Here is a 114,623-nt window from a genome sequence, read left to right on the forward strand (position 1 = left end):
TGCTAAGCGCAAACTCAATAAACTGGCGCTGATACGGTTTCATGGATTCGCTCCTCATCTCACTTTATTACAGACAAAAAAAAGGCGACTCATCAGTCGCCTTTAAAATCAATTTTCTAACGCCGCCTTCTGCGTCGCTACAATGGATTCGATTCCCCCTCGGGCCAATGCCAGTAGGGTGAGTAGCTCTTCGTGGCTGAACGGCTCACCTTCTGCCGTACCTTGCACCTCAATAATGCGACCGTCCTCGGTCATCACCACGTTCATGTCGGTTTCTGCGGCAGAATCTTCAACGTATTCCAGGTCGCAGAGCGCTTCGCCATTTACAATACCTACGGAGACCGCCGCAACCATCCCTTTCATTGGGTTGGTTTTCAGCTTACCGCTTGCTACCAGTTTGTTCAGCGCGTCAGCCAAAGCGACACAGGCACCGGTAATGGATGCGGTACGCGTACCACCATCAGCCTGGATAACATCGCAGTCCAGCGTAATGGTGAACTCGCCAAGGGTTTTCAGGTCAACTGCGGCACGCAGCGCACGCGCAATAAGACGCTGAATCTCCATGGTACGACCACCCTGCTTACCTTTTGCCGCTTCACGTGCGTTACGGGTATGCGTGGCACGAGGCAACATGCCATATTCTGCGGTGATCCATCCCTGGCCCTGGCCTTTCAGGAAACGCGGAACACCTTCATCAATAGACGCGGTGCACAACACTTTGGTATCACCAAATTCGACCAGCACGGAGCCTTCAGCGTGTTTTGTATAATTACGGGTCAGGGTGACGGGACGCACCTGATTGGCACTACGACCTGCTGGACGCATGATAAAATCTCCGGCTTGAAACGAATGTGGCTGCGCATTATACGGACTTCCGACGGTTATTCCTATCCTGACAAGACGTGGATGGCTATAATCCTCCCATCTCATCTTCAAAAACAGGAACGTCTATGATCCGCAGCATGACCGCCTACGCCCGGCGTGAAATCAAGGGTGAATGGGGTAGCGCTACCTGGGAAATGCGCTCGGTAAACCAGCGTTATCTGGAAACCTATTTTCGTCTGCCGGAGCAGTTCCGTAGTCTTGAACCTGTTGTGCGTGAGCGCATCCGCACACGTCTGACACGTGGTAAAATCGAATGCACACTGCGTTTTGAACCTGATGCCAGCGCACAAGGCGAGCTCATTCTGAATGAAAAACTCGCTAAACAGCTCGTTAGCGCTGCTAACTGGGTCAAGATGCAGAGCGATGAAGGCGAAATTAATCCGGTCGATATCCTGCGCTGGCCGGGTGTAATGGCTGCTCAGGAGCAAGACCTGGATGCTATTGCCGCTGAAATCCTCGCCACGCTTGACGGTACACTGGATGATTTCATTGTCGCGCGTGAAACTGAAGGCCAGGCCCTGAAAACACTGATCGAGCAACGCCTGGAAGGCGTTAGCGCTGAAGTGGCGAAGGTACGTGCACATATGCCAGAAATTCTGCAGTGGCAGCGCGAGCGTCTGGTCGCCAAACTGGAAGACGCGCAGGTCCAACTCGAAAATAACCGTCTTGAGCAAGAATTGGTGCTGATGGCACAGCGCATCGATGTGGCGGAAGAGCTGGATCGTCTGGAAGCCCACGTCAAAGAAACCTACAACATCCTGAAGAAAAAAGAGGCGGTAGGTCGCCGTCTGGACTTCATGATGCAGGAATTCAACCGTGAGTCGAACACCCTGGCATCGAAGTCTATCAATGCAGAGGTCACTAACTCCGCGATTGAACTGAAGGTATTGATCGAACAAATGCGCGAGCAGATCCAGAACATCGAGTAAGTCACCATCTCACGTAGCCCGTCGATAAACGGCGGCGCTACGTGTTTTTTCCAATGAGCGTGTTTATAACCCCTCACTACGCATTATATTTTCTCATCATTTATCACCATCAATAATATAATGAAGCGCATGCCATATGGCATTTTCATCAAGCCAGCATTAGCTGTAGTTATTAAAATCACTTCGCCTTAGAAAATCTCAATCGTGACAGTACGCACAAATCGTTAACCTTAGCCCCCAGCAAATCAGGGGGAAGACATGCTGTTACACGTTTTATATTTAATTGGTATCACTGCTGAAGCCATGACGGGTGCGCTTGCGGCAGGTCGTCGTCGTATGGATACATTTGGCGTCATTATTATTGCCACCGCGACAGCCATTGGCGGTGGATCAGTGCGCGACATTCTTCTCGGCCACTATCCGCTCGGCTGGGTGAAACACCCTGAATATGTCATTATCGTAGCCACTGCCGCGGTACTGACAACGATTATTGCTCCCGTGATGCCCTACCTGCGTAAAATCTTCCTCGTACTGGATGCGCTGGGCCTGGTGGTCTTTTCTATTATCGGTGCACAGGTAGCGCTGGATATGGGACACGGGCCAATTATTGCCGTGGTTGCAGCGGTTACCACCGGTGTCTTTGGCGGTGTATTACGCGATATGTTCTGCAAACGTATTCCACTCGTCTTCCAGAAAGAACTTTATGCCGGCGTGTCATTTGCCGCTGCCGTGCTTTACATCGTGCTACAACATTATGTCTCCAGCCATGATGTTGTAGTTATATCTACCCTACTTTTCGGCTTTACAGCACGTTTACTGGCACTTCGCCTGAAGTTGGGACTACCGGTATTTTATTATCGCCATGAAGGCCATTAAGGCATAAAACCCGCGATACGCTGAGCAGCTAACCAGTTGCTCAGTGCTATTACCTCCCTGTTTTTCAGCCACTGCATCACCAGCCGGGCCCGCCGCTCACCCATAGACGGAAGCTGCCGCCAATCTTTTTCATCGCGTTGTTGTAGTTGCTGCCAGGCGCTATCACCGCTGGCATTCACTGTGGCCTGGGTTAACGGTATGCCCATCGCACCAACCCAGCGGTTGAAGGGAAGACGACGAGACTGATTAAACTGATGCCACAGCCTCTCCCCTTTGCTTATCCCAAATGTGGATCGTAACTGTTCCTGGGTTAATCCGAGCCAGGAAAAAATGTGCTCAAAGCGATATACCTGATGCAGCTCCCGCCATCCCGCCTCACCTATCCCCTGCAGATCCAGCACCTCTTTTGCCCCAACCCAGATCAGCCTGGCCACAAACTGCTCGTAACACTCGGGCGCGGCATAAAAACAGGTCAGTGAATTAAAGTGCCCATCAGGTGGTATTGGTTTAGTGCGCTGGGTACTACGCCAGACAACCTCATCAATGCGGGGAATACCTTGTCCGGCCAGACTCACCAGAATGTGATCGCCAGGTGCAATGTCCCATTCATTCCAGCGTCGTACAGATCCAACATTGACGCGCTGTACCCGTTTATCATCCAGCATGACGGGTGCCAACACAGCAACAACAGCAATTTTTCCACTCTTACCAACAGAGAACTGAATACCTGTTACTTCAGATACCCGGGAAACTGGGGGGTATTTCCATGCCGCCAGCCAGTCTCCCTGCCCAGGAAACCAATGCCGTGCTTGCGGCTCTTTTTCTGCGCGAACCACCACCCCATCCGTCACGAAAGGCAATGCCGAAGTCCACCATCTGGCGCGGGCATGCTCAACCTGATCCGCATTTGCCACCGACTGCGTATAGCGTTGAGTGAGGCTGAACCCCGCATCAGTGAGTTGCCGTAGTCTTTCCGTCATCTCCGCAGGACCATCGGGCCAGGTCCAAATAAATATGTTCAGAGAGCGTAATAACTCCGGCGTGTTCTGCCGCATCATCATACCGGCAACCTTAGAACGGGCATTCACACCGCCTTTCTTTTGCTGGATATGCCCATCCTGCTGCAAAAAAATCTCCCCCTGCAACGTGCTGTTCGCAAGCAGTCCTCGGACAGTCCGCGGTACCGAAGGCATCTGGAGAACCTTGTGCGTCCAGTCTTCACCTTTGTGGCCGTTACCACGGCTAATCGCCTTAATCAGATTGCCATCCCGATAAACCAGCGTTACCGCAACACCGTCTACCTTTGGTTGCACCCAGAGATCGCTACGCGTCTGCATCCATTGCTGCACCGCTTGCTTATCGGCCAGCTTACGAACCCCCGTATGAGGAACAGGGTGCAATATTGAGCCGCTTATCGGTGGCGCAGACAGGTCTGTCGGTGAATCACCTCCGAAACAGCGTTGCCATTGGCGTAGTTGCGCATTCAACTGATCATAAATACCGTCATCTACGGCACTCACACCCTGCTTCCAATAACTATCATTCCATTGCGTTATCTGCTGTTGTAGTCGCGACATTTCCTCGTTTGCCCGATCCGCAGACCAGGTGGGACACGCGGCCCCGGCCCGCAAATGGCAGAACAGCAACACCAGCACAATGCTTTTCCATAACCCCATACCACCTCCGCCTGAAAATGCGTTTCCCGGCAGGTATAGCGCAAAGCCCCATCAAAACAGAGCGGCAAAAATGCATCATGCGAGCAGCTTTCCTGGCATTTTCACTTTTTGTAGCAAACCTCCAGTAAAACAGGAAACTGGTACGCAAAACGCAATAAACATGCGCAAAAAGTGTGACAAAGGCTACGTAGCAAAGCGGCTACGTGTATAATAAGCCCGTATGTAGGCTCTCTTTCGACAATCACATACATTAAGATACTCATGGCTCAAGGCACGCTTTATATTGTTTCTGCCCCCAGTGGCGCGGGTAAATCCAGCCTGATTCAGGCTTTATTAAAGACCCAACCGTTGTATGACACCCAGGTTTCTGTTTCACATACCACGCGCGCACCGCGCCCGGGGGAAGTGCATGGTGAACACTATTTCTTTGTGAACCATGATGAATTCAGAACCATGATTGGCAGAGATGCGTTCCTGGAACACGCTGAGGTATTCGGCAATTATTACGGCACCTCGCGTGAGACCATTGAGCAAGTATTAGCATCCGGCGTAGATGTCTTTTTAGATATCGACTGGCAAGGTGCGCAGCAAATTCGTGAAAAAATGCCGCATGCGCGCAGCATTTTTATTTTGCCACCTTCTAAGATTGAGCTGGACCGCCGTCTCCGAGGCCGCGGTCAGGATAGCGAAGAAGTCATCGCAAAACGTATGGCGCAAGCAGTTGCAGAAATGAGCCATTACGCCGAATATGATTATCTTATTGTGAATGATGATTTCGATACTGCCCTGGGCGATTTGAAAACCATCATTCGCGCCGAACGTCTGCGCATGAGCCGCCAAAAGCAGCGTCATGACGCTTTAATCAGCAAACTGTTGGCAGACTGAACCCACATTCAGTATCATGCCCAGTCATTTCTTCACCTGTGGAGCATTTTAAGTATGGCACGCGTAACTGTTCAGGACGCTGTAGAGAAAATTGGTAACCGTTTTGACCTGGTACTGGTCGCCGCGCGTCGCGCTCGTCAGATGCAGGTAGGCGGAAAGGATCCGCTCGTACCGGAAGAAAACGATAAAACTACCGTAATCGCGCTGCGCGAAATCGAAGAAGGTCTGATCAACAACCAGATCCTCGACGTACGTGAGCGCCAGGAACAGCAAGAGCAGGAAGCCGCTGAATTACAAGCCGTTACCGCTATTGCTGAAGGTCGTCGTTAATCACAAAGCGGGTCGCCCTTGTATCTGTTTGAAAGCCTGAATCAACTGATTCAAAATTACCTGCCGGAAGACCAGATTAAGCGTCTTCGGCAGGCGTATCTCGTTGCACGTGACGCTCACGAGGGCCAAACACGTTCAAGCGGTGAACCCTATATCACGCACCCGGTAGCGGTAGCCTGCATTCTGGCCGAGATGAAACTCGACTATGAAACGTTAATGGCTGCGCTGCTGCATGACGTGATTGAAGATACCCCTGCCACCTACCAGGATATGGAACAGCTTTTTGGTAAAAGTGTTGCTGAACTGGTAGAAGGGGTATCAAAGCTTGATAAGCTTAAGTTTCGCGATAAGAAAGAGGCGCAGGCCGAAAACTTTCGCAAGATGATTATGGCGATGGTGCAGGATATCCGCGTCATTCTCATCAAGCTTGCCGACCGTACCCACAACATGCGCACGCTGGGCTCATTACGCCCGGATAAGCGTCGCCGCATCGCCCGTGAAACTCTCGAAATCTACAGTCCGCTGGCACACCGTTTAGGTATTCATCATATAAAAACCGAGCTGGAAGAGCTGGGGTTTGAAGCGCTGTACCCGAACCGCTATCGCGTGATTAAAGAAGTGGTTAAAGCCGCTCGCGGCAACCGCAAAGAGATGATCCAAAAAATCCTCTCAGAAATCGAAGGGCGTTTGCAGGAGGCTGGCATTCCGTGTCGTGTAAGTGGACGCGAAAAGCACCTGTACTCTATCTATTGCAAAATGGTACTCAAAGAGCAGCGTTTTCACTCGATCATGGATATCTACGCTTTCCGCGTTATTGTTCATGACTCCGACACCTGCTATCGCGTACTCGGCCAGATGCATAGCCTGTACAAACCACGTCCTGGTCGCGTTAAAGACTATATTGCCATTCCGAAAGCGAACGGATATCAATCTTTGCACACCTCAATGATCGGCCCACACGGCGTCCCGGTTGAAGTACAAATTCGTACTGAAGACATGGACCAGATGGCGGAGATGGGGGTTGCAGCACACTGGGCGTATAAAGAGCACGGCGAAACCAGTACTACGGCACAAATCCGCGCCCAACGCTGGATGCAAAGCTTGCTGGAGCTGCAGCAAAGCGCCGGTAGCTCATTTGAATTTATTGAAAGCGTCAAATCTGATCTCTTCCCGGATGAGATTTATGTTTTCACACCGGAAGGGCGAATTGTCGAATTGCCTGCCGGTGCAACACCTGTCGACTTCGCCTATGCTGTGCATACCGATATCGGTCACGCCTGCGTTGGTGCCCGCGTTGACAGGCAGCCTTACCCACTTTCGCAGCCGCTCTCCAGTGGCCAAACCGTTGAAATCATTACCGCGCCAGGCGCTCGCCCCAATGCGGCATGGCTCAACTTTGTGGTCAGTTCAAAAGCTCGCGCCAAAATTCGCCAACTGCTGAAAAACCTTAAGCGCGATGATTCTGTCAGTCTGGGTCGTCGTCTGCTCAACCATGCCTTAGGTGGTAGCCGTAAACTGGCAGAGATCCCGCAAGAGAGCATCCAGCGTGAGCTTGAGCGCATGAAGCTCGCCACGCTTGACGATCTGTTAGCTGAAATCGGCCTGGGTAACGCCATGAGCGTGGTCGTTGCGAAAAACCTTCAGCAGGGTGAGGTGCCGGCAAATGCGCCAGCACAATCTGGTCATGGTCATCTGCCTATTAAAGGCGCAGACGGCGTGCTGATCACCTTCGCGAAATGTTGTCGTCCAATTCCTGGCGATCCAATCATTGCCCACGTCAGTCCGGGTAAAGGTCTGGTGATCCACCATGAGTCCTGCCGTAACATCCGTGGCTACCAGAAAGAGCCTGAGAAGTTTATGGCGGTTGAATGGGATAAGGAGACCGAGCAGGAGTTCATCACTGAGATTAAGGTGGATATGTTTAACCACCAGGGTGCTCTGGCAAACCTGACGGCGGCAATCAACACGACCACCTCCAATATTCAAAGTCTGAATACTGAAGAGAAAGACGGCCGCGTCTACAGCGCCTTTATTCGCCTCACTGCCCGCGATCGCGTACATCTGGCGAACATTATGCGCAAAATCCGCGTCATGCCGGACGTGATTAAAGTCACCCGTAACAGAAACTAGTCTTTTATGAATGAACAGCGTTATGCACGTATCCGCGAGATGCTCGCGCGGCGTCAGCCTGATCTGACTGTCTGCATGGAGCAAGTCCACAAACCTCATAACGTTTCTGCGATCATTCGTACCGCGGATGCCGTCGGCGTGCATGAAGTCCACGCCGTCTGGCCGGGTAGTCGTATGCGTACCATGGCCTCCTCTGCCGCGGGCAGCAACAGTTGGGTGCAGGTGAAAACTCACCGCACTATCGGCGATGCCGTCACGCAGTTAAAAAGCCAGGGCATGCAAATTCTGGCAACTCACCTCTCTGACAAAGCTGTCGATTTCCGCGAGATTGATTACACGCGGCCAACCTGCATCCTGATGGGCCAGGAAAAAACCGGTATCACCCAGGAAGCATTAGATTTGGCAGATCAGGACATCATCATTCCGATGATTGGTATGGTGCAGTCGCTGAATGTCTCGGTCGCCTCGGCGCTGATTCTGTACGAAGCACAACGCCAGCGGCAAAACGCCGGGATGTACCAACGAGAAAACAGCATGCTGCCGGAAGACGAGCAGCAACGTTTGCTGTTTGAAGGGGGATATCCCGTGCTGGCCAATGTGGCGAAGCGCAAAGGACTCCCCTATCCCCACGTGAATACGCAGGGCGAAATTGAAGCCGATGCAACGTGGTGGGCCACTATGCAGTCTGCGAGATAAACACGATGAAAGGCCGTTTACTGGATGCCATCCCACTCAACTCTCTGACGGGCGTTGGCGCAGCACAAAGCAGTAAACTGGCTAAAATTGGCCTGCACACCGTGCAGGACCTCCTGTTGCACCTTCCTCTGCGCTACGAAGATCGTACTCATCTTTACCCAATTGGCGAACTCTTACCCGGCGTCTACGCCACCGTTGAAGGCGAAGTGTTGAACTGCAATATTACCTTCGGTGGCCGCCGGATGATGACCTGCCAGATAAGCGATGGCTCGGGTATTCTGACGATGCGCTTCTTCAATTTCAGCGCCGCGATGAAAAATAGCCTCGCTACCGGAAGACGGGTACTGGCCTATGGCGAAGCTAAACGTGGGAAATATGGCGCAGAGATGATCCACCCGGAATATCGCGTACAGGGCGATCTCAGCACGCCGGAACTCCAGGAAACGCTCACTCCGGTTTACCCCACAACCGAAGGCGTGAAGCAGGCAACACTGCGTAAACTGACCGATCAGGCGCTGGATTTGCTTGATACCTGCGCCATTGCCGAACTGCTACCACCGGAATTACTACAAGGGATGATGAGCCTGCCAGAAGCCCTGCGCACGCTGCACCGTCCACCGCCGTCACTCCAGCTAAGCGATCTGGAAACCGGACAACATCCGGCACAGCGACGTTTGATTCTGGAAGAACTGCTGGCACACAACCTCAGCATGCTGGCGTTACGCGCCGGAGCCCAACGTTTTCACGCCCAGCCGCTGAGTGCGAACGATACGCTGAAAAATAAGCTGCTGGCAGCCCTCCCCTTTAAGCCAACCGGCGCACAGGCGCGGGTAACCGCCGAGATTGAACGCGACATGGCGCTGGATGTCCCGATGATGCGACTGGTACAGGGTGATGTTGGTTCCGGGAAAACGCTGGTTGCAGCACTTGCTGCTCTACGGGCAATTGCACATGGCAAGCAAGTTGCGCTGATGGCCCCCACCGAACTACTGGCTGAGCAGCACGCAAATAACTTCCGCAACTGGTTTGCACCGCTGGGTGTTGAAGTGGGCTGGCTGGCCGGCAAGCAAAAAGGTAAAGCGCGTCAGACACAGCAGGAGGCTATTGCCAGCGGCCAGGTCCAGATGATTGTCGGCACTCATGCTATTTTCCAGGAACAGGTTCAGTTCAATGGACTGGCCCTGGTTATCATCGACGAACAACATCGCTTCGGCGTGCATCAGCGTTTGGCACTATGGGAAAAAGGTCAGCAGCAGGGTTTCCACCCGCATCAGTTGATCATGACCGCCACGCCAATCCCACGCACGCTGGCGATGACCGCCTATGCCGATCTCGACACATCAGTGATTGATGAACTGCCTCCAGGGCGTACACCGGTCACCACCGTCGCGATTCCGGATACCCGGCGCAGCGACATCATTGACCGTGTGCGTAACGCCTGCACGCACGAAGGACGTCAGGCGTATTGGGTCTGCACGTTGATTGAAGAGTCTGATTTACTGGAGGCCCAGGCAGCAGAGGCCACGTGGGAAGAACTTAAACTCGCTCTGCCGGAGCTTAATATTGGCCTGGTGCATGGGCGCATGAAACCTGCCGAGAAGCTGTCTGTCATGGCTGCGTTTAAACAGGGTGCAATGCATTTACTGGTCGCCACTACAGTGATTGAAGTCGGTGTAGACGTACCAAACGCCAGCCTGATGATTATTGAAAACCCGGAGCGTCTGGGCTTAGCGCAGTTACACCAGCTGCGCGGCCGCGTCGGTCGCGGTGCAGTCGCTTCTCACTGCGTCCTGCTGTACAAATCACCGCTGTCAAAAACAGCGCAAAAACGTCTGCAGGTGCTGCGAGACAGCAACGACGGATTCATTATTGCGCAAAAAGATTTGGAGATCCGCGGCCCCGGTGAGCTGTTGGGTACACGCCAGACCGGAACGGCGGAATTTAAGGTAGCGGATTTACTGCGCGATCAGGCCATTATTCCGGAAGTTCAGCGCATTGCCCGCCATATTCACGAACGTTATCCACAGCAGGCAGTGGCGCTGATAGAGCGCTGGATGCCAGAAACTGAACGCTACTCCAACGCATAACCCTCTTCATCGCGGCGGTTATCACACCGCCGCACGGCCTTTATTGCGCAAAAATCGGCAACAGCAGATACAGCTTAATCACCAGTGCGTTGACGATATCGATAAAGAACGCCCCCACCATCGGCACCACCAGAAACGCCATATGTGATGGGCCAAAACGTTCGGTAATCGCCTGCATGTTGGCAATCGCTGTCGGCGTTGCGCCGAGGCCAAAGCCACAGTGCCCGGCTGCCAGAACCGCCGCATCGTAGTTCTTACCCATCAGGCGCCAGGTGACGAAAATCGCATACAGCGCCATGAAAACGGTCTGTACGACAAGGATTGCCAACATTGGCAGCGCCAGCGAAGCCAGTTCCCATAGCTTGAGGCTCATTAACGCCATTGCCAGGAACAGCGACAGGCTGACGTTACCAAGCACCGAAACCGCACGCTCAAACACCCGATAAAAGCCCAGTAGCGCCAGACCATTACTCAGAATCACACCAACAAACAGTACGCAGACGAAGGTCGGCAGTTCCAGCACCGTTCCCACCAACATTTGCGCAACGATTTTGCCCACCGTCAGGCAGATAGCAATCAGCGCGATAGTTTCAATCAGCACCAGCGAGGTGATCATGCGCCCAACATCCGGCTTTTCAAACGCAGTCGGTACTGCCTGATCGTCCGGCATACCGTCCGGAGTCGTGGAGTGTTTAACCAGATAGCGCGCGACAGGACCACCAATCAAGCCGCCCAGCACCAGGCCGAACGTTGCGCATGCCATTGCCACTTCAGTTGCATTAGCGAAACCATAGCGTTCAATAAACAGCTTGCTCCACGCCGCTCCGGTTCCGTGCCCACCAGAGAGCGTTATCGAACCGGCAATCAGGCCCATCAACGGGTCGAGACCCAGCAGGCTTGCCATACCGATACCGATGGCGTTCTGCATTAATAGCAGCCCAACAACCACAATCAGAAAGATGCCCACCACGCGGCCACCAGCGCGCAGGCTGGCAATATTGGCATTAAGGCCGATAGTTGCGAAGAACGCCAGCATCAGCGGATCGCGCAACGTCATATCAAAATTGACCTCCCAGCCCATGCTTTTTTTCAGCACCAGCAACGCGATCGCCACCAGCAATCCACCTGCTACAGGTTCGGGAATCGTATATTTTTTCAGGAAAGAGACAGACTGGACGAGCTTACGCCCCAGCAGCAACACCAGGGTTGCAGCAACCAGTGTTGATAATGTATCGAGGTAAAACATATACAGCTCCATTAGTGCGCTTTGCAGTTCTGCTACGCACGATTCATTCCAGGTCGATTTTTAGCTCTTAATGAGTTATCGGGGTGGATTTTAAGCAGAAAATCATGAAAAGTTATATAAAAATGTTTGTTTATCCGTTTTAAATATTAAGAATAGTTACTCGCAAACGTTTGCTTTTCTGCCCTGGTCAGATAAAATCACCGCTTTTCCACCATGGGATTGCCTCTGATGTCCGTTAACGCCGTAGAGTCGACCGATGCGCAACCGGTTGCGCAGACTCACAACAGTGAACTGATTTACCGTCTTGAAGATCGCCCCCCGCTAGCCCAAACCCTGTTTGCCGCCTGTCAGCACCTGCTGGCCATGTTCGTCGCGGTAATCACGCCTGCTCTGTTAATCTGCCAGGCGCTCGGTTTACCAGCTCAGGATACTCAACACATTATCAGTATGTCGCTGTTCGCTTCTGGCGTGGCTTCTATCATTCAGATTAAAGCCTGGGGACCGGTGGGTTCAGGGCTGTTATCCATTCAGGGCACCAGTTTTAACTTTGTTGCGCCGCTGATTATGGGCGGTACGGCGCTAAAAACCGGTGGTGCCGATATCCCAACCATGATGGCGGCGTTGTTTGGCACACTGATGCTGGCAAGCTGCACCGAGATGGTTATCTCGCGTGTACTGCATCTGGCACGTCGTATTATTACTCCGCTGGTCTCAGGGGTGGTAGTAATGATCATTGGTCTGTCACTGATTCAGGTGGGTCTGACATCGATTGGCGGCGGTTACGCCGCAATGAGCGACAACACCTTTGGCGCACCGAAGAATTTGATGCTGGCGGGTGTCGTGCTGGCGCTGATTATCATTCTTAATCGCCAGCGCAACCCGTACCTGCGCGTTGCGTCACTGGTGATTGCCATGGCTGCGGGCTACCTGCTGGCATGGTTTATGGGCATGTTGCCGCAAAATACCGCGCCGGTAAGTCAGGATCTGATCATGGTGCCAACGCCGCTGTATTACGGTCTGGGTATCGACTGGAGTTTACTGCTACCACTGATGCTGGTCTTTATGATCACCTCGCTGGAGACCATCGGTGATATTACGGCCACCTCCGATGTCTCCGAACAACCGGTCTCGGGTCCGCTGTACATGAAACGTCTGAAAGGCGGTGTACTGGCGAACGGCCTGAACTCGTTTGTTTCTGCCGTGTTCAACACCTTCCCGAACTCCTGCTTCGGTCAGAATAACGGGGTCATCCAGTTAACCGGCGTTGCCAGCCGCTATGTTGGTTTTGTGGTGGCGCTGATGCTGATCGCACTGGGTCTGTTCCCGGCAGTCAGTGGCTTTGTACAACATATCCCTGAACCTGTTCTGGGCGGGGCAACGCTGGTGATGTTCGGGACTATCGCCGCCTCCGGGGTTCGCATCGTGTCACGTGAACCGCTGAACCGCCGTGCCATTTTGATTATTGCACTGTCGCTGGCTGTTGGTCTCGGCGTCTCCCAGCAACCGCTGATCCTGCAGTTTGCGCCTGACTGGGTGAAAAACCTGCTCTCTTCCGGCATTGCTGCTGGCGGTATTACCGCTATTGTTCTGAACCTGATTTTCCCGCCAGAGAAAGCATAAGCGAAATGCGGCGTTGATTCTGAATCAACGCCGCTGTAACGCTCTTTCACCATTCCCGCCTTGAGGATTGCGCGTAAATCGTGCATAACTTGACTATGTGCACTTCGCGGGATGGAAGACCATGAAATTTATTGGAAAGCTGCTTATTTACGTGCTGATCGCCTGTGCAGTGGCGATCCTCGGCCTTTATTTTCTACTGCAAACCCGTTGGGGTGCAGAGCATGTCAGCGCCTGGGTGTCAGAGAACAGCAGCTACCACCTGGCTTTTGATGCCATCGATCACCGGTTTTCCTCCCCATCCCATATTCTGTTGAAAAATGTCACTTTTGGTCGTGATGGGCAGCCTGCCACGCTGGTCGCAAAAACGGTTGATATTGGCCTGAGCAGTCGTCAGATCACCGACCCGTTGCACGTTGACACCATCTTGTTGCAAAACGGTACGCTCAATCTTTCTCAACAAACTGCGCCGCTTCCGTTCCAGGCCGATCGCCTGCAGCTACAGGATATGGCATTAAATAGCCCCGGCAGTGAATGGAACCTGAGCGCGCAACGCGTGAACGGTGGCGTTATTCCCTGGACCCCTGAGGCGGGTAAAATTCTCGGCAACAAAGCGCAAATTCAGCTCAGCGCCAGTTCATTAACGCTTAACGACGTTCCCACCACCAATGTGCTAATTGAAGGCAGCATTGACCATGACCGAGTGACGTTAAGTAACATTGGCGCAGATGTCGCACGCGGCGCGTTAACCGGCGTTGCGCAGCGGAATGCAGATGGTAGCTGGGTCGTGGAGAATCTGCGGTTAAATGATATCCGACTACAAAGTGATAAATCACTGGTCGATTTTTTCGCACCACTAACCACGATTCCGTCCTTGCAAATTGGTCGTCTTGAGGTGACTGATGCACGTCTGCAAGGCCCTGACTGGGCGGTAACAGATCTCGATCTGAGTTTGCGCAATATGACCTTCAGCAAGGACGACTGGCAAACTCAGGAAGGGAAGCTGTCGATGAACGCCAGTGAGTTTATCTACGGTTCACTGCACTTCTTCGATCCCATTCTGAATGCCGAATTCTCACCACAGGGCATTGCGCTACGCCAGTTCACCACTCGCTGGGAAGGCGGTATGGTTAGAACATCCGGTCACTGGTTGCGCAGCAACAAGGCGCTGTTCCTCGACGATGTTGCCATTGCCGGGCTGGAGTACACGCTGCCGGAAAACTGGAAGCAACGGTGGATGAAACCCCTGCCTTCCTGGCTAAACAGCCTGACGCTGAAAAAATTCAGCGCCAGCCGTAACCTGATTATCGATATCGATCCTGTGTTCCCATGGCAGCTCACCGCACTGGACGGTTATGGCGCCAACCTCGGGCTGGTACAAAATAATCAGTGGGGTATCTGGAGTGGTAGCGCCACGCTCAATGCCGCTGCTGCGACGTTTAACCGTACCGACGTGCGCCGACCTTCTCTGGCCCTCGCCGCGAACAGCAGCACGATCAATATCAGCGAGTTAAGTGCCTATACGGAAAAAGGGCTGCTGGAGGCGACCGCCAGCATTTCGCAGTTGCCGCAACGCCAGGCGCAGGTCAGCCTGAACGGGCGTGGCGTGCCAATGACTATCCTGCAGCAGTGGGGATGGCCAGCACTGCCGCTTTCCGGTGACGGTAACATTCAGCTCACGGCCAGCGGTAATATTCAGGCTGATGCGCCACTCAAGCCAACGGTCAGCGGCCAGCTACATGCTGTAAATGCTGATAAACAGCAGGTGACGCAAACCATGCAGGCGGGTGTGGTATCCGGCAGTGAAGTCACAGCACCACCACTTGCGCAGTGATTATTGCCCGGTGGCGCTTCGCTTATCAGGCCTACTCCCGCTCATAGACGAATATATTCACTGCACAACAACCATTTCACCGGCTCGTCCTCTTCTATCGCCGGAAAGCGCCCCCCTGGCTCAAGAAAGTGGTTATCGTGCTGGTCGTCATTCACCATTGAGATTTCCCAGCCCAATACAAACGCTTTCTCGGCCCGGAAACGATGATACAAACGGGGTGGTGAGCCACAGGCCGAACGACCAGGTACTGGTACCCCCAGCGCGACCGGGTACGGTCGGCCTGCAGCCCCATGCAAGGATCTGAGATAGCATCCAGCGCGCGCGCCAGTAAAAACATCGTGCCGACAAAACCAGCAGAAATGCCAAAAAAATCGGTACAGAAGAACATCATGTATAACATGACGTTATCGAAGATGATGTGGCTCGCCGCATCCCCCATCCCTAGACAATCTTCTCTTTCACAGACAGAGTTTCATTTTTCATCGCGCATCCTTTTGCTCTTTCATTCGCGCTGATACCGGTTACAGTCCTTGTGAACCTTCAACATGAGCGCGGGTATTCCGATATTTGGTTATCAAATTACGATTCTTGTTTTCTGTGATCGAGGTAGCGTCGAAAAATGTGATGAAATGTAACCACAGGATTTATTGAGGATTTATATGAAACTGGTCATGGTAAAGAGAAAGGGAAGTTAAAAAAGTGCGTGAGGGGGTGTGGAAACCCCAGGAAGTAGCTATAATGCGCCCCGCCTCCATGTAGCAATCGAGGCGCGGAAGATCGTCATCTCCGGTGAGGTGGCTGGACTTCAAATCCAGTTGGGGCCGCCAGCGGTCCCGGGCAGGTTCGACTCCTGTGATCTTCCGCCAATTAGCCTCTACTGAACTCCACTGTCTCAAGTAAATCCCCTATAATACCCGCAATTAAAGCTGATTATGTTCTCCCGAGGTCTACTGTCTCTACCAGAATCAAGTGCATTCTGGGGGCATAATGGGGGGCATGATTTATAGCCCCATTTTGAGATGCCCCCAATGAAGCTAACAGTCAGACAAATCGACACAGCCAAGCCTAAAGAGAAGCCGTATAAGCTATCTGATGGTGGAGGCCTCTACCTTGAAGTAACTACCAACGGCTCACGTTACTGGCGTTTAAAGTATCGCTACGCAGGTAAAGAAAAGCGTCTTGCTTTCGGCGTTTATCCCGAGGTTTCTCTCGCTCAAGCACGCGAAAAGCGTGATGCTGCGAAAAAGCTGCTGTCTGCTGGAAGCGATCCCGGTGAAGTAAAGAAAGCAGAGAAAATTGCCCAAAAGCTTAACTATGAAAATACCTTCGAAGCTATTGCCCGTGAATGGCATCAGTTGAGAGCGGATCGTTGGTCATTACGCTATCGAGATGAAATTATTGATACCTTTGAAAAGGATATTTTCCCCTACATCGGTAAGCGCCCTATAGCTGAAATTAAGCCCATGGAATTGCTGGAAACCCTTCGTCGTATGGAAAAGCGTGGTGCATTAGAAAAGATGCGCAAAGTCAGACAGCGCTGCGGTGAAGTATTCCGTCATGCGATTGTGACCGGACGCGCTGAATACAATCCAGCACCCGATCTCGCCACAGCCCTCGCAACACCAAAGAAAACACATTTTCCATTCCTGACAGCCGAAGAACTCCCTCACTTTCTTAGGGATCTTGCCGGTTACACCGGTAGCGTTATTACCAAGACTGCGACTCAAATCATCATGCTTACAGGGGTACGAACTCAGGAATTACGTTTTGCCCGCTGGGAGGATATCAATTTTGAAAAGCGGCTTTGGGAGATCCCTGCTGAAGTGATGAAGATGAAACGACCACACATCGTTCCGATGTCGGGTCAGGTTGTCGAGCTCTTTGAGTCACTTAAACCTATTACCGGGCTATACCCACTGGTATTCGTCGGACGCAACGATCGAACGAAGCCGATCTCAAAGGAAAGCGTTAATCAGGTTATTGAGTTATTGGGATATAAAGGAAGGCTGACAGGACATGGTTTCCGCCACACGATGAGTACCATCCTCCATGAAGAAGGTTTTAACTCAGCGTGGATAGAAACGCAGCTAGCACATGTGGATAAGAACGCGATACGTGGGACTTACAACCATGCACAGTATTTGGAGGGGCGGAGAGAAATGATGCAGAAGTATGCAGATTATGTAGAAAGATTAGCCTCTCGAGGTGTGTGAAAATTCAGCAGTATAAAGATTCTCAACCCCTATTAGCATTCTTATAATAGAGATTGAGAATCTTTTTTTCCACCTATCTTAAAAGCTAAATACTTTATATTTAACTTACCCGAGCCCTGGAACGCTCCTGCTCACGAATTCGTGCCTCAATTTCGGCATAAAGATTAGCTTCAGCGTTTTCTCTGTCCGTTGCAGTAACAACTAATGCATAAGGTTCATGTTGGCTATTAAGTGGGGTGCCCCACTCACGATCATTTCTAGTTACAACCACAAACCACTTTTCATCTGGAGACCTTTGCTTAAAAGTCCAACTAGAGGATTGTACTGTACCATGATCACGTTGTTGTGCAGTAATAGAACGATTGCTTACCGCATCGTCATTCCTAGAATCAGTACCATCTTGTATATCATGATTAAAGTATTGCTGAACATCTTGCAACGAAGAACCTTTAACAAGCCTGTAAGATATTTGTGTTGCTGTATAATCTAATCGCGTTGTCCTGACTGCTGGTGAATACGCTAAAGTAATGTGCAGTTCTCTTACTGCTCGCTGAGTTCTTAAAAAAGATGTAGGTAATGGAAGCTCAAAGAATTGATGAGTGTCATCAGAGATTTGCTCTTCACACATCATAACAACTACTTCCTCGGACGAGCGATATAAACCATCTTCCTCAACAATTCCATATCCAACGACATCTCGAATAACACTACGATTTCGGGTTGAAGGTTCAGATTTATAATGTTCTGTAACCTCTTCTGAGAACGTATTCTCCATCTGCGGTGTCAGCGCTGCGTGATTGACAAGCATAGCTCGCAACATATTAGCAGACATATCTGGATATTCATTGAGTAAACGTGCAGCGAGGTGCGTGATATAAGGAGCAGAAAAACTAGTTCCACTTTGTTCAGAGAAAAGTGTACTTCCTTGGAATTGATGGTGGCAGCTTAGCACACCAAGTCCTCTGGCATGTTGTCGCCATTGACCTCCAGCATTACGCATAGGTGCCGCAAAGTTTCCACCGTGCGCAACTATTTCTGGTTTAAATGCACCTTTCACAGAAGGTCCATGCCGCGTGAATGGCGAAGGTTGATATTCACCTGCAGGGCTTAAATGGCTAATTTCATCAGCACGACGTTGAGCGTCAAATGTTGCATTATGCCTTGCATAGCTTCCTGCCGTTAGAGCATTGAGTGCGGGCGCTGGATCAATAATAACTGAGCTATCGTGGATTAAATAGCTGGGATACTCTGCCCGCCAACTTTCTACTGGAACATCAGGGTCAATGCTACCATTAAAATTACCTGCGGAAACTACGAAAAGAATATTGTGACGCCTCGCCAGCACATCAAGCACATAAGCAATACCTCGGATGTGCTTTCCATCGTAAGGCGCATTTGCATTGCCAAGTGATAAGTTAAAAATACGACATCCTAGACCAACGAAATATTCTACTGCTTCGGTCAAAGTTGTTTCAATCGTAGCAGTATCAAATTCCCCTTGGGCATTAAGAATTTTGCCATTATATAACCACATTGACGGTTGCCAGAAATTACTAGCATCGCAAGCCTCAACATCACCATATAGGGCAATACCTGCAACAGCAGTACCATGTCCAAAATGGTCAGATTCATCTTCATTATCCACGAAGCAGGCACTCTCAGCTATTGCACTACGCAATAATGGATGTGCGGTATTAATTCCACTATCAAGGATGCAAACTTTTACGGCATTAGGTAATGGAGATGGGATATATTCGGGGATAAAATTGATATCTTTGTTCAGTTTCTCATACGAGATTCCACTGACAGGAAGACGGTCCACCATTCGAACATCACGGTGCTCAAGCAGTTTTTCAGCTTGCTCTAAATTTACTCTTACCCGGTACATCAGCAAACTATCAAGATTAATTCTATCCAAGCGATGAATCATATTTTCACGGAGCCAGTTTTCAAATTCTCCGCAGATCCGAGCTCGAGAAGGATGTTGTGTCGTTTCTACCGGCCACAGCTCAACATCTAGACCAAAGGAATCTGAATCAGGAAACCCATACTGTTTCACTGACCAGCTTTTGCGATCCTCATTAGTCCAAACATCAACGCTATCCAATGCGGTTAAAATTTGCTGGTAGGTTATATGAGCGTGACCAAGCTGTGAAAGGTGTTCCTCAAAAAGAGCGATTCCTCGTTCATCAGCAAAGGCAATACATATTGTTTTATCTTCTTGACTGACGAACTCTATTCCATGCCTATCCATATGAGCAATATCTAACATCCCGGTATACTGTAACTTCAGCATATACCGACCATCATTATCCTTTCCTGGAATTTGTGGATTAGCTAATTGTGTAATGCTTCGTAATTGCTCAGACAAAATGCGTCCATGTAAGCGCAAGTCAGCACGCTGTGTTCTCGGAATTTTGAACTGGCGTGTGCGTCTAGGGTTCTGAAGAGATTCTTTAGCAATACTAAGATGTTGATATTGTTCCGTCATTTATTATCCCTGACGAGTTTTGTTTATATTTTCCCGTAAAAGTGCATTCTTAAGATCTTTGAGAGTCAAAAACTCTTGGCTACGTAAAATCATTCTCTTGATTGCACGTCTTACAATCCGTTCTAAATCAGCACCACTTTTTCCAATGAATAGTGAGAGAACCTCATCGTCTTCAAGCTCAAACTGGCGGCGAATACCACGAAGTTTGAGTTTCATCAATTCTGACAACTGATGTTTATCGGGTAGTGGAAACTCGATAGCATCGTCAAAACGCCTCCAAATAGCACTATCCAGGATATGTTCATGGTTTGTTGCTGCAAGAATTAAGCTTTTTCCTTGGTATGCATCCATCATTTGTAAAACAGCATTCACAACTCGTCTTAACTCACCATGATCCCCACTATCCCCACGTTCTTTACCTATAGCATCAAACTCATCGAAGAGTACAACCATTGGGTATTGAGAGATAAAATCAAATATTTGGCGTAGGTTAGCAGCAGTTTCACCAAGATATGAAGAAACCAAAGTATCAAGCCTGACGATAGCCAACGGCATATCCAATTCACAAGCCACTACTTCTGCAGCAAGAGTTTTACCGCACCCAGGAGGACCAAAAAAAATAACTTTGCTGATAGCTTTCATTCCGTAAGTGCGTAACACATCAGCCCTACGATTTTCTTCAAGTATCTCTTCGACAGCATCTGAACTTGATTCAGGTAGTACGATTTCATCTAAAGAACGACTTGGCTGTCTAATATCTAGCAAGGGCAAGCCTCGTTCTTTGTCCACTGGCACTGGAGGTGCAGCGGGCACTCGAGAGGTTTGTATCGCGTGATCACCATAAAGAATATGTTCAAGGTCATTGGCAAGAAGATGATGTTGTTTTTGTCGTTCTTCTTCAATGATCACTTCCGAAACACGACGGAAGGCCGCGACATCACCTGTCGCTCCAGCTTTTATAAGCTGTCTGAGAACCTTACCGTTAGCCATCTATTTTCCCCTGAACATACACATACAAATCAAACCTTGAGTTCAGTTTAGCATCGGCGTTACGCCATAAGAAGTTCGTTCTATCAACATTTCGTGAATCCCTAAAGATTTTATTTGCATATCAGAACGGAGGTTAAACCCTTTAGGAAGTTGTATAAAAAATATTAATATCAATAAGTTAATCAAATCACTTATATCAGTTAAAAAATTTTCACGACAATGATTATATATGTTTTTTCGAATGTATTATTGCGATTTTAGACCTACAGAGTATCCTGTTATTAAACCTATCGGAGGACAGATGCTAGTCACTTCCCTACAACTCTTCAAAAATCTCTCTGATGAAACTCGTCTGGGCATCGTGCTGCTGCTTAGAGAGATGGGAGAGCTGTGCGTGTGCGACCTTTGCACTGCACTAGAACAGTCACAGCCCAAGATCTCCCGCCACCTGGCAATGCTCCGGGAAAGTGGTCTATTGCTGGATCGCAAACAGGGCAAGTGGGTTCACTACCGCTTATCCCCGCATATTCCTTCCTGGGCCGCTCAGGTGATTGAGCAGGCCTGGTTAAGCCAACAGGACGACGTACAGGTCATCGCCCGTAAGCTGGCATCGGCAAACTGCTCTGGTAGCGGTAAGGCTGTTTGTATCTAAAAAATTTGCCTGAACATATATGATTTTTCGAATGTGAGGTATTCAGAATGAAAACGTTAACGGTGTTTGACCCGGCAATGTGCTGCACTACCGGCGTATGTGGCTCAGATGTCGATCAGGTTCTGGTTGATTTTTCTGCTGATGTGCAGTGGCTGAAAGGACGTGGCGTACAGGTTGAACGTTACAACCTGGCGCAGCAGCCCATGAGCTTTGTTCAGAATGAGAAAGCGAAAGCATTCCTCGAAGCATCTGGGGCAGAAGGGCTTCCGTTACTGCTGTTAGACGGTGAAACGGTGATGGCAGGGCGATACCCAAAACGTGCTGAGCTGGCTCGCTGGTTCGGTATTCCGCTGGAGAAGGTAGGGCTAGCTCCCACCAGCTGCTGTGGTGGTAATACTTCCTGTTGCTGAATATGTCAGGAGGACATATGAAATTCTTACAGAATATCCCGCCTTACCTGTTTTTTACCGGTAAGGGAGGTGTAGGAAAAACTTCCATTTCCTGCGCGACGGCTATCCGTCTTGCCGAACAGGGTAAGCGGGTTTTGCTGGTCAGTACCGATCCTGCCTCGAATGTCGGACAGGTATTCGATCAGGCTATCGGTAATACCATTCGCCCTGTGACGGCAGTTCCTGGGCTTTCTGCTCTGGAGATTGACCCGCAGGAAGCCGCCCAGCAATACCGCGCCAGAATCGTTGATCCTATCAAAGGTCTTCTGCCTGATGACGTTGTTAACAGTATCAGCGAACAGCTTTCAGGAGCCTGTACGACTGAGATTGCGGCGTTCGATGAGTTTACTGGCTTACTGACCGACGCTTCTCTGCTGACCCGCTTTGATCACATCATTTTTGATACAGCGCCGACGGGCCACACGATTCGCCTTCTCCAGCTTCCCGGTGCCTGGAGTAGCTTCATTGAAAGCAATCCAGATGGTGCTTCCTGTCTTGGCCCAATGGCCGGGCTGGAAAAGCAGCGTGAGCAGTATGCTCACGCAGTAGAGGCGTTATCCGATCCTGATCGTACCCGACTGGTTCTGGTTGCACGACTGCAAAAATCTACACTGCAGGAAGTCGCCCGCACCCATGAAGAACTGGCTGCGATTGGGCTGAAAAACCAGTACCTAGTGATTAATGGTGTGCTGCCTACAACTGAAGCTGAACATGACGCCCTGGCCGCTGCGATATGGCAACGGGAACAAGAAGCGCTGGCAAATCTTCCTTCCGGGTTATCTGAGTTGCCGACAGACAGCTTATACCTTCAGCCGCTGAACATGGTTGGTGTCTCCGCGCTGGAAGGCCTGCTAAACGAATATGCTGAATCAGCATCGCTTCCTGTACAGAGCGAGAGCATGCAGATCAAGCCAGAGAATGTGTCGCTGTCTGCCATGGTTGATGATATCGCCCGTAGTGAACACGGTTTGATTATGCTGATGGGCAAAGGTGGCGTAGGTAAAACCACGATGGCTGCTGCCATCGCCGTCAGGCTGGCGGATATGGGATTTGATGTCCATCTCACCACCTCAGATCCCGCTGCACATCTCAGTGCAACGCTCAATGGAAGTCTCAAAAATCTGCAGGTCAGCCGAATCAACCCTCACGATGAAACTGAACGCTATCGGCAGCATGTTCTTGAGACGAAAGGCAGGAATCTGGATGAGATAGGGAAACGGCTGCTCGAAGAGGATTTACGTTCTCCTTGCACGGAAGAGATTGCGGTGTTCCAGGCGTTCTCACGCGTAATCCGTGAAGCAGGCAAACGGTTTGTGGTCATGGATACGGCACCTACCGGGCATACGCTATTACTGCTTGATGCTACCGGGGCTTATCACCGTGAGATTGCCAGGAAGATGGGGGATAAAGGTCATTTTTCCACTCCGATGATGCAGCTTCAGGACCCGGAACGCACCAAAGTCCTGCTGGTCACTCTGCCTGAAACCACACCGGTACTGGAAGCGGCAAACCTGCAGTCCGATCTTGAGCGTGCTGGGATTCATCCGTGGGGCTGGATTATCAATAACAGCCTTTCCATTGCGGATACGCGTTCTCCGTTGCTTTGCCAGCGCGCCCGGCAGGAACTACCTCAGATTGAGGCTGTTAAGAATCAGCACGCTGACCGTATAGCGCTCGTTCCGGTACTGGCTTCTGAGCCAGCCGGTATTGAAAAACTCAGAGAGTTGGCGAGTTAATTTTTGTTTATACAGGGCGGTAGAACCGCCCTGTCAGGAGGATGTATGTTACTGGCAGGCGCTATTTTTGTCCTGACCATTGTTTTGGTTATCTGGCAACCGAAGGGATTAGGGATCGGCTGGAGTGCAATGCTAGGCGCAGGACTGGCTTTGATTTCTGGCGTTGTGCATGTAAGCGATATTCCGGTAGTGTGGAATATTGTCTGGAACGCGACAGCGACCTTTATTGCGGTGATTATCATCAGCCTGCTGCTTGATGAATCCGGCTTTTTCGAATGGGCTGCATTGCATGTTTCACGCTGGGGTAACGGTCGTGGCCGTTTGCTCTTTACCTATATCGTCCTGCTCGGCGCAGCTGTGGCGGCACTGTTTGCCAACGATGGTGCGGCACTTATTTTGACGCCGATAGTCATCGCCATGCTACTGGCATTAGGGTTCAGCAAAGGCGCGACACTGGCATTTGTCATGGCCGCCGGGTTTATTGCCGATACGGCCAGCTTGCCGCTTATCGTGTCGAACCTGGTGAATATCGTATCGGCTGATTTCTTCGGTCTGGGGTTCACGGAATATGCATCTGTTATGGTGCCAGTGGATATCGCCGCCATTATCGCCACGCTGGTGATGCTGCATCTGTTCTTCCGCAAAGATATTCCGCCGACTTACGACCTGGCTCTTCTGAAAGCACCGGCAAAAGCGATTAAAGATCTGGCAACCTTCAGAACCGGTTGGATCGTGTTGATCCTTCTTTTGGTTGGCTTTTTCGTCCTTGAGCCGTTGGGTATCCCGGTCAGCGCGATTGCGGCTGTAGGGGCTTCCATTCTGTTTGCGGTGGCGAAACGAGGCCATGCCATTAACACTGGCAAAGTGCTTCACGGTGCGCCATGGCAGATCGTCATCTTCTCTCTGGGGATGTATCTGGTGGTCTATGGCCTGCGTAACGCCGGTCTAACAGAATATCTCTCTGGCGTACTGAACGTGCTGGCAGATAAAGGACTTTGGGCTGCGACGTTTGGTACCGGCTTCCTGACGGCTTTCCTGTCTTCCATCATGAACAACATGCCTACCGTGCTGGTTGGCGCTCTCTCTATTGATGGCAGCACCGCAACAGGCGTTATCAAAGAGGCGATGATCTATGCCAACGTGATTGGCTGCGATCTGGGGCCGAAAATCACACCGATTGGTAGCCTGGCAACGCTGCTCTGGCTGCATGTCCTTTCACAGAAGAATATGACCATCACCTGGGGATACTATTTCCGCACCGGGATCGTCATGACTCTGCCTGTGCTGTTTGTAACGCTGGCAGCGCTGGCGTTACGTCTCTCTTTCACTTTGTAATGAGATACTGATATGAGCAACATCACCATTTATCACAACCCAGCCTGCGGCACGTCGCGTAATACGCTGGAGATGATCCGCAATAGTGGTACTGAACCGACCGTTATTCTTTACCTTGAGACTCCACCTTCACGCGATGAGCTGGTCAAACTAATTGCAGATATGGGCATTTCCGTCCGGGCTTTGCTGCGTAAGAACGTCGAACCGTATGAGGAACTGGGTCTTGCAGATGATAAATTTACTGACGACCAGCTAATCGACTTTATGTTGCAACATCCGATCCTGATTAACCGTCCGATTGTAGTGACGCCACTGGGAACTAAACTTTGCCGTCCTTCTGAAGTCGTTCTGGATATCCTGCCAGAATCTCAGAAAGGGGCTTTCGCCAAAGAAGATGGTGAAAAAGTCGTTAATGAAGCAGGTAAAAGACTTAAATAAAGATGAAGGGGGCAGTTGCCCCCTTCATTGTTACTTCGCCATTTCTTCCAGAAGGTTAATACCAACCGGCTCTTGGCTCTGTAGCGCTGTTAATGCAATACGCTTTGCATACTGCTCACCCACATCAGAGATGAGAGGCAGCTCGCGGCTAGCCCTGGTCTTCAGGAAAGGTGAAGATGGTTCAGCTGCCGCCAGGCTGTTATTCACAACCCATGCCCATGGCTCGATGCCAGCGCGACGTAAATCCTGCTGTAGGTTCGCCGCTTCCAGTACTGGTGTCGTTTCGGCAAGCGTCACGATAATCACCTTTGTCTTCTCCGGGTCCTGCAATTGCATCATTGGAGTCATCACATGGTCATGTGTTTGCCCCATCTGACGCACCATTTCCCGGTGATAGGCTCCTGTTGCATCAAGTAGCAGAAGCGTGTGGCCCGTTGGCGCTGTGTCCATAATGACAAAATGGTCGTCAGCCTCTTTGATGATCCGCGAGAATGCCTGGAAGACGGCGATCTCTTCAGTACATGGCGAGCGGAGATCTTCCTCCAGCACCGCCAGCCCTTCCGCATCTAACCCTTTCCCCTGATTTTCCAGTACAAAACGGCGATAACGTTCTGTCTCAACTTTCGGGTCGATACGGCTGACCTGAAGATTTGGCAGCGAGCCATCCAGCGTATAAGACAGATGTGCTGCCGGATCGGACGTGGTCAGATGGACTTTATGGCCGCGTTTTGCCAGAGATACCGCCACCGATGCCGCAACAGTCGTTTTGCCCACACCGCCTTTACCCATCGTCATGACCAGCCCTTTGCCTGTCTGGCTGAGTTCATCTACCAGAGAGGCAAGTTTCGGTAAATCCAAAGTATTCAGCGTGGTAGCAGGGAGCGGCAGCGAGGCTTTGTTCTCCGTAAATAACAGACGCAGGGCTTCCAGACCGACCAGATTAAATGGCTTCAGATACAGCTGCGAGCGGGGAAGGTTCGCCAGGTTCTCTGGCATTGCCTGTAATGCTTTTTCTTCTCGAGCCAGAATACTTTGCGCCAGTGGATCATTTTCACCCGCAAACGGCGGCAGCACGCCATTAATGGCAAGGTGTTGATGCTGCAAACCGATAGCAGAAAGCTCATCGTGCGTATGAGAGACTTCTTTCAGTGTTGAAGCTTGGGCTCGGGCAACCAGAACCAAGCGCGTGAGAGCTGCACCAGACAGCGCCTTAACCGCGTCTGAGTACTGGTGCTGTTGTTTCTCCAGCCCCACCAGCGGCCCGAGGTTAGCGGCGGCATCAGGGTTCGCTTCGAGATAACCGCTCCAGGCCCCCGGCAACTCAAGCATACGGATGGTATGACCGGTTGGCGCAGTATCAAATACGATATGGTCATACTTTTCCCGCAACTCATGGTTGGTAAGAAGACCAGTAAACTCATCAAATGCCGCGATTTCCGTAGTGCATGAACCGGAGAGCTGTTCTTCAATGCTGCTGACCACATCAGCTGGCATCAGCCCGCGAACCGGGTCGAGTACTCGGTCACGATATGCCTGTGCTGCAGCCATCGGATCAACTTCCATCGCGGCAAGATTTTCTACGGTACTGATATCTGTGATTCGGTGACCGATAGTCTGGCTAAAGACTTGGCCGACATTGGAAGCCGGATCGGTACTCACCAGAAGCGTTCTCTTACCCTGATCGGCCAGCCATACCGCAGTAGCACAGGCCAGGGATGTTTTACCCACGCCACCTTTGCCAGTGAAAAAGATGAACGGGGGAATGTCTTTTAAAAATGGCATATTCATCAGTGATTGCTCCTCTGGAATTAAGGCATACGTGGAATGCTGCAGCAGCGTGGTTGCGTGCTGTCTTCACTCCAGTCCTGACTAAGCGGAATACCTGCCCAACGGGCGATATCTTCACGAGTCGGGAGTTTGCCTGCCATCACGAGTTTGCCGTCGAGCAAGGTGACAGGGAGAGACTCCATCCCTGATGTGTTCAGAAACTCTTTAATGACCGGCGAATTCAGGAACTGCTGCGGGTTATTCGCAAGGCTGTAGCGCTGTATATCAACGCCATTCTTTTTCGCCCATTCGGCGCTGGCGTTCCATTTGACGGCTTCGTCACTGACTACAACGCTGCTGGTTGCACAGCAGCCTGCTGCTTCAAAGATCTCAATTTTTGACATGGACTGTTTACCTCAGTGTTTAGTCATTTGGCTTTACACTGAGGTAAACGAAGGTGGTGGGGAAAAGATGCGCGATTAATTCATTTTTTTGTGGCAGCAGACGGAAGACGTGTCATCCGCCTCAATCTGACAAAGTTCTGTCATCGTCTCTTTCAGGTGTTTTCTGGCCCGAAGTAGTCGGGATTTAAACGCCGTAAGCGTGATTCCCAGTTCATCGGCCAGGGACTGCTGGGGACGCCGGTTAAGGTCGGATTCTTCAATCAACCACCGCTCATCTTCAGGTAATACCTGCAATGTTTCAGGCAGGCAAATATCCAGCGTTGAGATTGCATCAGGGGATGCATCAGTTAATGGGGCATCATCTTCCAGCTCAACGAATTCCCTGGTGGTGCGGTACTCATCAATCAGCAGATTCCTCGCCGCCCGATACAGCCAGGCTCGCGGATTCTCCATTTCGCAGAAACTGTCTGAATGAGCGCGGGCACGCAGGAATAGCTCTTGCAGAAGGTCTGCTGCTTTTTCGCTATCACCTGTCTTCGATGTCAGAAAGCGAGATAGTTCGGCTTCATGTAGCCGCCAGAACACGCTCATGCAGTTGTTGAATGCTGTTACATCACTCATACCAGCCCTCAAATTTTGCTCTGATTAACCCGCCGGGAAAGTTCTTCTGCAGACTCTTTTCGTTCGCTGTAGCGATCAACGAGATAGGCTGAGTTACCTCGGGTCAGCAGAGTAAATTTCACCAGTTCTTCCATTACATCCACGATGCGGTCGTAATAAGACGACGGTTTCATACGTCCATCTTCATCAAACTCCTGCCAGGCTTTTGCCACAGAGGACTGATTCGGGATGGTGATCATCCGCATCCATCGGCCAAGAATGCGCATCTGGTTTACGGCATTGAAAGACTGAGAGCCACCGCAGACCTGCATAACGGCCAATGTCTTACCCTGTGAAGGGCGAACTGCACCCTCTGATAACGGTATCCAATCAATCTGGGCCTTCATGATGCCGCTCATCGCACCATGGCGTTCAGGGGAACACCACACCATCCCTTCGGACCAACGAACCAGCTCGCGCAATTCCATGACTTTAGGATGCGAGTCAGGCGCATCATCAGGAAGAGGCAAGCCAGAAGGATTGAAGATCCGCACTTCTGCGCCCATGGCGGTCAGTAACCTTGCCGCTTCTTCCGTTGCCAGTCGGCTGTAGGAACGTTCGCGCACAGAGCCGTACAACATGAGGATACGTGGTGGATGGGGAACGGCAGGAATACCGAATCTTGCCTCTGTGATTGAGGTGTCGAACAAACCCGAATCAACATTCTTAAGATCACCTGTCATTTTACTTCTCCGTCTTCTGGGGCATGGTGAGGCAATCGTCAGTTCCTGAGCAGCATTCTTCTGTCAGGAAGGCAATCAGAGCCTCAAGGTTCTCATATCGAGCATGGCAATAGAGCGTTCTACCCTGGCGCTCCTGGCGTACCAGAGATACTGATATCAGCGATGAGAGATGATGGCTCAACGTAGACGCAGGGATTTCGAGCCGCTTCTGCAGTTCGCCAACCGGTAACCCCTCATGCCCGGCTTTAACCAGCTCTCTGTAAACGCTAAGGCGCGTGGGATGACCCAGCTCTTTCAGGGTATCTGCTGCTTTTGAAAGCTCCATTTGCATCTCATTTCTATATTTCCGGAATTGTAGAAATATATCTAATTTCCTTTCCTGGTAAAAGAGGGACAATGGTCGATGTCGGCACGCTCAGATTTAATCTACGAACTCTACCGACCGAAACTGTCTCTTAAACGTCTAACACATAAATCAAGTCGCTACATTTCGGACAAACCTTGTCCCCATGCCAGTGAGTATCGCACCAGCAGCATCGCCATTGCCGTATCGTCGTGTTAGTAGGTCGAAGGCGCATTTCTGAAGGCGGGATAGTTTTTGGCGAGGTTTGTTCTGGTACTGTTTGGAGCTTGTTAAATCGACATGTTTTAAGCCGAGCAATATTGTTGATATGCCTTGGTATGTACACAAACGTTCTTGTAGATGTCAGAGGATCAAACTGAACACCGATCTGCAGTTTGCAGTAAATACAAAGCAATGAATCAAAATCAACCTGTTGAACAGATTCTGGTGTAACCCATTCACCATCTACGGTGACGGCGTGAGTGGCTAAGACGAAGTAATTCATCATGAACTCCGTAACAAATGAAAAAAGCCAGCATGGTTAGCTGGCTTTGTAGATAGAGGGGGGAAGGAAGCATTACCGACTGTTACAACAGCTTAGGTTTACCGGCCTATTTATGCTCTCTTCCTTTTTTTCAATGAACGTACTTCTCCGCGACCAAAGGTTCTGGCATTACCCGGAAGAACCAGACGTGCGCAGGCATCGATTTTGGTGATGTAACTTAGCGCCTTAAGTAACCCCTTGTCCTTACTACTGTCACCGCGTTTCAGTTTGCCGAGGCAGCAGTCCTCATAACGCTCTTTGTAAGCGTTGCAGTTGTAGAACATGCCTTTACCTTTAGTAATAGTTTCATTCCAGTATCTCCCGAAAGCATGAGCAATCACGCCATCCTGTTGTGCCTTATTACCATTTAAGATAAATAGCATGTGGTAATGAAATTTACGTTGTGGGCCATATTCCAGTTTCCATACCGTCCCGAGGACATGGCGAAACATTGGATTCTTTTGCATATTGCGAAACAGCTGCTGACGGTGCTTACGGGCATCATCAGCAGTGATATCAGCTTTGTGCTCATTTGCCCATGATAAATCAACCCGCAAGACCAGCAGCCGCGAATGACGCTCCTGCAGATGTCTGATGTAATTCATCACTCCCTTCAGATTTTTAACCGAAGCCCTCTGGTACTTTCTGCATGCTTTTTTAAATCCTGCCTGGCTCACAGTAAACCGGTAATCCAGTATCAGCTTATTCAGCATTTCTGCTGTGGTAACAGTGTCTGCCCCTGCTATTTTCCCGTTATGGACACGCGAATATAAATCGGCGCTAGTAAATAAACGCTGGAAGGTAGCTATACGTGGATTAGCTATTCGTACTTTCATTGCATCTTGTGGCAACATATTGAGATAACGGATGGCATCAAGAATGGTGGCTGACTCAGCACTCTCTTTGTATCCTGAACGGTTATACAGAATAGTGAAAGGTAACTTACGTCCTCTACTGATAGTTTTAAGACAACTGTCCAGTTGTTCTAATCTGAATCTGAATACATTGTCATCAGATATGATTAGGTGTGGAGTGTTATTTTCAATGTGATATTCAGTATGAGATAAAAGGAATGATTCAGGTAAGTCCATGATGTGTTTCTCTGAAGCCAGTCAGGAATGACTGACTGGCAATGTATTTGTGTGGTTATTGGATGAGTGTCTTTGTCTGATATTCAGTATGAATAGTGACATCAGAGGTAGAGTATGTGTGATAACAGAGTGTAAGTGTATGACGCTATAATGAGTGTGATAAAACGTGTTTATATGAAGTGATATTGACTTGTGATTGAGTGCATTAAAGAATAATTGATAATGCATTGAATACAATAATAAATAAACCGACTTTATAAATCACATTAAACTCACACGGCATAAGGCGTGAGAGTATATAAACATGGTGTAAAGTTAGTAACCCTCACCATCACCATCTTTAGCAGTCTTTTATGTTCTCGGCTCATTAACACGAGCTTCCAACCACTCTTTTACTTCACGCTCTATCCAGCGGGAACTGCGGCCAAATTTTACAGGTTTTGGAAACTTTCCTTGCTGTGCCATTTTATAAAACCACTTATCAGACAGACTGGTCAGCTCGGTAATGAAAACCATATCAACGAATCGGTCTTTATAAAGATCAATCTCTTTCATGACTTCTCCAAAAGAATTTATCATGAGGACGCCGGGCGGCATCCTTTCAAATGGATAGGTCATGTATGTATGGTTTTACATTTCTAAGGAGAGTCTCCATCGTGGTTGAAGAGTCATTACTGAAGGCATGCTGGGACAGGTTATGGCCTTTCACTATGGCGATAAGGAAACTCTCCTTACATACCTGTCTAAAAAAAGCTACTTTCTGTGTAATTTGTCAGTAATACTGGACTTTCTATCAAAAAAAACACTACAAAAAAACTATGAAAAATCCACTTGTTGACTACGTAATACACTACATCTATTATCAGTATAAAAATAATGGATATGCTGTAAATTGAGTCCGCCATTCGAAGAGGTAAAAGATGAGTTTAAGCAAAGGTAAGAATGAGGATTACCGGCTAAAAATAAAAACAAAAAGAGAACTATCCGTTTTTTATTGGTTTGTAATGGAAAATAAACCTATGGTCGATCATTACCGTTCCTCACCTCTAAAAAACATGAAAAGAATAAATTCAATTTATCGAATGAATATACGGGATGCCCCTTTACTATTATCTGAAATTGTCAGCGATTATTATTCAGGTGTCCTTGATGCCATACTTTATTATGAAAGAAAAATAGAGTTGTTTCTTGACTCACTTCTTCCGGAGTCAGAGTTTGAATGGTTCAGGAAAAATGAGCATGCCTGCTATTTTGTGTGGTTAAGCATTAAAAAATATTATCCTCTACTATCTTCTGAAATGATAAATATCCAAAAGGAGGTTGCACCACAAAAATTTAGTCATGTTCGCTCTCTGGCTGATCTATCAGTTTATGGTAATTTCAACCCAAATACTCAGCATGTAATTGCGTTAGAACCTTTTCTTTCAGAAATAAAATCGCTGCATACACATCCCACATCCCATAAAGAACGTTATAACTCCATTCTGTATTTTATGGATTTAGTTCCAGCATACTTCATTGATAAATTCTCATTTATAAAAAACATAAGATCCCAATGGGATAGCAAGTTTAAAGCAAAACGTAAGTTAAACATTCCCATGGACAATACAGAGTTATGCCAGTGGGCCTGGGAATATATGAAAAATAAACCGTCTAGGCGAATGCGTATTTACGACAAAAGCACAGACACTCCGGAGAAGAGTGCTGCATTATCTGGTGAAACTGATACCAGCCCAACATATTCTGCTGACAACAAAGATGACAACTGTAATAAGCATATGTCAGAAAGTATTTTGCAGGAAGACTACAATAAATCACCCCGCAATGACACAGCTAATGGCAAAAATTCAGAGCATAAAAGTGGCACAAAAAAGGTAAGTTACAGAACCATAGATCTTTCTCCGGAAGGCGGTAGTACACTTTCCAAAGTTAACAGGATTGGTTGGCATGATGCATTTGAAATTATTCAGCCATCAACATCAAAAGAAATATATTTAGCTATCCATGCAGTCTGGACTTTCTATGTTGGAGGAACATTATCAGAACCAGAACTGTATCACCAGTTTAAGCGTGCCAGGGATACATACCTTACCCGTAAAAGGAAAAAAACAAAAAGAATCATAAACAAATAACAGGGACTGAATTATCCTGTGTGGGCTGATGAGCTTATTGTTCAGGATACCCCCCCATCAAAGCACCTTGAAAATATTCCAGATATTTTGATTCCTATATTACCCACATGAAGCCACGCCGGTATGTATTACTGGTGTGGCTTCTGTTCATTGATCTGTCGTACCGATCGATATGCACTGCATGATAGTCAATAACTATCAAAATATCATTATTGATCGTTTTTATTATAGGTAATAACGATCAATTTACTCAAACCGATCTGTATTAACGATTATCCGCTAGCTCATTTAATCAATACGATCAGCCTGCTTCCTTTAAAACGGAAGCGGGCTTTTTTGTAATTAAGTCATCAGGAAAGGAAACCATATGTTCAGAAACCATTATGCAGTTCTGGCTGGATTAGTGCTGCTTAGTCACAGTGCCAGCGCCGTACAGGCTGACCAGAAATGGGGGGACTGGTACGGGAACATCAGTGCCATGGAGTTTGAACTCAATACTCAAAATGCTTCAGGCGAAGTGTTCACGCTGACCTGCACAAGTGGAAAGCTAGCTGCTGCTTACAGCGTACCTGCGGAGGATTACCGCGTCTCGTCACAAACAGGGCTTTCTGAACCAGGAGTCAATATCAATGGTACGAATCATCCTCTGGACGAAACCGCCTTTACTGCGCTAAAAGCGACAAGTGAAAAAGACGTAATAAAAATGACCTCTATGAATGCCGCTATCTCTAAAAAATTCAGCGCCAAAGGGCTGAATGAGGCACTGGCTGATGCCACCTGGCAGGACTGTATTAATCATTAATAAACTGAAAGGAAACCTTATGCGTAATCTTGTTGTTTTGTCTCTCAGCTCTGCAGCACTGTTTATTCCATTGGTCTCGTCTGCAATGACAATTCACGGCGACATACATCCCGAACGCTATACCTTCTTTCTGACTCAGGAAGGCAGTAACCAATTGAAACAAGCAAATGACCGGATAGCGAAGAACCCGCAGGCTTATACGCTTGATGTGAATCATACCGGCATTCAACCCTTTGGCGCTGTTCGCTGGGACGGGAAGCCTGTAAAAGCTGTCACCTGCGTCCTGGTAGACGGCGTGATGATGGGACAAAAAGCCACGTGGTCACAATGTAAAGACGAGAGAGGTGCTGAGTATTTCGGCAATAAAGGCTGGCTCGTACGTGATTATGTGGCAAAAGCCTGTGAAGTCGGAAAATCAGATTGTCCTGTTTATCTTGTGCTTCAGACAGATCCGCCAACCATGCGCAGCGATATGGCGAATTTCGTACCTGCTCCTAAAAACTTTAATGCTTCTGCAAACCTGACGGATGAAATTAAAAACGACGGATGTCAGATGGCTAACAATTCCTTTGAATATGCGAAAAGCAGTATTCGTTGTTCTGCAATCAATACCGTACGTTTTATTCGCAAACAAAATACCGAAGCCAAATATGAGGCTGATCTCACCACAACTTCAGGCGAAAACCTGACAATGACTGTCGGGTACACCTATGGGAATGCATCCAGCAAAGAACCAGGCTGGCGTACCATTTCTGTCAAAGAGGGGGGCATTATTACTGATATCCGCAAACAGGGCCAATGGCTCCCTAATGGCTACAAGTAGAGGTGTTTTCCGTGCATAGTCAAAGTGAAGTGGTTACGAACATGCCGGTTAATGAGCCCCTATGGCCCGATTGTACGTGGCAACTTGTCCTGTGCGTAGCGGGGATTACGTTGATGCGAAGCCATTCGGTCACGGTCAAGGCTCTGGGTGCAGGTTTGACAACCTTTAGCCTGATAAAAGCGATAAAAAAACTCGCCGTACTTGCCTGATGGCAAGATGCGGAGGTCACAGGATAAAAATACCATGTCTGAAAATAGCACAGGAAAACTTCGTAGCCTTACAGAAAAGCTGAATTTCCCACGCGGAAAAGCACCTGCAGAAAATCATGACACACCTTCTGAACGCTTACCGGAAAACACGGTAAAACCTTCGATAATTGGTTCTGACAAATACAGGCTGTTACTGGAAAATATTGTCATCAATGGTCTGTTGAATATTGCCGAGGATAAACTTAGTGACGATGCTTTTGTTGAAGTTATTTTCAACAAAGCATATGAGCTTTTGCCTGTCCCGGTCAGGATGGTCCTTAAGCGGGAATGGTGCCTGAGTTACCTTCAGTCGCAAAAAGCGCCGATTCTGGTGAAACTGCAACTTTACCGCGCAGGAAAGCTTAGTTCTGCCGAACTATCTGCATTGCCGTTACCAGATTCAGAAAAGGCAACATCACAGATACAACCTTCGATTTTGCCTTAATAATCCTGCCTTTCAATCCAGGCCATCCTTCGGGGTGGCCTTTTTTATGTCCATTTTCTACAGGAGTTTCTATGACCCGTTTAGCCAGCCGCTTCGGCTCAGTCAATCTTGTTCGCCGCGACCGCCCGCTAACCCGTGACGAACTGGCGCACTATGTGCCGAGTGTCTTCAGCGAAGACAAACATGAATCCCGAAGTGACAGGTACACCTATATCCCAACTATTTCCCTGCTCGATAACCTACAACGTGAAGGCTTCCAGCCATTCTTTGCCTGCCAGACCCGAGTTCGAGACCAGAGCAAACGAGAGCATACGAAGCACATGCTGCGCCTGCGTCGTGAAGGTCAGATTACTGGCAAACAGGTTCCAGAAATTATTCTACTAAACAGCCACGACGGCTCTAGCTCATATCAGATGTTACCGGGGTTATTCAGATCGGTTTGCCAGAATGGGCTGATTTGCGGTGAGAGTTTTGGTGAAGTTCGTGTGCCACATAAAGGCAACGTAGTAGAGAAAGTAATCGAAGGAGCATACGAAGTACTGGGGATATTTGACCGCGTAGAAGAGAAGCGCGATGCCATGCAGTCGCTTTTGTTGCCGCCTCCCGCTCAGCAGGCAATGGCTAAAGCGGCATTAACCTATCGCTTTGGTGAAGAGCATCAGCCGGTGACAGAATCGCAGATACTTTCCCCACGCCGCTGGCAGGACGAAAGCAATGATCTCTGGACCACTTACCAGCGTATTCAGGAAAACCTGATTAAAGGCGGTCTGTCGGGGCGAACGACCAAAGGTCAACGCTCCCATACACGTGCCGTTAAAGGCATCGACGGGGATGTGAAGCTGAACCGCGCACTTTGGGTGATGGCCGAGAATATGCTGCAGCTTGCTTCATGAACCTTTTTACCATCCATCTCTTCATGCCCTGCCACTAAGCAAGCGGGGCATTTTGTTTTAAGGAGCAATTATGTCGGCACTCAATTTATCCCCAATATTCCTGCCAAATGAGCAGCGCGTTATTCGTCGGGCGTTACGACTGCTGGAAAAATATCAGCGTCAACCGAGTGAGTCTTTTACCTCCACCAGCTTCACCAAGACCTGGCTTCAGCTACAGATGGCTCATCAGGAGCGGGAAGTATTTATCGTGATGTATCTCGATAACCAGCACTGCCTTTTGGGGCGAGAAACGCTGTTTACCGGCACGCTCAGCCATACCGAAGTACATCCACGCGAAGTTGTGAAGTCGGCCCTGAAGCACAACGCCGCTGCAGTAATTCTGGCGCATAACCATCCGTCCGGTACGACAGAAATCAGTCAGCAGGATAAACACATCACCCAGCGAATAATGAAAGCGTTAGCACTGGTAGAAGTGCGAGTGCTGGATCATTTGGTTGTTGGGAACGAAGTGGTGTCTTTTGCTGAATGTGGTTGGTTGTGAGGTGCAGAATGAAAATCATCAGTAAGCGCCAGGCGATGCATATTTATCGTCAGCATCCCGAATCCCGGTTATCTGCCTTCTGTACAGGTCATTACCAGTGGCATGGCAGTGTCTGCCATTACTACGGACGTGAAGTTCAGGACATCGGCGGTGTACTCGCTGTTTTTGTTGAGCGTCGTCAGGACCGGGCAGGCCCATATGCCATCCTTCGCAGCGTGACGATGAATTAATCACTTCTCTCAGTCATTAAGGAATATGTTAATGCAATCGACCACCTTATCCGGCTCATCAACGGAGAACGCATCCTGCCTTCAGTGGGGATTAAAACGTAATATCAAGCCGTGCTTCGGCGCTCGCCTGGTACAGGAAGGCAACCGTCTCTACTTTCTGACTGATCGGGCTGGGTTTGATGGCTCATTCAGTGACGATGAAGCTTTGCGTCTGGACCAGGCATTTCCACTGATGATGAAACAGCTTGAGCGGATGCTCACGACTGGCGAGCTTGATCCTCGCAGCCAGCACTGCGTCACAAGGCATCACAACGGACTTACTTGTGAAGCTGACACTCTCGGCTCTCATGGCTACGTTTACATTGCCATATATCCCCAGTCAGCTCTAACCAGATAACACCTTCCTCTTCTTTTATCAGGGACTCAACACATGCATATTTCAACTGTACCGGCAACGGTGACGGTTTCGTCACGCCTGTCTCCTGTCCAAGTTTGGCAAAAACTATTAACGTATATTTTAGAGCATCATTACGGCCTCACGATCAACGATACACCGTTCAGTAACGATACGACGATTCAGGAACATATAGAGGCGGGAGTGAATCTTACTGATGCTGTTAATTTCCTTGTGGAACGATTCGATCTTGTGCGCATTGACCAGAAGGGTTTCTCCTGGCAGGATCAAGAACACTGGATAACATCTTTGGATGTTCATCGGGCACAGTTCAACCTTGGCTTGAAACGCTCATAAATCAGCCAGCTGATCATTAAGGAAAAACATGTGGGGGCATAATCGGGGGCATGTCAGTAAAGCGCATATGAAAATAATCAATAAATTCAACATAATTAACCACCAAATGCGACTCCTGTGATCTCCGCCAAAATGCCTCACGTGAGTTCTACTTAGTTCAAATCCCTTCTTAGCTTTCTATATCCCGCGTTGATCTCTGGCTGAGTACATTGATGGCAGCATGATGAGTCAGGTAACAACGAAGCCGACATGATAGATAACATCCCCAGCCGGACCCTGGCATTACGCATACATATCAAAGCGATTTACGAAGAGGGCGAACTTGAACAAAACGCAATCTGTAAGTCTTACTTACAAGTTTACTGGTACCGAATGTCGCTAACGCTTATCCAGCCAACAGCTTCCGCGCCAAAAAATAAAGCCGCCGATCGGTTAATCAGCGGCTTTTTCTTTATCAGCAATGACGTCAGAAGTTATATTTCACACCCAGCATACCGCGGGTATCGCTGTAGCCTTTGTCGCCAACCTGTTGGGCCACGTTGCTCCACACGTTGAGACGCGGGGTGATTTGCCCTTCTACGCCGACTTTCAGCTCACCGATATTCTTCGTGCCGCGCATGTCGTTGCTCACATCGTCCATCTTCACGCTGGCGGTCTGGGTGTTGTGGATCCAGTTGGCTTCCACAAACGGCTGGAACTCACGGGATTTACCGTCATCGATGGCGTTGTGACCGTTGATATAGGCCTTCACACCCAAACGGGTCATCAGGTTGCCATCAGTGTTGTCTTTCACGCGGGTACCGTTCGCTTCGCGGTGGTTGTCGGCCTGCACGTCCATCCACACCACCTGCGCTTTTGGTTGCAGCCAGTAACTGTTGCGCTCGCTTTCACCCAGTTTGAAGCTATAACCGGCTTCGATCGAAGCGGTTATCCCGCTGGATTTATATTTCTCCGTCGCCTGCTCCTGGCCCATCACTTTGTTATCAAACCAGTTGTACAACGCCCAGGTATCCACGTAGGTTCCGGTTTTGTCTGCGTCATTGGCATACCAGGTGCCGTACAGACCTACGCTGTAGCCAGTAACCTGACCACGCGAATAGTAGCCGGTCAGGCTGGACTGCGTGCGGCTCTGGCTGTTGGCATAACCGGCCATCGCGCCAATGTGCCAGCGATCAAGACCATCACGACTCCACTGTGCCAGGTCGCCCCCCAACTGCATCACATAGCTGTTGCTTTGGGTTTTTAACTGCCCGCTACCATCTTTGAAACGGGTATGGGCACCAACGTTACGTAGCCACATGCTGGTGACTTTTTTCTCGCCCGTCAGCATGTCGATGTACTGCGTCTCTCCCAGACGATCGTGCAGTCGGGTCATGAACAACGTGTTAGCGGCATAGTTGTTCGCCAGATAACTGCCTGCTTCCGGGCGGTACTGCTGCTCAGTGACAGGAGGTGCAACAGGCTCTTCCGGTTCAGGAATAATCGGGTCTGGGTCAACAGGATCAGGGTCATGCGGATCGACGGGGTCCGGGTCTTCCGGCTCCGGCGGAGCAGGAATAAAGCTGGTCAGATACCAGTTGCTGCCCTTCTGCACCACGTTATAGTCGTAGGCACCGGCAACAATACGGCCCGCTTTCTCAAAGGTAGCATCAGAATTGCCCGCAACGTCGATTATCTCAATACCTTCAACAGTTTGTGCCCCGGTCCCACCAATGTTGTTCACTGCCACAAAAGCATTACCTGTGGTGTTGCCAAGCACCTTCAGCTTGTCGGTTTCAGAGGCATCGTCATTCAGAACCGTATTGAAAACCAGTTTGCCACCGTTCCCGGTAAAATCTTCATTGATGGTCAGCGTCTGCCACGGTTCGCCGTCGGCATGCCCAAAGTTCACGACTGACCCACCGTTCAGCGTCAGGTCAGTAAGCGTTGAGCTGTGGGTCATGTTCCAGGTCGCATCGCTCATTTGTAGCGAGATAACGCCCGTTCCGGCAGTAACACTGGTGATGTATGACGCTCCGCTCCACAGCGAGTTGTCAGTCATGTTGAGCTTAATCGTACTGTTTTGCTGCGCCAGCGTGCTGGTCGCCGCAGTCGCGCCAGCAGCGTGCAGATCGCCGTCGATGAGGAATCGTCCGCCAGTAGAACCGTCGACGATGCCGCCCGTTTCGGTGCTGATGGCGTAGCTTTCATTGCTGTGATCGCCCGCCATGGTAATGGCGGCACCGCCTGCCAGGTTTATCGCGCCGCGTGAAATGGCATACAGACCGCGTGGGGCTTTGCTATATGAAGCCGCTTTCGTGGAGCTATTCACGTTGATCGTTGCGTTTTCGCCAAGATTCACGGTCGCGTTAGTGGAATAGACCGCATGGGCGCTGACACCGTTGACCGTAATCGTCGCGTTATTACCCAGTTCAGTTCGTGAAGATGAGGCGGCATATATCCCCGTTGAGGAGGCACCAGATGTCTCGATAGTGGCGTCATTGCCAAGACGGATCGAGGAACCGCTCTGCCCAGTGCGAAGACCTTCTGAACTGTCACCGATCGTCACAATGTGCGCCCGGTCGCCGACAATAATCGTATTTTTTGCCTGCGTTGCATCTTTCATCGCGTTTGCAGTGATACCACGCCCCTGGGAACCGGTCGTTTGAATATACAGATCGTCGCCGACATAAATGTTGGCCGAGCCTTTCCAACCCTGACTATAGGAGTTGTAACCGGCGTTAATACCGTCACCATCCTGGCCGTCCACATAAATGCTGGTGCGATCCCCGGTGATAATAAAGACCGGGTTATCCGGCGTGTTAGCCCCGTGCGTACGGATACCGTCAACATCTTTACCGTTATTGGCGGCATTCTTTGACTGCGTGCGAATCGTCAGGTCATCACCGAAAATAACGCCAGGACTACCCGTCGCGCTGTTCTGAATAACAGTAACAGAATGCTCAAAAGCTTCAGCGCCGGGTCCATTGAGCGTTAATCCATGACCAAAAACGGGAATGGTGCCGGCACTCCACTGATAAACATAATTCGGCGTAGCGCTGGTTTTAGCGAAACTGGCATTCGCCTGCGCAGGAAATAAAGCCTGCAACTCCGGCGAAAGACTGCTCACCAGCCCACTGGAAGGCAAACTATCAATATCAATCCAGGCCGCGTGGGTTGAAAATACCATAGTGGATAACGCGGCAGACACCGCTATGGCAATACGTGAGTAATACCTGGGGTTTGGCATAATAGCCTCCTGCTTTTGGGCGTAGAGCGTCCGTCACATCGCCATAATGTGAAAATAATAAAATGAAAATAGATTTATAAAATATTAGAGAGAATTTTATGAATACTTAGACCCAGCTTATCTTCAAGTCGAAGTTTATATACATATATTCTCTTGACATCTATATTGTCTATCTTGGTTATTTGCTGAATACTAATTCCTGAAATAAATCGCTTGAGTAATATCATTTCCGTATAGTTTAGTGAGCGCCCGCGTTTGCTATTGGCGAGATGGCCAGTAAACAGACGGCGGATTTTCTGATGTTGGACATCCTCATCATCGTCAGAATAAATAATACCTTGTATTTTATTACTTTTTGCAAGCCAGTAATTGGCTAGCGGCGTCAGGATCCTGTCAGATATCAGAACGATATGCATACCACTTTGCGTCAGGCGATCCACCCAGTGCGGATCGGCAAACAGGCGCAAATTCGGGAATGAAAAATCAATAAAAATAAACCCATGAGATAAATAGTTCTGATTATTAAGCAGGAGTTTTTCGATAATTCCTGTTTTCAGAAAACGATTTCCCTCTGGCCAGATTGCAAAGGCGGCACGGTGACAGTACTGTGCTCGTACCGCAGCATCCGGAAATAATTGACAGGATAATTCACAGCTTATGCAACGAACATTCTGTAGCGGCTTTATCTTCATCAACTATGACCCCTGCTATTTTTCCCTAAATATTTCATTGGTAAATAAACGTGTCAATCCAACACACTGTGAGTTCCATGTCAGTTAATAACAGTGAGTCATTGAAAATGTTATAAACTCCTGAAGAGTAAATTAACATTGGCTATAAATATCATGATACAGCGTAGTATCCCGACGTCTTATATCGGATTATTCGCCAGTTCATTAGGATTTTTATGCATAAATCCGGACTATAGGATAAATCCGAATATAGCACTATTTGCTAAAATACAACCTTAATGAACGATACTTATTAATAACACAATTCTGATAACTCAATCACCCTTGTGATGATGGAGATAAATATAATTGTCATTCAGATAAAACTGTAATGAATTCTTATTATTTCACCTTATCTAATTCCCACCTAAGAAATAATATATATAACTCATTGTATTTAAAGATTTTTATTGGTTAGCAAAAATTTCTTATCCTTGTTCATGTACAAAGATAGAGGCGTGCTATCAATTTGCATGTAGTATTATAAGGTGCACTACAGCACCCCGTGGTACGTAACGTTACAGAGGGCCGGGCAATTGTACCTAATCAATCAGTTGGTCGAATTCAATCCTGATAACAAAAGTCTGGTCAACCGGCAGACCGGGCGAGCAATTCAACTGCAACTTCCTGCCTCACTGTGTTTTCTCTATTTAATTACTCACGCAAGTGACATTGTTTCTCAGAACACGCTGATAAAAGTAGGCTGGGGAGAGAGAAATAATGTCACGACGACCAATACCCTCTACCAGGCTATTCTGACGCTACGTAATGCACTCGCGGATGTTGGGTTGCCCCGTGATACGGTGAAAACAATTTCCCGCCGCGGACTTACATTGAATGAAAATACGCAGATAGAGGCAATTACGCTTTCTCATGATGATGTTTCTTTGTCGGCCAGTATTCCAGGACATGACGACCCGGAGGTAATACTCCCCCCGGCACAGACAACGCAGTTCGCCTGGTGGAACCTTTTATTTACCGCCATCGCGGTTATCGTCATCCTGATTATCTGGCTGGTGTGGTATCAGACACGCCCGGCCATGCCGTTTAACAATTTTGTGTCAATCTCTATGCAGATTCCATCACGTCAGAACTGCAAAATTTATTATTCACCAAATGAGCAAGATCACGAGGGCTATTTCAGCCTGATGCAGTTACATCCCGAGCTCTGTGAAAAAAACAAACAGGTGTTTCTTACCGGTTACCGTAAAGCAGAAAGAGTAGTGGCATTTGTATGCGATAAAGATGCACGGGTAGATGCTCGCGCATTTTGTACCACCCATTATTACTGGATGCGCGAGACGAGAAATGAAAAAAGCACGTAATCAGACCCTGCTCGTAGCCGTGCTGGTCGTGATGTTCGGTTCAGGTGCCTGGTTATGGCATTCGCGGTATGCTGACCAGCCACTGAATTGTGTTGGAAACGTTGAATGGAATATTGGCAACAAGCGTTTTACCGGCACAGTATCGTTTCGCATGCGCGATGATGAAGGACTGGCGACCATCACCGGAAAGTTATATGGGCATAACACCACGGATATCAGCAGAAACATTTATTTTAGCTATACCCGGCAGCACGACGCGCGATTACTGCAGGCGATGCAGGTAGTAAAAACCTTCGCTGACACCGCAGATGAAGCGGATATCAACAATACTCTGCCAGGGTTTTATCGCCAGACCGGACGGAGTCTGAGCCTGGTGATAGAGGAGTATAAAGGAGCATGGATTTTTGCGAGTTCAAGTGTTCCCTCACTGTACTGCCGCAAAAAGTAACATCAGATTCAGATACAAAAAATACAGTTTTCCCGTGGGGATGCATATTTGTCATCACTGACTTACGCGACATGTGTCACTGAATTCACCAATAACCCATTGCTATTCTTTCCCCCGAATCAGGAAACATCCTGAATACCTCGATATCCATTGCGTAAAAATTAAGCGAAATAGACGTGTTATTGCGTCCTGAAGACTTCAACATACCAATGGATATTTGGAGAAAACGTGGGCAGGGACGTTTATCTCTCTGGCGAGTAATACCTGAGCGTTCAGGTGTGATCGCGTTTAAGGAAACGGAGTGTTTCCGGTGTGTTTATGGCGTACTTATGAGGGATATTTAATGTTTACGTTTAAAAAGTGCCTGATTGCACTTTCTATTAACCTGGCTGTCGTTTCATCGGGTTTTGCCTGTACAACCCTGCTGGTTGGCAATGAAGCATCAGCGGACGGATCGATGTTGGTTGCCCGCAGTGCCGACAGTGATGCCCTGAAAGCTCAACATTTTGTCATTCATCCGGCAAAACAGAATCAGACCGGTGTTTACAGCACCAAAGCGCATAATGGCGCAAATGATTTTACCTGGCCGCTGCCAAAAAACTCCCTGCGTTACACCACCGTGCCGAACTGGAAAACCCAACTGCACGGCGCCACCGGGTTTAACGAACTGGGTGTTGGCGTAAGCGGTACAGAATCTATTTTTGCCTCGCCAAAAGCGCTGGCCGTCGATCCGTACGTTGAGGATAAAGGGATCACCGAAGACGATATCCCGGACATTCTGCTGTCTCAAAGCAAAACCGCGCGGGAAGCAGTAGCACTACTCGGCCATATCGTTGAAACCGTTGGTGCGGGCGAAGGTTTCGGCGTTGCCGTCGTAGATGATAACGAAATCTGGTATCTGGAGACCGGCAGCGGCCACCAGTGGATGGCGCAGCGTCTGCCCAACAATCAGTACTTTGCTACCGGCAATCAGGGGCGTTTACAGGATTACGATCCTAAAAACCCGGACATGATGGCATCGAAAAACCTGGTTGAGTTCGCAACTGAAAAAGGTCTTTACGATCAGGCAAAAGATGGCAAATTCAACTTCTCCAAAGTCTATACCCGTGATGATGAACGCGACCGTAACTATAACGATCCCCGTGTCTGGACCATCCAGAAAGAATTCAATCCTTCTGTAAAACAGGATATGGCTAACGGTCGTGAATTCCCGGTCTTCATGACACCAGAGAAGAAAATGACGCTGGATGATGTGAAGGCGGTACTGCGCAATCACTATGAAGGTACGAGTCACGACCCCTACACCAACGGTCTGAATGGTAAAGAGCCGTGGCGCCCTGTCAGTGTGTTCCGTACCTACGAGGCACACGTCATGCAGGTACGTCCGTGGTTGCCAAAAGAGATTGGTGAAACGACTTATATCGGTTTGGGTATGGCCGATCTCACCGCTTTCGTTCCGTACTACAGCGGCCTGAAAGCCTATCCGGCCAACTATACGATGGGTACAGATAAGGCGGACGATCAGTCTATCTACTGGAAATATCGTAAATTGCAGACGCTGACGATGACCGATTATCCGAAGCTCGCGCCAATCGTTAAAAAAGCCTACAAAGCGTGGGAAGATAAAGTCGCGAAAGAGCAAAAAGAGGTCGAAGCAAAATATTTGAAGATGGCGAAAACCGATAAACCAGCCGCCGATAAGATGCTGAATGACTTCAACTTGCGCATCATGACCGATGCTGAGAAGCTGACGGAAGACCTGACCAATCAGCTTTTCACCATCCGTACCAAAGATATTCAGTCTGATATTTTCTTTGCTAACGCAACCAAAAAAGACTGAGTCGAGATAGCGTTATCTTTCGGTGTTTCTGGCGCAGAGCAGCTAGCCCTGCGCCAGCATGTCACACCGCGCCTTCACGGCATCGTGCAACAGGCGTACCGCCGTCGAAAGCTGTTTACGATGTGGGCATATCATATTCAGTGGGACTTTTTCTCCCTGATAATCCGACATCAGCAGCGTCAATCGCCCTTCGCGCACATCTTCACTCACATCCAGCCACGACTTGTACGCTATCCCCTCACCGGTAATCGCCAGCCGGCGGATCACTTCAGCATCGTCGCTCATAATGGTGCTGTTGACTTGCACACTGCTCACCTCACCGTTGCGCGTAAACGTCCAGCGATCGTGCAGGCGCCCACGCAATACAAAGGTCATGGCATTCAGCTGTGCTAAATCATCCGGACATTGCGGCTCACCGTTTTGCAAAACCCACTCCGGTGAAGCCACCAGCACACGTCGGTTACCCGACGCCACGGGCAGCGCGATGTAAGACGCATCTTCTGTATTGCCGTAGCGAAACGCCACATCGACGGGATCTTTGAAGACATCCGTGACCTGGTCGGAGAAAAAGATCCGCAGACGCAGCGCAGGATAACGGCGTCGAAACGACTGAAAAACCGGCAGCAACAAATTCCGCCCGAGATCGGAAGGAACGGCAATTTGCAGGGTGCCTGAAATTTCATCTTCCGGCGTCTGGATTTTTTGTAACCCGGCATGCATCACATCCAGCATCTGGCGGGCATAGGGCAACCAAACCTCGCCTTCCGGCGTCAGCCGCAGACTGCGTGTGGAACGGGCAAACAAGCGGATGGTCAGAGTGGATTCCAGACGCTTGATAGCAGAACTGACCTGAGCGGGCTGGACGCCAGCTTCGCGTGCGGCATCGCTAAAACTATTCAGCGCCGCGGCGCGGACAAACAACGTGAGATCTTCAAGCCGGAACATTTTCACTCCCCGAGTATAAGTCCTGTCGCCATAGGGCTATTTTTCCCGTTCTGTTGCCGGTTTACCATCGAATTATTCAACAGATATACCCTAAATAATTCGAGTTGCGTAAAGGCGGCAAGGGAGTGAATCTCCTGGAGCATAGCGAACGATATGACCGGAGTGAGCGAGCGTTGCCAACGCATATGCAGCTTGAAGTATGACGGGTATAAATAGATTCCTGTAACCGGAGAGACTATGAAAGCCATCGCCATTACCCGCGCCGCAACCCACGGCAATAACATTGAATTTTTACAAGAGATAGATCTGCCTGTTCCGGTCGCCACTGGGCATGACCTGCTGGTTGAAGTGAAAGCGATTTCCGTTAATCCTGTCGATACCAAAGTTCGCGAAGGATTCAATGCTGACGTGCCGCGCGTACTGGGCTGGGACGCTGTAGGTGTAGTGAAATCCGTCGGTGAAACGGTGACATTATTCTCACCGGGTGATGAAGTCTGGTATGCCGGTGCGCTGGGTCGCGCCGGGAGTAACAGCGAATTTCAACTGGTTGATGAGCGTATTACCGCGCTGAAGCCGCAATCGCTGGATAACGCCTCTGCGGCGGCCCTGCCGCTGACCGCTATTACCGCATGGGAGATGCTGTTCGATCGCCTCGGCGTTGAGGAAGGTGGCAATGAAAATGATGTTTTATTGATTGTTGGCGCTGCTGGCGGCGTCGGCTCCATTCTGACTCAACTGGCCAGTAAGATGACGAAAATGACCGTGATCGGCACAGCGTCACGCGCGGAAAGCCAGAAATGGGTCCGTGAAGCGGGTGCGCACCATGTGATTGATCACAGCAAACCGTTAACGGATGAGCTGGCGCGGATAGGAATCAAGGAGGTAACACACGTTGCCAGCCTGAATAATACCGAGCAGCACTACCAGCAAATCATTGATGCACTGGCTCCGCAGGGAAAACTGGCGCTGATCGATGATCCGCAAATGCTGGATGCTCGTCCGCTAAAAGCCAAAAGTATTTCGCTGCACTGGGAATTTATGTTCACCCGTTCGATGTTTACCACCCACGACATCATTGCACAGCACCAGTTATTAACGCGTGTAGCGCAACTGATCGACAGCAACGTGATCCGCACGACACTGGGCAAACATTTTGGTGCTATCACGGCGGAAAATGTGCAAAAAGCGCATGCGCAAATTGAAACGGGTCGTTCAGTTGGCAAGATTGTGTTGGAGGGGTTTTAGAATGTCAGAGGCTGAAATTATTTCCATTATTGCGGTACTGAAAGCCAAACCAGGGAAAACCAACGCGCTAAAACAGGCGTTAACAGCGCTGTTACTCCCCACGCGTCGTGAGCCGGGAAATATTGAGTATGACCTGTTCCAGTTGCGCGACACGCCGGATGTTTTTTACGTGCGTGAGTCCTGGCGCGGTCAGGCTGGGCTGGACGACCATATCGCTCTGCCGCATTTCCAGACGTTTATCCTGCAAATGAATGACCTGCTGTCCGAACCGCTACGTCTGGATTATCTGACCCCGATTGAGCCTTAATTTCTCTCCGGGCCCCCGCTTTGCGGGGGATATTCAGTCATGGCCTCCCTCGCCCCGCCTTCTCTGCTATGATGCCTGCACACAAATAAGACAAAACAACATGCAGAGGAAAAGATGAGTTCCACCAGAAGAGGGATGATGAACGTCCTGATTGCCGCCGTATTGTGGGGAAGTTCAGGCGTTTGCGCGCAGTACATCATGGAGCAAAGCCAGATGTCATCGCAGTTTTTGACCATGACACGTCTGATTTTCGCCGGACTCATTCTGCTGATGCTCTCTTTTGTGCACGGCGACAAAGTGTTCTCCATTATCAAAAACCGCAAGGACGCCATCAGCCTGCTGATTTTTTCCGTGGTCGGCGCACTCACCGTACAGCTGACTTTTCTGCTGACCATTGAAAAATCCAACGCCGCCACCGCGACAGTGCTGCAGTTTTTGTCGCCAACCATTATCGTGGCGTGGTTCTCTGTGGTACGTAAAGCGCGGCCAGGCATTTTAGTGTTAACGGCCATTCTGACCTCGCTTATTGGCACGTTCCTGCTGGTGACTCACGGCAACCCAACATCGCTGTCAATTTCTCCTGCCGCGCTATTCTGGGGGATCGCTTCAGCCTTTGCCGCCGCGTTTTACACCACTTACCCCTCTACGCTTATCGCCCGCTACGGTACGCTGCCGATTGTCGGCTGGAGCATGTTGATAGGTGGCCTGATCCTGCTCCCGTTCTATGCCGGAGAAGGAACAAGTTTCGTGGTCAATGGCAGTTTAATTCTGGCGTTTTTCTATCTGGTGGTGATCGGCACATCGCTGACGTTCAGCCTGTACCTGAAAGGTGCGCAGATGATTGGCGGGCCGAAGGCGAGCATTTTGAGCTGTGCGGAACCGCTGAGTAGCGCGTTGCTGTCTCTGCTGTTGTTGGGCATTACATTCACCCTACCTGACTGGCTGGGCACACTGCTGATCCTCTCTTCCGTGGTGCTGATTTCAATGGACTCCCGCCGCCGCGCCAAAGCGATTTAATACTCACCGGCGCGGCAACAGGCTATGATTACCAGCCCGGAACCGCGCCGCCGTTAAAGATTTTCTCAGCCGCTTTCGCCACTTCCGGTGATTGATAAGATTGCAGGAATTCTTTCACATTCTCTGCATCTTTATTGTCTTCTCGCGTCACCAGGATATTCACGTACGGTGAATTTTTGTCTTCGATAAACACGCTGTCATGCACCGGAGAAAGCCCGGTTTGCTGAATGTAGGTGGTGCTGATAATCGCCACATCCACTTTCTGATCGTCCAGCACGCGCGGCAGCTGCGCACCTTCCAGCTCCATGATATTCAGATGACGCGGGTTATCGGTGATATCCAGCGCTGTTGGCAGCAGGCCAGTATCCGCTTTCAGCGTGATTAATTTTTCTTTTTGCAGCAGTAACAGCGCCCGCCCGAGGTTAGTCGGATCATTAGGAATGGCAATCGTCGCACCGTCTTTCAACTCAGCAATGGTTTTGATTTTTTTCGAATAGCCGGCCATTGGGAAAACGAAGGTATTGCCTACCGCCACCAGCTTATAGCCGTGCGCTTTATTATCTTGTTCAAGGAACGGACGATGCTGGAAGACGTTGGCATCCAGCTCACCGTGATTGGTTGCATCGTTGGGGAGCAGTGAACCACTAAATCCAACCAGTTCGACATCCAGGCCGTACTTCTCTTTAGCCACTTTCTTCGCAACTTCCGCGACATCCTGCTCTGCCCCGTTAATTACGCCGACTTTGATATGTTTCGCATCGCTGCTCTGCTGATCGCAACCAGCCAGCAGTAATCCCGCCAGCAATACTGCCGTCCCGGCCCCGAAATGAGGTATCTTCAGTTTCACGTTTTTATCCTTTTGAAATAACCGCCTGATGGCTAACAAAATGACTATAACGGGAAGGCCGCTGCGGTTTAAAAAACGAAAAAGCATCAGCAAGAAGAAAAAAGCATAACGGGAAAAAGATAAATTAGTCGGAGGATGCCGTTAGTTCATCAATTGAAAGCCCGGTGATAATTAGCACCAGTTCACGATCGATCCCCTTCTCAAGCATGGCATGGGCTATCCGCAACGCTTCGTCCTGTTTGCCCTCGAGTTTGCCTTCTAGCAATCCCTTTTGCAGTCCTTTTTGCAGTCCTTCCAGCAAGCCACTGCGATGAGCTACCAGACTGCACCAGGTAATTAAATAGCGTTTCTACCTGGCTGTCATTAGCGAGTCCCTTAATCAGCAGGGTAACGAGTTTATCCACCAGCACCATCAGGGAACTTTTCTATCTGCGAGGTGCTTTGGCGGATAACTACATGCTTTTACAATGTATTCTTTTTCAGGGAATGGTGTTCGCAAAAATGCCCGGTGGCGCTTACGCTTACCGGGCCTACTTTTGTACGCTATCCGGCGATAGCAACATCACACCAGATCTTTCACTATTTCCATTAACCTGACGACATCTTCAGGTCGGGTATTACCGGTATGTGGATCGATAATCGAGCTGTAAACATGCGGCATGACGCGTGGTACTCCCGCCTGCAGACAGGTTTGCAGGATAACGCCGAAGTTATCAAGATCGATTCCACCGGTCGGTTCAATCAATGTCATGCCGTTTCGCGCCGCGGTCGTCGCCAGTGCGTACAGCTCTGGCAGTGACTGTTCACCGCCCATCGGGAAGAACTTCGCCGCGTGCGCGCCGCAATCCTGCATCATACGTACCGCCGCATCACACGAAACGCGGGCTGGTGTGCCCTGGCTGCTACTGACGCCGGTTGAGATCAACACCTCCCCCGGCGTGCCCGTCGGGCTGACTAACGCGTTGATATGGGTATGTTCACCGCCCGTTGCCGCCAGCGCCCCTGCCGCAAACCCACAGCCGGTAAAGGTCTGATTGACGTGTGCCGGATGGACCAGTGATGCAATCATTGCCGCTTTGTAATACTGCGCCGGATCGCCCGCCCCCAGCCCTACAGAAATTGACGGCACATCTTCCATCCAGCGTTTAACTTCGCGGCCCCCCTCCTCAACTGAAGCAAATTGTGCGGAAAGTATGCCGATCACCGCATGGCCTCCGGCAGCATCATAGATCTCCCGGGCATTAGCGATATCCTTCGCCAGCACGTTAATCGCCACTTTATTATGATAAAAATTAATGTGCTGCATGCTCTGCAATCTCCTTTAATCGTGCCACGATCAGCGCCATTTCCCCTTCGGCAAGCGTGCGCGGGTCAAGGCTAAAAACCCCCTGATGCAGGTTGTAACGGCGAGCGTAAATAGCGATATCACCACCGCGCAGCTGCGCTTCCACGGCATAAGCATCCAGCCCCAGCGCTTTCGCGTTTACCCGAATACGAATCCGCCAGATAGCGCGACCGGCCTCATCCTGCTCGATATCCGCATTCAATCCGTGAATATCTGAAATCGCCGTTGCGACAGGCTGAAGCGCCTCGGCAGTCACCACGATCTGCCCCTGATGATAGTTTTCCAGCGCATACACCAGCCCGACCATATTCTCCTTGCCGATTTTCATCGCTCTGGCAATTCCGTGATGCTGGGCCTTACAGGCCGTAATCCATTGTTTCTTGCCGGTGATAAACCCGGACGTTGGCGCATTAAAGGCTTTTGCGCCGCTGTAGACCACCATATCGGCACCGCTCGCTACCCAGGCGTGCAAATCTTCCTCGGCGGCAGCATCGACAATCAGCGGCAGGTTATAGACCTGCGCAACCTGCACAAAATCGGCAATGCTCAACATACCTTTCTGCACGCAGTGGTGCGATTTCACGTACAGCAGCGCGGCAGTATTGTCGTTAATCGCGCTCTCCAGTTGCCAGCGAGCCACGAGATTACTTGAACCGACTTCCACCACACGTCCACCGCCTAAGCGGATCGCGCTGGTGATGGGTGCCCCGTAGTCAACGTTATGTCCGCGTAACATGACAACTTCATTCGCCATACCAGAGCTGTCCGGCATCAGCGTGACTCGCGCCCGGTCGCCGCGGGTAATGGCCGCAGCAACGGCGATAGCAATACCCGCCGACGCACACGAGGTGACATAGCTGTCTTCAGCGCCGGTATAGCGGGAAACCAGCTCACCGGTGCGGTCCACCAGCCGATCAATTTCAACAAAGGCCGACGCTGCTCGAGCGGTGGCTTGCATCACTTCCGGCGCAACGCTGGAAACACCCAGAATCGTCATCTTGCCGCAGGCGTTAATGACCTGTTTTAGGCCGAGTTGTTGATAGATATTCTGTGTCATGGCTTACAGCACTCCCAACAGCGAACAGACCACACTGAGCGCGACAATTGACAGCAAAATGGTGGTGTAACGCGGCCCTTTCTTCACCAGATAGAAGTAGATGGCGAACACCGCCGCCAGCGGTAACAGGCCGGGTGCAATAGAGTCGAGGATCTGCTGAACCACCACTTCAGAGCCTTTCAGGGCACTGAGTTTTAGCGGAGTGGTGATCTTGACGTAGCTTGCAGAAAGCGCCCCCATCATGATCAGACCCAGCACATTCGCACCGTAGATCAGTTCTTTAATTCGCCCCCCTTGCAGCAGGCCGATAATCGAATCACGTCCCAGCGTATAGCCTTTGTGAACCATGCCGTAGCTGATTGCCAACGTGATAGCGGGATAGAGAATTAGCGGCACAATACCGCCCATCGCGCTGCCATTCGCGGCGAACGGAATGAAAATAGCAATTAACAGCGGCATGACGGCGGCCCAGATGATGGAATCGCCCATCCCGGCGAGCGGCCCCATTAATCCGGTTTTAATCCCAGTGATGGAGGCATCGCTGATCGGCTCGCCACGCGTTTTCTGCTCCTCCATCGCAATGGAGATCCCTTGAATTACCGCTCCGAACGTCTGCTCAGAGTTGAAGAAGTTCAGATGGCGTTTGAGCGCCTCTACCTGCTCTTCTTTTTGCGGGTAGAGTTTTTTGATGATCGGCGTCATCGAGGCGCAGAAAATCAGGCTTTGCAAACGTTCATAAGAGCTGGACACTTCCGCACCCAGCCAGTAGATAAACCAGGCTTTGGTGATGTCTGCTTTGGTCAACGTGCCACTTTCGCGCGCACGTTCAACCAGTTCATGCTGCATTACGTCGCTGCTCATCATGCTGCTCCTTCATTTTTCGCCAGACCTTTAATCAGGAAGGCCACGCAGGTTCCAAAGATTGCCATCGCCATGATGTCCACCTTCAGGTACAACACTGCAAAGAAACCGCCGATAAACCACGGCAGCAGGCTCTTTTTACCGATCACCATAATAGTGATGGCGAAACCCAGCGCCGGCAGAATGCCGCCCATAATTTCAAAGGAGTGCGTCAGCCAGTGCGGCATCAGCTTAAGGAAGCTTTCCACTACATCCTGACCAAAATAGTTAGCGGCGAACACCACCGGGAAACGCAGGACCAGGCCAAGTAATGCCGGATAAAGAAACGCACAGCGCATAATGCCCGCCATGTTTGCCGTTTCCGCATGCTTGTCGGCCATATGTACCCACGCCGCGTTTAACGTGCGGCGCAACTGATCGAGGAATACACCGATGACGCCAAACGGGATCGCCAGCGCGATAGCCAGGTTCGGATCCATACCGGCCTTCACGGCGATAGGAATTGAAATGCAGGCAGCCAGCGCTGGATCAGAGGGCACATTGCCGCCCGGTGTAGAAGTCACGCCGAGGTAGACCAACTGCATACCCGCGCCGATGATCATTGCCGTTTCCATGTTACCCAACAGCAGGCCAACGAATACGGCAATCACTACCGGCTGTAGCAACATAGCGGAGAAGGTATAGCCAAGGCGTAATCGGGCAAACCAGTAATACAACCCCATCAGGCTTGCAAAGACTAAAGTATCCATAATTAAGTACCCTGTTATCAAAGAATTAGAATTTTCTCAGGATATCGTCCAGCGACTGCGGCTTATCTTCCGGGATGGTCTGGAAGAACACCTGAATCCCACGATTTTTCAGGTCGCTCAGAATGCCGACGTCTTTTTCATCCAACGTAATGTTCTGGAATACCGCTTTGCGGTTTGGCCCACCGCCCAGTCCCCCCACCTGAATAGTGGTGACGTCAAAGCCCAACTGGACCGCTTCCTGAACCGCCGCCAGGGAGGGGAACAGCACCAGAACCTTTCCGTCACCCAATTGATTCTCTTTCCAGGCAGCGGCAAAACTTTGGTTACCGAAGCAATCCACTTTGATGTTCGGCGGCGCGGCCATCAGGTAGATGTTTTTCATAAACGGATCGGCATCCAGTTCATCGCTGACCACTGCAATCCGGTTTGCCTGGGATTGCCCGACCCACTTTGTCACTACTTGTCCATGAATCAGACGGCTATCGATACGACATAAGACGATGTTTGCCATGATGTTTCTTCCTTATTGTGATTGTTGTAATTGACGTACGTGGGCAACAACGTCCAGGCAACTGCTACGCCCGGCTTCGACCAGTTCAGCCACGCAGGTGGTCAACTGGCCATGCTCGCGTTTGTCGAGCGCCTCCAGCAGCAAAGAGGCATTGAGCCCGGAAATCACTGCCACCGGGTAATCGGCACTCAGCCGCGCCGCCACGTTAGAGGTGGTGCCGCCAATAAAATCAGTCAGGATCAGTGAACCTTCCGGCATGGTTTTCACCACGGCTTCGACGCGCTGATAAAACTCGCCAAGCGTATCAACAGGCATCAGCGCGATTTCCGTTACGCCTTTAATTTCGCCCATTACCATGCGCAGGCTGTTGCAAAGCTGTTGCCCCCAGCCGCCATGGGTCAGCAGCAGGATCTGGGGCAAGGATTCAGTGGTAGTCAAAATGGCCTCCTGGCTCGATTACATAGACATAAGTAAACAGAGCAAAGGCTGTGCCAGAATTTGTGTCACGCGGGGGCGGTGTGGGTGACGGTGGGGCGCAAAGCCCCACCAGACGAGGGATTAGCTATATAACAGTTCGTAGATATAAATATATTCCGCGTCCGATAACCGAATGGCATAGGCCTCTTCGATCGGCAGGAAGGCGGATTTAATGACACTAAACGCGCGAACATCCAGATCTGGCTTGTTCTCCAGCGCCATCTGTAACGGTTTACGATTAATCACGATACGCTCGACCATACAACAGCAGTGGATCAGGAAGCGCAGTGTCACCTGGCGGCTCGGTTTCAGCGAAAGCGTGGCGGTCAGATGGTTAAGTACACCTTCCATCTCCTTCAGAATACGCTGCGGGTTAAGCACTGAGATATGGTTAATGATACTTTCCATGGTCAACGCACTGATAAAACGCATCGCGCTGCGCTCCATCTCCAGACGGCGCTCACTGCTTGAAAGATCCGGCGTCAGCAGACTGAGCACCAGTTCAGGCCCCTGCTCGGAGAACAACTCTTCAAGCGAGATAAACGGGATATCAGGCAGTCCCGGCTGGAAAGTACCGACAATGCCTGCCAGTCGTTCGCTGGCGTTAATCGCCTGCTGAATGCGCTCCAGGCTGCGAACTTCGTTGTAATCGAGGATCACCATCCGCGTATCCTGCGACATTAACTCACCAAAACTCTCTTCCAGCACCTTTTTGATTTTTTCCGCCGTGCCCATACCGGTGATGCAAGAGATGACCAGCACTTTGCCACTGTTTTCCTGCTGTGGCGTACAGAGCTGGCAGGGTATATTTTTGCTCTGCATCAGCGCCGCCAGCTGTGGCAAATCACTGGTTTCGTAGCTTAAATCCAGTCCTATCTCCAGCAGACTGGTGAGCGTGATATTGGGCATCAGCAGAACGTCTATCTGGAATAATTTGCTGATCGTGCTCCCAAAATGGACCAATGAGCCAATATCAACCATCAGGATTAACCGCCGATATTGCCGGGTCTGGATCATCTGCGTCAGGGCTTCCAGCGTGTCATGCACCGACTGCTCAAAAGGCATATCGATAGCGCTGAACACCTCGCGTTCCAGCACACGATTCACGTACTGCGCCTGGCTTGTGGCTGTCGTCGCGCCGTGGGCAATCAAAATCACCCCGCAATCCGGGCTGGCATCAATCCGTTGACGGTAATGGCGGCACTCCTTGAGGAACAGGCACAGCCAGACCACTTCCGTTGCCGGGCACTGAATATGCAGCAGTTCATTGATTTTTCGGCATAACAGCGTGGCGTTTTCGTATTCATCTTTACAGCGGTCGAGGATCAGGCTGGAAGAATAAAGTTGTGGAATAAGCCCGCGCTGTACATAACCAATCAACGCCAGAAAGTGTTTGCGCAGCGGATTCACCAGGTTTTCCGGCAACGTAAAACCCAGCACCTGTTCAACACAGCCGATAAGTAACGTCACCCGTTCTTCAATCTGGTCACCGTAGCGCGGTGGATGCGCCACGCTATCACGGCTGTAAAGACCATATTCAAAAATCGAACTGAGTTTATTTTTGAGTATCGCCAGCGTTTCAGCTGGCGGTACGTTGCTGTTACGCAGGTTGATATATTCCCGGGTCAGGAAGCTGTAAAAGAGATCGCTCTCTTCAATTTCAGCCCCGGTCGCCAGCGAATTTTTCAGCGCAGGCAACGTTCGGGCATCAATGCTCAGGTGCTCTTTCCCTTCGAACAGCGCCCCAACCAGCAAACGTTGTTCCGGCGTGGCGTTAAACGGGATGTCTGCCAGACGTTTATCCAGTTGTAGCGTATCGCTGTGCTCCGTCATCCCCGAAGCCCAAGCCTGGGCGCAGAGAAACTGAATGTCGCTCTTGAGCTGACCAATGTTGCCTTCTAACGGTTTGTTCAGCAGCCAAAGCAGCAAAGTGCGGTCGATGCTTACTGTACGCTCGATTTTACGGCTCTCACGCTGTAAGAATCCGACAATCAATTCAACCTGTTCCTCCACCGAGCGCTGGCGGATGCCGGGGAGATCGATACACACCTGAATACGCCGCTGGAAGGTGCGCAGCAATGCTGAGCTGACGGGTTCGGTGGTGGCACAAATCAGACGAACCGCAATAGAACGCGCCGTACCGCTTGAACCCAACGGTCGATACTCGCCTTTGTCGAGAATAGAGAACAGCTTTTCCTGACCTTCATACGGCAGACGATGGACTTCATCGAGCAGTAGATAACCGCCGTCGGCCTGCTCGACCAGACCGGGTTTATTCTCGTTTGCGCCGGTAAAAGCGCCCTGTCGATGGCCAAACAGGTGTGAAGAGAGCAACTCCGGGTTATGGGCGTATTCCGCGCAGTTGAAATACACCAGCGGCGGGGGCGTGCCCGTTGCGCGTTCAGAGGCAAAACGGTGCATCAGTTCAGCAAAAAAAGTTTTGCCGACACCAGAAGGACCGGTCAAAAGGACGTGTAATCCGTGGGGATAAAGCACCGCCGCCCGGCCTTTTTCCACCGCATCGCGCAAACTGCGATCGTAGCCAATCAGGCCAAAAAAGGGATCATCTGCCGCCTGATTTTCCTGAGCAGGTAACAGATCGGCAACGGTTTGTACTTCACGCTCAGACTCATCGAGTTTGCGATCCAGCAATGTCTCAATCGCCTGACGATGCAAAAAGAATACCGGACGCCCGCGGCTTTTAATCGCCAGACCGTCATTCCAGAGTTGATTGAGATCTTTACTGACCGAATTGCGCGCCAGCCCAAGGTTAAAGCCGATAGCTTCCGCTGTGAACGCCGTTTCCTGCGCCAGATGGGCAAGATTCAGTCCTCGCGTCAGTCGTTCCAGCTCTCCCAGTATTATCTCAATCCGTCTCATCTCTTTACCGCTTAAGAAATAAATGATTGTTCAGAACATACACTATTCTGCTGCGCAAGAAAGTGAGGCGGCATCCAGTCGTTACGGGCAACCCTCCCGGTCATCAAAATGTTTTTGCTAAATAATGACGTGCAGCACCTGATTCCGGGAAATTATCGAGGGTCATTTGCAACTGATAGCCGTTCTTTTGATAAAACGGCAGCGCCTGGAAACTCATGGTATCAACCAGCGCATGCAGACATCCTCGCTCACGTGCCGTCTGTTCTGCCACTTGCATCAGTTTCGTGCCATAACCGCCTTTGCGCAGGGCGTCATCCATCCATAAGAACTCAATGCACAACCATTCGCCTTTGATTTTGCCGATCAGCCCACCCCGAATCTTATTGTGTTCATCACGCCAGTAGACCGCCAAATCACCAAAGTTGGTCGTTTTCAGGAACTGGAAATTGTAAGCACGCAGCCCGGTAAGCAGCGCATTTTGATCATCTTCTGTAACGGTATCAGTAATCTGTATCTGCATCCTATCCTCCTGAAAGACTACAACTTCTGGCTGATTTATTTTTAATCGTTAACACAGGCTGATGAGTGAGCCGTATGCCATCTACACTTACTCTTGAGATGATGCGCATCAACAACAAGGATTATTATCATGAAATTAGCCGTTTTTCCGATTATTGCCGTCCTTTTCACGCTACCGGGCCCGGCGCAGGCTGACTCGGCTTACGGCGGGTTACAGTCGGTTCACGAAAAGAACACCGTACTCAAGGATTTGCGCAAGCTTTGCACCCCACAGGGGTCGCCATCAGATGAAGTGTGGGAAAAAACAATTATGTCTGATACGCGCAATCAGCAGCATATTCGCGAAGCCATTGTGGCGATAGAAAGAAATAATCAGAACAACTACTGGGAAGCGCTTGGCAAAGTTGAATGCCCTGATTTATAGCCATTATGTCGGAAAATGAGCACTGTAACCGGTTTCCGTATCGCAAAAACACGTATTGTTGCCACAACGAATAAAGAGTAAGGGAGCAACAATAATGCGATACCGTTTTCCTGCGAACTTCTGGTGGGGCAGTGCCTGCTCCGCGCTGCAAACGGAAGGTGATAGCCTCAACGGCGGCAAAAGCCAGACCACATGGGATGCGTGGTTCGACCGCCAACCGGGTCGTTTCCATCAGGGCATTGGCCCGGCGAACACATCCACGTTTTATCAGCATTGGAAACAGGACATCGCCCTACTCAACCAGCTGAAACATAACAGCTTTCGTACATCACTGAGCTGGTCACGCCTGATCCCAAACGGCACGGGTGAGGTGAATCCAGAGGCCGTTGATTTTTATAACAACGTTATCGACGAGTTACTGGCTCAAGGTATTACGCCCTTTATCACCCTGTTCCATTTTGACATGCCGATGGTGATGCAGGAGAAAGGCGGCTGGGAAAACCGTGAAGTGGTCGAGGCATTTGGCCACTATGCACAGACCTGCTTTAACTTGTTCGGCAATCGGGTGAAGCACTGGTTCACCTTTAACGAACCGATTGTCCCGGTAGAAGGCGGTTATCTGTATGATTTTCACTACCCTAACGTGGTGGATTTCAAACGCGCCACGACTGTGGCGTACCACACCATCCTGGCACATTCGCTGGCGGTTCGGGCCTGGCGCGTCGGAGGTTATGACGGCGAAATTGGCGTAGTGTTGAATTTAACGCCTTCTTATCCTCGCTCGCAAAATCCGGCAGATGTAAAAGCCGCACACCATGCAGACCTGCTCTTTAACCGTAGTTTCCTCGATCCGGTGCTGAAAGGTGAGTACCCGGCAGACCTGGTAGAACTGTTGAAAGAGTACGATCAGCTGCCAGCATGTCTCCCCGGCGACAGCCAACTGATAGCTGATGGCAAAATTGATCTGCTGGGCATCAATTATTATCAGCCGCGTCGCGTGAAATGTCGCGATAGCGCAGTCAATCCGAACGCACCGTTTATGCCGGAATGGTTATTTGATTACTACGAAATGCCGGGACGTAAAATGAACCCTTACCGTGGCTGGGAAATATATGAGCCGGGTATTTACGATATTATTACCAACCTGCGTGATAATTACGGCAATCCGCGCTGTTTTATTTCTGAAAACGGTATGGGTGTCGAAAATGAGCAGCGTTTCATCCAGCAGGATCAGATAAACGACAGCTATCGTATTGAATTTGTCTCTGAACATCTGAAATGGCTACATAAAGGCATTAGCGAAGGCTGCAATTGTCTTGGCTACCATATGTGGACCTTTATTGATAACTGGTCATGGCTGAACGGATACAAAAACCGCTACGGTTTTGTCCAGCTCGATCTGGAAACGCAAAAACGTACGGTGAAAAAGAGTGGCGAATGGTTTGCTCATACCGCCGGGCACAATGGTTTTGATTGAGAAATGAACAGGCGGCCGGATGGCGGTGCAAACACCGCATCCGGCAATATCCGATAAGATTATTGATCCGCTTTAATACGGACTTTCGCCGCCACCAGAAGCGCCGTCAGCAGCATCAGAGCACCTGAGAGCATCAGGGGAGACAGCAAACCAAGGTTATCGAGCGCATACCCGCCAATTGCGGCGCCACAGGTGTTAGCCAGTTGGATCACGGCGACCTGAACGGACCCGGCTTTCTCTGCCTGATCGGCCAAAGAACGGGTGATCCACGTCGACCAGCCGACCGGTACCAGCGCAAACGACAGCCCCCAGATAATCGCAATTGCAGCTGCCACCACTTTGTCACTCCCCCACAGAATCAGCACCAGCGCGCAGAGCGCGAGCACCAGCGGCGCACCGGCTAATGCCAGTTTGACCGAACGTTTCAGGATAACCGACGAGAGCGACGTCCCGACAAAACTGGCAATACCAAAGCTCAGCAGCACCAGCGTCAAACCATCCACATCAAATCCCGCCAGATTCATGTACACCGGGCGGATGTAGGTAAAGAAGGCGAACTGCCCGGCAAAGGACATGAAGATAGCAATCATGCCAGCCATTACCCCCGGTCGTTGCAGCAGACTAAACATGTTTTGTTTCTGGTGTGATGGCTCACCGGGCAGCGAAGGCAGCGATTTCACCACCCAGATGGTGCACAGCACGCCCATCACCGCCGCGGCATTAAAGACGTTGCGCCAGCCAATGATGCCGCCTAAGAAGCTCCCCAGCGGGGCGGCAATGACCAGTGCGATAGAGACTGCACCAAAGATCACCGATAACGCTTTCGGCACCGTCCGTGCAGGAACCAGACGCATGGTCAGCGATGCCGACATCGCCCAGAACCCGCCAAGCGCCAGACCGAGACAGGCACGACCAATCAACAACAAGGTAAACGAGTTGGCAAAGGAAACCAGCAGGCAGGAGATCGTCAGCAGCACCGAAAAGAGGAGCACCACGTAGCGACGATCGGTTGCCTGAATAATTTGTGTCACAAACAGGCTGGCAAACATGGCGACAAACGCCGTTACGGTCACCGATTGTCCGGCAACACCTTCCGAAATACCGAGATCCTGCGCCATTGGCGTCAACAAACTGACGGGCAGAAATTCAACGGTTATCAGGCAGGCAACACAGAACGCCACGGCGAATACCGCCGACCAGTTCGGTCGGGCATTTGCCTCAGCGCGGGATTTTTGTTCAATAGCGTCACTCATTTTGTTACCTGCGTGGGTTCATTGTAGAAAAGTTACGCAGTGTAACACTAAAAGTGTGACGCATTTAACGCTTCAGCAACTGTTTGCCGTCGTATAGCAACGTTGTCTTATCCGGTCTACGACAGAGTGCCGTTGTTAGATCACCTAAACCTCGCGTGCAGCCCTTGCCAGCCCGGTTATCCACTCCTGGTGACCATTAATCATCGGATTGGGTAGCGTGCGCGCCAGCTCCTGTGCCGGAACACCACGCTGCGACTCCTGCGTCAGAATACGTACGCGCCCGCCGGGTAAATCCTCAAACAGCCAGGCATGGACAACATCCAGACGCGAATCAGCATCCCCTTCCGCCCAGCCGTGCCAGGCAATACGCGCAGCCTGACCATCGACCGGTGGTACATATTCGATGGCCTGCGCTTCAATTGGGAAACCAAAAGTTGTGAAACGGAAACGGGCGTTCATACTCAGAAACGGTCCGGAGCCATCGTGAAACCGGATATCCGCCACATTGCTGTAATACGTCGGCCAGCGCGTTGTGTCGTTGAGCTGCGCCCAGACAGCGCGGGCGCTCAGTCCGGCAACAATGATTTCATTGGAGGCAAAGTTATCGGTCGCCCCTGGCAAATACGCTTGCGGCCAGATAATTGCACTTTGTTGAGTCGCTTGTTTCATGATGAACCTCGTCGTGTGAGTTAACGAGGTTCATCATGCGCGGGAGAGAGATATAAATATAATGACGATTAAAAATATCCGTCATCACATATTTTGATATCAGTGCAACCAGTGCACCCCATCTTCAGGTTGAAAAAAGGCGTTATAGCGCATCTGAAACGCATTTATCTCCTGCATATCCGGCTCCATTTCGCGCAGAAAACCCAGCGCCAGGCGTACCTGTGCGTCGGTAATCGGCGCGGCCAGCCGGGCTTTTTGCAACACCCGGTGCCACTGCAGCAGATTCTGTTCACTACCGTCAACAATGACGATTTGCCAGATTAGCAGCGCCTGGGCGGCATTTTGCAGATGCGATTCGTCAGGTCGATGAAGGTACTGTAAAAACGCCTCTCCCTGCACTTTCCCCATCTGATCGATCATTGATTCTACCGGCACAACATCAATACTCAGACGTTCGCTCAGACGACGAATCGCGCGCCGTGACCCGGACGTCAGTACCCGAAAACCCACAACAAAAACAACAACCAGCGTGGCCAGTATTATCCAAATCATGCGCACATCCATTACCAGACAGGACGCCCATCATAGCGGCAAATTCACCGGTGTCGACGACTGAACGTGTCATAATGTGACTTATCGACCCCATGAGCAGACATCATGAAATCTGATATCAGAACCCTCGATCTTAATCTGTTGAAAACGCTGGATGCCCTGCTGGATGAACGCAACGTTACCCGGGCGGCGCAGCGACTGTCGCTCACCCAACCAGCGGTTAGCGGCATGCTAAACCGTCTGCGTGATTATTTTGACGATCCGCTGTTTGTCCGCACGCCGCACGGTATCGTCCCGACACTACGGGCTCGCGCGATGGCAGCCCCCATCAAACAGATCCTCAGCGACATTGATATCCTGCTTAAGCCCGCGCAGTTCGACCCACTCACCGAAACGCTCACCTTTACCGTCGCCGCTACCGATTACGCCCTTAAAGCGGTGATCGTGCCGTTTATCGCCGCGCTTCGCGCACGTGCGCCAGGTATTCGTGTGCGGGTCGTTCCCGTTGAGCCGGAGCAGCTAACAACACAGTTTGAGCAGGGTAAAATTGACCTGGCGCTGCTGACGCCGGATTCAACACCGGATAATTTGCACAACCGCCCGTTATATAACGAAGAGTATGTCTGTCTCATGCGTCATGATCATCCCGATGCCCACCAGGCGTTAACACTCGATCGCTTCTGCGCGCTGGAGCATGTGCTGGTTTCTTATAAGGGCGAAAATTTCTGGGGGGTCACCGATGATGCGCTGGCAGATGTCGGACGAAAACGACAGATTGGTTTGTCAGTCAGCAGTTTTCTGGTTCTGCCGGATATCCTCGCCATTAGCGAGATGATTGCCGTCGTCCCTGCCCGACTGGCCTATACCGATCCCCGGATGCACGTTGTATCGCCGCCGCTGCCCATTGCTGGTTTTACTAAAAGTATGGCCTGGCACGAACGCACGCACCGCGATGCGGCGCATCAGTGGCTACGCAATCTGGTGCATGCAACCAGTCAATCTAAAACATAAAAAAACCCGCCATAAAGGCGGGTAAAAGTTACCACTACACACTTAAGCGACTTTCAATTGCTGGAGCTTTTTCTCGCGGCGAATTTTACGTTCTTCAAACACGGCCACGATAGCCATCAGGCAGATACAACCGATAGCGGCGGTATCCAGCGCGGCGAAGGTACCTGCCCAGCCAGTCAGACCGAAAACCGGTGTACCGTCAGCAATCATCCCCAGACCCAGCTTGGCGAAGCTGTCACCGATCAGATAGGCGAATGTCCCTTTAATCCCATCGGCAGCGCCGATTGCTTTTTTCGGCACGAAACCAACGGCGGCAACACCAATTAACAACTGCGGACCAAACACCAGGAAGCCGAGAGCAAACAGCGAAGCCAGATAGACATACTGGTTGCTGGCGTGCTGGTAAACACCCAGTGTCGCAATGATTAATGCCAGTGCCACACAGGCCACCAGCGCCCGGCGACCGTTTGCCAGGTCAGAGAGCCAGCCCCACAGCAGCGTACCGACCAACGCCCCCACTTCAAACAGGGTAAAGCCCTGAATCGCCACTTCTTTGGAGAGCTTCAGTTCCTGGAACGCGTACACGGTAGACCACTGGTCGATACCAATACGGACCACATACAGGAAAATGTTGGAGAAGCACAGCAGCCAGATCACTTTGTTTTTCAGCACATACTCAACAAAGATCTGCCACTTGGTCATGTCATTTTCTTCGGTCTCTTTATCTTCTTCGCTGATCTCTTCACCGAACAGCTCTTCAGCTTTCCCCAGACCATAAGATTCCGGGGAGTCGCTGCCATAGCGCAGGCCGATAAAGCCAACAATCAGGGCGATAATCGATGGGAAGATAAACATGCCAATGACGTGACCGTCGAACAGGTAGTTGGCACCAAACAACGCCACACCCGCCGCACCGGCACCACCGAGGTTGTGGGAAATGTTCCACATACCGAGGTAAGAACCACGTTTACGGCGAGGTGTCCATTTGGTGATGGTGGAATAACTACACGAACCGCCAGTACTCTGGAAGAATCCGCTCAGCGCGTAGAAGGTAATCATCAGGAACAGGCTGGTTGAGCCTGCGCCCATGCTGGCACTGAAGCCGAGCATACAGATAGCAGAGAGGATCAACATAAATGGCAGGAACTGCTTGGTGTTTTTGCCATCCGCATAATAAGAAACCAGCGTTTTACCCACGCCGTAGGTGATGGAGAAGCCCAGGCCAATCATCCCCAACTGCGTCATGCTCAGCCCGTAGGTGGAGATCATGTCGTTCTGCGCGATGTTGAAGTTTTTGCGGATCAGATACATGGTCAGGTAGCCAATAAAGACCACCAGATAAGACTGCATGAACGGTTTGAACCACATTTTACGCCGCACATCGAGCGGCAGATCCAGGGTTGGCTTGCGCACCTGGTTTAAGAAGGCCAGCATAGGACTCTCCGGGCTAATTTTTATACCTGCGAATAGCAGGCATTGTAAAAATCAGCCCGGGATCACGCCTGAGACAGCGTCCAGGTGAAACCGGGAAAATTTCTTAGTTTTACCCCACTTGAGGCAAAAAGGTGAGATACATCACGCTTCGCCAGGCTCACGCGGCGCCTGGGCATTCAAAAACGGTAGCAGCAACAGTGCCGATATCCCTGCTGCGATGGCGATAACCACAAAGAATCCGGTCCAGTGCCAAACCTCCATCACCTTCGCCAGTGGCCAGCCGGAGAGCGAGGCTCCCAGATAAGCGAACAGCCCGACAAACCCGGTCGCCGCCCCTGCTGCCTCTTTGTGCGAGCACTCCGCCGCCGCCATACCAATCAGCATTTGCGGGCCAAAGACGAAGAATCCGGTGGTGAAAAAGCACGCCGCCTGCATCACGTAGCTGGCGAACGGCATCAGCCATAGCGAACCGACGGAAAGTAAAATCCCGGCGGCGAAAATCAGGTTCATTGGCCCTCGATTGCCGTTGAACAGCTTATCTGACCCCCAACCCGCCACCAGTGCCCCGATAAACCCGCCCAGTTCAAACATGGTCACCGCAGTATTGGCGGTCACCAGATCGACCCCCAGCGTTTCTGACATGTACAAATTACCCCAGTCGTTGATCGCCGCACGCACCACGTACACCAGCACATAACACAACGACAGCAGCCAGATATAGGGATTCAGCAACACATAGCGGGTGAGAATTTCTTTGCGGGTTAAGCCTGCGCCCTCCTGCTGCTGGGCAATTTCTAACTCATCGTGTCGCCAGTCGCCAACCGGGGGTAAGCCAATCGCCTGCGGCCTGTCGCGCAATCGCCAGCACAGGAAAAATCCCACCACAATCGCCAGTATTCCGGCAATCATCATTCCTGCACGCCAGCCATAATGCAGCGCCGTCGCCGCCATCACTATCGGGATCAGCGCCCCGCCGACGTTATGCGCGGTGTTCCATAGCGCCCACCAGCCACCGCGTTCGGTACGCGAATACCAGGCCGTCAGCAAACGGGCGCATACCGGCGATCCCCAGCCCTGGAAGAACGCATTCAGTGCCCACAGTAACGCAAAAGCCCACAGCGAGGTGGAGAAGCCAAACAGGATGTTCACCACGCCAGTGGCAATCAAGCCAATCCCCATAAAATAGCGGGCGTTGGAACGATCGCTGACGATACCAGAGACAAACTTCGACAGGCCGTAAGTGATGTAAAACAGCGTTGCCAACAGGCCAATATCACTGCGGGTCAGTACACCGCTGGTCAGGATATCAGGCACCGCCGCGTTGAAGCTTTTGCGCGTGAAATAAAACAGCGCGTAACCAAGCCAGATGGTGGTCAGAATATGCCGCCGCCAGTAGCGATAGCGGGCGTCCACCTCGCGCTTATCAGTAATGAGTGGCGCATTGGCCGGGGCTTTTAGAAACTGAAACATTGCCATTCCTTACACATAACGCTGAGGCAAAGAGACGCTGACCCGCGTACCGTGCGTACAGGATATCGAAAGCTTACCGCCGAGGGCCGTAATACGCTCACGCATCCCGGTGAGGCCAAATCCTTGCTGATCCGAACCCGGCGGCAGGCCGCTGCCATCGTCCTCAATCACCAGCATCAACCGCTCATCCTGTAGCCAGCCCTGCAACGTCACCGCGCTGGCATTGGCATGCTTAACAATATTATTCAGTCCTTCCTGGCAGACGCGAAACAGCGTCACCCGCTGACTTTCGCTGAGTTCTGATTCATCAATATGCCAGTCGAGATGGCTGACGATACCGCGACTTTCCAGCTCCATTTCCCGCATCAACGAACGGATAGCCTGCTCCAGCGTTAAATCATCTAACTGGCGCGGGCGTAAACGCCCCAACAGGCGGCGTACCGAATCGTATACCCCGAGTGAAAGCTGCTCGATATGCGCCCCACTGCGCTTTACGCCCACATTCTCCGGAGCCAGCCGCTGAACGATACCGGCCTGAGTACGAATAGCGGTAATGGTCTGCCCAATGTCATCATGCAGTTCACGTGCCACGTCGCGACGTACGCTTTCTTCGGTTTCCAGCAAACGCTCCGCCAAACGATGATTGCGTGCCAGCTCGTTTTGCAGCGACTGGTTGAGTTCACGCAGGCGCTGGATCCCCGCGCCGAGCAGCAGCCCGGTCAGGCTTTGCGCCAACAGCGAGAGCAGTAAATCAACGGGATGATCGTGCCAGGTCTGGCTGGCAATCAGCGCGATGGCATTCATCAGCGTGGCGATCAGCGCCCCCTGCCAGCCATAGTGCCAGGCAAGTGCAATAATCGGCAGCGCCAGGCAAAACGGCGTAAAGCGTGACAGCTCATTCGGCAGGCCCAACTGCAACCACAGGCTGACACTGAACAACAGCAAATACCAAACCAGATGTCGTGCGCGCCAGTTCACGGGTTGAGAAACCACCGCCGGTCCCAGCGGCAGCCAGGTGGTGCTGGTCAGATAGTGCCAGAACACCAGGCAGATCGGCGCCAACGTCAGCCCCCCGGTGAGTGTTAGCAGCAGCACGGTCCACGCCTCTTCACCTTGCCCAAGCCATGGTAGCGATTGCAGCAGTGCCGCCGCAGTCAGTGCTGCCCCCTGTAATAACAATGTGCGCCAGTCACGCTGATGGCGGAAGCGTGAGGTCAGTGCGACGGGAAGTAAAGTGAGAAAGCTACCGATCACCAAAAGTGGCAAATGGGACAGCGCCACTTCCTGCGCCAGCCAAAACAGAAGCAGCCATTCCGCACCCAACAGTACCGGCCAGTAGCCGCGCGGGCATTGCAGCATCAAGCCCAGGCGCAGGCCAAATGGAAACAGCAGCACAGCCAGCTCCGGGCGTTCAACCAGATGCAGGCTGATGCTCCACAGGCAAAACCATGCAGCAGAGAAGATAAAAAAGCAGGCAACAAGGGTGACTAACCGGGAAAAGAACGTGTTCATTGCCAGCCGTCAAACATCCGCCGTGCCAACTCAACATCGTTGCTTACGCCCAACTTTTCCATCAGGTTGGCGCGGTGCACATGTACCGTTTTTGGTGACAAGCCCAGTTCAGCCGCGATCTCTTTGACTGCCATCCCTTGCGCCAGTTTTTCTGCCACCTGACGTTCGCGTTTGGTTAGCGGGTCCTGACGCCCGGCCGCCAGTTTGACGGCGATGTCCGGCGTTAAATAGCAGCCGCCGGTTGCCACGGTACGCACCGCGGCAATCAGCTCATCGGGGCTACAGCGTTTTGAGAGGAAGCCTCGCGCCCCTGCGTTCAACGCCTGCTCCACCAGCGCCGGGCTGTCGTGGACGGAGAGCATGATAATCGCCATGCCTTTTGGCAACTGGCTTAACAGTTCGAGTCCGGAAATGTCAGGCATAGAGATATCGCAGATACAGACCTGCACGCCGCGTCCCGGCAATCCTGCCAGCGCCTCGTTACCTGAGCCAAACTCAGCCACAACCTGCAAATCGGGTTCCAGCCCCAACAGTTGGGCAAACCCGGAACGGACGATAAGGTGATCGTCAATAAGGGCAACGGTAATCATGGGTTCATCCTGGCAGGTATAAAAAACGCGCTTACCTTAACGATAAGCGCGTTGCTGTTCAAGCCTTGAGCGGCTTACTCAAAGAACACAGTGATTTTGTTAAACATCGACGGGTCGGACTGGTTACGCGCCACTTTCACCACATCTTCCAGTTTGTCGATCTGGCTTATCATCTGTTCCAGACGTTGATCGTCGTTAACCAGTAGCCAGATGCGACTCTGGTCGCTGCCCTGAATCGGTAGACAGAGGATACCTTCCACGTTGAACGCACGGCGGGCAAACAGCCCACAAACGTGGGTCATTACACCCGGGTGGTTGCGTACGGTGAGTTCCAGGATTACGTTGTCATGAGTCTGCTGTTGCATGGCTTATTCCCCCACCATTTCAGTGTTTGCCGCACCCGGCGGTACCATCGGGTACACTTTTTCTTCTGCATCAATACGTACGTGGATCAGCGCCGGTCCTGGACGATTGATTATCTCCTGCAGCGCCGCCTGTGGATCCGCTTCATGATTTAAATCGCAGGTTTCCAGACCAAAACCGGCGGCAATCTGCATAAAGTTAATCATCCCCGGATAGGTCGCAGCAAACACACCTTGTTTATAAAACAGGCTTTGTTGCTGATACACCAGACCCAGTGCTTCGTTATTCATCAGGATGATTTTAATATCCAGCTGATTTTCACTGGCAGTCGCCATTTCCTGAATATTCATCATCAGGCTGCCGTCGCCGGAGAAGCACAGCACTTTCTTGTCCGGGTTCGCCAGCGCCGCACCAATCGCTGCAGGCAGACCGAAGCCCATGGTGCCCAGACCACCAGAAGTCAGCCACTGACGTGGGCGATTCAGTGGGTAGGCCTGCGCCGCCCACATCTGATGCTGACCCACGTCGGTGGTAATGATGGCGCTGTCGTCCACGCAAGCCGCAACAGCGTTAATCAGTCCATAATGGCTGAGCGGATCGCTTTCCTGTGGAATGGTACACGGGAATTCACGCTGCAAATCCGCCACCATTTGATGCCACACGTCGCGCGACTGCGCCTCAATCAATGGGATCAACTGTTCCAGTACCTCATTCACATCCGCCTGAATTGCCACATGCGGCTGTTTGATTTTACCCAGCTCAGCACGATCGATATCCACGTGGATTATTTTTGCATTCGGGCAGAACTGCTCGGTTTTACCTATCGCCCGGTCATCAAAACGTGCGCCAAGAACAACTAATAAATCAGCCTCTTGCAGAATAAAGTTGGTGCTGCGTGCGCCGTGCATGCCCAGCATGCCTAACGACAGCGGATGCGCTTTTGGCAACATGCCCAGCGCCATTAAGGTCATGGTGGTGGGCAGCATCGCTTTTTCCGCCAGCTCACGTACACGCTCAGGTGCGTTAATCACGCCGCCACCGAGGTACAACACCGGACGTTGTGCCGCATTAATCATGGCGGCAGCATCGCGAACGCTGTCCGCGCTAAAAGTTGGCGCAGGGGCTTTTTCTGCAGGCTCCGGCATCTCTTCAATTTCAAATACGGCTGTTTGAATGTCCTTAGGTATGTCTATCCACACCGGGCCTGGGCGTCCTGACTGCGCAATGCGGAAGGCATCGCTCATGACCTGCGGTAATTCATTGATATGGCGAACCAGATAATTATGTTTGGTGATGGGGATAGAGATGCCGTAGGTGTCAACTTCCTGGAAGGCGTCAGTGCCGATCATTGAGGCCGGAACCTGCCCGGTGATACACACCAACGGAATAGAGTCCAGGCGTGCATCGGCGATAGCAGTAACCAGGTTAGTTGCCCCCGGCCCGCTACAGGCCATACACACCGCCGGTTTACCCTCGGTTCGTGCCATCCCCTGAGCGATGAACCCCGCCCCCTGCTCGTGGCGTGCCAGGATATGACGGATTTGCGTGCTTTGGCTTAAGGCGTCGTAGACGGGGAGAATTGAGCCGCCAGGAATACCGGTGACCACTTTAATTCCCTGACGTTCCAGGAAATGAACGATGAATTCTGCGCCCGTAAAGCGCGTACGCTTGGATGTGATGCCCGAACTTGCCATGCTCCAGTCCTTTTATTCTGGGCCTTTGCTCCGGGCAGGTCTCTTATACGAAAAACCCCGCCCGGTTTGCGCCGGCGGGGTTTTGGAATCGTGTGTTGTTCCGGACCCTACGGCGCATTGCCGACGACCACCACCACACGCACGACGACCGCTGCGCGAGATGGCGCAGTTTTTAGTAGGGTCGCAGTCAGCATGGAAGGGTTCATTAGGGACCTTGTCTGTTTGTTGGTTAACAGGATTTATACAAACACAGGTTTTTCAGCGTGACAATGGAAAATTTTTCATCTGCGCAAAAATGCGTCAAAGATCACGTTTAGCTGTACACAATGTAAAAACAAAAAACCCCGCCGCGGCGAGGTTTTTTTCAGGGTTTGCGGCTGGTAACCGCAGAACACACTGTGTTACGTCAACGCAAGAAGTATACGCGAACGTGAACGAACGCGCAATTTAAGGCACGGATTTTGACGTTTCTGAGTATGGATCGCTTTGCGGGTTTTGTCCATAAAATACTGTTCATATATACAGTATTTATCTATACTGTGAATGTTCGCAGTGCGCGAGGGGGCCGCTGTTTTACCGGCGCATCAAAGTCCTGGCTGAAACGGGTGGTGCCGTCAGCGCCTTAACCCCCTAAGTGAGCACACTGTGTTACGTCAACAAAGGTGCTGGCAACAGGCAGCGGCGAGGTACGCCAGCACCGTGCTCCTTGTACCAAAAGGAGAGCGTATGAGCCTCGTGGATATCGCTATTCTTATCCTCAAACTCATCGTTGCAGCACTGCAACTGCTTGATGCTGTTCTGAAGTATATAAAATAGTTCAGATTCAAGTCGCACTTAAGGGGAGCGGGCTATCACCTGCTCCCCTTTCACCTTCTCTCAGGTGCTTGTGTCGCGCCAATATGTTACATTTTTATGACATTCTCAGGGAAGAATAGTGCTATGACCCTTTCTGTTTTCTGCATTTTACTGTTCGCCGCGCTGCTTCATGCCAGCTGGAACGCCATTGTTAAAGCAGGAAATGACAAGCTGTACTCGGCTATCAGCGTGAGTGGCTCGGCTGCGATTATGGCTCTGATTCTCTTGCCCTTCGCCCCCCAACCCTCTGCCGCCAGCCTGCCGTTTTTGGCGATTTCAACCGCATTACAGGTGGTGTACACCGTACTGGTTGCCAAAACCTATCAGGTTTCGGACATGAGCCAGACCTATCCCATCATGCGCGGCACTGCCCCATTGTTGGTCGCTATCATCAGCGTCCTGTTTCTCGGCGATAGTCTGTCAATACTGGCCTGGGTGGGGATTGCCACAATCTGCCTGGCGATCCTCGGCATGGCATTTAACGGCCGTAGCAGTTCGCAACGAGGGATCGTTCTGGCGCTCATTAATGCCTGTTTTATTGCCGGCTATACGCTGGTTGATGGCACCGGTGTTCGGCTTTCAGAGACTGCACTGGGCTACACGCTCTGGACCTTCTTCCTGAACGGCTCCTGCTTGTTGAGCTGGGCGATGATTGCCAGACGCCGCGAAGCCTCCCGCTATCTGGCGCACCAGTGGAAGAAAGGTATTCTTGGCGGTATTGGCACCATGGGCTCTTACGGACTGGCACTGTGGGCGATGACTCAGGCCCCGCTGGCGGTGGTAGCCGCACTGCGTGAAACATCCATTCTGTTTGGCGCACTGCTCGCCTGGTTGCTGCTAAAAGAGAAAGTCGCCGGAGTACGCCTTATCGCTGCCGGAGGTATTGCCGCCGGCGCAGTATTGCTACGTTTGTCATAATCGCGCTGTCGACCTGATGCAATCCGGCAACATTTGTTGCCGCTATTTGTTTACATTTCCTGCCGTTCATCGTTGAAACATTCCAGCCCACTATCTGGCCTTCTATTTCTGTTGTGGTAGATTCCACGCGCATTTATGGGAAAGTGCAGCACCTTATTCTTATTTTTTCTTCATTTGAAAAGTAATCAGCGAAATGAAAAGGCATAGAAGCGTCAATTTGTTGTTGATGTTGGTATTACTGGTGGCGGTGGGTCAGATGGCGCAAACCATTTATATCCCCGCGATTGCTGATATGGCGCGTGAACTGAACGTTCGCGAAGGCGCGGTGCAAAGCGTAATGGCTGCCTACCTGCTGACCTACGGCGTGTCACAACTGTTTTACGGCCCGCTTTCCGACCGCGTAGGTCGTCGCCCGGTGATCCTCGCCGGGATGTCTATTTTTATGCTGGCTACGCTGGTCGCCATTACTACCCATAGTCTGCCGATATTGATTATCGCCAGTGCCATCCAGGGTATGGGAACAGGCGTCGGCGGTGTGATGGCGCGCACCCTACCGCGAGACCTGTATGAAGGTACTCAGCTTCGTCACGCGAATAGTTTGTTAAATATGGGTATCCTGGTCAGTCCGCTGCTGGCACCGCTGATTGGCGGCATGCTGGATACGCTGTGGAACTGGCGCGCTTGCTATATTTTTCTGCTGATTCTGTGTGCGGGCGTCACATTTAGCATGGCGCGCTGGATGCCGGAAACGCGTCCTGCTGGTGCGCCACGTCCACGGCTTATTGCCAGCTACAAAACCCTGTTTGGCAACGGCGCATTTACTTGTTACGTGCTGATGTTGATCGGCGGTCTGGCAGGCGTTGCCGTCTTCGAAGCCTGCTCTGGGGTATTGATGGGCGCGGTCCTGGGTTTAAGCAGCATGGCGGTCAGTATCCTGTTTATTCTGCCTATTCCGGCGGCGTTTTTCGGCGCATGGTTCGCCGGTCGCCCTAACAAGCGGTTTTCAACGCTAATGTGGCAGTCGGTGACCTGCTGTCTGGTTGCCGGGCTGATGATGTGGCTCCCAGGTTTGTTTGATGTGATGAACGTCTGGACACTGCTGGTTCCTGCCGCGTTGTTCTTCTTCGGTGCGGGGATGCTGTTCCCACTGGCAACCAGCGGCGCAATGGAACCTTTCCCGTTCCTGGCAGGTACTGCCGGCGCACTGGTTGGTGGCTTACAGAACATTGGATCTGGCGTGCTGGCGTGGCTCTCCGCGATGCTACCGCAGACCGGACAAGCCAGCCTCGGCCTGCTGATGACCCTTATGGGGCTGCTGATTTTTGTGTGCTGGCTGCCGCTGGCGTCACGCGTGTCACATCAGGGACAGGCGGTTTAAGCGTATGATGGCCCGGCTTATCGCCGGGCTTTTCACATTCCGGCGCAATCATCGTATTAATCAACGGTTCCAGTGCCGGACGCCAGGCACCTTCTTCACCATCATAAAACTGCGTATCAGCATTGATTGCATAGGGGATTTTCGCCTTGCGCAGTTCACATGCCATAAACCGTGCAAACGCAGTTTGCGCAGCAGACGCAGTTTGCGCAGCAGACGGCGTATTTTTGATGGTTTCTCCCGGTGACCACCCCCCCACCCAACTGACATGGCCCGTTTTCTGTTGCCAGTGAATGGCAGTATTAATACGGGCGCGAATGGCGGCTTTTTCTGCCGCAGTCCCCGACGTCCAGGGGTACTTACCGTTATTTTTTAGCGGCCCCCACGGGAAGATATGCCATTCAGCCAGAACGGTATTCTGGCTTTGCGGCGGTAATTTCAGATTAGGCAAATCTTCCGGTGCCGCGCGCAGCCGCGGAGCAATGAAAATCATCCGCTGCGGCGAAATGGCGTGAATTGTGCGAATCGTTTTGTCGTACACCCGATTGAGCGAAGTCTGATTGTGATTAAGCTTATCGGCAGGCTCATAAATCAGGTCAAAACCCAGCAACGGCGAGCTTTGACCAAAGTAATGCGCCACCGCGACCCACCAGTTAACCACCTCTTTTTCGTTGCCACTATTGGGGTCTTTTTTATATTCATCGGCCTGATAAGCAATAATCGGGATCACGCCGTATTGCTCGCAAGCCTCTACCAGCTTGCGCAAATGGATGAGCCTGGCTTCTGTTGGCTCACCGGCCACACGAATACGCACATGAGAGATCCCCTTCGCCTTGAAATCCCGTACCACTAGCGGATCGAACTCGCGGATACCGCGATCGGTGCGAGCCCAGTCTACGTCCATTCCAACCCCAAGCTGCTGCGCATACAACGCCGCCGTCAGCGCAGGAGGCGCGGCATACACAGCGGCACTGGCTAACAGTAAGAGGGAAACAATCGGCTTTAACACGGTCGTCCTTACGCAAATCATCAGGTGTGATATCACGTATTTAGCATGATTTTTGATACCTGGTGTAGAGAGAAAGCGTAAAAAAATTCGCTGCCCGCTTATTTAACCTGCTCCTGCAGCCAGCCAATAAATGCCTCGATTTTTGGCCACTGCCTGCCGGGTAACGTGGTGATGTAATAGTGTTGATGGCATTTCAGCGCCATATCACCGAAAGGCGCGACCAGCTCCCCGCTGTCGAGGCGCTTTTGTACCAGTCTCTTTCGGCCCATCGCTACGCCGATATGGTTCATCGCCGCAATGACCGCTAAATCAGAACGATCAAAGCCGATACCCGATGATGTCGGCAAATTCACGGCAAAATGCTGCGCCCAACTGTGCCATTCATCGGTCCCGGAGTCGTTGCTCCATGCCTGTCTGTCGTGCAACAACGTGCAGTGCGACAGATTCACTAGCGACCCCGTAAGGTCATAACGACGGGCATAGTCCGGGCTGCATACCGGCAGGATCGCTTCATCCATCAGGAAATGGTGCGTGAGCTGTGCAGAGGGGGCATCGTCAAAATAAATAGCCAGATCAACCCCGGCACGTTGCAGATTGACGTTGTCATTCCCGGTCAGCATGGTCAGCGAAATCGACGGATAGCGACGGGTAAAGTCACCAAGCGCCGGAACCAGCCAGCACTGTGCGATGGAGGGGCGTGAGTACACCGTGAGCGTCCCGGACAGCTCCTGGTTTTTGATATCGAGGATTTCCTGATTCAGCGTATCCAGCGACGATTTCAACGCCCAGAACACCCGTTTACCTTCGTGAGTGAGCTCCACTTTGCGGTGAGAACGAACAAACAGCTGAATCCCCAACTCTTCTTCAAGCTGATTAATACGGTGGCTGACGGCGCTGGGGCTTAAGGAAAGTTCGTCTGCCGCCAGCGCAAACGACTGATGCCTGGCCGCCACTTCAAAAGTATACAGTTTTGAGAGTTGCCAACCATTGAGCAGCCGATTTCTGACTTCGCGAAGGGGGTCCATATTCACCTCTTTCATCGTGAATTGTTCGCCGGAGTGTAAAAAAAATCGCTGCAAAAATCAGCATAAAGATGAATCAAGATGAACCATATCGCATAAACAATGCGTAATTAGATGTAAATCACGCATTTGATTCAACCTGGCTCATGTGAAAGAGGATTTTTATCGTTTGTCAGACTGTGCCTTATTTTTGTCCAATACCCCTATATTAATCACAGGGCAAGGTGAGTTATGCACTCTCAAATCTGGGTTGTGAGTACGCTGCTGATAAGCATCGTATTAATCGTTTTGACCATCGTGAAGTTCAAATTCCACCCGTTTCTGGCATTGCTATTAGCCAGCTTCTTCGTGGGTACGATGATGGGCATGGGACCGCTGGATATGGTCAATGCCATTGAGAGTGGCATCGGCGGTACGCTGGGCTTTCTCGCTGCCGTAATCGGTCTTGGTACCATTCTTGGCAAAATGATGGAAGTGTCCGGCGCGGCAGAACGCATCGGTCTGACGTTGCAGCGTTGTCGCTGGCTTTCCGCCGACGTCATTATGGTGTTGGTCGGCTTGATTTGCGGCATCACGCTGTTTGTCGAAGTCGGCGTGGTGCTGTTGATCCCACTGGCTTTTTCTATTGCTAAAAAAACCAACACCTCGCTGCTGAAACTGGCGATCCCGCTGTGTACTGCACTGATGGCTGTACATTGCGTGGTACCGCCACATCCGGCCGCCCTGTTCGTGGCGAACAAGCTGGGCGCGGATATTGGCACCGTGATTGTTTATGGTTTACTCGTGGGTTTAATGGCATCGCTGATCGGCGGGCCGCTATACCTGAAATTTCTTGGCAACCGTCTGCCATTTAAACCCGTACCGACTGAGTTTTCCGATCTCAAGGTACGCGATGAAAGTACGCTGCCCTCGCTGGGTGCCACTCTGTTTACCGTGCTGCTGCCGATTGGCCTGATGCTGGTAAAAACCGTTGCTGAGCTGAACATGGCGAAAGGCAGCACGGTATATACGCTACTGGAGTTTATTGGTAACCCAATCACCGCGATGTTTATCGCCGTTTTCGTGGCCTATTACATCCTCGGATTGCGTCAGCATATCGGCATGGGCGCGCTACTGACGCATACCGAAAATGGTTTTGGCTCCATAGCCAACATTCTGTTGATTATCGGCGCAGGCGGCGCATTCAACGCTATCCTGAAAAGCAGTGGGCTGGCGGATACCCTCGCGCTGATCCTCTCGAATATGCACATGCACCCGATTCTGCTGGCATGGCTGGTAGCACTGATCCTGCATGCTGCAGTGGGTTCTGCCACCGTTGCCATGATGGGTGCGACTGCGATTGTGGCCCCTATGCTACCGCTTTACCCGAACGTCAGCCCGGAGATCATCGCTATTGCCATCGGTTCTGGTGCAATTGGCTGCACAATCGTTACAGATTCCCTCTTCTGGCTGGTGAAGCAGTACTGCGGCGCGACGCTGAATGAGACGTTTAAGTACTATACAACCGCGACATTTATCGCGTCCGTCATTGCACTGGCTTGCACATTCCTGCTTTCCTTTATTATCTAAGCGCAACGAGACTGACTATGGAAAACATGCACAAACTTATCGCCCAGTATCCTTTAGTGGAAGATCTGGTCGCCCTCAAGGAAACGACCTGGTTTAACCCTGGCACGACCTCTCTTGCGGAAGGTTTACCCTATGTTGGCCTGACAGAGTACGACGTTCAGGGTGCCCACGAGCGCCTGACTCGCTTTGCGCCGTACCTGGCAAAAGCGTTCCCGGAAACCGCGGTCAACGGCGGCATTATTGAATCTGAGCTGGCCGCCATACCGGCCATGCAAAAACGACTGGAACAAGAGTACGAGCAACTTATCCACGGCGAACTGCTGCTGAAAAAAGACAGCCATCTGCCAATTTCTGGCTCAATCAAAGCCCGTGGTGGTATTTATGAAGTACTGACACACGCCGAAAAACTGGCGCTGGAAGCCGGTCTGCTGACCACGGAAGATGATTACAGCATCCTGCTTTCTCCTGAGTTCAAACAGTTCTTCAGCCAGTACAGCATCGCGGTGGGTTCAACCGGCAATCTGGGGATGTCTATCGGCATCATGAGCGCCCGCATCGGCTTTAAGGTGACGGTACATATGTCTGCGGACGCCCGCGCATGGAAAAAGGCTAAGCTGCGCAGCCACGGCGTTACCGTTGTGGAGTACGAAGAAGATTACGGTGTGGCAGTTGAACAGGGGCGTAAGGCAGCCGAGTCTGATCCGAACTGTTTCTTTATCGACGATGAAAACTCCCGCACGCTGTTTTTAGGTTATGCGGTTGCCGGACAGCGCCTGAAGGCCCAGTTTGCACAGCAGGGACGAGTGGTAGATGCTGACCATCCGCTGTTTGTTTATCTGCCGTGCGGCGTGGGTGGTGGCCCTGGCGGGGTGGCATTTGGTCTGAAGCTGGCATTCGGTGACAACGTTCATTGCTTCTTCGCAGAACCGACTCATTCACCGTGCATGCTGTTGGGGATTTACACCGGACTGCACGACACGATTTCCGTACAGGAGATTGGTATCGACAACGTGACAGCGGCAGATGGGCTGGCAGTCGGTCGCGCATCGGGCTTCGTAGGCCGGGCAATGGAGCGTCTGCTCGACGGTCTGTACACCCTGGATGACCAGACGATGTACGATATGCTGGGCTGGCTGGCACAGGAGGAAGGTATTCGTCTTGAGCCGTCAGCACTGGCTGGCATGTCTGGTCCGCAACACGTTTGTGCCTCCACTGATTACCAGCAGATGCATGGATTCAGCGCAGAACAGCTTAATAACGCCACCCATCTGGTATGGGCCACCGGCGGCGGTATGGTGCCGGAAGCCGAAATGGCGCAATACCTGGCGAAAGGTCGCTAAACGCCATTGACCTTAACGCAGCATCGCCATCAGTTCCATCGGTGAGCGATGCTGTTTAATCAGATCGCGCATGACGCGCATATGTGGTGATGAGTGTTCAAAGAAGGCCTGATATCCCGCACACAGCACGTTTTCCCCGAGAATATCCCCATGCACGGGGCAATCACCACGGTAAAATTGCGATAAGGAACATGACCGGCAACGCGCGCTCTGCAGTGAGGTCGAGTGCCGTTCAATTTGTACCGCCAGACCGCACCATCGACGCAGCGTTTTATCAAAAAGCTGAATAGATACCCGATTAATATCTTCACGAACCCAGATATCAAATATCGTATTTAAAAAATGTCCCCACCCTTCTGGTGTGACAGATTCAGCCGTCAGGTTGCCTGCTTCATCGCGCTTAATCAGGGGGGTAAACTGTACGAAATGAACATCGCCTTGTCGTAAATCACGGTACAGTTCAATTGGTTGCAAACTCTTCTGGTGATCTATCACCACCTTTAAAATACCCTCACTAACATCCATGTCCTCACATACTGTCATGCAAAATTCCCGATATATACGATAAGTTGGCGAATGTGTGTTACAGCAAACAGTATTGCAAGGGATAACACCGAGAGGGAGATCATAAATTTGTCACGCACCGCGCGAGATTCAGAAAAATCGCTATGCGTAACATCCATCAGGTTACGGCTACGGGTATAGCGCCAGAGAATAATCGCCACAATCGCCAGCACAGCTAGCGAAATCCAGAATAACGCTCCCGCCTGATGCCAGTTATGCTTAATCGCCAGCGCCATCAGTGCACCATAGCCCAGCAACGTGCGAAACCAGGCAAGTGATGTCCGTTCCGGTTGTAGACCAGGATCGGATTGGCGACGAGCCTTACGACTATCCGGCATACAGCACCAGCGCCATAACAATCACCGCCACAAGCGTCAGCATGACGCTGATAATCAGCAGGCTGTTGGTGTACGGCATGTCCTCTTTCAGACGCATCGCCTTTTCATTTCGCAACCAGCGCAGATAACCGTAGATCGCCAGCCCCCCCGCAAACAGACACAGCAACAAAGCAAGTGCCTCACGGATGACCGGCGTAGCAAAGTCCGGGGCCAGTTGATCAAGGCCCACTCCGGCGGCCAGAAACCCCAGCGCGGTGCGGACCCACGCCAGAAAGGTACGCTCATTTGCCAGCGAGAAGCGGTAATCGGGTGCTTCCCCGAGACGGGAAATCTTCATCAGAGCTCCTTCAATGTTGTTATCTGGTCGTTATACCGAAACAGTAAAGGAGTATGAACCTGATTCTCAAACGTAAGGCAACTTAATGTGATGGGGCGGGAAAAGAGAGGCACATCTTTAGTTTAGGCCGGACACGTTCATTGCATATCCGGCCTATAAATTGGTTTTTACCCCATTCCCCAAAAAATCACCGCCAGCAGTTGCGGGGTAATAATGCGCAGGAACATCACCAACGGATAAACGGTGGCGTAGGAGAGCGCTGCTGCGCCACTGGTGGCATGCAGGTTATTGGCAAATGCCAGCGCGGGAGGATCGGTCATCGAGCCGGCCAGCATGCCGCACAGCGTCAGATAATTCATTTTGGCAAAGATGCGCGCCAGCAAACCGACGGTAATCAGCGGAACGGCGGTAATAAAAATACCGTATCCCACCCAGCTCAAGCCATCGCCCTGCGTCAGCGTATTCACAAAATCGCCACCGGATTTCAGACCAACCACCGCGAGAAAGAGCACAATACCCAGCTCACGCAACGCCAGGTTCGCGCTGGGAGGCATAAACCAGTACAGCTTACCGATACTGCCAATACGCCCCAAAATCAGCGCCATAATCAGTGGACCACCGGCCAACCCCAGTTTTAATGCCACCGGGAAACCGGGGATAAACAGCGGGATTGAACCCAACAAAACCCCAAGCCCGATCCCGATAAACACCGGCAACATCTGCACCTGCTGCAGTTTTTGCTGTGCGTTACCCACAACATTGGCAACGGCATCAATCGACGAAGGTCGCCCCACCAGATTCAGGATATCGCCAAATTGCAGACTGGCATCGCTGCTGGCGACCAGCTCAACGCCCGCGCGGTTCAGACGGGAAATCACCACGTCGTAACGTTCTTTAAAGTGCAGGTCACGGATCCGCTTGCCAAGCACCTGTTCGTTGGTCACAACGACACGTTCAACGCGCAAATCCGTGCCTCGCGTTGACAGTGAAGTGTCCACTTCCTGCCCAATCACCACCTTCGCATTATGCAGATCGCCAGGCTGTCCGACCAGGTGGAGCAGATCGCCCATCTGGATAATCGTCCCCGGCGACGGCACCATTAACGTTTCATCTCGCTTCAGGCGTGAACAGATGATTTTGTCGCTGTTCAGAATGGGGACATCCTGAATCGCCATATTATTGAGGTTCGGGTTTTCGACACGAATATTCATCGTCTGAATCAGCGTATGACCGTTGGTCAGCGTTGATTCATGCTGCTGAGCTTCGGACTCAACGTTCACGCGGAAAATGAGGCGCATCAGCCACATCGTGAGCAAAATACCGCAAATACCGAAAGGATAAGCCATGGCATAGCTCATCCCCATCTGATCGACCACATCCCCCGGCGTACCCAGATCGCGCAGAATTTGCTGCCCGGCACCCAGTGCGGGTGTATTGGTGACCGCACCGGAGAAGATTCCCAGCACCACGGGCAGCGGAATAGCGAAGATCTTATGCAGAAGCGCGGTGACCAGCCCCCCGATAATCACGATCAGCACTGCAAACAGGTTCAGACGCAGTCCTGAAACACGCAGTGAGGCAAAGAAACCCGGCCCTACCTGGATGCCGATGGTATAGACGAAGAGTATCAGGCCAAATTCCTGAATAAAATGCAGCATATCGCCGCTCAGGGTTATCCCTGCCTGATCGACAAAGTGTCCGACAATAATACCGCCGAACAGCACGCCTCCGATGCCAAAACCAACGCCCCGAACTTTAATGTTGCCGATCCATAACCCGACAACCGCCACCAATGCCAGAACACTGACCGTCAATGCTATATCACTCATTCTTCTGTTCCCTGTGAATAACATTATTAATGAAGAGGATTCTCGCAGAGTACAGGCGCAATGTATGGGTGGTAAAGCACAAAAAAGCCCCGTCATTTCTGGCGGGGCAAAGGCTTGGAGCTATTTAGCTATTTAATGCGGGACGTTCGCTGATGGCGATACGTTGTGGAGCAATGGTTTCAGGCTCATTACGGGTCAAATCAATATGCAGCAAGCCATTGGTGAAGCTTGCGCCGGAGACTTCCATATTTTCAGCCAGCGTAAAGCTCAGGCTGAAGGATTGAGTGACCAGCCCCTGATGCAACCATTTGGTCTCTTTTTCCGGCTGCTGCGGCGTACCTTTTACGGTCAGACGTGTGCCTTCCAGTTGAATATCCAAATCGTCCTGGCGGAAACCGGCTAACGCAAGGGTAATGCGGTAGTGGTTATCATCGCTCTTTTCGATGTTATAGGGTGGGAAGCTTTGGCTTTCACCGGCGTTTTGTAATGCATTGGCCAGTTTGTCAAAACCGATCCATTGACGCAGCAGTGGGGATAAATCGTAGTTACGCATAATATTCTCCTTCTAAGAAGCGAGTAAGTACCTTTCGGCTCCCTGACGGCAAGCCTGTGCTTAGCAGGGCCGCGCAAGCGGCCCGACAGATAAATTAGTTGATTTCGATGCGGCGCGGTTTGTTCGCTTCAGGAATCACGCGCTCAAGCTCGATATACAGCAGACCGTTTACCAGGTTTGCGCCGCGAACATGGATGTTCTCCGCCAACTGGAACTTGCGTTCAAAGTTGCGCTCAGCAATACCCTGGTACAGGTAAGTACGTTCTTTTTGCTCGTCCGCATGGGCGCCTTTCACCACCAGCAAATTATCCTGGGCGGTAATTTCCAGCTCGCTTTCAGCAAAGCCCGCAACAGCAATTGCAATGCGGTAGTGGTTTTCGTCTACCAGCTCAACGTTGTACGGAGGGTAGCCACCATTGCTTTGGCCCTGGTTGTTTTCCAACAGGTTAAACAGACGATCAAATCCAATAGCAGAACGGTATAGCGGGGATAAATCAAAGTTACGCATAATCAATAGCTCCTGAAATCAGCGAGAATGTTGGACCTTCCATCTTGGACAGGTCAGGTAGCCAGGACACCCCTCAGGCATGCCCTTCATTTGTCTACATCCTAAAAATGGGTCTTAATACAAACTTTTCAAGCGTACTCCTCTGACTTTTTTTGCAGTTTGTTGTCTTTTGCATACACTGGGGGGAGCAGTCGTTATCGTTAAATCGCGATTGCCGCCACAGTGCGACAAGATGGTGATGTTATTTTCGCAACGGATCGCTTTAACTCACCATGCAAACACGATGATTAGCAGATGAAATAATGATGATAAAAAAAATGGTGTTAACACTGATGATGTGCAGCGGGATGGTTTTTATAAGCGGCTGCTCCAGCGTGATGTCACATACCGGAGGAAAAGAAGGGACCTATCCAGGTACCCGTGCCAGCGCCACAATGATTGGCGATAGCGATACGAACTGGGGAACAAAGTCGTTGGCTATTCTGGATATGCCTTTTACTGCGGTTCTGGATACGGTACTGCTCCCGTGGGATCTCTTTCGCAAAGATAACTCGGTCCGATCTCGCGTAGAACAGAGCGAGGAGAGAACGCAAGCCACCAACGCCGTTATCCCCCCCGCTCAAATGTCTGCGCCTTAAGTTAACGTCCGGTTTCTGTCACCCATATCTGGCGGAAACCGTCGACGTCTTCCATCCATGCAACCTGTCGGCCATCAGGAGAGAAGACAATCGCCTCTGCTGAAGGTGGGTTACCATGGCTGGTCGTTAAAAATTCAATCTCTCCAGTCCGCGCATCGCAGCAGGCAATTCGGTTTTCCAGCACAAAGCCCAACCATCGACCCGACGGGTGCCAGTTAAACGCAGACTGAATATCGGTCGTACAACGGGTCAGTTGACGCGGTGTACCGCCCAGCACAGAAATTAGCCATAGCTGCACAATACCGCTGTCATCACGCATCAAAAACGCAATTTCGGATGCCTCTGGATTGCTGCGTACCCAATGGCGCGGTTGATTCACCAGCCCCGGGAAGGCGCGGTCGTGAGTAAACGTCAGGCGTCGCTGAACGATACCGGCTGGTGGCGCAGGCATTGTTGCTTCCGTTCCCTCCAGAGGCGTATCGCCAGGCTGTTTCCAGCCGCTTTCATCGTGTGGCAAATCAACGATAAACAGTTCCGGTACTTTTTCGCCACTGACAGACAACGTATCGCCGATAAAGGCCAGCGTATGATTTCCTACCCAACCCTCTTCATAAGCACGGTTAATCTCATCGCTGCCCGGTTTTGGCTTCGGCGTTGTCTGACTTACCAGTACACACCAGTGGCTCCCGCTGTACTCACGCGGGTGATCTGCTGACACAGTCACCGGGCCATACGGCGTAGCCACGCCAACGTTACGTAAATCCAGCGCAGGGGAACGCTCACGCAGCACATGGTCGTTATAGGTAAAGCTGACAAACTCACCGTTCGGGCTAAAGACATGCACATGACTGCCGCCACGCAGCGCACCTGGCGTGTATGGGGCGGTAATATCCATCGCGTCCAGATTCGCTACCTCGGTTTGCGTAGCAATGACACCACGGCGATGATGGAAGTCGTAATACCATGATTCATCTGGATTTTCAGGCCCGTGAATGAACACATATTTTTCATTTTTTGGATGAACGGTCACCACGCCGACGTGTGCCCCCTGCGTCGCACGATAAATCACCTCAACCTCGCCGGTGTGAATATTGACGCGTTCAATCGTCTCACCGGTAAACGATGCCCCGGAAGGACGCACATCAAAAACCAGCCACTGGCTGTCCGGCGTCCAGGTATTGATATTGGTCAGTTGGTGATTACGCGGCGTAAAGGTGATTTGTTTCATAGGATGCCCTGATACGAGACAATTTCAGCAATCATACTTCACAAGGACTTCACTTTCAGGCTTTAGCGTATGCCCATCTCACTTATTACGGGCAGAAAAATGGAACATTTTGATGTGGTGATTATCGGTTTAGGCCCCGCTGGTGCGGCGCTGGCGCGGCAGTTGAGCGGAAAAATGCACGTAATTGCTCTGGATAAAAAACGCCAGTGTGGCACTGAAGGATTCACCAAACCCTGCGGAGGTTTACTGGCTCCTGACGCCCAACGTTCGTTTATCCGCGACGGGATAACCTTGCCCGTTGATGTCATCGCCAATCCGCAGATATTTAGCGTTAAAACGGTTGATGTTGCCGCTTCTTTGACGCGTAACTACCAACGCAGCTACATTAATATCAACCGCCATGCTTTTGATTTATGGATGAAATCACTCATCCCTGACGATGTCCAGGTATACCACGACAGCCTGTGTCGGAAAATCTGGCGCGAGGACGATAAATGGCATGTTATCTTTCGCGCCGACGGTTGGGAGCAACAGATCACCACACGTTATCTGGTGGGTGCAGATGGCGCCAATTCACTGGTACGCCGTCATCTCTATCCCCGGCACCAAATCCGAAAATATGTCGCTATTCAACAATGGTTTGCGGAAAAACATCCCGTTCCGTTCTATTCCTGTATTTTTGATAATGACGCAACTGACTGCTATTCATGGAGTATCAGCAAAGACGGTTATTTTATCTTCGGTGGTGCCTACCCGATGAAGGACGGTCAGGCACGCTTTGACGCGCTGAAAGCCAGGATGAAGGTCTTTAATTTCCAGTTTGGTCAGCCGGTGAAAAGCGAAAAATGTACGGTGCTGTTCCCATCACGCTGGAAAGACTTCGTTTGCGGCGAGGAGAACGCATTTCTGATTGGCGAAGCGGCTGGATTTATCAGCGCCAGTTCACTGGAAGGGATTAGTTATGCGCTGGACAGCGCAGAAATCCTCAAATCTGTACTCTTGCAGGAAACGGTCGACAAAAATAAAACCTATCACAAGGCGACCCGCAAACTGCGTACTAAGCTGTATGGCAAGATCCTGAAGAGCCGGGTATTAACATCAGCACTAACCCGTAAATGGATAATGCAAAGCGGCATGGCGCATATTCCCTTGGGTCAGGAGGTGGAGCCCGCCGTAACGCCTGACGGCCTGATTAAAGAACATTAGCCGACGCGCTTCACATCCCCCACCAGCGGAACCGTAATACCGCCCAATCCGCCAATAAAGTTAAATACACCGCCGGTGAGGCCAATCAAGCGCATCGGCGCCAGCGAAGAGACCAGCGACCAGGTGATAGACGCAAAACCATTGCCGAAGAAGGCGATGGCCATCAGCGTCATAATCCACACCGGATCGTTGGTGTAGTTCGCGCCCATGATGCAGGTCGAAATCAGCAGGCCACAGATAATCGGCGTTTTACGCGCCACGCCCAGTGAGAAACCCTTTTTCACCAGCTTGTCCGCCAGCCAACCGGAAAGCAGCACGCCAAAGAAAGCTGCAAGGAACGGTACGGTAGTCATAAAACCAGCCTGCAGAGCGGTGATGCCTTTCTCCTGGGTTAAATAGTTAGGAAACCAGGTCAGGAAGAACCACAGCGTAGAGATGACCGCAAACTGCCCCAGATAAACGCCCACCAGCTTGCGGTGGAATACCAGTTTCCAGTCCGCGAGAGTCAGTGGCTGACGTGACTCTTTTTTCACAGGCGCATCACCATCCACCAGGCCACCGCCGTCACGAATGTAGTCCAGCTCGGCTTTGGTGATGTTTTTGGTCAAGCGTGGCGGCTGGTACACCTTAATCCAGATAAACGACCAGATGATGCCAATCCCCCCGGTAATAATGAATACCCAGTGCCAGCTCAGTATCTCCTGAATCCAGATCAGCAGCGGTGTGAGGAACGCCAGACCAACAAATTGCCCCGATGTGTAGAAACCAACAGCCGAGGCGCGCTCGTGCTCCGGGAACCAACTGGTCACCATGCGGTTATTGGTTGGGAATGCGGGGGCTTCAAAAATTCCGGTAATGGCGCGCAGGCCAATTAACGACATTAACCCTGTCGCAAATCCCCGAAACAGGGGCGCCACCGACCAGCCGAGAATGGCGATAAAATAAGTCATGCGCGACCCTACCCGATCAAGAAACCAACCACCGGGGATTTGGCACAAGGTATATAACCAGGCAAACGCAGAAAAGACATATCCCATTTCAGCTTTGGTAATTCCAAATCCTTCCTGAATATGCGCAGAAGCAACCGCCTGGTTGGCGCGGTCAACATAACAAATCACAACCGTAATGCGCTAAATAATTTGTGCTGGGAAAAGGCATAAAAAAACCCGCGATCAACGCGGGTTGTAACCAGGCAGGGCGAACTTAATTCAGCACAAATTTCTCGATAGCATACGCTACGCCGTCTTCGAGGTTGGATTTAGTCACGAAGTTGGCGATTTCTTTTACGGATGGAATGGCGTTGTCCATTGCCACACCGACACCAGCGTATTCGATCATCGCGATATCATTTTCCTGATCGCCAATCGCCATGATTTCTTCGGCTTTAATGCCCAGCGCATCGGCCAGCGATTTCACTCCAGTGCCTTTATTAACGCGTTTGTCCAGTATTTCGAGGAAGTACGGCGCACTTTTCAACACGGTGTACTTCTCTTTTACTTCTGCAGGTATGCGCGAAATGGCTCGATCGAGAATTTCCGGCTCATCAATCATCATCACTTTCAGGAACTGGGTCGCCGGATCCATCTTCTCAGCTTCGCAGAACACCAGCGGAATAGTCGCGACAAAAGACTCATGCACCGTGTAGTAACTGATATCACGGTTGGCGGTATACAGTGTGTTGCGATCCAGCGCATGGAAGTGGGAGCCAACGTCACGGGAGAGTTGTTCAAGATAGCGATAATCGTCATAGCTTAACGCCGTTTGCGCAACCGTACTGCCATCCCCCGCTTTCTGTACCAGCGCACCGTTGTAGGTTATGCAGTAGTCACCGGGTTGTTCCATGTGAAGTTCTTTCAGGTAGCTATGGACGCCGGCATATGGACGACCAGTGGTCAGCACTACGTTCACACCACGCGCACGCGCCGCGGCAATCGCCGTTTTGACCGCAGGTGAAATGGTGTGATCGGGCAGCAGAAGTGTGCCATCCATGTCGATAGCAATAAGTTTGATAGCCATGAGTTCCCCGGATGAAATGATACCATCCTCATGCTAACGCGATTCCGCTCAAAAAACAGCTACGAAAAGGGGGATAGAAAAGAGACCGGGGTGCCCCTTTTGCAGGCAAAAAAATACCCGATTGCACAATACAACCGGGTAGATTTGTCCAGATTAGCGATTAGATATCGATATTCGCCGCTTTCAGGGCGTTCTCTTCGATAAAGGCACGACGTGGTTCAACCGCATCCCCCATCAGGGTGGTGAACAACTGATCGGCAGCAATCGCATCTTTTACGGTCACACGCAGCATACGACGGCTTTCCGGATCCATGGTGGTTTCCCACAACTGTTCCGGGTTCATCTCGCCCAGGCCTTTATAACGCTGAATCGCGAGGCCGCGACGGGACTCTTTCACCAGCCAGTCCAGCGCCTGCTCGAAGCTGGCTACCGGCTGACGACGCTCGCCACGTTCGATAAACGCATCGTCTTCAATCAGGCCGCGCAGCTTCTCACCCAGCGTGCAGATACGACGGTATTCGCCACCGGTCACAAACTCGTGGTCCAGTGCGTAATCGGTATCCACGCCGTGCGTACGCACGCGAATAATCGGCTCGAACAGCCCTTGCTCGGTGTTTTCTTGAATGTCGAACTTCCACAGGCTACCGTGCTGTTCGTTTTCATTCAGTTCAGTCACCAGCGCATTAACCCAACGGGTTACGGTCTGCTCGCTCGCCAAATCGGCTTCTGTCAACGTTGGCTGATAAACCAACTCTTTCAGCAGCGTTTTCGGGAAGCGGCGTTCCATACGGCCGATCATTTTCTGCGTCGCATTGTACTCAGAAACCAGTTTTTCCAGCGCCTCACCCGCCAGCGCCGGAGCGTGGGCATTGGTGTGCAGCGTAGCACCATCAAGGGCGATAGAGATCTGGTACTGATCCATCGCTTCATCGTCTTTGATGTACTGTTCCTGCTTGCCTTTTTTCACTTTGTACAGCGGTGGCTGCGCAATATAAACGTGACCGCGTTCCACGATTTCCGGCATCTGACGATAGAAGAAGGTCAACAGCAGCGTACGGATGTGCGAACCATCGACATCCGCATCGGTCATGATAATGATGCTGTGATAGCGCAGTTTATCCGGGTTGTACTCATCGCGACCGATGCCGCAACCGAGCGCGGTAATCAGCGTCGCCACTTCCTGAGAAGAGAGCATCTTGTCGAAGCGAGCCTTCTCAACGTTAAGAATTTTACCCTTCAGCGGCAGGATCGCCTGGTTCTTACGGTTACGCCCCTGCTTCGCAGAGCCGCCCGCGGAGTCCCCTTCCACTAGGTACAGTTCAGAGTGAGCCGGGTCGCGTTCCTGACAGTCCGCCAGTTTGCCCGGCAGGCCCGCTAAGTCCAGCGCACCTTTACGACGGGTCATTTCACGGGCACGACGTGCCGCTTCACGGGCACGCGCAGCGTCAATAATTTTGCCGACAACAATTTTGGCGTCAGACGGGTTCTCAAGCAGGTATTCGCTCAGCAGTTCGTTCATCTGCTGTTCTACCGCCGATTTCACCTCGGAAGAAACCAGTTTGTCTTTGGTCTGAGAGGAGAATTTCGGATCCGGTACTTTTACCGATACGACGGCAATCAGGCCTTCACGGGCGTCGTCACCGGTGGCGCTAACTTTCGCTTTTTTGCTGTAGCCTTCTTTGTCCATGTAGGCATTCAGAGTACGGGTCATCGCCGCACGGAAACCTGCAAGGTGAGTACCGCCATCACGCTGCGGAATATTGTTGGTAAAGCAGTAGATATTTTCCTGGAAGCCATCATTCCACTGCAGCGCAACTTCAACGCCAATACCGTCTTTTTCGGTGGAGAAATAGAAGATATTCGGGTGGATCGGTGTTTTGTTCTTGTTGAGGTACTCAACAAACGCTTTGATGCCACCTTCGTAATGGAAATGGTCTTCTTTGCCATCGCGCTTGTCGCGCAGACGAATCGATACGCCGGAGTTCAGGAATGACAGCTCGCGCAGACGTTTCGCCAGAATGTCATATTCGAACTCAACAACATTGGTAAAGGTTTCGTGGCTTGGCCAGAAACGGACCTGGGTACCCGTCAATTCTGTTTCGCCGGTTACCGCCAGAGGTGCCTGCGGCACACCGTGCACGTAAGTTTGCTGATGCACTTTGCCTTCACGGCGAATCACCAGCTCCAGCTTCTGCGACAGGGCGTTAACGACGGATACACCTACGCCGTGCAGACCACCAGACACTTTATAGGAGTTATCATCGAACTTACCGCCTGCGTGCAGTACGGTCATGATAACTTCTGCCGCCGAAACGCCCTCTTCCGGGTGAATACCGGTTGGGATACCACGGCCATCATCGGTAACGGACACGGAGTTATCAGCGTGAATCGTCACAACGATATCTTTACAGTGACCCGCGAGCGCTTCGTCGATAGCGTTATCTACTACCTCGAATACCATGTGGTGCAGACCGGTGCCGTCATCCGTGTCGCCGATATACATACCCGGGCGCTTACGCACCGCATCCAGCCCTTTCAGGACTTTGATACTGGAGGAGTCATAAGAATTCGACATCAACGTTTCTCGCTCATTTTATCTTGGGTTAATCCGTTATTTTACCCTTTTCCACGGTGAACATCTTCGAATTTTTGTCCGACATGTCCAGAACGTGTTCAGCGCTGATTGCGCTGACAAAGACCTGAGATTGCGTGGCTTTTAAGCGGCTGGCCAGCAGTCCGCGACGCGCATCATCCAGTTCAGAGGCAAAATCATCTATCAGGTACAGGCAGCGCCGTCCGCTTTCACGGGTCAGGTACTCCCCTTGCGCCAGACGTAAGGCGCACATCAACAGCTTTAGCTGCCCACGCGACAACGTATCTTCCACCGGCGCACCGTCGGCGCGTATACGGAAATCCGCCTTGTGCGGGCCGTGCGCGGTGTAGGTCAACATGCGATCGCGTTCAAAACTACGTTCCAGCACTTCAGCGTAGTCGCTCTCTTTCTCCCAGCCGCGCTGAAAAGAGAAAGAAAGGGAAAACTCAGGAAGAAACTGCTGACAGGTATCCGTCATATCCTGCGCGATACCGGCGCTGTACTCCGCGCGCCAGGTGCTGATTTGTTCCGCCAGCGGGATCAGTTCTTTATCCCACGGACGCAGCTGTTCATAACGACTCACCTGGCGCAGCGCCGCGTTACGCTGTTTGAGCAGACGCTTCAGGTTGCTCCAGGCGGTGAAAAATCCAGCTTCATTGTGAAAGCATCCCCAGTCAAGGAACGCTCTTCTGTATTTGGGGCCACCGTTGAGTAAAGTAAACCCTTCAGGCGTTATCAGTTGCATCGGCATCAGGTGCGCCAGTTCTGCGACCTTATGCCCGTCAGTGCCATCAATGCGTACTTTACTGTCGCCCTGTTTGTCTTTCGTCAGGCCAATCGAGGTCTCACGCTCTTCACCCTGTAAACGCCCGTGGAGGACAAACGATTCCTGCTCGTGGCGAATCACGCGGCCAATTTGCAAACTACGGAACGCGCGGCCATGGCCAAGCGTATAAATGGCCTCCAGCACGCTGGTTTTGCCACTGCCGTTAGCGCCGACCAGGAAGTTAAAGCCGGGAGATAAAGCAAGATCCGCGCTTTCAATGTTGCGAAAATCTTTGATTAGCAGTCGGGATAGCGACATATCAACTCATAACCAGGGCGTTATCGGCGCAGTGAGTCTGGTTACGGCCAGCGCACAGCAACCGGAGCGTACTGGAGTACGTGAGGATTGCGAGCACTGCCCGGAGCCAGAATAACAAGTAAGATAGCCCGATATTCTTTACAAGCGCATTGGCATAACAACATAGGCAGCCGACTGTGATGCGGCATCTTCAATTTGGACGCTGGAAACAGAGTCGGTCAGCATAATGCGCACATTTTCGCACTTCAGCGCATTAAGTACGTCCAGCACATAGCTGACGTTAAAACCAATTTCCAGTTCAGTGCCCGGATAAGTGACGTCGAGGATCTCTTCCGCCTCTTCCTGTTCCGGGTTGTTGGCCGTGATTTTGAGCTGGTTTTCACTGACATACAGACGCACGCCGCGGAATTTCTCGTTAGAAAGAATTGCCGCTCGGGCAAACGCCTGTTTGAGAATATCGCAGCCCGCCTCCAGATGTTTGTCCGGGTTCTTCGGCAGTACACGACGGTAATCCGGGAAACGTCCATCCACCAGTTTGGAGGTAAAGATGAAATCGCCCACGTGTGCGCGAATGTTGTTGCTGCCGATCTGCACGCGCAGCGGATTGTCGCCGCCGTCGAGCATACGCATCAGTTCAATCACGCCTTTACGCGGCACGATCACCGAATGGTTGGGCAGCGATTGGCCAACCGGCATTGAGCACACCGCCAGACGGTGACCGTCGGTCGCCACGGTACGCAGTTCTTCGCCTTCGGTTTCAAACAGCATACCGTTTAAGTAATAACGCACGTCCTGATGCGCCATTGAGAACTGCGTGGCTTCAATCAGACGCTTCATCGTTGCCTGCGGCAAGGTGAATTCGACTTCGCTCTGCCAGTCATCCAGATTCGGAAAGTCAGCGGCAGGTAATGTGGACAGCGAGAAACGGCTGCGGCCAGAACGCACCAGCATACGGTCGCCTTCCAGTTGAACGGCAATTTCCGCACCTTCCGGCAACCCACGACAAATGTCGAAGAATTTACGCGCCGGAACGGTGGTTGCACCAGGCTCATGAGCCTGGATCAGTGCCACGCGCGCCACCATCTCCATTTCGAGATCGGTACCGGTCAGAGAAAGCGTACCATCCGCCACCTGAAGCAACAGGTTTCCGAGGATCGGCAGTGTAGGACGACCACCCAGCGGGCCGCTGACCTGCTGAAGCGGTTTTAATAAATGTTCACGTTCAACGGTAAATTTCATAGCGTCACGAAGATAATGTTCTGATTAAATTGGAGAAATCTTCTTTAATATCATGGCTTTCTTCACGCAACTGCTCAATCTTGCGACAGGCATGAAGCACGGTAGTATGGTCACGCCCACCAAACGCATCGCCAATTTCCGGCAGACTGTGGTTAGTGAGCTCTTTTGCCAGCGCCATCGCCATCTGACGCGGACGAGCTACCGAGCGAGATCGACGCTTAGAAAGCAGATCCGCAATTTTGATTTTGTAATACTCCGCCACCGTCTTTTGAATATTGTCGATGGTGACCAGTTTTTCCTGCAATGCCAGTAAATCGCGCAGCGCTTCGCGCACGAAATCGATAGTGATCGCCCGGCCAGTAAAGTTAGCGTTGGCGATCACGCGGTTCAGTGCGCCTTCCAGCTCACGCACGTTAGAGCGTAGGCGCTTGGCAATAAAGAACGCCACCTCACCCGGCAGACGAATGTCGTTTTCATCTGCTTTTTTCATCAGGATCGCTACGCGCGTCTCCAGTTCAGGCGGTTCGATCGCTACCGTCAGCCCCCAGCCGAAGCGGGATTTCAGACGATCCTCAACGCCGTTGATCTCCTTCGGATAGCGATCCGATGTCAGGATGATCTGCTGATTACCTTCCAACAGGGCATTAAAGGTGTGGAAAAACTCTTCCTGGGATCGTTCTTTATTAGCAAAGAATTGAATGTCGTCAATCAGCAACGCATCAACGGAACGGTAATAGCGTTTAAACTCTTCGATCGCATTGTTTTGCAGGGCTTTAACCATGTCCTGCACAAAACGCTCGGAGTGCATATACACCACTTTTGCGTTCGGCTTACGCGCCATAATGCCGTTACCCACAGCGTGCAACAGGTGGGTTTTACCCAGACCTGTACCGCCATAAAGGAATAACGGATTGTAGGCGCCGCCAGGATTGTCCGCCACCTGACGTGCCGCCGCGCGCGCCAGTTGGTTAGATTTACCTTCAACGAAGTTATCAAACGTATGTTTGACATTGACGTTAGAGCGATAGGTAGGTTCTGCCGGGGCCGGTACGTTATCCCAGCCGGGGCGCGCCGCCGGAACGACCCGTTGCGGTTGCACTTGTTGAGCCACATGCGCAGGTGTAACGATGTTATTCACCGGCGTCTTCAGCGTTTGCGTGACAGGTTTAGTGCCGACCTCAAAACGCAGCTGTGGGGCGTCCGCTCCGCAGAAATTATTCAGCAATCCATTAATATTATTGAGGTATTTATCCCTTACCCAATCGAGCACAAAACGGTTTGGCGCATACAAAGCCAGCGTGTTATCGCTCAGTTCCGCCTGCAACGGGCGTATCCACATACTGAATTCTGTGGCTGGTAACTCATCCTGCAATCGGGCAAGACACTGCTGCCAAAGCGAAAGTGACACGGCGGACTCCACTCGAACAAAAGTCGATAAATGACAAAGGCTGAAACATTCATGATTGTTGACGCACATCGACAAGACCCTATGCAAAGGGTGACGTGCGAATTGCTATCTGCAATTTTAACCCGATCAGGATCCATTGAAACGATCGGGACCGCGGATCATAGCGTAAACTGAGAAAGAGATCTTCTGTTTCTCACAGATTCTTCCCGATTTATCCACAGGATGATCCAGAATCGGCTAAGTGTAAACGATCCTGGAGAAGTGCTGCAGGTTTTCGCGCGCATATTGAAAAAATTAATGAGTAAAGATGCTTTACTGCTTAAACGATCTAATAAAGATCCCGAGCGATCCTTGCGCTTTATCCACCAGCCCGTATAATTCTTACCCCCAGCGAGTAACGGTCGCCTTACGGCGTCAACGCTGCCTGTTTTTTACACAAAACTACGTGAAAAAAAACGGGATATAAGGAAAGAGAATTGACTCCGGAGTGTACAATTATTACAATCCGGCCTCTTTAATCACCCACACTGTGGCGTAAGTCGTTCGAAATTCGTTCGGGTATACGCAAAAGTCAGTGAATTTATTCAAGTTTAGGTAGAAATCGCCATGAAACGCACTTTTCAACCGTCTGTACTGAAGCGCAACCGTTCTCACGGCTTCCGTGCTCGTATGGCAAATAAAAATGGTCGTCAGGTTCTGGCACGTCGTCGTGCTAAAGGCCGTTCTCGTCTGACCGTTTCTAAGTAATAAAAGCTAGCCCCTGAGTGGTTAAGCTCGCATTTCCCAGGGAGTTACGTTTGTTAACTCCCACTCATTTCACATTCGTCTTCCAGCAGCCACAACGGGCTGGCACGCCGCAAATCACCATCCTCGGCCGCCTGAATTCGCTGGGGCATCCCCGTATCGGTCTTACAGTCGCCAAGAAAAATGTTAAACGTGCACATGAACGCAATCGGATTAAACGTCTGACGCGTGAAAGCTTTCGTTTACGTCAGCACGAGCTTCCAGCAATGGATTTCGTGGTGGTGGCTAAAAAAGGGGTTGCCGACCTCGATAACCGTGCTCTCTCGGAAGCGTTGGAAAAATTATGGCGTCGCCATTGTCGCCTGGCTCGCGGGTCCTGATAGCCCTCATTCGGGTCTATCAACGCCTTATCAGTCCGCTGCTTGGGCCGCATTGCCGTTTCACTCCAACCTGTTCGAGCTACGGAATTGAGGCATTGCGCAGGTTTGGAGTGATAAAAGGCAGTTGGTTGACGGTGAAACGCGTATTAAAATGCCACCCTTTACACCCTGGTGGTGACGATCCCGTCCCGCCCGGACCATTTGATACCAGAGAACACTAACGATGGATTCGCAACGCAATCTTTTAGTCATCGCTTTGCTGTTCGTGTCTTTCATGATCTGGCAAGCCTGGGAGCAGGATAAAAATCCGCAACCTCAGGCCCAACAGACCACGCAGACAACGACCACCGCAGCGGGTAGCGCCGCCGACCAGGGCGTACCGGCCAGTGGCCAGGGGAAACTGATTACGGTTAAAACTGACGTGCTTGATCTGACCATCAACACCCGTGGTGGTGATGTGGAACAGGCTTCACTGCCAGCTTACCCGAAAGAACTGGGTTCTACCGAACCGTTCCAGTTACTGGAAACCACGCCACAGTTCATCTACCAGGCACAAAGTGGCCTGACAGGTCGTGACGGCCCGGATAACCCGGCTAACGGCCCGCGTCCGCTGTACAACGTCGAAAAAGACGCCTTTGTACTGGCTGATGGTCAGAACGAACTGCAGATCCCGATGACCTATACTGACGCAGCGGGTAACACATTCACGAAGACGTTTGTCCTCAAACGTGGTGAATATGCTGTCAACGTTAACTACAGCGTGCAGAACGCCGGCGAGAAACCGCTGGAAGTCTCCACCTTTGGTCAGTTGAAGCAATCCATCAATCTGCCCTCTCATCGCGACACCGGTAGCAGCAACTTTGCACTGCATACCTTCCGTGGCGCAGCGTACTCCACGCCTGATGAGAAGTATGAGAAATACAAATTCGACACCATTGCTGATAACGAAAACCTGAACGTCAATGCTAAAGACGGCTGGGTTGCAATGCTGCAACAGTATTTCGCAACGGCATGGGTTCCGCGTAACGACGGCACCAATAATTTCTACACCGCTAATCTGGGTAATGGCATTGCCGCTATCGGCTATAAATCTCAGCCGGTACTGGTTCAGCCAGGACAGACTGGCGCGATGACCAGCACCCTGTGGGTTGGCCCGGAAATTCAGGATAAAATGGCGGCCGTTGCACCGCACCTGGATCTGACCGTGGATTACGGCTGGTTGTGGTTTATCTCTCAGCCGCTGTTCAAACTGCTGAAATGGATCCATAGCTTCCTGGGTAACTGGGGCTTCTCCATCATCGTTATCACCTTTATCGTTCGTGGCATCATGTACCCGCTGACCAAAGCGCAGTACACCTCCATGGCGAAGATGCGTATGCTGCAGCCGAAGATTCAGGCAATGCGTGAGCGTCTGGGCGATGATAAACAACGTCAGAGCCAGGAAATGATGGCCCTGTACAAAGCTGAGAAGGTTAACCCGCTGGGCGGCTGCTTCCCGCTGATCATCCAGATGCCAATCTTCCTGGCGTTATACTACATGCTGATGGGCTCCATTGAACTGCGTCATGCGCCGTTCGCGCTGTGGATCCATGACCTGTCTGCACAGGACCCGTACTACATCCTGCCGATCCTGATGGGCGTGACGATGTTCTTCATCCAGAAGATGTCTCCGACCACCGTGACCGACCCGATGCAGCAGAAGATCATGACCTTTATGCCGGTCATCTTCACCGTGTTCTTCCTGTGGTTCCCGTCAGGTCTGGTGCTGTACTATATCGTCAGCAACCTGGTAACCATTATTCAGCAACAGCTGATTTACCGTGGTCTGGAGAAACGTGGCCTGCATAGCCGCGAGAAGAAAAACTCCTGATTCGGTGTAGGCCGGATTAGGCGAAGCCGCCATCCGGCAAACGGAACATAAAGTAAAGGGCGGTCATTAGACCGCCTTTTTTATTGCATGACAAAGAGACATATCATGAGCCATAACGACACCATCGTCGCTCAGGCCACCCCACCGGGACGTGGTGGTGTGGGTATTCTGCGCATCTCCGGCCTTAAAGCCCGCGAGGTTGCCGAAACCGTACTGGGTAAACTGCCAAAACCGCGCTATGCCGACTACCTGCCGTTTAAAGACGCGGATGGCAGCGTGCTGGATCAGGGGATTGCGCTGTGGTTCCCTGGCCCGAACTCCTTTACCGGTGAAGACGTCTTAGAGCTTCAGGGTCACGGCGGTCCGGTTATTCTCGATCTGCTGCTTAAACGTATTCTGACGATTCCCGGCCTGCGCATTGCCAGACCGGGTGAGTTCTCCGAGCGCGCATTTCTTAACGATAAGCTCGATTTAGCCCAGGCTGAAGCCATTGCCGACCTGATCGACGCCAGCTCTGAACAGGCGGCACGCTCGGCGCTAAATTCCTTACAGGGTGCGTTCTCCGCACGTGTGAATCACCTTGTGGAAGCACTCACTCACCTGCGCATCTACGTGGAAGCGGCGATTGATTTCCCGGATGAGGAAATCGACTTCCTGTCTGACGGCAAAATTGAAGCCCAGCTCAATAGCGTGATGGCCGATCTTGATGCCGTACGTGCCGAAGCACGTCAGGGCAGCCTGCTACGCGAAGGCATGAAGGTGGTGATTGCCGGGCGTCCTAACGCCGGTAAATCAAGTCTGTTGAACGCCCTCGCTGGCCGTGAAGCAGCTATTGTCACCGATATCGCCGGCACCACCCGCGACGTGCTGCGTGAGCATATCCATATCGACGGTATGCCGTTGCACATTATCGATACCGCTGGTCTGCGCGACGCCAGTGACGAAGTTGAACGCATCGGTATTGAACGCGCCTGGCAGGAGATCGAACAAGCTGACCGCGTACTGTTTATGGTTGATGGCACCACCACCGACGCGGTTGACCCGGCGGACATCTGGCCAGACTTTATTGCGCGTTTACCTACAAAACTGCCGATTACCGTCGTGCGTAACAAAGCGGATATCACGGGTGAAACGCTGGGTCTCAGCGAAGTAAATGGCCACTCACTGGTTCGCCTCTCTGCACGTACCGGCGAAGGTGTTGACGTACTGCGCAACCATCTCAAACAGAGCATGGGTTTTGAAACCAATATGGAAGGCGGTTTCCTGGCGCGTCGTCGTCATTTGCAGGCACTGGCAGAAGCCGCAGAGCATCTTCAGCAGGGTAAAGCTCAGCTATTGGGGGCATGGGCCGGAGAATTGCTCGCAGAGGAGTTGCGCCTTGCACAGCAAAACCTCAGTGAGATAACTGGAGAATTTACTTCCGACGATCTGCTGGGCAGGATTTTCTCCAGCTTCTGTATCGGTAAATAACGATGTGTTGCCCGGTGGCGCGATGCTTTCCGGGCTTACAGGCCCCGTAGGCTGAATCCGGCAACAAGTGATTTCCCATAAGGAAATTACTGTTGTCCAAATGGCAACTCGCACAGACAATCCTCTCCCCGTATTCTTAGCGCCACTTTCCTCATGAGGTCGCTATGACACGCTTTCTAATCTGCAGTTTTGCCCTGGTACTCCTTTATCCCGCCGGTATTGATATGTATCTGGTGGGATTGCCCCGTATTGCTGCCGATTTACAAGCCAGCGAGGCTCAGTTGCATATCGCGTTTTCGGTCTACCTGGCAGGGATGGCGACGGCAATGTTGTTCGCCGGTAAAATTGCTGACCAGTCGGGTCGTAAACCGGTCGCCATTGTCGGTGCGGTGATCTTTATTATCGCCTCGGCCTTATGTTCATTCGCCGGGAGCGGCACACCGTTCCTGGTCGGCCGTTTTGTTCAGGGCGTCGGTGCAGGTTGCTGCTACGTGGTGGCCTTCGCCATCCTACGTGATACACTCGACGATCGCCGCCGCGCGAAGGTGCTGTCGCTGCTAAACGGTATCACTTGTATCGTGCCGGTACTGGCCCCTGTGATGGGGCATCTGATTATGCTCAAATACCCCTGGCAGAGCCTGTTCTACACGATGATGGGCATGGGTGTGGTTGTTTGCCTGCTATCAGTGTTTATCCTGCGAGAATCGCGCCCAACGACGCTCCCGGCATCTGTGCAAAAGAATCAAGCCACCGAATCACTGGTAAACCGTTTTTTCCTTAGCCGTCTGGCAATTACCACCCTCAGTGTGTCGGTAATCCTGACCTTTGTGAATACCTCTCCGGTGCTGCTGATGGAGGTGATGGGTTTTGACCGCGGTGAGTACGCCACAACAATGGCGATGACCGCGGGTGTCAGTATGGCGGTCTCCTTCTCAACGCCATTCGCACTAAGCATATTTAAACCCCGCATCCTGATGCTGACTTCACAGGTATTGTTCCTTGCTGCGGGCATCGTGTTAACCCTTGCCAGTACGCACGCGGTAATGTTGTTCGGACTAACCTTAATCTGCGCCGGATTCTCAGTCGGTTTCGGCGTTGCCATGAGCCAGGCGCTGGGGCCATTCTCGCTGCGCGCAGGCGTCGCCAGCTCGGCATTAGGTATTGCCCAGGTTTGCGGTTCATCGTTATGGATTTGGTTGGCCGCCATCCTCGGTCTCGATGCGCTGAATATGCTGATCGGGATTCTGATTGGCTGTAGCATAGTGAGTATCATGCTGATTATCACTGTTGCACCAAACCGGTCCACGCCAACTCATGAAGAAATCCCTCAGCAGTCTCGATCTTAATTTGCTGCTCTGCCTGCAGTTGTTGATGCAGGAACGCAGTGTCACTAAAACCGCCAAACGGATGAACGTCACGCCGTCGGCGGTCAGCAAATCGCTGTCGAAGCTGAGAGCCTGGTTTGACGATCCGTTGTTTGTTAACACCCCGCTGGGGCTAACACCAACGCCGCTGATGCTCAGCATGGAACAGAGCCTGGCGGAGTGGATGCAGATGGGCAATCAATTGCTCGATAAGCCGCACCATGAAGCACCACGTGGGCTGAAGTTTGATTTGGTGGCTGAAACGCCGCTGGTGATGATCATGTTTAACGCGCTCTCCCAACAGATCTACCAGCATTATCCACAGGCAACGATCAAAGTGCGCAACTGGGATTACGATTCGCTGGATGCCATTATCCGTGGCGAGGTCGATATCGGCTTTACCGGGCGTGAAAGTCACCCACGCTCACGAGAATTGCTGAGTCTGCTCCCGTTATCGATCGACCACGAGGTCCTGTTTTCCGATCTCCCCTGCGTCTGGTTGCGTGAAGACCATCCGGCATTGCAGGAAGAGTGGAATCTGGAAACATTCCTGCGCTATCCCCATATCAGCATTAGCTGGGAGCAGAGCGACACCTGGGCGCTGGATGATGTGCTTCAGGAGATGGGGCGTGCGCGTAACATCGCATTGTGTCTACCGGGCTTTGAGCAGTCTCTGTTTATGGCCGCGCAACCCGATCACGCATTGATAGCCACCGCCCCGGTCTATTGTCAGCGTTACAATCAACTCCACCAGCTTCCGCTCGTGGCACGTCCAATGCCTTTTGATGCTGCGCAACTGGAAAAAATGCGCGTACCGTTCACCCTCCTTTGGCATAAACGCAACAGCCACAATCCTAAGATCGTATGGCTGAAAGAGACGATCAAGGCACTCTATCGCGAGATGTCATGAAGACCCTTTGCTATATTGTTGTTTTATTGACCGCCCTGGCTGTGGAAATGTAAATGTCGCGTAATGTATCCCGATTCCGTTTACTTTTTGGGCAGTAAAGCCTGCCTATAAGCCGCGTAAATGTTACTCTGATAATAATCACGGACCATTAATCACGGAGCGAAAAATGGCGACACATTTTGCCAGAGGGATTCTTACGGAGGGACACCTGGTTTCAGTTCGTCTCCCTACTCCATGTCATTTTGAAGCAAGAAATCTACCCACTTACCGCCGAACACGCTTTCTGGCCTCCCGAAGCCTTCTCGCTGAACTGATGTTTATGCTTTACGGCACCAGCACATTGCCTGAGATTGTTACCGAGGCGAAAGGGAAACCTATTTTTCGCGATAAAAACCTGCCTGGTTTTTCGATTTCCTATGCAGGGAATATCGTCGGCGTCGCGCTTACCACAGAAGGTTCATGCGGCCTGGATATGGAACTTCAGCGCGCGACCCGCGGGTTCCATACCCCAAATGCCACAGAAACCTACCGCTTTTCCAGTAACGAAAACCTGTGGATCAATAATCAAAACGACCCCAATGAAGCACGTGCGCAACTCATTACGTTACGCCAGAGTGTTCTCAAGCTCACTGGCGACGTGTGCAATGACGATCCGCGTGAACTCCAGCTATTACCGGGTGCGGGCCGTCTGAGATGTGCACACGTTACGCAGATAGAAGCCATTTGTGATGCTGAAGATGTGCTGGTGTGGTCGGTCGCGGTCACGCCAACCATTGAAAAACTCAAGGTTTGGGAGTTTGATGGTAAACAGGACTGGAAAAGTTTGCCTGATATCCAGACCCGCGCGAATGAACCAACGGGTCGCCTGATCCGGTTTTCACAATTATCCGCAGCAAAGAGCCATACGCATAACTGATTTAACCTTCATGATGAAACAGGAGTAACCATGTCTGAGACATTGAATGTTGTTACGTTACTGGGGAGCCTGCGCAAGGGTTCGTTTAATGGAATGGTTGCCCGTACGCTGCCAAAAATTGCCCCCGCGGGGATGGAAGTGAATGCGTTACCGTCGATTGGGGATATTCCTCTGTACGATGCCGACCTCCAGCAGGAAGAGGGGTTTCCGGCAAGTGTAGAAGCGCTGGCGGAACAAATCAGGAAGGCTGATGGCGTCGTTATCGTCACGCCGGAATACAACTATTCTGTTCCTGGCGGGCTGAAAAACGCCATCGACTGGCTGTCTCGTCTGCCCGATCAACCATTATCAGGCAAGCCAGTACTGATCCAAACCAGCTCAATGGGCGCTATTGGCGGCGCACGCTGTCAGTATCATCTGCGTCAAATTCTGGTATTCCTCGATGCGATGGTAATGAACAAGCCGGAATTTATGGGCGGCGTGATTCAGAACAAAGTGGACCCGCAGACCGGTGAAGTGATCGACCAAAGCACGCTGGACCATCTGACTGGCCAGTTAACCGCGTTTGGTGACTACATTCAGCGTGTAAAAGCCTGATAATTAATTTTGCCTACAACTCATAAATAATCCAGTAAGCGCCTATTCTTCTGGATTATTTTCTTATTTGCGTAAACCTGTCCATAAATCACTGTTGTCTGTTTTTTCCTCTTCATTATTGTGGCATAGTGTTACCAGGTATTGCTGTTGCAATAATATCAATAAATATATCTAATATTTTATTTACTGTGAACAATGGATATGCCATGGACAGGACATTTTCACATCTCAGGACCGCATTATGTAGTAGCACGCAACTGGAGAAATCCATGTATGCCTGTCTACAGTCGATACCTGATTCAATAGTTTGTGACGGTATTTTCTTTAACTATTATCGTAGTGATATTCGCTGTATCCAGTTTTTAGCATTAGCGACGCACAAAACAGCACGACTGAAACGGGATGTCATCCCGATCCCTGAGAATATTGCCAGACAATTCAATCACTCAGATAACTTCTCCACTCAACTTATCGATACTCTGAGCCAATGTCCGCTGACTGAATATGTCGTTAACACCTGCTTTCGTAATATCAAATCTCTAATCCTGATGCGTATGCACCTGGATGGTCTACGGTTGGGTGCTATGGGTATATTTAGTCACCACGCTAATGCTTTTACACCTCAACATGCTGAATTATTCGAATCAGTTCGGGGAGAACTCTCCCTGTTAGCCTTTATTGCCTTGTCCCGGCATAACCTTTTATTGAATAATACGCCTCCGGCTATTCCCGAGTTATCTGCTGCAGAAGAAAGTGAAAAATTTGTCGTCAGTCAAACTAACACCCCTCTGTTTCAGTTGTATCATTCATTGAGTAAACTGGCAAACAGTGAACTGCCTGTTTTATTACTGGGAGAGAAAGGCGTTGGAAAAAATTCACTCGCTTCCGAGCTTCAGCAACAATGTTCAAAGCGCAGTGGTTATTATGGATTGATTAATCCTCAGGGGCAGCTGATCATCATGAAAAATGGCGTCCTGAACCGCACAATAACCATTGATTTCAACAAGCCACCAGGCATTGCTTCATTTCTGATATTGCATCAGGGGTCTCTGATGATAAAAGAAATTAATTCTTTCCCTGAGCGCTGGCAAACCTTTTTACTGGCACTGCATTCAAATTACAGTGAGTATTGCCAGCTACAGATTATTGCCATACAAACACTTCCATTTTCAGATATAAAAAACGCCACCAACCATGATATATCCAGTCACTATCTGACCAGTCAAATATATGCCAATACACTTTGCCAGATCATTACACTCCCTCCGTTACGGCATCGCTATGATGATATTCCTCTGCTGTTGACATACTACCTGAGGAAGCTATCAAGCCAGTATAAACGTACCTCTTTACCTGTTCTGGGTGATGATTCACTACGCTTATTATTGAAGTATCACTGGCCGGGCAACATTACGGAATTGATCGGACTATTAGAAAACGCATTTCTCCGTTGCACGGGAAATGAGTTGCATATTTTTTTACCGAGGGAAAGGAATTCAATAGCTATATCCTCTCTTGATGACGCAATGCGTCATCATATCCAAATGGCGTTACAACAAAGTCAGGGGAAAATATCAGGTAAAGGTGGAGCAGCAGAGTTGCTTGGTGTTAACAGTAACACGCTATACAGCAAAATAAAAAAACTGGGCATTGTGGTGAAAGAAAAATAATCTGACGTCCCCTTTCCCTCTTCAGAAAAAGGGGAGCAGTCTTTATTTTTGTTTTCTGGCACGGTGGAAGCCATCGAGCATGCCTTTAATCAGCGCTCCCGGCGTATCCCCCGTACTGCACAAATAGAGATGCACGATGATAAATGCCACCATCACGACTGCCAAAACGTAATGGAGCCAGGCCGCAACCTGCTTACCCGGTAACGCAAACAGCGTTTCTGGCGTATAACTGGGGTACATCATCAGCAATCCGGTCACAATGAGCAGCGGCAATAACAGGAACATCACGCCAATATAGCCCAGTTGCTGGAGAATATTGAATTTAGCCGCTGGCGACGCATGTTCCGGATGAGGTTCCCCACGGAAAATACCATACAGATAATAGCGGATCTGACGGATAAGCCGCCCCGAAATACCCTGCCAGCGCACCCGATAATGATGCCCGTTGCCGCACATCGCCACCAGGATAAAACCCAGCCATATAACACACAGCGATACCCCTGCAATATTGTGTACATCAACCCATAGCGAGAATTTCGCGCTCACCCAGTGCAAGGCACAGCCGCTGATAATTAGCGCGGTAAAACAGAGTGCGTTCAGCCAGTGCCAGCAGCGAACAGGCAGAGTGTAGAGATATCGTTTCTCCATCGGCATATCTGCCGTGCGGCGCGATAGGATAAGCCGCCCCAAACCATGACAGAGTAGCAACACAACGAAGCCGCCCAGCGCCCAGGCAATAAAGCGATCGGCCTGGCCGCTACCGTTATTACCAATCATGTAGGTATCGGTAAACAACACGCCATCTATCTGACGAATCGCAGGAACAGGAGGCGCCACCGTCGTCAGTTTTTCCCGGAGAGAGACATCATCAAATAACCCTTTCCCCAGCAAGCTACCTGCCATGGCATTTTCATCTGGCGCGAACGTTTTCCGCCGGGCGGTAAGCAACGCTCCGTCGCCATGACATTGTTCACAACTGATGGCTTGTGAGGCAGGCAGGATGCGATGCAAAGAGGTATCTGCAGCATCAGCATGGCAGTCAATACAGCGTAAACTGGTGAGATGCTCAGCGGCATAAGGCAGTGCTGAATGCGCCATATCCTGAGACACAGAGCGTTTCCCTCCAGACAGGTTCGCAAAGACTCCCGCCCGCGAATGACAATTCGTACACATCAAATTGTCGTCGGCAACCCGTTGTTTACCTGGATGGTTTAGCTCTCCTGCCGTCATAGTGTGCGCGTTATGGCATGAGGTACAAGAGAAGAGTCCTTTGGCTATCTTTTCACTGTGGACACTCTGCTGTACGGCATGCACCGTATCGCGCATGACTACGCTATGACAACTTTCGCAGTTCTTGTCGTCATCAGGCTTCAGAACATGCGGGGTGACTGAAAATCCCGCGCTTCCGGGTTGGCTTTGATGGCAGGCGATACACGGCACTTCACCATGCACGCTGTCGTGATACTTATCTGTGGAGACAAATAAATTCTCCTGCACTTTATCCGTAGAGATCCCCTGGATATCGCTATCAGCGTGGCATGCCAGACAAGGTTGATTGAGCTGCGCTGTTGGTACTGGCGCAGAATATCCCGACAGAGGTATCCATCCCATCAGCAATAAAAATAAGCGCCTTATTAAGAATCCGCGCATGATGTCCCTCATGGCTTCATATCCGGATATTTAAAGAGATGGCAATTATTACAATAAACTACCGAGGGTTTATGTTCGTTATGACAAGCGGTACAAGGAACATCTTTGCCGTAGTGCATTGAATCATGCGGGTTGGGCTCTGCATTTTTGTCATGCGGATTGGGTTGCGTTAATTCAGCAATCTGGTCGCGCGAACCGTGGCAACTCAGGCAAGATTTGTCACTCGGTGCCGCTACGGGGGTGCTGGATCCGTGACACAACTGACACGATGTATCACGTCCGGTGGCCTCCAGTGAGTGGTGATAAGGCTTGACGTTCATTGCATTCAGTTGCTGGTGAAAAGCAGCCTCGTCGTCAGTCGCAGCGATGGCCAGGGAAAAACCACTAAGACACAGCAACAGCAGGGCTATCCATAATTTTGCCATGTTAAATTCCCTCAACGTCAAAGGCATCATCCGCAGCAGTCGCGGAGGCAACGCTAAGCCCCGCAATCCGGCCAAAAACCAGGCAATCCGCAACGGCGCAACTGCCCAGACGACTTCCACCGTGCGAACCCGCTGTCGCTTCTCCGGCAGCATACAGACCGGGGATGGGTTTACTATCCGCTGCATTGAGTACCTCTGTGCGCATACTGATCTGCACACCACCCATAACGTAGTGCACTTTGGGCCACACGCGTACGGCAACAAATGGTCCTTTGTCTAACGGAACCGCACGACTCACATCTTTCTTCATGCGATCGCCACCTTTGCGCGCAACGGCCGCATTGTAGGTCTCCACCTCTTCTTGCAGTACGTCGAAAGGTATGCCGAAATGCGCCGCCAACTGCTCCAGTGAGTCAAACTGCCAGGCGACACCATAATGCAGGGCATGTTTCAGGCTTTGTGCTAGTTTCGCACCTTCAAGCGTGGTGAAGCAGATGGGATAAAGTGGATCCCCTTTTTCATCCACCTGCGCCAGAATCCCCTCTTCACGCTCTTTACGATCGGCAAGTTCATTTGTGAAACGATGGCCAGAACGCGGGTTAACCATAATTCCGTTAGGAAAACCTGAGATGGTATTGAATTGCGAAACGTAGCCAAATCCGCGTTCGTCTGGCGATGACCAGGGACCTAGCTGGATAAGATCAAGCTGTACCGGCGTTGCGCCAATACGTAGCATTTGCACCAGGCATTCCGACGTCGCGCCGGGGTGGTTGGTGGAATCGACACGCTCATCCAGCATGGGGTTTTGCATTTTACGAAAACGCAGATCATTGGAAAAACCACCAGAACACATCACCACGCCGTAACGCGCACCGTAATGGCGAATCTTCCCGGTCTGTTCGTCTGGGAAACGATAGCCATCACGTACCGTCAGGCCAATAACGCGCCCTTGCGAATTTTGCAGAAAAGATTCCAGCTTGCATTGGGCGCGAAAAACAACACCCATTTTCATGGCGGACTCTTTTAGTGGCCGGGTGATCCCCGCCCCAGAACTCTCTACCGTTTGCAATGTACGGGGGACAGAGTGACCGCCAAAATGCTGTACGAACGGTTTATATTTTACGCCGTGTTTTAGGGTAAACTCATAGGCAGCGGTCGTGTTGTTAACGAGAATCTTTAACTGATCTTTATCATTTAACCCACGCCCAGCTTTCAGCATGTCCTTAAACATCAACTCAGGTGAATCGACGATCCCTTCTTTTTTCTGCGCAGGCGATCCGGCTACGGCAACCGCGCCGCCGTTAATTGCTGAGTTGCCGCCAAAAACGGGCATCTTTTCAATCACCAGAACGCTGCGGCCAGCCTGAGCGGCTTCAAGTGCAGCAGCCAGTCCGGCAAAGCCGCTTCCGACGACGATCACATCATAGACTTTATGGTAACGAACCGACGAAGCCGGGACGCAGTTATCTTGCGCCAGCGCCTTTCCGGTCAGCACCGTAAATGCGCCGCCGGTTGCCAGGAGGGTACTTTTCGTCAAAAAGGCTCGCCGCGACGCATTAACGGTTTTTTTCATTATCGTCATTTGCTCCCTGCTTGCGTACTGACCAGAGAACCGGAAGGAAATGATGCGACTAACGCGGATGAATCAGCAATATTGTCAGTAAAAATCCGATCCTGCACAACAAACGGTACTTTCTCACGATAGGCGGTAAAGAGTTTGCCGGTCATCTCTCCCAATTTCAGGTCAGGATTTTTCTGTTTCCGCAGATCGACTGCCTGACTGGCGTGCAACAGTTCCAGACCATAAATGCTGCGCATATCATCAGCAATTTGACTCAGACGTTTAGATGCACGCAGATTATTGGTGTAGGTATCTTCAATGGTACCCGCCATCGGTTGACCATCCAGTGATACCGGGTTAACCAGGTCGCGAATATCCGCCAGTAACGCAACCTGCGGCTTCTGAATAGCGCCGAATGCATGTCCTTGCTGATTAGTGTCGGAAGCGAGGAAGCGGCTCAGCCCGGTGAAATGATCGTCAGATAAATGCAAAGTGCGCTGAACGCTGTTATGCGCCAGATGCCCCATCGCCAAAGACAGATTCTGAATAGCCAGCGCCAGAGGCAGCGGTTCAAAATTTGACGTCGGGAAAATCGCGCCGCTGAGGGTTTCGCCATTGTCCCCTTTTGCGCTCACGAAGTACTGCTCAACCTGGCTATTTTCCGCCAACGAACGATCAGCATTCACGATTACCGCCGGGTTGTCGTCCGAGCTGTTCATCTGAATTTCCAGCATTTGCCAGGCTTCATTCCATTCGCGACGCACTTCGTTAAGAACAAATACCGTCGTTCGGAAAGAAAGCGGATCCTGTAAAGGACGTCCATCCTGATGTTGCCAGAGATAAGAACCCGTAAGCGCAGTACGAATAGTCCCGGCGGTATCCTGAATACCGGGGAAGGGTCGAACGCTTAAACTTTGGTGCAGGAATGGCGCAACGTTACCATTCAGCGCTTCCAGCGATAAACCGAACACCGCCGGAGTAATATTAATAATCTGTCTGGACTCCAGAAGAGCCTGAGCGGAATAAGCCGTTGATATCGCATTTGAAGAGAGAATCGACAGCGCATCTTTGCCAAGTGGTTCCAGCTTATCAATACCCGCCTGTTTCAGCGCTTTTGCGGAATCCATCTCGACGCCTTTCACGCGAACGCGCCATTCACCAATCATTACATCGCCAATATGAGAGGCAAGCGTTATATCAGCTTCACCCACGGAACCCCGTGAGGGCACGACGGGGGTAATATGCTTATTGAGAAACTTCTGATACATTTTGGCAACCTGCGGTTGGGCGCCAGTATTTCCCGTTAACATGGTATTCAGGCGAATCACCATCGCCAGACGCACCAGTTCATCCGGCATGTCTGGACCAACGCCTGCAGCATGCGCATGCAACGCGTTGATATTAAATTCACGGGAGGCCTGAATAACCTCCGGAGTCAGTTTTCCATGCGCATCAAACAGAGATTTGTCTTTATTGAGTCCCACGCCTACCGTCAATCCGTAAACGGGAACGCCTTTTCCAGCAGCAATCATTAAAAGTTTATTGGCTTTATCGACGCGCTCCATCGCAGTTGCAGCGATCTCAACCTGTTTTTCCCCCTGAGCAATGGCCCAGGCATCATCCAGTGTTAATGAATGACCATCCAGTGTCACACTGGTGGCTGCACTTGCGAATAGTGGAAAAAACAGTGAGACACAGAACGTCGCAATGACAGTCTTCTTCATTTCTAAACTCCTTTTAATAGAGATAAGAAACAGTAACGAAAAATGCCTGTGCGAAAGTTGAAATAGCCCCTGCATTTATTATGGCTATTTTTGATATTTCAAAAAAACAAAAGTAAAAACATTTCAATCTGTTAACAGATAATTCACCATAAGAAACCACAGCTCGCTAACACACGGCCATAAATTACAGAGATTATTTATTCGCAGAGAGATAATTTTCAGACTTGATATTTTGGGGCAGGAATAAAAGATAACCAGACAGGAGATGCTTCAGCCTTGTATGACAAAGCTGAAGCATGTTCTACATTAGTGCGCGTCGATAAACACAATCTTCAACACAAACAGCAGCGCGACAACGATGACGCACGGGCTGAGATCGCGAAAACGTCCGGTACCTATTTTCATCACGCAGTAGGAAATAAAGCCCAGCGCGATACCTTCAGTGATGGAGAAGCTAAACGGCATCATCACAGCGGTAATAAACGCCGGAACAGCTTCTGTCAGGTCATCCCACTTCACGCGCGACAGGCTGGACGTCATCAATACGCCCACGTAAATCAGCGCACCTGCAGCTGCATAGCCCGGCACCATTCCCGCCAACGGTGACAGGAAGATAACCAGCAGGAACAGCAGACCGACAACCACGGCTGTCAGACCTGTACGTCCACCGACAGAAACACCGGAAGAGGATTCAATATATGCGGTAACGGAAGAAGTACCGATAAACGCACCGGTAACAGACGACACGCTATCGACAAACAGAGCCTGCTTCATGCGCGGGAACTTGCCCTTGGCATCTGCCAGACCCGCTTTATCCGTGACGCCAATCAACGTACCGGAGGAGTCAAACAGGTTCACCAGCATGAACGAGAAAATCACACCCGCCAGGCCAATGTTAAACGAACCGGCCAGATCGACATGTCCGATAACGGACATCACGCTCGGCGGCGCAGAAACAATACCGCTGTAATGAACATCACCCAACATCCATCCCAACAGCGTGGTCACAATGATGGAGATCAGCACCGCCGCATGAATGTTACGTGACGCCAGAATCGCGATGATAAAGAAGCCCAGAATACCAAGCAGTACGCTGTGGGACGTCAGGTTACCGATAGACACCAGCGTGTCTTTGTTGGCGACGATAACACCTGCGTTTTTCAGCCCCATCATGCCGATGAACAGGCCGATACCACTGGTGATGCCCACGCGCAGACTGACCGGGATATTCGCAATCATCCAGTAACGTACGCGGAAAATCGTCAGCAGCAGCAGACCAATTGCGCCCCAGAAGATCGCGCCCATACCAATCTGCCATGACAGCCCCATCGCACCGACCACCACGAAGGCAAAGAATGCGTTCAAACCCATAGCAGGTGCCAGCGCAACCGGCAGGTTGGCAAACAGCCCCATCAGGATGCTACCAAATGCAGCAATAAGACAGGTGGTAACAAAGACGGCGCTGGTATCCATGCCAGCTACGCCAAGAATTTGCGGGTTAACAAAAACGATATACACCATCGTCAGGAAGGTGGTTAAACCGGCTATCACTTCGGTCCGTACCGTCGTGCCATGCTCGCGCAGTTTGAACACGCGTTCCAGCATCCCCTGGCCAGAAGCCTGGGTTGTGTGTTGTTGACTCATTATCAATTTCCGAACAAGGAGGGAAAATTCGTCGCTATCCTATACCAAAATGCGACAATAGGGTTGGGTTATGAGCAACTTTTTTCATTGATTTTGCTTATACGGCAACGATTGCGTCCCCCCATTATGCATTACGAAAACGTTAAACTTGTTAAAATGGAAATGACATGTCCCAGATAGAAGCCGTATTTTTTGACTGTGACGGTACCCTTGTCGACAGTGAAGTAATTTGTTCTCGCGCGTATGTCAGCATGTTCCAGGCGTTCGGCATTACGCTCGATCTTGAAGAGACGTTTAAACGCTTCAAGGGGGTAAAGCTCTACGAAATCATCGACATTATTAACGAAGAACACGGTGTCGAACTGGCAAAAGCCGAGTTAGAACCGGTTTACCGCGCTGAGGTCGCACGTCTGTTCGATACCGAGCTGGAAGTCATTGCTGGTGCGAACACGCTGCTGGACAGCATGGCTGTGCCAATGTGCGTGGTGTCTAATGGTCCGGTCAGCAAAATGCAGCATTCATTGGGTAAGCTGGGCATGTTGCATCATTTTCCTGATTTACTGTTCAGCGGTTACGATATTCAGCGCTGGAAGCCCGACCCGGCAATGATGTTCCATGCGGCGAAAGCGATGAACGTCAACGTTGAGAACTGTATCCTGGTCGATGACTCCAGTGCGGGTGCTCAGGCGGGGATTGCTGCGGGAATGGAGGTTTTTTACTTCTGCGCCGATCCGCACAACAAGCCAATCGACCATCCTAAAGTGACGACCTTTACCGATTTGGCACAGTTGCCGGAATTGTGGAAAGCGCGGGGTTGGGATATTACCCGCTAAAAAACAAAGCCGGATGGCGTTACCGCTTTTCCGGCTGACATGTCTCGTAGGGCGGGTAAGCGTCAGCGCCTCCCGCCACAAACATCACTCTTTCGGATCTTTACCCGCCAGCAGTTTATCCAGCTCATCCCCACCCACGTGACGGAAATCTTGCCCCTTCACGAAGTAGAAAATGTATTCGCAGATATTCTGGCAACGGTCACCGATACGCTCGATAGAACGCGCGCAAAACAGCGCGGTCAGCACGCTTGGAATGGTGCGCGGATCTTCCATCATGTAGGTCATCAGCTGGCGCACAATGCCTTCATATTCCTGGTCGACTTTCTTATCTTCACGGTAGATACGTACCGCTTCATCCAGATCCATACGCGCAAAGGCATCCAACACGTCGTGCAGCATCTGCACGGTGTGACGGCCCAGCGACTCCAGACTTACCAACAGCGGCTGATGCTGCTGGGAGAATTTCTCCAGCGCAGTACGGCAGATTTTATCCGCGACGTCACCAATACGCTCCAGCTCAGCGATGGTTTTGATAATCGCCATCACCAGGCGCAGGTCGCTCGCTGTCGGCTGACGTTTGGCGATGATACGCACGCAGGCTTCATCAATCGCCACTTCCATCATGTTGACGTTTTTATCGCCCTCAATGACGCGCTTCGCCAGATCGCTGTCCTGATTGTGCATGGCGGTAATCGCGTCAGAAAGCTGCTGCTCAACCATGCCACCCATGGTCATCACCTGGGTACGAATACTCTCCAGTTCAGCGTTGAACTGACCGGAAATATGTTTATTAAGGTTAAGGTTATCCATCATTTCTCCAGATGCCCGGGCATATCAACCGTAGCGGCCAGTAATGTAGTCTTCTGTTTGTTTCTTCGCGGGTTTGGTGAACAGATCGTCCGTGTTGCTGAACTCAATCAACTCGCCCAGGTACATAAACGCCGTATGGTCAGAACAACGCGCAGCCTGCTGCATGTTGTGGGTGACGATAACGACGGTGTAATCCTCTTTCAGCTCAGTGATCAGCTCTTCAATACGCCCGGTAGAGATCGGGTCAAGCGCTGAACACGGTTCATCAAGCAGAAGCACTTCCGGGCGAATGGCGATACCACGCGCAATGCACAAACGCTGCTGCTGACCACCGGAGAGAGAGTATCCGCTCTGGTGTAATTTATCTTTGGTTTCATTCCACAATGCGGCTTTGGTCAACGCCCACTGCACACGCTCATCCATATCGGCACGAGAAAGCTTCTCAAACAGACGCACGCCAAACGCGATATTGTCGTAGATAGACATCGGAAACGGTGTTGGCTTCTGGAAAACCATTCCTACTTTGGCACGCAGCAGCGCGATATCCTGGGTGTTGGTGAGAATGTTGTCACCATCCAGCAGGATTTCACCTTCCGCACGCTGTTCCGGGTACAGTTCAAACATTTTGTTGAAGGTACGCAGCAGCGTCGATTTACCACAGCCTGACGGCCCGATAAACGCCGTTACCTGGTTCTTCGCAATATCCAGGTTGATGTTCTTCAGGGCATGGAATTTGCCATAGTAGAAGTTCAAATCACGAACCTGAATCTTACCTGGGGCAGTATCAACCATACTCATTTCAATCTCATCCTCATCCAGCGCCGCCATCGTTGGCCGCACCGTAAAAAATTAACCGTGTTTCTTCTTCGCGAAAATCACGCGCGCCAGAATGTTCAGCAGCAGTACGCACAGGGTGATTATCAGTACCCCGGCCCAGGCCAGTTGCTGCCATTCAGCAAATGGGCTCATCGCAAACTTAAAGATCGTGACAGGCAGGTTGGCGATTGGCTGCATCATGTCAGTGCTCCAGAACTGGTTGGAGAGCGACGTAAACAGCAGCGGGGCCGTTTCACCTGCAATACGGGCAATTGCCAGCAGAATACCGGTAATAATGCCCGACACAGACGCCTTCAGGGTGATCGCGGAAATCATCTTCCACTTTGGTGTCCCCAACGCATAGGCGGCTTCTCGCAGACTATCCGGCACCAGTTTGAGCATGTTCTCAGTGGTACGAATAACGATAGGTACCTGCAGCAGCGCCAGCGCAATCACGCCCGCCCAGCCGGAGAAGTGTTCCATTTTTGCCACCACAATGGTGTAAACGAACAGACCGACCACAATCGATGGTGCAGACAGCAGGATATCGTTGATAAAGCGGATGACTTCAGCCAGCCAGGACTTACGCCCGTATTCCGCCAGGTAGATGCCCGCCATAATACCGAGCGGCGTACCAAATATGGTCGCCCACAGAATCAACAGCCCACTCCCGGCAAGCGCGTTCGCCAGACCACCACCCGCGGTATTTGGCGGCGGGGTCATTTCGGTGAACAGTGCCAGCGACATACCGTCAATGCCACGGGTAATCGTGGACATCAGGATCCAGATAAGCCAGAACAGACCAAATGCCATCGTCGCCATCGAGAGCGTCAGCGCGATGCGGTTCTTCAGACGACGACGCGCCTGCATTTTACGGCGTGATTCTGCCAGTGCGGTGGTGTTTTGCATTTCCAGCGTAGCCATTAGCGTGCCCCCTCGTTTTTCGCAAGGCGCATGATCATGAACTTAGACGCTG

Annotated in this window: 112 protein-coding genes, 1 tRNA gene, 4 pseudogenes and 1 other annotated feature (2 of these 118 only partly in view); of the genes and pseudogenes, 54 read left to right on the forward strand and 63 right to left on the reverse strand. The window is 51.2% G+C overall.

Going from position 1 to position 114,623, the window contains the following annotated elements; all coding sequences use genetic code 11:
- A protein-coding gene (gene pyrE / locus OGX95_RS14910; RefSeq protein WP_271442020.1) for an orotate phosphoribosyltransferase crosses the window boundary here: on the reverse strand, positions 1-43 show its 5' portion. It extends 599 nt beyond the left edge of the window; only the first 43 of its 642 coding nucleotides appear in the window; its start codon is at positions 41-43; its stop codon lies beyond the left edge, outside the window.
- Positions 44-108: 65 nt separating this feature from the next.
- On the reverse strand, positions 109-825 hold the full coding sequence (gene rph, locus OGX95_RS14915) for a ribonuclease PH (RefSeq protein WP_003024054.1): 717 nt from the start codon (positions 823-825) through the stop codon (positions 109-111).
- Positions 826-950: 125 nt separating this feature from the next.
- On the opposite strand from rph, the gene OGX95_RS14920 reads away from it, so the two are divergent.
- Entirely contained in the window at positions 951-1,814 is an 864-nt protein-coding gene (locus OGX95_RS14920) for a YicC/YloC family endoribonuclease (protein ID WP_286629999.1), read from the forward strand.
- Positions 1,815-2,072: 258 nt separating this feature from the next.
- Positions 2,073-2,690 (forward strand): trimeric intracellular cation channel family protein, encoded by a 618-nt coding sequence (locus tag OGX95_RS14925; RefSeq protein ID WP_003024049.1) that lies wholly within the window; start codon positions 2,073-2,075, stop codon positions 2,688-2,690.
- On the opposite strand, the gene ligB is transcribed toward OGX95_RS14925, so the two are convergent.
- Positions 2,687-4,366, reverse strand: a complete 1,680-nt coding sequence (gene ligB, locus OGX95_RS14930; RefSeq protein ID WP_286630000.1) for an NAD-dependent DNA ligase LigB — start codon at positions 4,364-4,366, stop codon at positions 2,687-2,689. The two genes, OGX95_RS14925 and ligB, sit on opposite strands and share 4 nt — an antisense overlap.
- Positions 4,367-4,627: 261 nt before the next feature.
- Here ligB and gmk point away from each other — a divergent pair, with 261 nt between their 5' ends.
- The 5 genes from gmk to recG are packed head-to-tail and all read left to right on the forward strand — an operon-like array spanning position 4,628 to position 10,494.
- Positions 4,628-5,251 (forward strand): guanylate kinase, encoded by a 624-nt coding sequence (gene gmk, locus OGX95_RS14935; RefSeq protein ID WP_137382115.1) that lies wholly within the window; start codon positions 4,628-4,630, stop codon positions 5,249-5,251.
- Between the two features lie 54 nt (positions 5,252-5,305).
- On the forward strand, positions 5,306-5,581 hold the full coding sequence (gene rpoZ / locus OGX95_RS14940; protein ID WP_000135058.1) for a DNA-directed RNA polymerase subunit omega: 276 nt from the start codon (positions 5,306-5,308) through the stop codon (positions 5,579-5,581).
- Between the two features lie 18 nt (positions 5,582-5,599).
- Positions 5,600-7,711, forward strand: coding sequence for a bifunctional GTP diphosphokinase/guanosine-3',5'-bis pyrophosphate 3'-pyrophosphohydrolase (spoT, locus tag OGX95_RS14945; RefSeq protein ID WP_271442017.1), 2,112 nt, complete (start codon positions 5,600-5,602; stop codon positions 7,709-7,711).
- Between the two features lie 6 nt (positions 7,712-7,717).
- Positions 7,718-8,407: a tRNA (guanosine(18)-2'-O)-methyltransferase TrmH gene (trmH, locus tag OGX95_RS14950; RefSeq protein ID WP_137382117.1), complete on the forward strand. Its 690-nt coding sequence runs from the start codon at positions 7,718-7,720 to the stop codon at positions 8,405-8,407.
- 5 nt (positions 8,408-8,412) lie between these two features.
- Complete coding sequence (gene recG, locus OGX95_RS14955; RefSeq protein ID WP_286630001.1) at positions 8,413-10,494, forward strand: ATP-dependent DNA helicase RecG; 2,082 nt, start codon at positions 8,413-8,415, stop codon at positions 10,492-10,494.
- A gap of 40 nt (positions 10,495-10,534) precedes the next feature.
- On the opposite strand, the gene gltS is transcribed toward recG, so the two are convergent.
- The gene (gene gltS / locus OGX95_RS14960) at positions 10,535-11,740 is read right to left on the reverse strand and encodes a sodium/glutamate symporter (protein ID WP_271442014.1); all 1,206 of its coding nucleotides are present in this window, start codon (positions 11,738-11,740) and stop codon (positions 10,535-10,537) included.
- A 228-nt stretch (positions 11,741-11,968) separates the two neighbouring features.
- On the opposite strand from gltS, the gene xanP reads away from it, so the two are divergent.
- Both xanP and OGX95_RS14970 read left to right on the forward strand, forming a co-directional pair.
- On the forward strand, positions 11,969-13,360 hold the full coding sequence (gene xanP, locus OGX95_RS14965) for a xanthine/proton symporter XanP (protein ID WP_286630002.1): 1,392 nt from the start codon (positions 11,969-11,971) through the stop codon (positions 13,358-13,360).
- 121 nt (positions 13,361-13,481) lie between these two features.
- Positions 13,482-15,191, forward strand: a complete 1,710-nt coding sequence (locus OGX95_RS14970; protein ID WP_286630003.1) for an AsmA family protein — start codon at positions 13,482-13,484, stop codon at positions 15,189-15,191.
- Positions 15,192-15,232: 41 nt separating this feature from the next.
- Here the strand turns inward: OGX95_RS14970 and OGX95_RS14975 are convergent.
- A pseudogene (locus OGX95_RS14975) lies at positions 15,233-15,415 on the reverse strand (D-lyxose/D-mannose family sugar isomerase); the annotation flags it as partial.
- A gap of 29 nt (positions 15,416-15,444) precedes the next feature.
- A pseudogene (locus tag OGX95_RS14980) lies at positions 15,445-15,674 on the reverse strand (MFS transporter); the annotation flags it as partial.
- Positions 15,675-15,962: 288 nt separating this feature from the next.
- Between OGX95_RS14980 and OGX95_RS14985 the strand changes: the two are divergent.
- Both OGX95_RS14985 and OGX95_RS14990 read left to right on the forward strand, forming a co-directional pair.
- Positions 15,963-16,057: transfer RNA gene (locus tag OGX95_RS14985), tRNA-Sec, on the forward strand.
- Positions 16,058-16,219: 162 nt separating this feature from the next.
- The gene (locus tag OGX95_RS14990; RefSeq protein ID WP_096080152.1) at positions 16,220-17,404 is read left to right on the forward strand and encodes a tyrosine-type recombinase/integrase; all 1,185 of its coding nucleotides are present in this window, start codon (positions 16,220-16,222) and stop codon (positions 17,402-17,404) included.
- Positions 17,405-17,504: 100 nt separating this feature from the next.
- Here the strand turns inward: OGX95_RS14990 and OGX95_RS14995 are convergent, their stop codons facing one another.
- Both OGX95_RS14995 and OGX95_RS15000 read right to left on the reverse strand, forming a co-directional pair.
- Positions 17,505-19,895, reverse strand: a complete 2,391-nt coding sequence (locus OGX95_RS14995) for a S8 family peptidase (protein WP_096080153.1) — start codon at positions 19,893-19,895, stop codon at positions 17,505-17,507.
- Positions 19,896-19,898: 3 nt separating this feature from the next.
- A complete protein-coding gene (locus OGX95_RS15000; protein WP_032294507.1) occupies positions 19,899-20,885 on the reverse strand; it encodes an AAA family ATPase in 987 nt (328 codons plus the stop codon).
- Positions 20,886-21,186: 301 nt separating this feature from the next.
- On the opposite strand from OGX95_RS15000, the gene arsR reads away from it, so the two are divergent.
- From arsR to arsC, 5 genes are read left to right on the forward strand one after another with little or no spacing between them, the layout of a single operon-like run.
- Positions 21,187-21,537, forward strand: a complete 351-nt coding sequence (gene arsR, locus OGX95_RS15005; protein WP_096080154.1) for an As(III)-sensing metalloregulatory transcriptional repressor ArsR — start codon at positions 21,187-21,189, stop codon at positions 21,535-21,537.
- Between the two features lie 47 nt (positions 21,538-21,584).
- Positions 21,585-21,947 carry an arsenite efflux transporter metallochaperone ArsD gene (gene arsD, locus OGX95_RS15010; protein WP_149335526.1) on the forward strand — a complete coding sequence of 121 codons (363 nt, stop codon included), beginning with the start codon at positions 21,585-21,587 and terminating at the stop codon, positions 21,945-21,947.
- 17 nt (positions 21,948-21,964) lie between these two features.
- Positions 21,965-23,722 (forward strand): arsenite efflux transporter ATPase subunit ArsA, encoded by a 1,758-nt coding sequence (gene arsA, locus OGX95_RS15015; RefSeq protein ID WP_149335527.1) that lies wholly within the window; start codon positions 21,965-21,967, stop codon positions 23,720-23,722.
- 45 nt (positions 23,723-23,767) lie between these two features.
- A complete protein-coding gene (arsB, locus tag OGX95_RS15020; RefSeq protein WP_286630004.1) occupies positions 23,768-25,057 on the forward strand; it encodes an arsenite efflux transporter membrane subunit ArsB in 1,290 nt (429 codons plus the stop codon).
- 12 nt (positions 25,058-25,069) lie between these two features.
- The gene (gene arsC / locus OGX95_RS15025; RefSeq protein ID WP_008783807.1) at positions 25,070-25,495 is read left to right on the forward strand and encodes a glutaredoxin-dependent arsenate reductase; all 426 of its coding nucleotides are present in this window, start codon (positions 25,070-25,072) and stop codon (positions 25,493-25,495) included.
- A gap of 30 nt (positions 25,496-25,525) precedes the next feature.
- On the opposite strand, the gene arsA (OGX95_RS15030) is transcribed toward arsC, so the two are convergent.
- The 8 genes from arsA (OGX95_RS15030) to OGX95_RS15060 form a co-directional block, all read right to left on the reverse strand.
- On the reverse strand, positions 25,526-27,283 hold the full coding sequence (gene arsA, locus OGX95_RS15030) for an arsenical pump-driving ATPase (RefSeq protein WP_286630005.1): 1,758 nt from the start codon (positions 27,281-27,283) through the stop codon (positions 25,526-25,528).
- A 20-nt stretch (positions 27,284-27,303) separates the two neighbouring features.
- Positions 27,304-27,666: an arsenic metallochaperone ArsD family protein gene (locus OGX95_RS15035; protein ID WP_149335530.1), complete on the reverse strand. Its 363-nt coding sequence runs from the start codon at positions 27,664-27,666 to the stop codon at positions 27,304-27,306.
- 75 nt (positions 27,667-27,741) lie between these two features.
- Positions 27,742-28,287, reverse strand: coding sequence for a sigma-70 family RNA polymerase sigma factor (locus tag OGX95_RS15040; protein ID WP_149335531.1), 546 nt, complete (start codon positions 28,285-28,287; stop codon positions 27,742-27,744).
- 8 nt (positions 28,288-28,295) lie between these two features.
- The gene (arsH, locus tag OGX95_RS15045; protein WP_144131948.1) at positions 28,296-29,009 is read right to left on the reverse strand and encodes an arsenical resistance protein ArsH; all 714 of its coding nucleotides are present in this window, start codon (positions 29,007-29,009) and stop codon (positions 28,296-28,298) included.
- Between the two features lies 1 nt (position 29,010).
- Entirely contained in the window at positions 29,011-29,334 is a 324-nt protein-coding gene (locus OGX95_RS15050) for an ArsR/SmtB family transcription factor (RefSeq protein WP_144131950.1), read from the reverse strand.
- 130 nt (positions 29,335-29,464) lie between these two features.
- A complete protein-coding gene (locus OGX95_RS22945) occupies positions 29,465-29,860 on the reverse strand; it encodes a putative zinc ribbon protein (RefSeq protein ID WP_353655428.1) in 396 nt (131 codons plus the stop codon).
- 107 nt (positions 29,861-29,967) lie between these two features.
- Positions 29,968-30,987: a YagK/YfjJ domain-containing protein gene (locus tag OGX95_RS15055; protein WP_096080159.1), complete on the reverse strand. Its 1,020-nt coding sequence runs from the start codon at positions 30,985-30,987 to the stop codon at positions 29,968-29,970.
- Positions 30,988-31,338: 351 nt separating this feature from the next.
- Positions 31,339-31,542: a helix-turn-helix transcriptional regulator gene (locus tag OGX95_RS15060; RefSeq protein WP_096080160.1), complete on the reverse strand. Its 204-nt coding sequence runs from the start codon at positions 31,540-31,542 to the stop codon at positions 31,339-31,341.
- A gap of 365 nt (positions 31,543-31,907) precedes the next feature.
- Here OGX95_RS15060 and OGX95_RS15065 point away from each other — a divergent pair, with 365 nt between their 5' ends.
- The 10 genes and pseudogenes from OGX95_RS15065 to OGX95_RS15110 all read left to right on the forward strand — a co-directional run.
- A complete protein-coding gene (locus OGX95_RS15065) occupies positions 31,908-33,119 on the forward strand; it encodes a hypothetical protein (protein WP_286630006.1) in 1,212 nt (403 codons plus the stop codon).
- Positions 33,120-33,486: 367 nt separating this feature from the next.
- A complete protein-coding gene (locus OGX95_RS15070) occupies positions 33,487-33,921 on the forward strand; it encodes a hypothetical protein (protein WP_286630007.1) in 435 nt (144 codons plus the stop codon).
- Positions 33,922-33,940: 19 nt separating this feature from the next.
- Positions 33,941-34,744, forward strand: coding sequence for a hypothetical protein (locus OGX95_RS15075; protein ID WP_286630008.1), 804 nt, complete (start codon positions 33,941-33,943; stop codon positions 34,742-34,744).
- Positions 34,745-34,987: 243 nt separating this feature from the next.
- Positions 34,988-35,437 (forward strand): hypothetical protein, encoded by a 450-nt coding sequence (locus OGX95_RS15080; protein ID WP_048222191.1) that lies wholly within the window; start codon positions 34,988-34,990, stop codon positions 35,435-35,437.
- Positions 35,438-35,508: 71 nt separating this feature from the next.
- On the forward strand, positions 35,509-36,330 hold the full coding sequence (locus OGX95_RS15085) for a DUF932 domain-containing protein (protein ID WP_096080166.1): 822 nt from the start codon (positions 35,509-35,511) through the stop codon (positions 36,328-36,330).
- A 70-nt stretch (positions 36,331-36,400) separates the two neighbouring features.
- Positions 36,401-36,871 (forward strand): RadC family protein, encoded by a 471-nt coding sequence (gene radC, locus OGX95_RS15090; protein WP_096080167.1) that lies wholly within the window; start codon positions 36,401-36,403, stop codon positions 36,869-36,871.
- A gap of 8 nt (positions 36,872-36,879) precedes the next feature.
- Complete coding sequence (locus OGX95_RS15095; protein ID WP_096080168.1) at positions 36,880-37,101, forward strand: DUF987 domain-containing protein; 222 nt, start codon at positions 36,880-36,882, stop codon at positions 37,099-37,101.
- A gap of 31 nt (positions 37,102-37,132) precedes the next feature.
- Positions 37,133-37,498: a type IV toxin-antitoxin system YeeU family antitoxin gene (locus OGX95_RS15100; protein ID WP_096080169.1), complete on the forward strand. Its 366-nt coding sequence runs from the start codon at positions 37,133-37,135 to the stop codon at positions 37,496-37,498.
- A gap of 33 nt (positions 37,499-37,531) precedes the next feature.
- A complete protein-coding gene (locus OGX95_RS15105; RefSeq protein ID WP_096080170.1) occupies positions 37,532-37,852 on the forward strand; it encodes a TA system toxin CbtA family protein in 321 nt (106 codons plus the stop codon).
- Between the two features lie 279 nt (positions 37,853-38,131).
- Positions 38,132-38,212, forward strand: a pseudogene (locus OGX95_RS15110) (hypothetical protein); the annotation flags it as partial.
- Between the two features lie 106 nt (positions 38,213-38,318).
- On the opposite strand, the gene OGX95_RS15115 reads toward OGX95_RS15110, so the two are convergent.
- Together OGX95_RS15115 and OGX95_RS15120 are read right to left on the reverse strand one after the other, a co-directional pair.
- Positions 38,319-41,081, reverse strand: coding sequence for an autotransporter outer membrane beta-barrel domain-containing protein (locus tag OGX95_RS15115; RefSeq protein WP_286630009.1), 2,763 nt, complete (start codon positions 41,079-41,081; stop codon positions 38,319-38,321).
- Between the two features lie 74 nt (positions 41,082-41,155).
- Positions 41,156-41,773: a helix-turn-helix transcriptional regulator gene (locus OGX95_RS15120; protein WP_286630010.1), complete on the reverse strand. Its 618-nt coding sequence runs from the start codon at positions 41,771-41,773 to the stop codon at positions 41,156-41,158.
- A gap of 575 nt (positions 41,774-42,348) precedes the next feature.
- Here OGX95_RS15120 and OGX95_RS15125 point away from each other — a divergent pair.
- From OGX95_RS15125 to OGX95_RS15135, 3 genes are all read left to right on the forward strand, one after another.
- Positions 42,349-43,137 carry a winged helix-turn-helix domain-containing protein gene (locus OGX95_RS15125; protein WP_286630011.1) on the forward strand — a complete coding sequence of 263 codons (789 nt, stop codon included), beginning with the start codon at positions 42,349-42,351 and terminating at the stop codon, positions 43,135-43,137.
- Positions 43,121-43,585: a YqeJ family protein gene (locus tag OGX95_RS15130; RefSeq protein ID WP_286630012.1), complete on the forward strand. Its 465-nt coding sequence runs from the start codon at positions 43,121-43,123 to the stop codon at positions 43,583-43,585. The genes OGX95_RS15125 and OGX95_RS15130 overlap by 17 nt, the downstream gene beginning before the upstream one ends.
- A gap of 343 nt (positions 43,586-43,928) precedes the next feature.
- A complete protein-coding gene (locus OGX95_RS15135) occupies positions 43,929-45,425 on the forward strand; it encodes a C69 family dipeptidase (RefSeq protein ID WP_286630013.1) in 1,497 nt (498 codons plus the stop codon).
- Positions 45,426-45,467: 42 nt separating this feature from the next.
- Here OGX95_RS15135 and OGX95_RS15140 read toward each other — a convergent pair whose 3' ends face one another.
- On the reverse strand, positions 45,468-46,370 hold the full coding sequence (locus tag OGX95_RS15140; RefSeq protein ID WP_286630014.1) for a LysR family transcriptional regulator: 903 nt from the start codon (positions 46,368-46,370) through the stop codon (positions 45,468-45,470).
- 237 nt (positions 46,371-46,607) lie between these two features.
- Here OGX95_RS15140 and OGX95_RS15145 point away from each other — a divergent pair, with 237 nt between their 5' ends.
- From OGX95_RS15145 to OGX95_RS15155, 3 genes are all read left to right on the forward strand, one after another.
- The gene (locus OGX95_RS15145; RefSeq protein ID WP_286630015.1) at positions 46,608-47,615 is read left to right on the forward strand and encodes a zinc-binding alcohol dehydrogenase family protein; all 1,008 of its coding nucleotides are present in this window, start codon (positions 46,608-46,610) and stop codon (positions 47,613-47,615) included.
- A gap of 16 nt (positions 47,616-47,631) precedes the next feature.
- Positions 47,632-47,922, forward strand: coding sequence for a putative quinol monooxygenase (locus OGX95_RS15150; RefSeq protein ID WP_286630084.1), 291 nt, complete (start codon positions 47,632-47,634; stop codon positions 47,920-47,922).
- A gap of 114 nt (positions 47,923-48,036) precedes the next feature.
- Entirely contained in the window at positions 48,037-48,939 is a 903-nt protein-coding gene (locus OGX95_RS15155; protein ID WP_286630016.1) for a carboxylate/amino acid/amine transporter, read from the forward strand.
- A gap of 28 nt (positions 48,940-48,967) precedes the next feature.
- Here the strand turns inward: OGX95_RS15155 and nlpA are convergent, their stop codons facing one another.
- The 10 genes from nlpA to OGX95_RS15205 form a co-directional block, all read right to left on the reverse strand.
- Positions 48,968-49,786 (reverse strand): lipoprotein NlpA, encoded by an 819-nt coding sequence (gene nlpA / locus OGX95_RS15160; protein ID WP_286630017.1) that lies wholly within the window; start codon positions 49,784-49,786, stop codon positions 48,968-48,970.
- A 124-nt stretch (positions 49,787-49,910) separates the two neighbouring features.
- Entirely contained in the window at positions 49,911-50,051 is a 141-nt protein-coding gene (locus OGX95_RS15165) for an Rpn/YhgA-type helix-turn-helix domain-containing protein (protein WP_286630018.1), read from the reverse strand.
- 297 nt (positions 50,052-50,348) lie between these two features.
- Entirely contained in the window at positions 50,349-51,092 is a 744-nt protein-coding gene (gene dagF, locus OGX95_RS15170; RefSeq protein WP_286630019.1) for a 2-dehydro-3-deoxy-phosphogluconate aldolase, read from the reverse strand.
- Positions 51,079-52,188: a D-glucosaminate-6-phosphate ammonia lyase gene (gene dgaE, locus OGX95_RS15175; RefSeq protein ID WP_286630020.1), complete on the reverse strand. Its 1,110-nt coding sequence runs from the start codon at positions 52,186-52,188 to the stop codon at positions 51,079-51,081. Before dgaE ends, dagF begins: the two co-directional genes overlap by 14 nt.
- A gap of 3 nt (positions 52,189-52,191) precedes the next feature.
- Positions 52,192-53,052, reverse strand: a complete 861-nt coding sequence (locus OGX95_RS15180; RefSeq protein ID WP_005121522.1) for a PTS system mannose/fructose/sorbose family transporter subunit IID — start codon at positions 53,050-53,052, stop codon at positions 52,192-52,194.
- Positions 53,049-53,798, reverse strand: coding sequence for a PTS mannose/fructose/sorbose/N-acetylgalactosamine transporter subunit IIC (locus OGX95_RS15185; protein WP_003023960.1), 750 nt, complete (start codon positions 53,796-53,798; stop codon positions 53,049-53,051). The genes OGX95_RS15180 and OGX95_RS15185 overlap by 4 nt, the downstream gene beginning before the upstream one ends.
- Before the next feature lie 25 nt (positions 53,799-53,823).
- The gene (locus OGX95_RS15190; protein ID WP_286630021.1) at positions 53,824-54,309 is read right to left on the reverse strand and encodes a PTS sugar transporter subunit IIB; all 486 of its coding nucleotides are present in this window, start codon (positions 54,307-54,309) and stop codon (positions 53,824-53,826) included.
- A 12-nt stretch (positions 54,310-54,321) separates the two neighbouring features.
- On the reverse strand, positions 54,322-54,747 hold the full coding sequence (locus OGX95_RS15195) for a PTS sugar transporter subunit IIA (protein ID WP_040231533.1): 426 nt from the start codon (positions 54,745-54,747) through the stop codon (positions 54,322-54,324).
- Positions 54,748-54,867: 120 nt separating this feature from the next.
- Positions 54,868-57,666, reverse strand: coding sequence for a transcriptional regulator DagR (gene dagR, locus OGX95_RS15200; protein WP_286630022.1), 2,799 nt, complete (start codon positions 57,664-57,666; stop codon positions 54,868-54,870).
- 103 nt (positions 57,667-57,769) lie between these two features.
- Positions 57,770-58,186, reverse strand: a complete 417-nt coding sequence (locus tag OGX95_RS15205) for a GNAT family N-acetyltransferase (RefSeq protein WP_286630023.1) — start codon at positions 58,184-58,186, stop codon at positions 57,770-57,772.
- Positions 58,187-58,315: 129 nt separating this feature from the next.
- On the opposite strand from OGX95_RS15205, the gene OGX95_RS15210 reads away from it, so the two are divergent.
- Both OGX95_RS15210 and gmuD read left to right on the forward strand, forming a co-directional pair.
- Positions 58,316-58,609, forward strand: coding sequence for a YicS family protein (locus tag OGX95_RS15210; protein ID WP_286630024.1), 294 nt, complete (start codon positions 58,316-58,318; stop codon positions 58,607-58,609).
- A gap of 94 nt (positions 58,610-58,703) precedes the next feature.
- On the forward strand, positions 58,704-60,086 hold the full coding sequence (gene gmuD, locus OGX95_RS15215) for a 6-phospho-beta-glucosidase GmuD (RefSeq protein WP_286630025.1): 1,383 nt from the start codon (positions 58,704-58,706) through the stop codon (positions 60,084-60,086).
- A 59-nt stretch (positions 60,087-60,145) separates the two neighbouring features.
- Here gmuD and nepI read toward each other — a convergent pair whose 3' ends face one another.
- The 3 genes from nepI to OGX95_RS15230 all read right to left on the reverse strand — a co-directional run bounded on the left by nepI (position 60,146) and on the right by OGX95_RS15230 (position 62,560).
- A complete protein-coding gene (nepI, locus tag OGX95_RS15220) occupies positions 60,146-61,339 on the reverse strand; it encodes a purine ribonucleoside efflux pump NepI (RefSeq protein ID WP_286630026.1) in 1,194 nt (397 codons plus the stop codon).
- Positions 61,340-61,483: 144 nt separating this feature from the next.
- A complete protein-coding gene (locus OGX95_RS15225; RefSeq protein ID WP_286630027.1) occupies positions 61,484-62,008 on the reverse strand; it encodes an SRPBCC domain-containing protein in 525 nt (174 codons plus the stop codon).
- 99 nt (positions 62,009-62,107) lie between these two features.
- Complete coding sequence (locus OGX95_RS15230; RefSeq protein WP_286630028.1) at positions 62,108-62,560, reverse strand: DUF1198 family protein; 453 nt, start codon at positions 62,558-62,560, stop codon at positions 62,108-62,110.
- A gap of 105 nt (positions 62,561-62,665) precedes the next feature.
- Between OGX95_RS15230 and OGX95_RS15235 the strand changes: the two genes are divergently transcribed.
- A complete protein-coding gene (locus tag OGX95_RS15235) occupies positions 62,666-63,571 on the forward strand; it encodes a LysR family transcriptional regulator (protein ID WP_286630029.1) in 906 nt (301 codons plus the stop codon).
- 42 nt (positions 63,572-63,613) lie between these two features.
- On the opposite strand, the gene uhpT is transcribed toward OGX95_RS15235, so the two are convergent.
- The 7 genes from uhpT to ivbL all read right to left on the reverse strand — a co-directional run bounded on the left by uhpT (position 63,614) and on the right by ivbL (position 70,840).
- Positions 63,614-65,005, reverse strand: coding sequence for a hexose-6-phosphate:phosphate antiporter UhpT (gene uhpT / locus OGX95_RS15240; RefSeq protein ID WP_286630030.1), 1,392 nt, complete (start codon positions 65,003-65,005; stop codon positions 63,614-63,616).
- A 141-nt stretch (positions 65,006-65,146) separates the two neighbouring features.
- Positions 65,147-66,475, reverse strand: coding sequence for an MFS transporter (locus tag OGX95_RS15245; RefSeq protein WP_286630031.1), 1,329 nt, complete (start codon positions 66,473-66,475; stop codon positions 65,147-65,149).
- Between the two features lie 9 nt (positions 66,476-66,484).
- On the reverse strand, positions 66,485-67,987 hold the full coding sequence (gene uhpB, locus OGX95_RS15250; protein ID WP_286630032.1) for a signal transduction histidine-protein kinase/phosphatase UhpB: 1,503 nt from the start codon (positions 67,985-67,987) through the stop codon (positions 66,485-66,487).
- Positions 67,984-68,577: a response regulator transcription factor UhpA gene (gene uhpA, locus OGX95_RS15255; RefSeq protein WP_286630033.1), complete on the reverse strand. Its 594-nt coding sequence runs from the start codon at positions 68,575-68,577 to the stop codon at positions 67,984-67,986. Before uhpA ends, uhpB begins: the two co-directional genes overlap by 4 nt.
- Positions 68,578-68,651: 74 nt before the next feature.
- Positions 68,652-68,942, reverse strand: coding sequence for an acetolactate synthase small subunit (gene ilvN / locus OGX95_RS15260; RefSeq protein ID WP_045448917.1), 291 nt, complete (start codon positions 68,940-68,942; stop codon positions 68,652-68,654).
- 3 nt (positions 68,943-68,945) lie between these two features.
- Entirely contained in the window at positions 68,946-70,634 is a 1,689-nt protein-coding gene (gene ilvB, locus OGX95_RS15265) for an acetolactate synthase large subunit (RefSeq protein WP_286630034.1), read from the reverse strand.
- Between the two features lie 107 nt (positions 70,635-70,741).
- Complete coding sequence (ivbL, locus tag OGX95_RS15270; protein WP_003827118.1) at positions 70,742-70,840, reverse strand: ilvB operon leader peptide IvbL; 99 nt, start codon at positions 70,838-70,840, stop codon at positions 70,742-70,744.
- A gap of 520 nt (positions 70,841-71,360) precedes the next feature.
- Here ivbL and tisB point away from each other — a divergent pair.
- From tisB to emrD, 3 genes are all read left to right on the forward strand, one after another.
- Entirely contained in the window at positions 71,361-71,450 is a 90-nt protein-coding gene (tisB, locus tag OGX95_RS15275; RefSeq protein ID WP_003840643.1) for a type I toxin-antitoxin system toxin TisB, read from the forward strand.
- A gap of 123 nt (positions 71,451-71,573) precedes the next feature.
- Entirely contained in the window at positions 71,574-72,407 is an 834-nt protein-coding gene (locus OGX95_RS15280) for an EamA family transporter (protein WP_286630035.1), read from the forward strand.
- Positions 72,408-72,600: 193 nt separating this feature from the next.
- The gene (gene emrD / locus OGX95_RS15285; protein ID WP_286630036.1) at positions 72,601-73,785 is read left to right on the forward strand and encodes a multidrug efflux MFS transporter EmrD; all 1,185 of its coding nucleotides are present in this window, start codon (positions 72,601-72,603) and stop codon (positions 73,783-73,785) included.
- On the opposite strand, the gene OGX95_RS15290 is transcribed toward emrD, so the two are convergent.
- Both OGX95_RS15290 and dsdC read right to left on the reverse strand, forming a co-directional pair.
- Entirely contained in the window at positions 73,712-74,812 is a 1,101-nt protein-coding gene (locus OGX95_RS15290) for a cellulase family glycosylhydrolase (RefSeq protein ID WP_286630037.1), read from the reverse strand. The genes emrD and OGX95_RS15290 overlap by 74 nt on opposite strands.
- Positions 74,813-74,889: 77 nt before the next feature.
- Positions 74,890-75,816: a DNA-binding transcriptional regulator DsdC gene (gene dsdC / locus OGX95_RS15295; RefSeq protein WP_286630038.1), complete on the reverse strand. Its 927-nt coding sequence runs from the start codon at positions 75,814-75,816 to the stop codon at positions 74,890-74,892.
- 228 nt (positions 75,817-76,044) lie between these two features.
- Between dsdC and dsdX the strand changes: the two genes are divergently transcribed.
- Positions 76,045-77,382 carry a D-serine transporter DsdX gene (gene dsdX, locus OGX95_RS15300; protein WP_286630039.1) on the forward strand — a complete coding sequence of 446 codons (1,338 nt, stop codon included), beginning with the start codon at positions 76,045-76,047 and terminating at the stop codon, positions 77,380-77,382.
- A gap of 17 nt (positions 77,383-77,399) precedes the next feature.
- Positions 77,400-78,722 (forward strand): D-serine ammonia-lyase, encoded by a 1,323-nt coding sequence (gene dsdA, locus OGX95_RS15305; RefSeq protein ID WP_286630040.1) that lies wholly within the window; start codon positions 77,400-77,402, stop codon positions 78,720-78,722.
- Between the two features lie 12 nt (positions 78,723-78,734).
- On the opposite strand, the gene OGX95_RS15310 is transcribed toward dsdA, so the two are convergent.
- From OGX95_RS15310 to ibpA, 6 genes are all read right to left on the reverse strand, one after another.
- A complete protein-coding gene (locus OGX95_RS15310) occupies positions 78,735-79,265 on the reverse strand; it encodes a radical SAM protein (protein ID WP_286630041.1) in 531 nt (176 codons plus the stop codon).
- The gene (locus OGX95_RS15315; protein ID WP_286630042.1) at positions 79,262-79,624 is read right to left on the reverse strand and encodes a DUF202 domain-containing protein; all 363 of its coding nucleotides are present in this window, start codon (positions 79,622-79,624) and stop codon (positions 79,262-79,264) included. The genes OGX95_RS15310 and OGX95_RS15315 overlap by 4 nt, the downstream gene beginning before the upstream one ends.
- Positions 79,614-79,961 carry a YidH family protein gene (locus OGX95_RS15320; RefSeq protein ID WP_286630043.1) on the reverse strand — a complete coding sequence of 116 codons (348 nt, stop codon included), beginning with the start codon at positions 79,959-79,961 and terminating at the stop codon, positions 79,614-79,616. Before OGX95_RS15320 ends, OGX95_RS15315 begins: the two co-directional genes overlap by 11 nt.
- A gap of 167 nt (positions 79,962-80,128) precedes the next feature.
- Positions 80,129-81,790 carry a putative transporter gene (locus OGX95_RS15325; protein WP_286630044.1) on the reverse strand — a complete coding sequence of 554 codons (1,662 nt, stop codon included), beginning with the start codon at positions 81,788-81,790 and terminating at the stop codon, positions 80,129-80,131.
- 124 nt (positions 81,791-81,914) lie between these two features.
- On the reverse strand, positions 81,915-82,343 hold the full coding sequence (gene ibpB / locus OGX95_RS15330; RefSeq protein WP_286630045.1) for a small heat shock chaperone IbpB: 429 nt from the start codon (positions 82,341-82,343) through the stop codon (positions 81,915-81,917).
- A gap of 94 nt (positions 82,344-82,437) precedes the next feature.
- Positions 82,438-82,851: a small heat shock chaperone IbpA gene (gene ibpA, locus OGX95_RS15335; protein ID WP_040231504.1), complete on the reverse strand. Its 414-nt coding sequence runs from the start codon at positions 82,849-82,851 to the stop codon at positions 82,438-82,440.
- Positions 82,845-82,917: a sequence feature (ROSE (Repression Of Heat Shock gene Expression) occurs in the 5'-region of heat shock genes and acts as an RNA thermometer to modulate expression.), on the reverse strand. (Overlaps the previous gene by 7 nt.)
- Positions 82,918-83,156: 239 nt before the next feature.
- Here ibpA and OGX95_RS15340 point away from each other — a divergent pair.
- On the forward strand, positions 83,157-83,489 hold the full coding sequence (locus OGX95_RS15340; protein ID WP_286630085.1) for a YceK/YidQ family lipoprotein: 333 nt from the start codon (positions 83,157-83,159) through the stop codon (positions 83,487-83,489).
- A 1-nt stretch (position 83,490) separates the two neighbouring features.
- Here the strand turns inward: OGX95_RS15340 and OGX95_RS15345 are convergent, their stop codons facing one another.
- A complete protein-coding gene (locus OGX95_RS15345) occupies positions 83,491-84,717 on the reverse strand; it encodes a YidR family protein (RefSeq protein ID WP_286630046.1) in 1,227 nt (408 codons plus the stop codon).
- Positions 84,718-84,816: 99 nt separating this feature from the next.
- Here OGX95_RS15345 and cbrA point away from each other — a divergent pair, with 99 nt between their 5' ends.
- On the forward strand, positions 84,817-85,923 hold the full coding sequence (gene cbrA / locus OGX95_RS15350; RefSeq protein ID WP_286630047.1) for a colicin M resistance lipid reductase CbrA: 1,107 nt from the start codon (positions 84,817-84,819) through the stop codon (positions 85,921-85,923).
- A gap of 20 nt (positions 85,924-85,943) precedes the next feature.
- Here the strand turns inward: cbrA and OGX95_RS15355 are convergent.
- The 6 genes and pseudogenes from OGX95_RS15355 to dnaA form a co-directional block, all read right to left on the reverse strand.
- Positions 85,944-87,050: pseudogene (locus tag OGX95_RS15355) on the reverse strand (D-galactonate transporter); the annotation flags it as partial.
- Between the two features lie 76 nt (positions 87,051-87,126).
- Complete coding sequence (gene yidA, locus OGX95_RS15360) at positions 87,127-87,939, reverse strand: sugar-phosphatase (protein WP_286630048.1); 813 nt, start codon at positions 87,937-87,939, stop codon at positions 87,127-87,129.
- A 160-nt stretch (positions 87,940-88,099) separates the two neighbouring features.
- On the reverse strand, positions 88,100-90,514 hold the full coding sequence (gyrB, locus tag OGX95_RS15365) for a DNA topoisomerase (ATP-hydrolyzing) subunit B (protein ID WP_286630049.1): 2,415 nt from the start codon (positions 90,512-90,514) through the stop codon (positions 88,100-88,102).
- Positions 90,515-90,542: 28 nt separating this feature from the next.
- Positions 90,543-91,616 (reverse strand): DNA replication/repair protein RecF, encoded by a 1,074-nt coding sequence (gene recF, locus OGX95_RS15370; RefSeq protein ID WP_286630050.1) that lies wholly within the window; start codon positions 91,614-91,616, stop codon positions 90,543-90,545.
- Between the two features lie 138 nt (positions 91,617-91,754).
- On the reverse strand, positions 91,755-92,855 hold the full coding sequence (dnaN, locus tag OGX95_RS15375; RefSeq protein WP_137382192.1) for a DNA polymerase III subunit beta: 1,101 nt from the start codon (positions 92,853-92,855) through the stop codon (positions 91,755-91,757).
- Between the two features lie 4 nt (positions 92,856-92,859).
- Positions 92,860-94,263: a chromosomal replication initiator protein DnaA gene (gene dnaA, locus OGX95_RS15380; RefSeq protein WP_286630051.1), complete on the reverse strand. Its 1,404-nt coding sequence runs from the start codon at positions 94,261-94,263 to the stop codon at positions 92,860-92,862.
- Between the two features lie 297 nt (positions 94,264-94,560).
- On the opposite strand from dnaA, the gene OGX95_RS23020 reads away from it, so the two are divergent.
- From OGX95_RS23020 to OGX95_RS15430, 11 genes are all read left to right on the forward strand, one after another.
- Complete coding sequence (locus OGX95_RS23020; RefSeq protein WP_418222139.1) at positions 94,561-94,641, forward strand: hypothetical protein; 81 nt, start codon at positions 94,561-94,563, stop codon at positions 94,639-94,641.
- A 228-nt stretch (positions 94,642-94,869) separates the two neighbouring features.
- Complete coding sequence (gene rpmH / locus OGX95_RS15385) at positions 94,870-95,010, forward strand: 50S ribosomal protein L34 (protein ID WP_003023858.1); 141 nt, start codon at positions 94,870-94,872, stop codon at positions 95,008-95,010.
- A gap of 17 nt (positions 95,011-95,027) precedes the next feature.
- Positions 95,028-95,387 (forward strand): ribonuclease P protein component, encoded by a 360-nt coding sequence (gene rnpA / locus OGX95_RS15390; RefSeq protein WP_003844432.1) that lies wholly within the window; start codon positions 95,028-95,030, stop codon positions 95,385-95,387.
- Positions 95,351-95,608 carry a membrane protein insertion efficiency factor YidD gene (gene yidD / locus OGX95_RS15395; protein ID WP_003023846.1) on the forward strand — a complete coding sequence of 86 codons (258 nt, stop codon included), beginning with the start codon at positions 95,351-95,353 and terminating at the stop codon, positions 95,606-95,608. Before rnpA ends, yidD begins: the two co-directional genes overlap by 37 nt.
- A gap of 2 nt (positions 95,609-95,610) precedes the next feature.
- Positions 95,611-97,257, forward strand: a complete 1,647-nt coding sequence (yidC, locus tag OGX95_RS15400; protein WP_048213774.1) for a membrane protein insertase YidC — start codon at positions 95,611-95,613, stop codon at positions 97,255-97,257.
- Between the two features lie 105 nt (positions 97,258-97,362).
- On the forward strand, positions 97,363-98,727 hold the full coding sequence (mnmE, locus tag OGX95_RS15405; RefSeq protein ID WP_286630052.1) for a tRNA uridine-5-carboxymethylaminomethyl(34) synthesis GTPase MnmE: 1,365 nt from the start codon (positions 97,363-97,365) through the stop codon (positions 98,725-98,727).
- A gap of 164 nt (positions 98,728-98,891) precedes the next feature.
- Complete coding sequence (locus tag OGX95_RS15410) at positions 98,892-100,073, forward strand: MFS transporter (RefSeq protein WP_286630053.1); 1,182 nt, start codon at positions 98,892-98,894, stop codon at positions 100,071-100,073.
- A complete protein-coding gene (yidZ, locus tag OGX95_RS15415) occupies positions 100,042-101,001 on the forward strand; it encodes an HTH-type transcriptional regulator YidZ (protein ID WP_286630054.1) in 960 nt (319 codons plus the stop codon). Before OGX95_RS15410 ends, yidZ begins: the two co-directional genes overlap by 32 nt.
- A gap of 166 nt (positions 101,002-101,167) precedes the next feature.
- Positions 101,168-101,917, forward strand: a complete 750-nt coding sequence (locus OGX95_RS15420) for a 4'-phosphopantetheinyl transferase family protein (protein ID WP_286630055.1) — start codon at positions 101,168-101,170, stop codon at positions 101,915-101,917.
- A 30-nt stretch (positions 101,918-101,947) separates the two neighbouring features.
- Positions 101,948-102,514: an NADPH-dependent FMN reductase gene (locus OGX95_RS15425; RefSeq protein ID WP_003827046.1), complete on the forward strand. Its 567-nt coding sequence runs from the start codon at positions 101,948-101,950 to the stop codon at positions 102,512-102,514.
- A gap of 269 nt (positions 102,515-102,783) precedes the next feature.
- Entirely contained in the window at positions 102,784-104,184 is a 1,401-nt protein-coding gene (locus OGX95_RS15430) for an AAA-type ATPase lid domain-containing protein (protein ID WP_286630056.1), read from the forward strand.
- Between the two features lie 42 nt (positions 104,185-104,226).
- On the opposite strand, the gene phsC is transcribed toward OGX95_RS15430, so the two are convergent.
- The 5 genes from phsC to OGX95_RS15455 all read right to left on the reverse strand — a co-directional run bounded on the left by phsC (position 104,227) and on the right by OGX95_RS15455 (position 111,188).
- Positions 104,227-105,834, reverse strand: coding sequence for a thiosulfate reductase cytochrome B subunit (gene phsC / locus OGX95_RS15435; RefSeq protein ID WP_286630057.1), 1,608 nt, complete (start codon positions 105,832-105,834; stop codon positions 104,227-104,229).
- An 8-nt stretch (positions 105,835-105,842) separates the two neighbouring features.
- A complete protein-coding gene (locus OGX95_RS15440; protein WP_286630058.1) occupies positions 105,843-106,259 on the reverse strand; it encodes a cytochrome c3 family protein in 417 nt (138 codons plus the stop codon).
- A 1-nt stretch (position 106,260) separates the two neighbouring features.
- On the reverse strand, positions 106,261-107,832 hold the full coding sequence (locus tag OGX95_RS15445; protein WP_286630059.1) for a flavocytochrome c: 1,572 nt from the start codon (positions 107,830-107,832) through the stop codon (positions 106,261-106,263).
- A gap of 5 nt (positions 107,833-107,837) precedes the next feature.
- Entirely contained in the window at positions 107,838-109,544 is a 1,707-nt protein-coding gene (locus OGX95_RS15450) for an HAL/PAL/TAL family ammonia-lyase (RefSeq protein ID WP_286630060.1), read from the reverse strand.
- A 306-nt stretch (positions 109,545-109,850) separates the two neighbouring features.
- The gene (locus OGX95_RS15455; RefSeq protein WP_286630061.1) at positions 109,851-111,188 is read right to left on the reverse strand and encodes an NCS2 family permease; all 1,338 of its coding nucleotides are present in this window, start codon (positions 111,186-111,188) and stop codon (positions 109,851-109,853) included.
- Positions 111,189-111,355: 167 nt separating this feature from the next.
- Here OGX95_RS15455 and yieH point away from each other — a divergent pair, with 167 nt between their 5' ends.
- On the forward strand, positions 111,356-112,021 hold the full coding sequence (gene yieH / locus OGX95_RS15460; RefSeq protein WP_286630062.1) for a 6-phosphogluconate phosphatase: 666 nt from the start codon (positions 111,356-111,358) through the stop codon (positions 112,019-112,021).
- 84 nt (positions 112,022-112,105) lie between these two features.
- On the opposite strand, the gene phoU is transcribed toward yieH, so the two are convergent.
- The 4 genes in view from phoU to pstC are tightly spaced (at most 51 nt apart) and all read right to left on the reverse strand, a layout consistent with a single transcriptional unit that may run on beyond the window.
- A complete protein-coding gene (gene phoU, locus OGX95_RS15465; protein WP_006687755.1) occupies positions 112,106-112,831 on the reverse strand; it encodes a phosphate signaling complex protein PhoU in 726 nt (241 codons plus the stop codon).
- A 24-nt stretch (positions 112,832-112,855) separates the two neighbouring features.
- Positions 112,856-113,629 carry a phosphate ABC transporter ATP-binding protein PstB gene (gene pstB / locus OGX95_RS15470; protein WP_003023821.1) on the reverse strand — a complete coding sequence of 258 codons (774 nt, stop codon included), beginning with the start codon at positions 113,627-113,629 and terminating at the stop codon, positions 112,856-112,858.
- A 51-nt stretch (positions 113,630-113,680) separates the two neighbouring features.
- Positions 113,681-114,571 carry a phosphate ABC transporter permease PstA gene (gene pstA / locus OGX95_RS15475; RefSeq protein WP_286630063.1) on the reverse strand — a complete coding sequence of 297 codons (891 nt, stop codon included), beginning with the start codon at positions 114,569-114,571 and terminating at the stop codon, positions 113,681-113,683.
- A protein-coding gene (gene pstC / locus OGX95_RS15480) for a phosphate ABC transporter permease PstC (protein WP_048213782.1) crosses the window boundary here: on the reverse strand, positions 114,571-114,623 show its final stretch. 907 nt of this gene lie beyond the right edge of the window; 53 of the gene's 960 nt are visible here — the last part of the coding sequence; its start codon lies beyond the right edge, outside the window — the gene reads right to left on this strand; it ends in the stop codon at positions 114,571-114,573. The genes pstA and pstC overlap by 1 nt, the downstream gene beginning before the upstream one ends.

Origin of the sequence: Citrobacter sp. Cu233 (assembly GCF_030332225.1) — a bacterium.
Classification (GTDB): Bacteria; Pseudomonadota; Gammaproteobacteria; order Enterobacterales; family Enterobacteriaceae; genus Citrobacter.

Excerpts from the sequence above, each read along its gene's own strand:
- OGX95_RS15080 (WP_048222191.1), top strand. The coding sequence starts at position 34,988 with ATGTCTGAAAATAGCACAGGAAAACTTCGTAGCCTTACAGAAAAGCTG.
- yidC (WP_048213774.1), top strand. The coding sequence starts at position 95,611 with ATGGATTCGCAACGCAATCTTTTAGTCATCGCTTTGCTGTTCGTGTCT.
- OGX95_RS15310 (WP_286630041.1), bottom strand. The coding sequence starts at position 79,265 with ATGACAGTATGTGAGGACATGGATGTTAGTGAGGGTATTTTAAAGGTG.
- dsdX (WP_286630039.1), top strand. The coding sequence starts at position 76,045 with ATGCACTCTCAAATCTGGGTTGTGAGTACGCTGCTGATAAGCATCGTA.
- pstB (WP_003023821.1), bottom strand. The coding sequence starts at position 113,629 with ATGAGTATGGTTGATACTGCCCCAGGTAAGATTCAGGTTCGTGATTTG.
- OGX95_RS15155 (WP_286630016.1), top strand. The coding sequence starts at position 48,037 with ATGAGTTCCACCAGAAGAGGGATGATGAACGTCCTGATTGCCGCCGTA.
- ilvB (WP_286630034.1), bottom strand. The coding sequence starts at position 70,634 with ATGGCAAGTTCGGGCATCACATCCAAGCGTACGCGCTTTACGGGCGCA.
- OGX95_RS15120 (WP_286630010.1), bottom strand. The coding sequence starts at position 41,773 with ATGAAGATAAAGCCGCTACAGAATGTTCGTTGCATAAGCTGTGAATTA.
- OGX95_RS15130 (WP_286630012.1), top strand. The coding sequence starts at position 43,121 with ATGAAAAAAGCACGTAATCAGACCCTGCTCGTAGCCGTGCTGGTCGTG.
- OGX95_RS15100 (WP_096080169.1), top strand. The coding sequence starts at position 37,133 with ATGCAATCGACCACCTTATCCGGCTCATCAACGGAGAACGCATCCTGC.
- rpoZ (WP_000135058.1), top strand. The coding sequence starts at position 5,306 with ATGGCACGCGTAACTGTTCAGGACGCTGTAGAGAAAATTGGTAACCGT.
- OGX95_RS15105 (WP_096080170.1), top strand. The coding sequence starts at position 37,532 with ATGCATATTTCAACTGTACCGGCAACGGTGACGGTTTCGTCACGCCTG.
- dagF (WP_286630019.1), bottom strand. The coding sequence starts at position 51,092 with ATGCAGCACATTAATTTTTATCATAATAAAGTGGCGATTAACGTGCTG.
- OGX95_RS14970 (WP_286630003.1), top strand. The coding sequence starts at position 13,482 with ATGAAATTTATTGGAAAGCTGCTTATTTACGTGCTGATCGCCTGTGCA.
- OGX95_RS15325 (WP_286630044.1), bottom strand. The coding sequence starts at position 81,790 with ATGAGTGATATAGCATTGACGGTCAGTGTTCTGGCATTGGTGGCGGTT.
- OGX95_RS15185 (WP_003023960.1), bottom strand. The coding sequence starts at position 53,798 with ATGGATACTTTAGTCTTTGCAAGCCTGATGGGGTTGTATTACTGGTTT.
- dagR (WP_286630022.1), bottom strand. The coding sequence starts at position 57,666 with ATGAGACGGATTGAGATAATACTGGGAGAGCTGGAACGACTGACGCGA.
- OGX95_RS15190 (WP_286630021.1), bottom strand. The coding sequence starts at position 54,309 with ATGGCAAACATCGTCTTATGTCGTATCGATAGCCGTCTGATTCATGGA.
- gyrB (WP_286630049.1), bottom strand. The coding sequence starts at position 90,514 with ATGTCGAATTCTTATGACTCCTCCAGTATCAAAGTCCTGAAAGGGCTG.
- OGX95_RS15055 (WP_096080159.1), bottom strand. The coding sequence starts at position 30,987 with ATGGACTTACCTGAATCATTCCTTTTATCTCATACTGAATATCACATT.
- OGX95_RS22945 (WP_353655428.1), bottom strand. The coding sequence starts at position 29,860 with ATGATGAATTACTTCGTCTTAGCCACTCACGCCGTCACCGTAGATGGT.
- OGX95_RS15075 (WP_286630008.1), top strand. The coding sequence starts at position 33,941 with ATGCGTAATCTTGTTGTTTTGTCTCTCAGCTCTGCAGCACTGTTTATT.
- OGX95_RS15410 (WP_286630053.1), top strand. The coding sequence starts at position 98,892 with ATGACACGCTTTCTAATCTGCAGTTTTGCCCTGGTACTCCTTTATCCC.
- phsC (WP_286630057.1), bottom strand. The coding sequence starts at position 105,834 with ATGCGCGGATTCTTAATAAGGCGCTTATTTTTATTGCTGATGGGATGG.
- ligB (WP_286630000.1), bottom strand. The coding sequence starts at position 4,366 with ATGGGGTTATGGAAAAGCATTGTGCTGGTGTTGCTGTTCTGCCATTTG.
- recG (WP_286630001.1), top strand. The coding sequence starts at position 8,413 with ATGAAAGGCCGTTTACTGGATGCCATCCCACTCAACTCTCTGACGGGC.
- dgaE (WP_286630020.1), bottom strand. The coding sequence starts at position 52,188 with ATGACACAGAATATCTATCAACAACTCGGCCTAAAACAGGTCATTAAC.
- ivbL (WP_003827118.1), bottom strand. The coding sequence starts at position 70,840 with ATGAACCCTTCCATGCTGACTGCGACCCTACTAAAAACTGCGCCATCT.
- OGX95_RS23020 (WP_418222139.1), top strand. The coding sequence starts at position 94,561 with ATGAGTAAAGATGCTTTACTGCTTAAACGATCTAATAAAGATCCCGAG.
- yidA (WP_286630048.1), bottom strand. The coding sequence starts at position 87,939 with ATGGCTATCAAACTTATTGCTATCGACATGGATGGCACACTTCTGCTG.
- uhpA (WP_286630033.1), bottom strand. The coding sequence starts at position 68,577 with ATGATTACCGTTGCCCTTATTGACGATCACCTTATCGTCCGTTCCGGG.
- arsR (WP_096080154.1), top strand. The coding sequence starts at position 21,187 with ATGCTAGTCACTTCCCTACAACTCTTCAAAAATCTCTCTGATGAAACT.
- OGX95_RS14990 (WP_096080152.1), top strand. The coding sequence starts at position 16,220 with ATGAAGCTAACAGTCAGACAAATCGACACAGCCAAGCCTAAAGAGAAG.
- OGX95_RS14920 (WP_286629999.1), top strand. The coding sequence starts at position 951 with ATGATCCGCAGCATGACCGCCTACGCCCGGCGTGAAATCAAGGGTGAA.
- pstA (WP_286630063.1), bottom strand. The coding sequence starts at position 114,571 with ATGGCTACGCTGGAAATGCAAAACACCACCGCACTGGCAGAATCACGC.
- mnmE (WP_286630052.1), top strand. The coding sequence starts at position 97,363 with ATGAGCCATAACGACACCATCGTCGCTCAGGCCACCCCACCGGGACGT.
- OGX95_RS15145 (WP_286630015.1), top strand. The coding sequence starts at position 46,608 with ATGAAAGCCATCGCCATTACCCGCGCCGCAACCCACGGCAATAACATT.
- OGX95_RS15180 (WP_005121522.1), bottom strand. The coding sequence starts at position 53,052 with ATGATGAGCAGCGACGTAATGCAGCATGAACTGGTTGAACGTGCGCGC.
- OGX95_RS15280 (WP_286630035.1), top strand. The coding sequence starts at position 71,574 with ATGACCCTTTCTGTTTTCTGCATTTTACTGTTCGCCGCGCTGCTTCAT.
- OGX95_RS15420 (WP_286630055.1), top strand. The coding sequence starts at position 101,168 with ATGGCGACACATTTTGCCAGAGGGATTCTTACGGAGGGACACCTGGTT.
- OGX95_RS15235 (WP_286630029.1), top strand. The coding sequence starts at position 62,666 with ATGAAATCTGATATCAGAACCCTCGATCTTAATCTGTTGAAAACGCTG.
- OGX95_RS15455 (WP_286630061.1), bottom strand. The coding sequence starts at position 111,188 with ATGAGTCAACAACACACAACCCAGGCTTCTGGCCAGGGGATGCTGGAA.
- dnaN (WP_137382192.1), bottom strand. The coding sequence starts at position 92,855 with ATGAAATTTACCGTTGAACGTGAACATTTATTAAAACCGCTTCAGCAG.
- OGX95_RS15060 (WP_096080160.1), bottom strand. The coding sequence starts at position 31,542 with ATGAAAGAGATTGATCTTTATAAAGACCGATTCGTTGATATGGTTTTC.
- OGX95_RS15430 (WP_286630056.1), top strand. The coding sequence starts at position 102,784 with ATGTATGCCTGTCTACAGTCGATACCTGATTCAATAGTTTGTGACGGT.
- gmuD (WP_286630025.1), top strand. The coding sequence starts at position 58,704 with ATGCGATACCGTTTTCCTGCGAACTTCTGGTGGGGCAGTGCCTGCTCC.
- OGX95_RS15320 (WP_286630043.1), bottom strand. The coding sequence starts at position 79,961 with ATGAAGATTTCCCGTCTCGGGGAAGCACCCGATTACCGCTTCTCGCTG.
- trmH (WP_137382117.1), top strand. The coding sequence starts at position 7,718 with ATGAATGAACAGCGTTATGCACGTATCCGCGAGATGCTCGCGCGGCGT.
- phoU (WP_006687755.1), bottom strand. The coding sequence starts at position 112,831 with ATGGATAACCTTAACCTTAATAAACATATTTCCGGTCAGTTCAACGCT.
- arsC (WP_008783807.1), top strand. The coding sequence starts at position 25,070 with ATGAGCAACATCACCATTTATCACAACCCAGCCTGCGGCACGTCGCGT.
- yidD (WP_003023846.1), top strand. The coding sequence starts at position 95,351 with ATGGCGTCGCCATTGTCGCCTGGCTCGCGGGTCCTGATAGCCCTCATT.
- xanP (WP_286630002.1), top strand. The coding sequence starts at position 11,969 with ATGTCCGTTAACGCCGTAGAGTCGACCGATGCGCAACCGGTTGCGCAG.
- OGX95_RS15230 (WP_286630028.1), bottom strand. The coding sequence starts at position 62,560 with ATGATTTGGATAATACTGGCCACGCTGGTTGTTGTTTTTGTTGTGGGT.
- recF (WP_286630050.1), bottom strand. The coding sequence starts at position 91,616 with ATGTCGCTATCCCGACTGCTAATCAAAGATTTTCGCAACATTGAAAGC.
- OGX95_RS14925 (WP_003024049.1), top strand. The coding sequence starts at position 2,073 with ATGCTGTTACACGTTTTATATTTAATTGGTATCACTGCTGAAGCCATG.
- arsA (WP_149335527.1), top strand. The coding sequence starts at position 21,965 with ATGAAATTCTTACAGAATATCCCGCCTTACCTGTTTTTTACCGGTAAG.
- OGX95_RS15210 (WP_286630024.1), top strand. The coding sequence starts at position 58,316 with ATGAAATTAGCCGTTTTTCCGATTATTGCCGTCCTTTTCACGCTACCG.
- OGX95_RS15035 (WP_149335530.1), bottom strand. The coding sequence starts at position 27,666 with ATGTCAAAAATTGAGATCTTTGAAGCAGCAGGCTGCTGTGCAACCAGC.
- gmk (WP_137382115.1), top strand. The coding sequence starts at position 4,628 with ATGGCTCAAGGCACGCTTTATATTGTTTCTGCCCCCAGTGGCGCGGGT.
- yieH (WP_286630062.1), top strand. The coding sequence starts at position 111,356 with ATGTCCCAGATAGAAGCCGTATTTTTTGACTGTGACGGTACCCTTGTC.
- rph (WP_003024054.1), bottom strand. The coding sequence starts at position 825 with ATGCGTCCAGCAGGTCGTAGTGCCAATCAGGTGCGTCCCGTCACCCTG.
- arsD (WP_149335526.1), top strand. The coding sequence starts at position 21,585 with ATGAAAACGTTAACGGTGTTTGACCCGGCAATGTGCTGCACTACCGGC.
- OGX95_RS15000 (WP_032294507.1), bottom strand. The coding sequence starts at position 20,885 with ATGGCTAACGGTAAGGTTCTCAGACAGCTTATAAAAGCTGGAGCGACA.
- OGX95_RS15050 (WP_144131950.1), bottom strand. The coding sequence starts at position 29,334 with ATGGAGCTTTCAAAAGCAGCAGATACCCTGAAAGAGCTGGGTCATCCC.
- OGX95_RS15135 (WP_286630013.1), top strand. The coding sequence starts at position 43,929 with ATGTTTACGTTTAAAAAGTGCCTGATTGCACTTTCTATTAACCTGGCT.
- arsB (WP_286630004.1), top strand. The coding sequence starts at position 23,768 with ATGTTACTGGCAGGCGCTATTTTTGTCCTGACCATTGTTTTGGTTATC.
- OGX95_RS15140 (WP_286630014.1), bottom strand. The coding sequence starts at position 46,370 with ATGTTCCGGCTTGAAGATCTCACGTTGTTTGTCCGCGCCGCGGCGCTG.
- ibpB (WP_286630045.1), bottom strand. The coding sequence starts at position 82,343 with ATGCGTAACTACGATTTATCCCCACTGCTGCGTCAATGGATCGGTTTT.
- OGX95_RS15425 (WP_003827046.1), top strand. The coding sequence starts at position 101,948 with ATGTCTGAGACATTGAATGTTGTTACGTTACTGGGGAGCCTGCGCAAG.
- uhpT (WP_286630030.1), bottom strand. The coding sequence starts at position 65,005 with ATGCTGGCCTTCTTAAACCAGGTGCGCAAGCCAACCCTGGATCTGCCG.
- OGX95_RS15290 (WP_286630037.1), bottom strand. The coding sequence starts at position 74,812 with ATGATTTGCGTAAGGACGACCGTGTTAAAGCCGATTGTTTCCCTCTTA.
- OGX95_RS15345 (WP_286630046.1), bottom strand. The coding sequence starts at position 84,717 with ATGAAACAAATCACCTTTACGCCGCGTAATCACCAACTGACCAATATC.
- OGX95_RS15450 (WP_286630060.1), bottom strand. The coding sequence starts at position 109,544 with ATGAAGAAGACTGTCATTGCGACGTTCTGTGTCTCACTGTTTTTTCCA.
- nepI (WP_286630026.1), bottom strand. The coding sequence starts at position 61,339 with ATGAGTGACGCTATTGAACAAAAATCCCGCGCTGAGGCAAATGCCCGA.
- arsH (WP_144131948.1), bottom strand. The coding sequence starts at position 29,009 with ATGACAGGTGATCTTAAGAATGTTGATTCGGGTTTGTTCGACACCTCA.
- OGX95_RS15095 (WP_096080168.1), top strand. The coding sequence starts at position 36,880 with ATGAAAATCATCAGTAAGCGCCAGGCGATGCATATTTATCGTCAGCAT.
- ilvN (WP_045448917.1), bottom strand. The coding sequence starts at position 68,942 with ATGCAACAGCAGACTCATGACAACGTAATCCTGGAACTCACCGTACGC.
- uhpB (WP_286630032.1), bottom strand. The coding sequence starts at position 67,987 with ATGAACACGTTCTTTTCCCGGTTAGTCACCCTTGTTGCCTGCTTTTTT.
- dsdC (WP_286630038.1), bottom strand. The coding sequence starts at position 75,816 with ATGGACCCCCTTCGCGAAGTCAGAAATCGGCTGCTCAATGGTTGGCAA.
- gltS (WP_271442014.1), bottom strand. The coding sequence starts at position 11,740 with ATGTTTTACCTCGATACATTATCAACACTGGTTGCTGCAACCCTGGTG.
- OGX95_RS14995 (WP_096080153.1), bottom strand. The coding sequence starts at position 19,895 with ATGACGGAACAATATCAACATCTTAGTATTGCTAAAGAATCTCTTCAG.
- OGX95_RS15340 (WP_286630085.1), top strand. The coding sequence starts at position 83,157 with ATGATAAAAAAAATGGTGTTAACACTGATGATGTGCAGCGGGATGGTT.
- cbrA (WP_286630047.1), top strand. The coding sequence starts at position 84,817 with ATGGAACATTTTGATGTGGTGATTATCGGTTTAGGCCCCGCTGGTGCG.
- OGX95_RS15040 (WP_149335531.1), bottom strand. The coding sequence starts at position 28,287 with ATGAGTGATGTAACAGCATTCAACAACTGCATGAGCGTGTTCTGGCGG.
- OGX95_RS15205 (WP_286630023.1), bottom strand. The coding sequence starts at position 58,186 with ATGCAGATACAGATTACTGATACCGTTACAGAAGATGATCAAAATGCG.
- OGX95_RS15245 (WP_286630031.1), bottom strand. The coding sequence starts at position 66,475 with ATGTTTCAGTTTCTAAAAGCCCCGGCCAATGCGCCACTCATTACTGAT.
- OGX95_RS15115 (WP_286630009.1), bottom strand. The coding sequence starts at position 41,081 with ATGCCAAACCCCAGGTATTACTCACGTATTGCCATAGCGGTGTCTGCC.
- tisB (WP_003840643.1), top strand. The coding sequence starts at position 71,361 with ATGAGCCTCGTGGATATCGCTATTCTTATCCTCAAACTCATCGTTGCA.
- OGX95_RS15315 (WP_286630042.1), bottom strand. The coding sequence starts at position 79,624 with ATGCCGGATAGTCGTAAGGCTCGTCGCCAATCCGATCCTGGTCTACAA.
- dsdA (WP_286630040.1), top strand. The coding sequence starts at position 77,400 with ATGGAAAACATGCACAAACTTATCGCCCAGTATCCTTTAGTGGAAGAT.
- ibpA (WP_040231504.1), bottom strand. The coding sequence starts at position 82,851 with ATGCGTAACTTTGATTTATCCCCGCTATACCGTTCTGCTATTGGATTT.
- arsA (WP_286630005.1), bottom strand. The coding sequence starts at position 27,283 with ATGAATATGCCATTTTTAAAAGACATTCCCCCGTTCATCTTTTTCACT.
- radC (WP_096080167.1), top strand. The coding sequence starts at position 36,401 with ATGTCGGCACTCAATTTATCCCCAATATTCCTGCCAAATGAGCAGCGC.
- yidZ (WP_286630054.1), top strand. The coding sequence starts at position 100,042 with ATGAAGAAATCCCTCAGCAGTCTCGATCTTAATTTGCTGCTCTGCCTG.
- OGX95_RS15085 (WP_096080166.1), top strand. The coding sequence starts at position 35,509 with ATGACCCGTTTAGCCAGCCGCTTCGGCTCAGTCAATCTTGTTCGCCGC.
- OGX95_RS15440 (WP_286630058.1), bottom strand. The coding sequence starts at position 106,259 with ATGGCAAAATTATGGATAGCCCTGCTGTTGCTGTGTCTTAGTGGTTTT.
- OGX95_RS15065 (WP_286630006.1), top strand. The coding sequence starts at position 31,908 with ATGAGTTTAAGCAAAGGTAAGAATGAGGATTACCGGCTAAAAATAAAA.
- OGX95_RS15070 (WP_286630007.1), top strand. The coding sequence starts at position 33,487 with ATGTTCAGAAACCATTATGCAGTTCTGGCTGGATTAGTGCTGCTTAGT.
- OGX95_RS15445 (WP_286630059.1), bottom strand. The coding sequence starts at position 107,832 with ATGAAAAAAACCGTTAATGCGTCGCGGCGAGCCTTTTTGACGAAAAGT.
- rpmH (WP_003023858.1), top strand. The coding sequence starts at position 94,870 with ATGAAACGCACTTTTCAACCGTCTGTACTGAAGCGCAACCGTTCTCAC.
- emrD (WP_286630036.1), top strand. The coding sequence starts at position 72,601 with ATGAAAAGGCATAGAAGCGTCAATTTGTTGTTGATGTTGGTATTACTG.
- OGX95_RS15225 (WP_286630027.1), bottom strand. The coding sequence starts at position 62,008 with ATGAAACAAGCGACTCAACAAAGTGCAATTATCTGGCCGCAAGCGTAT.